This is a genomic window from Pseudoalteromonas sp. P80D2 (assembly GCF_036680945.1).
GTDB lineage: Bacteria > Pseudomonadota > Gammaproteobacteria > Enterobacterales > Alteromonadaceae > Pseudoalteromonas > Pseudoalteromonas shioyasakiensis.
Genome location: NZ_JAZDAR010000022.1, coordinates 173,014 through 288,356, shown reverse-complemented (window position 1 = coordinate 288,356; position 115,343 = coordinate 173,014). Strand labels below are relative to the sequence as shown.

The following is a 115,343-nucleotide window of genomic DNA, read 5'->3' as shown; positions in this document are numbered from 1 at the left end:
TCATTTGTTTGATCATGCCATTCACGCAGCCAACGGTTGGGATCAACCATATCTCGTTGCGAATACCAATCTCACCATTGGCACGACGGTAAATATTAACCTCAGGTGATGGCTTTTCGGGGGCTTGTGTAACGAACTCTGGCTGATATTGGTATGTTAATTCATCATGCAATGTTGTTTTGATGCAATGTGTGTGTACCCATGCGCCTGGATTAATATCTTCAAGTGCAAAACCAATTGGGGCGCCATATTTAATGACTCGCTCACCCTTAGCAATCGGCTTAAGCGCAACTTTATGACCCTTATCTATGTCTTCTAACGTTGTAAAAGAAAAGCCTTCAAATTCGATTCTTTCATTTGCATTGATTGGCTGTAAGGCAATGGCCACATCATCAGTATTATGAAGTCGTAATAGTCTGCTCATGCTTATGACTCCAATAAGTTAACAAGCGTTTGTTCAACTGAGCTTGATAGCATTAGACTTAGTTGCTCAGTTACTTTATCTGTAAGGCCTGCAATTTCATTTAAGTCTTTATCCCAATGCCACTTTGCAGCTAACACTGAGCTAACCAGCTCATAGGTTGTTATTGATCCTTGCTGATGTTGTTGCCATTGCTCGTTGAATAAAGCCAACCACTTTGGATTGTCGGCTAATTCTATTTTGTCGCCATTTCGCTCGCCACGATAAAACAATATTTGCCCAGCTAAAGCTGTTGCAATGAGTGGTGGTACAGTTTCGTTGTCGCTAATATATTGCTCTAATTGAGGTAACAAGCGTGTTTTGAATTTAGTCATACTATTTAATGAAATAGACATCAGTAGGTGACATATATAAGGGTTTCTAAAGCGGTTTAATACGTCATTAGCGAAAACCTGTAACTCTTCTTTAGGTAAGGATAGAGTAGGGATGATTTCATCAAATATCAGTTTAGTAACGTATTTTTCAAGCAGAGGTGAAGCGAGAGCCTCGCCAACCGAATCAATATTTGCCATATAGGCAAGTGGAACCATAGCAGTATGCGCACCGTTCAAAATAGCCACTTTTCGTTGCTTATAAGGCGCAATATCGTCAACAACCTTAATGTTTAAGTCACTTCCTTCAAGGTGTAATACATCAGCTAAATGCTGTGGTCCTTGGATCACAAATAAATGAAAGTATTCTGCTGTTACCATGAAGTTGTCGTAATAACCGCATTGTTGCTGTAAAGCTTGATGTTCATCGCGCGGAAAGCCCGTCACAATACGGTCAACGAGGGATGAACAAAAATGATTGTGCTCGTTAAGCCAGTTCACAAACTCGCTTGGTAAATCCCATAACTGACTGTACTGCAATACAATCTCTTTAAGCTTTTCGCCATTATAGTCAATAAGTTCACAAGGAATTATGATCATGCCACTACTGCTTGCACCATTAAAGTGCTTGAAGCGGTGAAATAACCATTGCGTTAGTTTTGCAGGAAATGCCTTTGCAGGGGTATCAGATAACTTGTCCTCGGAAATGTATTCAATGCCGGCTTCTGTCGTATTCGAAAAAATGACTTTAAGGTCACTGTTCTCAGCAAGCTTTAAATAGTTATCAAACTCTTTGTAAACTGGGATTTCTTCGTTAACGCAACTGATAATACGCTGCTCAGAAACAGCTTGGTTTTGCTCATTGATACCACGAATAATACAGGTATATAAGCCATCCTGTGTATTAAGAAGCGGCAGCGAGTCGTAGTCGATGGGTCTGATGATAGCAACACCGGCATTTAAGCCTGTTTGTTCGTTAAGCTTATCTATTTGCCAATCGACAAATGCACGTAAAAAATTGCCTTCTCCAAACTGCATTATACTCGTTGGATATCTGTTTTTATTAAAGTTTTTACGATTTAAAGTTTGCATTTTTGTGCCCGCTCTTAGCATTGTTACAGTGTATTGCAGAACATAGTAGTTAATTTTGCCACCGGTGGCAAATAAGATTTGACAATTTGCTACCGGTAGTCAAAACTGGCCTTTAACAAATAAGTAATACAATTAACGTTTGTTTATAGCTTTCCATTTAAAACTCACAAAATTTTTTAAATGGATACGCAGGTCATGGCTTGGATTGCCGTGTACCTTAATGAAATATAAAGGATTATATAAGACAACATGAACACACAATTGAACACACAAAGAAGACACAACAATGCATAAAAATCTTCTGAGCACGCTATTTCTCTGCTGCTGTTTACTTTTTATCAGTGCTTGCAGTGACGACAACAAGGTTATTCGCCTAACAATGGCGCATACATTAGATACCCGTCATGTTACCCATCAAGCCATGGAGTATATGGCAGAGCGTTTAGCTTATTACTCTGATAATCAAATGGAAATTGTGATTTATCCCGCAGCACAATTAGGCACGGAAAGAGAATTAATAGAGCTATTACAAATCGGTAGTTTGTCGATGACAAAAGTATCGTCAAGCCCACTTGAAGGCTTTGTGCCTCAAATGAAAGTATTTGGGGTGCCTTATTTATTTAACGATAGTGAGCACTTTTGGAAAGTACTCAATAGTCAGCTTGGGCAAAAATTGCTTGATGACCTAGCTGTAGCTCGCCTTAAAGGGCTTGGCTATTATGATGCGGGTAGTCGCAGTTTTTACACAACAGATGCAGCTATTAGAACGCCCGATGACTTAATTGGTAGCAAAATTAGAGTTGTAACTAGCCCAATGGCTATTGCTACTGTGCAGTCTTTAGGTGGCGCTGCCACTCCCATTGCGTGGGGTGAACTTTATTCTGCGCTGCAACAAGGTGTTGTCGATGGTGCAGAAAATAACCCGCCTAGCTATTACCTATCTCGTCATTATGAAATTGCGAAATACTACACCTTAGATGAACACACTTTTGTGCCTGACATCGTAGTTGCTAGTCAAAAGGTTTGGCAGCAATTAACGACTCAGCAGCAACACTGGCTGAAGTTAGCAATGCAAGATTCTGTTACCTATCAACGTAGTTTGTGGCAATCAGCATCTGATCAGGCATTACAGGCCGTTGTTGATGCGGGTGTTGAGGTTATTTACCCAGATAAACAAGTGTTTCAAGAGAAAGTAGCCCCTTTTCATGCCTCATTTAAAGGCACGCCTATCGCCGCACAAATTGCGGCAATAAAAGCGATGCAGGAGGCGTTATGAAAGAGTTTAATGCGAAAATAAACCAGCTCATTGAATGGGTATTAATTGTTGCGATGTTTGCCATTGTTGCAGTCGTTAGTTGGCAGGTGTTCTCACGCTTTATTTTGCGGTCCCCTAACTCTTACACTGAAGAACTTGCTCGTTTTTTACTTATGTGGATTGGCGTTTTAGGTGCTTCGTATGCCTATCGTACCCGAGCACACTTAGGGCTAGATCTTTTCTATCAGAAGATGATTCCAACGATACGTCGTAAGTGTTCATTTTTAATTGAGTTTTCAGTACTGATTACCGCGCTCAGCCTATTAGTTTATGGAGGCGGTATGTTGATGAACTTAAGCTTTGCATTAGATCAACGCTCAGCTGCTCTTGGGATCAATATGGGGTTTATTTACGTTGCTTTGCCAATTAGCGGCGTACTTATCACACTTAATTGCATTGAAAATATCATTTATTTTTTTAGACAAACACAGGAGCAAGAATAATGGAAATGACAGCCATCTTGTTGCTAGTTTGCTTCTTCACACTACTGTTAATCAATGTTCCGATCTCAATTAGTATTGCTCTGTCGACCTTGTTAGCACTGGTTTTACACATGGATTTTACTCCAGCGGCAACGACCATTGCGCAGCAAATGATAGGTGGAATAGATAGCTTTGCACTACTGGCTATTCCGTTTTTTATTTTATCGGGTCTGATCATGGGGCAGGGGGGCATAGCTAGGCGTTTAATTGAATCTGCTATGGCTATGGTCGGTTTTTTACCGGGCGGTCTAGCGCTGGTCAATGTGATGTCTTGTATGATGTTTGGCGCAATTTCTGGTTCTGCAGTGGCGGCCACATCGGCGATAGGCAGCTTTATGATGCCAGAAATGAAAAAGCACGGTTATAGTGAAAACTTCGCCGCTGCGGTCACGGCCAGCGCAGCAACCACGGGTATGCTAATACCGCCAAGTAACATCTTAATTATTTATGCTATAGCAAGTGGCGGAGTGTCGATCGCGGCACTGTTTGTTGCTGGGTATTTACCAGGTATTTTACTGGGCTTAACACTGATGTTGGTTTGTGCCATCTATTCTTTAAAAAACAACTACCCAGTAGCAGCACGTTTACCACTTGCTTTGGTTTTAGAAAAAGTGATTGCAGCCATCCCTAGTTTGCTACTCATAATAATCGTTATTGGCGGTATTATAGGGGGAGTATTCACAGCTACAGAGGCTGGGGCTGTCGCTGTATTATACGCACTGGTTTTAGCCGTTTTTGTATATAAAGAATTATCGCTAGATGAGTTACCTAAAATACTGCTAAAAGCTTGTGAGACAACGGCAATCGTGATGCTCATTATTGCCGCTTCTAGTGCGATGTCGTGGGTTTTATCCTATTCACACATTCCGCAAATGGTGAGTCAATTTTTCTTAACCTTAAGTGATAACCCATTACTAATTTTGTTATTAATCAATCTCATTTTAATATTAGTGGGTGCTTTTATTGATATGACACCTGCAGTGCTTATATTTACTCCGATCTTTTTGCCCGTTGCAGCACAGTTTGGCATGTCACCAGTGCAATTTGGGGTAATGATAGTGCTTAATTTATCAATCGGTTTGGTATCGCCGCCGGTTGGTAGTGTATTGTTTGTCAGCTGCGCAGTAGCAAAAACTTCGCTTCATAAAATCATTAAGCCAATGCTGCCTTTGTATTGTGTGATGTTTATGGTGCTTATGTTGGTGACCTATTTACCTGCCATAAGTGAGTTTTTACCTCGCTTACTAGGGTTGATTGATTAATAAAAACAATTGCTTTGCTAGAGTTAACAGCTTTTATGGATAAAAGCTTGGTGCTACTATAGCTAAGTTAGTTATTTCGGAATCTTCTATGTCAGTGACAATTAATGATATTGCCCGCTTATCGGGGGTATCAAAACGTACCGTTTCTCGTGTAATAAATAGCTCCCCTGCGGTAGGTGAAGCAACACGTGAAAAAGTGCTTGAGATAATAAAGCAAACGGGCTTCTCGCCAGATAAGCAAGCCAGGGGTTTAGCCTCAAGCCGTTCGTATTTGTTAGGGCTAATTTATGATAACCCTGATGCACTCTATATTGATGAAGTGCAACGAGGTGCATTGAGTGTCTGTGCTGAATTAGGCTACGAGTTAGTGGTACACCCAGGCTCTGCAAAACGCGAAGATTTTGTTGATGACTGCTTACGTTTTATCGCTCGTTCAAAATTAGATGGCGTCATTATCTTGCCTCCGGTATCAGAAAACAAAGAGCTCGCTGCGGCGTTAAGAGATGTTGATTGTCCATACGTAAGGCTTGCATCAGTTGATTTGGATGACGCTGATAATATTGTTGTATCTGACGAGCGTGCAGCAATGCGTGATATGGCAGACCATTTAGTCGAATTAGGCCATCAGGATATTGGCTTTATTTCTGGCCCACAAAATTATCGTTCATCAATAGAGCGTTTAGCTGGCTTTTTAGCTGAATTGCAGGTTTATGATGTAAATTTACCCTCAGAATATATTGTTGAAGGCAAAAATAGTTACGACAGTGGTTTAGAGTGCGCTAGGGAGTTATTAAACAAACAACCTAGGCCAACAGCAATCGTTGCTAACAATGATGAGATGGCTGCAGCTGTGCTTCGTGTGGCTAACAACCAAGGTATTAAAGTGCCGGAACAGTTATCGGTCGCGGGGTTCGATGACAATATTCTTGCATCTCGGATCATTCCATCGCTGACAACAATACGCCGACCTGTATTTAATATGGCATGCTTAGCCGTACAAAAGTTGATTAATCGCTCTCGTGGTAATCAAGACAAACTACCTATGCCAAAAACAGTAACGCCACATTTGGTGACACGCGAATCAACATCTCGAGTTCCTGAGTAAGCACGACATTATGTCAATAATGCCGTGCTAGATTTTTATAAGTTATACGCTTTTTTAACCAACCCATAAGTCAGTTGATAAGCAAGCTCGTGGGCTGTTTCAATCGTTATTTGATGATTTGTAACAAGCTCTGCTAAGTAGCGGCAATCAACTCGGCGTGCTACATCATGTCTTGCTGGAATTGATAGAAAAGCACGCGTGTCATCATTAAAACCGACCGTATTATAGAAACCTGCGGTTTCAGTTGTTTGCTGACGAAAACGCAGCATACCGGCAGGGCTATCATGAAACCACCATGCCGGACCTAGTTTTAAACTAGGGTAGTGACCAGCAAGCGGTGCCAGCTCACGACTGTAAGTCGTTTCATCTAGGGTAAATAAAATGATTTTTAACTTTGGATGATTACCATATTTAGTTAAAAGAGGCTTAAGGGCATTAACATACTCGGTTTGGCTTGGAATATCTGCGCCTTTATCACGGCCAAATTGATTGAAAATTGGCTGGTTATGATTACGATGTGCGCCAGGATGAATTTGCATCACAAGGCCATCTTCAATACTCATACCAGCCAGCTCCGTTAGCATTTGGCCACGAAATAGCTCTTGCTCTTCTTCTGTCGCGTTACCTGTGCGGCATTTTTTAAATAATGCTTCACATTCAGATAGTGATAAATCAGCAGTAATCGCACTGGGGTGACCATGGTCGGTTGCAGTTGCTCGACCTTCTTTTTTAAAGTAAGCGCGACGAATGCGAACTGCTTCTAAATAACCTTGCCAAGTACTGGTATCTTGATCTGTTAACTCAACAAGCTTAGCGAGATTGTCAGTAAAGTCTTCTCGGCTCGCATCCACAACATCATCAGGCCTAAATGTGGTTATAACTCGTTTGGCCATGGCCGTTTCAGCCATCTCTTTATGATGTTCAAGTGAATCTAATGCACCTTCAGTTGTTGCTATGAGCTCTATATTAAAGCGATCCATTAATGCTTGTGGTTTATAAGCATCTGTTGCAAGTTCAGCGGTGATTTTATCGTAGTATTGTTGTGCGTTTTCAGAGTTAAGCTTTTCTTTAAAACCAAATACATCACAAAAAACGGCATCTAACCAGTAGCCACTTGGGGTACCTGCAAATAGGTAATAGTTATCTGCAAAAATCTGCCAAGCTTTTTTTGGATCTGCATTTTTTGATCGTGTTAAATCGCCATCGATACCATGCTCAGGAATACCAAGCTCGGTTAATTCAATACCTTGGCTGTAAAGCATTCTAAATACATAGTGATCTGGTTTTATAAAGAGTTCAGTGGCGTTGCCAAAGTTAGGGTTTTTATTAAACCACTTTGGGTCTGTATGGCCATGTGGGCTGACTATTGGAAGATCTTTTATTTCTTCATAAAGCTCTCGGGCAACACTAACAATTGCCGGGTCACTCGAAAATAGCCTATCAGGGTGAAGTGAAAGCGGCTGTGATTTAATTGACATAAGGTTCCTCAAAATCTTGCGTTGCCAGCGGTGGCAAAATTTAAATATGTAATGACTAAACTTAATTAGCAGTGAGTAACTTAGGCACGTTAGTTGTTTTTTAATGGCCTAAGACTGTTATTTATGCAATCAACTTTAGCAAATGTTGCCACCGGTGGCAATGTTGTTGCGCGAAGATAAATCTAGTCTATCTAAAATGAAAAAAGCACCGACCCTGAGGGTACAGTGCTTTATTTTCTAACTTGATGGGGAAATCAAATAAACCTTCCTTGGTTTTGCTAAACTTAGTTAGAAGCTATAGCGGAATCCTAAGCCGAATGTACGGCTATAAATAGACGCTGAGTCGTTTAGAACAGTTGGTAGTTCGTAGTATTGACGATAAACCTCATCTGTTAGGTTTGTCGCATCAAATGTCACAACTAAGTCTTCAGTGACATCGTAACTTACTTGGAAGTCTAAACTTTGTTCTGGTCGACGATAAACTCCTCGTGGATGCGCGAAACGACCTGAGCCATAGCGATTTAAGAATGAGTCACGCCAAACGTAAGAGAGGCGAGTGCTGAAATTTTCTCGTTCATAAATTAATACACCGCTGTAAGAGGTATCTGAAACACCAAATACGCTTCTGTTTGTGTACCCTGTTAATTCACCTTCGTTGCTGAAGATTGGAATGTCTTGATCCGAATCCAAGAAGGTACCACTTGCTTGAAGGCCAATGCCATCTAACCATTGTGGAACAGATTCAGGGAAGTAAACTAAGCCAACTTCAACGCCTTTAAGAACACCATTGGAGGTGTTGCCGGGTTGAGAAAGTATATAATCTTCCATCTCGCCTGTTTCTGGGTTTGGAAATTGAGCTTGGCGTAATGAATCAAAAACAAATCCTTCTATATCTCTGTAGAAGTAGGTCGCATACGCTGAGCTACCTTCATTAAAGTAGTATTCTAGTGAGAAGTCATAGTTCGTAGATTCAACTGGGCGTAGACTTTGATTACCACCGCTTGCGTTGCCATAGCCAACATTTGTAGTGTCTGGACGTAAATTAATAAAACTATTTAATTGGCCAAACTCTGGGCGGCGTAAGGTTTGCGTATAAGCAAAACGAGTAATTAAATCATCGCTTAAATGATAGCGTAGCGTTAAATTAGGTAAGAACTTTGCGCTACTGTTTCGGCCAGTACTTTGTACTATGCCACCAACTTCTCCATCCCAGTGGTAAAAGTCCATGTCAGCGCCTGCGTAGGTATAGCGAAGACCAATATCACCGTCTAATCGATTACCAAAAAGTTGTGTTTCAAATTGGCTTTGCACATACGCAGCCCATGAAGTTTGATCGATATCGAAGTTCTTTTGTAGCGTCATTCGACGCTCGCCATCGGCGCTATCGTAGAAATTAAACGTATCACGATACTCTGCACGGTTTTGCCATAAGTTTTTTGCATTAAAGGCAACCCATGATCTCGGCAAATCACTTTTCCCATCAAAGAAATCACTATTTACGTAGTGCGCTTCTGAGCCTAGAGATGCTAATGGAATAGGGTTAAATCGATTAGAATCACGACTACTGCTATCAGCTGTACGTTTATCATAACGAACACCTGCTTTAGCTTTTGTAAAGATACCCCAGTCAACATAGAAGTCGAGGTCAAGCGTGAATGTTAAGCCATCACCATTATCCTCACCGCCGTTGTCGAACATGGTACTGGTGGTCCATAAGCTTGGATCGGTTAAATCAAGTGGAGTACCAAACTCTTCATCGTAAACAGTCCATGCCATGATGCCGTCTTCATGATTGAAGTCTGCCATGACAAATGGGAAACGAGTATTTGCCTGCATAGCAACAAACTCACGTTCATATTTACTTGTTTGATAGACCAACTCAGATTTTAGTGTTGCATCTTCAGATAGCGCCCATTTACCACCTAATGCAAACATGTAGCTATCAGTTTGGCTCTTAGAAAAGTCGCCGCTGGTAAATGCACCTGAGTCACCCCAAGCACGGGATTTGATGACATTTGTGCCTTCAAACAACACTGGTTGTGTCACGGTTTCTACCCGTGAAGAATCTGCGTATGAAAATAGTAGGTGGTTATTACTTTCGTTGCGGTAGCCATTGTAAAATGCTTCGAAAATATACTCTGATGTATCATTTGGTGCCCATTGAAATGACAGGTTTACTGCTGGGCGTTCACGTTTACCAGTTAGATCTGACTGATTTAGTGCGTCACGACTTAGATAGTACTCAACCTCACTGTCAGTTGCAGGGTCATACATGGTTGCCCCTGGCGTTCTGTCCATACCGTGTTCAAGGCCAGTTGGCCATGGGTAAATGCGATTTAAGTTATCAGCTCTAAATGGCACGAAACCACCTGGTGCACTATTTTCATCTCGGTAGCTGGTGCTAGCAAATGAAAGGTTAATTAATGCGCCGACATCACCAACTGATGATTCCCAACGATTGCTGGCAAGCACACTCACTATAGGATCGGTTTCTTCAGATTGGTCTTGATAAACGCCACGGGCATTGACCACAACCTTTGAGCCTTCAAAATTAAATGGGCGTTGGGTGCGAACATTAAGTTGACCCGCAATACCGCTCGCTAATTGGCTGGCGTTGCGTGTTTTGTATACCTCTACACTTTCAAGTAATGCTGCAGGTATGTCTGCAACAGCAAGTTGACGCCCTGCTGCGGTGAACATTTCGCGGCCATTAATTGTTGTTGTAACATCGGTTAAGCCACGGATTGTAACAGTATTTACTTCACCCGATGCGCGGTCTGTTACCTGTACACCCGTTACACGTTGTAGCGCCTCAACAAGGTTATTATCAGGAAACTTACCAATATCTTCGGCAACAATCGCATCAACAACCTGAATTGATTGGCGCTTGATATTAACGGCTTTATTTAAGCTGCTTCGGATCCCAACAACCTCAATTATTTCAAGGGAATCATTGTTGTCATTTGCTTGAGCGTTTTGTGTTTGCTCTGCAGCCTCATCTGCTGCATAAACACATTGCCCAAAAAGGGCCATACAAATTGTGCTGGCTAATGTCGTTTTCTTAAACATTTAAAATAACCTCCAAAATTATTTTAATGCGAATCAATAACAGAAGTTATTTGATTCAGTGTTAAATCAGCATCATTAGAAAAACCTCTAATGTTCGACAAGGTGCTGATATCGTGTGTTTTTTTAATAAGTGTATTTTTCCTGCATTTTTGCCACCGGTGGCATTTTTAGCCAAATAGTTGCACCGCAAGTAAGCATGCCAGGCTTGTTGTGTTGTCTTCATCCCCCTAACCACGCTCCTAAATTTTATAACACAGAAAATTTAGATGTTTAAGTATTATTATATTCTTTTTAATGATTTGTTACTTATTTCTGTGTATTTTAAAAATAAGTCATTTATTATCAACGGTTTAATTTTTTAATGATTTTCAAATAAAGAATTTAGATGTGTAGTTACATGGCGGTTTGTATTATTTTCTGCTTCAGGAAGAGTTTGTTCTGTTGTTGTGCAAAGCTTTATTTCTTTTTGGTGCAAGCTAAGTAATAAATGACATGATTGTTAATTTATTTATTAAAATTAATATGATAGTACGTTTTGTAGTGTCAAATATGATGCGTAAAACAAGCACGCAAGGAGGATAAAGTTCAAAATGCTACCGGTGGCAATTGTATTATGATATGTATATAATTGGTGTTAATATAAGCTTGTGTAGACTTAAAATTTTCTAAAAACATTATAATTTCAACAGTTAGAGGAACACATATGAGGAAGGATTATTTTGGCCGGCTTGAAAAAAAGTTAAGGTTAATAAGCAAACCTGCATGGTTTGAAACCAGTATTATAAGAAATGCGTTTATCGCTTGCTTAAGCTTCTTGTTTGTAGCCTGTAATAGTCAGCAAAGTGTTGACATTCAGCCTAATGATCAAGCTAAAACAGACATCATGATGTTAAGCGGCACCGGCAGTGATGATGCGGTGAAATGGGACTTTTACTGTAGTGAAGGGCAAAACTGTGGTCAATGGAGCAAAATAGATGTTCCTTCTAACTGGGAGCAACAAGGCTTCGGTAACTATGATTACGGCTACATCCCAGATAAACATAGCGAACAAGGTATTTATCGTCGTGATTTTACCCTACCTGCTGATTGGTCTGGTCGCAAAATTGAAATTGTTTTTGATGGTGTGATGACAGATGCCACTGTGTTTGTGAACCAACAACAAGTGGGCCCAACCCACCAAGGTGGTTTTTATCGATTCAGCTATGACATAACGCCATATTTAAAAAGTGGTGAAGCTAATGAGCTAAAGGTTGTGGTAGATAAAGTTTCGGCTAACAAAAGTATCGAAGCAGCAGAACGCGCAGCAGACTACTGGGTGTTCGGTGGTATCTATCGTCAAGTCTTTTTACAGTCTTTGCCACAATCTCATATTGATTGGGTTTCATTAGATGCAAAAGCGTCTGGTGTATTTAAAATGGATGTTTATCTCGAAGGACTAGATAAATCAAATGCTTCTGTAGTTGAAGCACAAATTTTAGATTTAGATGGCAATCCTGTAAGTGAAACGTTTAATGCCACACTTAATGGTAACAAGGTTAACTTAGCAACTAACGTGGACTCTCCTAAGCTTTGGAGCGCCGAGACGCCTAATTTATATCAAGTACGTATTGATTTAAAAGAAGGCTCTAAAACTCTACATAGGTTCGATAAAACCTTTGGCTTTAGAACTTTTGAATTACGCCCACATGACGGCTTATATTTAAATGGCGAAAAAATTATCCTTAAAGGGGTTAACCGTCACAGCTTCCGTCCAGCAACTGGACGTACTATGACTAAACAAGCCAGCATCGATGACATTAAGACGATGAAAAGCATGAACATGAATGCTGTTAGAATGTCGCATTACCCACCCGATGTGCACTTTTTAGAAGCGGCGGACCGTCTTGGTATTTATGTTATTAATGAGTTAGGCACATGGCAAAAGCCAGTTATTGATACGCCATCAGCGAGACGCCTAGTTGCTCAGCTTGTTAAACGTGACCAAGCACACCCAAGTATTTTATTCTGGGCGAACGGTAATGAAGGCGGTTTTAATACCGATGTTGATGATGATTATCACCTTTATGACATTCAAAACCGTCCAATTCTTCATCCTTGGGAGTTGTTCCGTAATATCGATACTGATCATTACCCAACTTACTCGGAACTAGTAGCTAAAAAAGCCCGTAATGAAGTATTTTTCCCAACCGAATTCTTACATGGCTTGTATGATGGTGGCCATGGTGCAGGTTTGAGAGATTTTTGGGACTTCATGATGTCAACTCCTGTTGGTGCCGGTGGTTTCTTGTGGGTGTTTGCTGATGAAGGTGTTGAGCGTACAGATCAAAATGGCCGTGTTGATACCGACTTTAACCATGCGCCAGATGGTATTGTTGGACCTTATGGTGAAAAAGAAGCGAGCTTTTTTACAATTAAAGAGATTTGGTCACCAATCCAAGTTGAAAACTTAAAGAATGGCCAGTTACTTGCCGGTTCTTTTGACGGTCAGTTGCAAGTTAAAAACCTGTATGACTTTGTTGATCTATCAACTATGTCGCTCGAATGGCGTTTATATCAGCCAGTGACTGCGTTTTCTGATAAGAAGCAGCTTGTGGCGAGCAATAAAGCCACACTCCCTGCTATTAAGCCAGACTCGACAGGAACAGTACAATTGAACTTACCTGACAATTGGCAGCAAAATGGTTGGTTAGAGGTTGAATTTTTTGACCAGCAGCAGAATTCAATTTGGACAGATGCTTGGCCTATCCAAAGTGCGGCTAAACTTGCAAAATTAACTCAAGAGCAATTTGAAAATCAGGCATCAGCAACTAAACCAGCTCAAATTGTTAGTCAAAACGAATCTGAGTTAGCGGTTAAGGCTGCTGATAGAACAATTATTTTTGATGCAACAACAGGTCTATTAAAGTCATACAGTAAGCAAGGTCAAACTGCGGCGTTGACAAATGGTCCTAAGCTACTTCGTTCTGATAACTCACTAAATAAAGGGGTTTATAATGGTATTGGTTCATGGCTAACTCATGATCCAAATGCTGAGAAAGAAGCGCAACAAGATAAAAAACCGACAGAATTAAAGTCTGAAATTATTGCTAATGATTTAGTGATTGAAGTGATGAACCCGCCAGCAGGCATTACAAAGCTAACTTGGACTGTTCACCCTGAAGGTCATTTATCAATGGATGTTGATTACTGGCTTGACGGTGAATACATCCTTCATGGCGTTGGTTTTAATTATCCGAAAAAAGCAATTGAGCATAAACGTTGGTTAGGTGATGGCCCTTACCGTGTATGGGCTAACCGCTTAGAGGGCGTAAACTACTCTGTTTGGGAAAATGATTATAATGAAGGCGTTGCTGGCGAGCGCTGGGAATTACCAGAGTTTAAAGGGTACTTCTCGGATATTCAGTGGCTTACATTAAGCTCTGAGCAAAGTGAAATCACTTTCTCTACTGCAACTCCAGATCTATATGCGCGAGTTATGCAGCCTGATGATGGTGAGCGTCCTGATAATACATTAGCACTTAAATATGATGAAGAAATTAGCTTCTTACACAGAATTAGTGCAATAGGGTCTAAGTTCCACGCTGCACACCACCTTGGCCCACAAGGTCGACCTGTGGCAGAAAGAGGAATAAACAATATCAAGCTAACGATATATTAATTTACAATGACTCATTTGTTTTAGTAAAAGCGCTGCAGAAACCTGCAGCGCTTTTTTGTTTTAATCCACTAAAGTGCATTAATAAAAAGTGGTTATTTGGGGTTAAGGTTTCTTATAGGTGTAGCACTATAGTTATGGTTCGCTTTTTAAATAGTTCTACTACATTGGGTTAGTCATCAACTGACAGACAACAATGATAACGACTATAAAGGCGATATATGCAAAAAGTAACACAATTATGTAAACGAAAATCAGCGTCGTTTACTCCGCTCGCAGTGCTCTGTGCTGCTATTTTCTCACAGCCAAGTTTTGCAGGGAGTTGGCAGCAAAATGTCAGCATTGGTGGTTTTAATAATGTTCATATTTACACTCCTGATTCGCAATCAAGCATAGGCAATGGCCATTCTTTGATGCTGGTATTACATGGCTGCGTACAACCCATTAATAACTACTTAACTGCGAATCTTGAAGATGCAGCCGAAGCCCATGGCATGGTAATAGCCGTTCCTGATGCTATGAATAAAGCAGGCTATAGCTGCTGGTCATATTGGCAAGGAGCAATCAATAGAAGCTCTGGCGATTATAAGAATTTAATTAATTTAGCCAATGCATTAAGTTCTGATGCAGCGCGTAATATTGACCCTAAACAAGTGTATATTGCAGGCTTATCATCTGGGGCGGCAATGGCTGCACAAACGGCTTGTGTGGCGCCTGATGTATTTGCCGGGGTTGCACCAAGCGCCGGGCCGACCATCGGCACAAGTTCAAGTGGGGCAATTTCGACTTGTGAAACAGTGTCTGAAAACACCTTTGTATCCCGCTGTGAAAGCTATGCTGGCAGTTATAAAGATCATTTTGCGACACAAATAGCGGCAATAGGTCACGGCACTGCCGATACCACAGTCAATACCTGTTATAACCAGCAAAACGCAGATGGCTTTGCTGCGCTTTATGGGGTTAATCAACTTTCAGGCACGACGACAATAAGTGATGATGCAACGCGTACTGCTGAGCTGTCACTTTGGCAAGACAATCGGGTTGCTATGCTGTGGTTTAATAATTTGGATCACTCATGGTCGGGCGGGCAAGGTGCGTCTGGTGATTATGTGGCGGCAAACAGTATTAATTTTGCAACCTATCTCGGTGAGTACTTTGCGGCTAACAATAAACGAGTTGATCGTAATGCAGGCCCTGAAATTAGTAATTTAACTGCCACAGACAGTAATAACCAGCTCACCATTACAGGCAGTGCAATCGACCCAGAAGGCAGTGTAACCAATGTTGATATTAACGTGTATAGCCTAGCCGGTGGCGCGGCAAGCTTAATTGAGTCACTGAACGTGCAAGTCGATGCGAATAATACTTTTAGCGGGGTGACAAGTGCACTCAGCGATGGACTTTATGAAGTGCGTGTAAGTGCCACAGATAATGAAGCGAAACAAGGTGATGAAGCTAATCTTACGGTACGCGTTGGGCCAGAGCCAGCAGCTACAGCACCACTACTGAGTGATACTGCGGCTAGTGTAAACGGGCAGTGCGCTACAGTGACGGGAACGGTGATTGATGATAATCAAAACTTAAGTACTGTCGTGGTCAGTTTTAGCAATGGTGATGTGACGGCTACTGTGAATGGGCTTGAGTATTTTGCTGAGCAATGCAATCTAGCGGGTGGCAATAATAGCGCAGTGATAACCGCGAGCGATGATACTTTGCTGACATCAACAGATAGCATTAGCTTTGTTATCGATGCTGGCGTGACAGGCGATTACAATCTTCATATCAACGAAGGCCATATTAGCTGGGGCGAAGGTTATTCTGCCTGTTATTTAGCGTTTGGAACCGCTGCCTTTACAATGCGCGAGTATTCAGCGGGTACAAATCAATGTCAGTGGATTGCTGATGATGACTCAAGTTGTGCAGGGCCATTACAAGCATGCAAAACCACCACAGAACCGACTAATGACGCAGACAACGACGGTGTGCTCGACGGCACAGATAATTGCCCGAATGTAGCGAATGCTGATCAAGCCGATAACGATAATGACGGGATTGGTAATGTGTGTGACAGCACTCCTGATGGTGAAACGAGTGACTCCGACAGCGATGGTGTCAGTGATAGCCTAGATAACTGCCCGCTGGTGGCCAATAGTGATCAACTGGATAGTGATGCAGATGGTGTGGGTGATGCGTGTGACTCAACACCGAATGGTGATTACCAATGCACTGAAACCACCTCAAGCAACTATGCGCATGTGCAAGCAAATCGCGCAACCACGAATGGCTCTTACGCCTATGCGGTAGGCTCAGGTGATAACCTTGGTCTTTATAACACCTTTTATACCAGTATCTTAGCGCAAACTAGTGCTGGGTATTATGAATTAGGTAATTGCCCTAATTAATAGATGTGTGTCGCCCATTCGGGCGACACTTTTTTCTAAACAGCGTTTAGAACTTATAAGTCAGAGTTAGGCTACCGTTTGTTGGCGCGCCATAATAACCTACAGTTTGTAAGCTATTGATGTACTGCTCATCAGTAATATTATTAACGTTAGCCTGTACTGCAACTTGGTCATTAATATTCCAACGCGCGAAGGCGTTTAGCAGCGCGTAACTACCTTGCTTAACATTGTAATCAGTGCTTTCGATTTTAGATTGCCAACGACCATTTAAACCCACAACCATTGCATCTGTTAACGCATAATCTACTGTTACACCGACAACATCTCGAGGTGCCCATTTATTGGTGTCGGCACCATTTTCATATGTAACATCAATATGTGTATAAGATGCGACGATATTCATAGCGTCGGTGATTTTACCAGTGACTTCAAATTCATAGCCTTCTGACTCAATAGACACGCCTTCATAGTAATAAATACCATCTTCAGTGAGGCCCGCATATTGCGCAAAGTTATCTTGCTCTGCAGTAAAGTAGGCAAATGTTGTCATTAGGGCATCATCACACCAAGAAGCTTTTACACCGGTTTCAAAGTTAGTGCCTTTGGTAGGTGCTAAGTATTGGCCGTTGTAATCAGCTTGCTCTTGCGGCTGATAAATATCTGAGTAACTAGCATATAAGTTTAAACCGTCGTTTAACTTATAGGTAAAACCGATATATGGGCTTGTTTCGCTTTCGTCATTATCGATTGATGCACCGGCATTCATACCTGAGCGTTCAAATTCAATAGCGTTAAAACCAACCACGGTAAATAATTTATCAGTAATATTTAACTGAGCCGAGCCAAAGTAACGGGTTAGCTTTTGTTCAATATCTGAATAAAGAACCGGTGTTAACCAATCAGGTTCAGGGATCGCATCTAAATCGTACGGAAACGCAGGAGTTGGTCCGGCCGCTGGTGTATTTGCAAAATCAAACGGGTGCTGATACATCACATCATCACTTTTTGCATGGCTTACCCCAAAGCTCGCTTGGTGCTCTTTACCAAACAATTCAAAGGCACCAAATGCTTTGATTTCAAATAAATCAGCATCGATTTCACTATCATAACGACCAGGAGAACCACTTAGGCCAAGGTTAGTATCTTTATCAATAGTGCCATATGCATAAAAAAGTTTGTCTTGCTCTTCAAAACCACGGAAGTTGTAGCTCGCTTGAAGCTGCCATGCGTTTGCAAAAACATAGTTGTATTCAACAAATGCAGAGGTGTTAATGGTGTCCCACATTGTCCACTCTTGGGTGGTTGTGTCGCTGACATCCCATTTAGCTTGCGTACCATCTGTGTAGTTATAAACAAGGCCGCCCCAAGTATTGCCATCGGTATCAGCGTCTTGATATGAGTAACCCATAGTAACCGTTGAGTTATCAGTAAGCTGACCATCTACCACCGCAGAGAAAAACTCGCGATTGTTCTCAAGGCCATCTAGGTATGACTCTTTATCTTCTGCGGCAGCCACAAAACGAGCAGCCCAACTACCTGATTCAGTTAATAATAGTGAGTAGTCAGCTTGTAAACGTTTAAAATCCCATGAGCCAACAGAGACACCGATTTCGCCGCCGTTTTCGTTTTTAGGGCGTTTGCGTACGTAGTTAAGGGTACCCGATGCATTACCTACGCCGGTAAGTAAGCCATTGGCACCACGAATAACTTCAATCTTTTCGTAGCCGTATGCTTCCATTGCGCCGGTAACGATCCCCCAGTCATTTGGTAAGCCAACGCCATCAATTTGTGTATTCTTAATTTCAAAACCACGCGATGTATAGTTGGTACGGTTCGTTTCCCATTCTTCAACATTGATACCTGGGGCTAAGCGTAAAGCATCATTAATGTTAAAAGCGGAATAATTTTTTAGCTGCTCAGCAGAGATTACACTGATAGATTGCGGCGTTTCATCTATTTCTAGCGCTAAACCTGTCGCTCCTTCACTAATACGGTTTTGTCGAATACCTACAATTTCGATTTTTTCGAGATTAGCCTCTACGTCAGTCGTTTGTTCTGCAAAACTGATTTGAGGGTAAAGTGCACAAAGAATAGCGGTTGCAACAGGCAACTGAGTGAATTTCATTTTTATCTCCGCGTGTTATTTAGCAAATTTTTATAGGGTTATTGTTTTTAATAAGGAAACAATTGGCGGGTAAGTTATCACAACTGATAATAGTTATCATAACCATTCACCGCAAAAGTGGTATGTTAATACAAATAAATGTAACAAATTATGTCGGAGAGTTTTGTCTGTATGAAAAGGCAAGTTTAAAAAGGCGCCCTGAGGCGCCTAGATTTAGGAGTATTTATTTTCTGCGGATACTAAAGTTATCTGGACCTCTACTTGTAATAGATTGAGCAAGGCTCACTTCCTCGATATCCATTACTTGTACTCGCTCTTTAGTGTGAACTACCTCAGCATCTAAAGATTGCTCTTCGTGTATCAGGTAGAAATGATCGCCAATTTGGCCCCCGTTATGATCTATATCAGCTTGGTGTAAGCTGTATTGCTTATTACCTGCACGAGTTTCTAGAGTACCCGTTGTACCTGAGCCAGGAAGAATCGCAAAGTAAGCAACACGTTCATTCCAATGACCTTCATTTAAAGTATCTTGTTCAAAAAATGCGGCACTAAAACCTGCGTTATTTAAGCCTGCAACTCGCGTATATACTGTATGTGGGCCATTAAAGGTTTGTGTTTGCAAGAATACATGTGGTTTTGCAGTAAATGCTTCGCTAAATTCTACCGCTTTAAAAGCTTTAGTATCGTTTAAAGTAAAGCTGCCAATTTCAACGATAGTACCATCGCTCATTGTGTAACGACCTTCGTCCATCGTTAAAAAGTCAAACGACTCAGTACCAGGGTGGCCTTTACCATTTTGCAGATATTGCCACTCTTGAAAAGATACAGAATAACCTTCTGGTGATACATCAGTTAAACGATTTGTACCACCGTGTGTACCATTAAATGTTGGTGCAGAGGTAAATACAGCTGGTGCTGTAAACTCTTGGTCACCAAAGTCATAGCTTTTCCAGTTGCTATCAAGCTGTTTAATCACTGCTTCTGAATAGTAAGGAATTAATTCACTCGGTAATGAGCAGCTAGGTTCTACATCACATGCCACAGCATTTTGCGTATTGGTTGTTAAGTCGTTAATGCGAACTGGCAATGTTGCTGCAAGGCAGGTTTCGCCTGAGTAAGGATCTAAGCGATATAGTTTTGATTCGTTTTTATCGCCATGGTCGTTAATGACAGAGCGGCTGATCACAAGGTCGCCATTTTTATTTACTGTGGCACCACCTACCGCGATTAAATCGTGTTTTGAAAGCTCTGTAGCCGCAAAGCTTGTGCGGTCAATGCTGTAAACAGATGTTGTGGTTATTAGTAAAAGCTCGCCATTTTTAACGACTAAATCAGCGCGGCTCAAGCCATCAAGGTCGCTATAATCAGCCAGCACAGTTGCTTCGCCAGTGTTTTTATTAATGCTATATAGCTTGGTAAAACTTACTGCAAGTAGTGAATCAGAGCTTGCATCATAGGTCATACCAATTACAGATTTAGTTGTACCAACCACAACATGTTCACCTGTTGCATGATCTAAATAGGCCAAGCGACTATATTTGAATTTATCGGCACGAATAGGTAGGTGAGAATACTGCTCATCACTAACATCAAGGTGACTAACATCAACTTTGTACTCTAACGGAATAGGTGATGAAGCATAATAAGTACGGTTTGTTGAGGCATCATAAGCAATCGCTGCAGAGCTAAACTGAGCGATTGAATGTGCCGTGGCCGACTTGTTTTGCTCGTCAAGGCTAAATACAACACCGGTTTCACCACGGCCCGAGTTCATTGCAAAGATTTCGCCCTGGCAGCTAGCTGCAACAACATTTGATGTAGCTAATGCACTTGCAACCGCAAGGCTTGAAAGTAACAAGTTAGTTTTTATCGACATAAGTAAATCCCACTATTAGGTTTATTCCGACACAAAGAGATAAGACCACTTTGTATTAATAGTGAGCATTATAGTGAGAACCCTCACTTTACGAATGCCGATAAAAGCTGTTTTTGAGTCTAAAATTTAGTCTTTAAGTATTAAAAAAAGCATTTAAAATGTTAAATTAGCTGTTTTTCTGACTTTTCTGATCCTCAGAATTACTCGACATTGAGCTGCCAACGGACGCGGTGATTACGAGTAAAATAGCTAACCACTGCCACACGCTCAAAAACTCAGAGAGAATTATAAAGCCAGCCAATGCTGCAATCGCCGGCTCTAGGCTCATCATAATGCTGAAGCCTTGCGCTGGCATATTGCGTAGTGCCACCATTTCTAAGGTATAGGGCAGTGCACTTGACATGACTGCCACTAAAATACCGAGCGGTAACACTTCCCAACTTAATAGTGCAGTGCCTTGTGAAACGCCGCCATAAGGCACAAGTACAATCGCGGCAACGCTCATACCCATAGCAACGGTCATCCCGCCTGAGCCTTGATTTCCGGTTTTTTTGCCAAACAATATATAAAACGCCCAACAGGCTCCCGCCGCAAGGGCTAAAATAACACCTACAGGGTCAAGGCTGTCTTCGCCTTTCATATCTGGGAGTAATAAAATAATGCCAGCAATGGCGCAGGCTACCCAAAATAGATCGCGTTTTTTACGTGACGAAAGCAGAGCAACCGCAAGGGGGCCAGTAAACTCTAGCGCAACACCTATCCCTAAAGGAATACGTTCAATCGCGTAATAAAACAGAATATTCATGCCACCTAAACTCAAGCCATAAACGATGATAGGCATCCGTTGTCCAATAGGCGGAAATGCGCGCCAAGGTTTAAACACAAGGCACAAAATAGCTGCTGAAAAACCTAAGCGCAGTGCTGTGGTGCCTTCAGGGCCAATTAAAGGGAATAATTGCTTTGCAACAGAGGCTCCAGATTGAATGGTAACCATTGCGAGAAGCACGCAAATAACAGCAATAAAAAACGGTGGAATGGTGCGCTGCATCACTGTCCTTATGAAAGTTAATAGCTCAAGTTTGCGGCGATTCTACTGATGTTTTATTGGAGAAGAAATGTTTTTCGTTAAACGGACACAGATTTTCGATAAAGCAAAATTATGGGTATCAAATTGCTTTGATACCCATACTCAGAATGCTTAAGCTCGACTTGCTTGTTCAAAGGTCGGCATGATGGTTTGCGTGGTCTGTTTTTGTTGCTGGCGTTTGGCCATTTTAAAGAAAATAGCAGCAAATATAGCAGCGACAATATCAACCATATAGCTTGTGTAAAAAAGCGAATTAACGTCACTTGAGGCAAGTTTTAAAAGTGTAGATAACACCATCAACGCACACAGGCTCGCTAGCATGTAAAAGCCAGCAGTGGTTGCCTTTTGTACAGGGTTTAAGAAGCTATATATTACAAAAGCAAAGAAAGCTGCGTAATAACTGTATAGGGTGGCGTAGTTTGTGTTGCTCACAAGAGTAGGTAGCCATTTGGCAGCAACGAGTGTGAAAGCAACGGCTATCATAGACCCTAAACAAACACCAATGGTGAGCCTAGCCATAAACAAGGTACTGCGTTTATTGGGATCTTTTTTAAAGCGTTTATCTATCCATAATAAGTTACCTGAATAGAATAAGAAGGCGCCTAGTAACCCCATAATGAAGTAGCCCCAACGACCCCAATCTCCACCATAGGTGCCAAAATGGAGTGAGAAAATACTGGCAACCATGTTACCCCACACTGCATCTTCGCCTTGCGGATAGCTTGAGTTAACCACTTCTAGCGTGTATGGGTTCATAAATAAGTAATCGGTATCCGGGCCACGTACTACCGCATTATTGTTACTCATCATAAACACCGCAGAAGGTGATGCCGAATTTAAATTACTATAGCGAATGTGGATTGGCTCATAGCCGGGAGCATAGTTTTTCGCTGCGAGTACTTGCTCATTAATACGTGGTAAGTTTTCAATATGAAAACTTTGCGCGGCAGGTGCAGGGCGCTGAAACAATGGCTTACCATCATAAAATTGCGCTAAACCACCATAAATAAAATCATGAAACGCAAACACGACTACGGTAAAAGCAATGACTAAATGAAACGGTAAACTGGCGATACCAATAAGGTTATGGCTATCTAGCCAGAATCGACTAGGTCCTTTTTCTTTTCGCAGTGCAAAAAAGGTTTTAACTAATGTCGGCAGTAAAATAATTACCCCTGAGACCAAAGCTAAAAAGTACAAAACACAGGCAATACCAAGAATATAAACACCAGATTGGTCATGGCCAATTTCGCCTATAAAGCCTGCTGTACGGTGTAAATAATCAACTAAATCGGCAAGTTCGTTTTCGGTTTGTGCGCTGACGTTTAATGTGCCATCAGCATTTAGGTGTGCGAAGTTAAGTTTTTTATCAAGCTCCATGCCTCGGGCATTGCCTTTGATATACCACGAAAGAGGTGCACCTTGGGTATGTAAATCAAGGTTAAAGCCTTTGGCAAGTTGCTCGCCTCGCTCATTAATCGCAGTATCTACCAGCGTTTGGTAGTCATAATTAGAGCTGGTGATTTTAGGAGCTTGTATAGGTGCTGCCCATTGCTGGATTTCATGCTTGAACATGGTCAAACTGCCCGCATAAAAACCAATAAACAGCACTAAACCTGCAATGATGCCTGTCCATGTGTGTACACCTTGATAGGTGCGAAGAATATCCGATCTTACTTTCATGATGCACTCCTTAGCATAAAAAACACGCCATAAAGCAGCAAAGTTAAGCTGCCAAGGATAAGCCACGCTTGTTTTGCTGAGTTGAATAAATAACTAAAACTAAAAATGGTTAGCCAAACAGGCGTGATCATCCACATGTTAAATTGCACTTTATCGCGAGCATCAATGCCTCCTGGGCCATACCAAGCAAAAAAAGCAACGAAAATAAATGAGAGTGCCAGCCCTAAGAATGTACCTGCTAGGGTTTTTCCTAACCAAGTCGGCTGGCGTTTAGATGAGCTTGTCATGAATTATCCTTTTCTTTGCAGCAGGCTAATAAAAGGGATCAGCATCAACATTAGCATGATGCTAAAGATGATGAAGAACACGGTTGCCGTGGTTGAAAACTGTTGAAGGGCAAGTATTAGTGCGCAAACGGTTAACGTAATTGAAAGTAATCGCCATTGTTTTTTAATTGGTTTTTTTAAGAATCGCTGCTGCTTTCTGGTGCAGTAGAAAATACTGACAGCGAAAACGACAAGCAGGGTAACGGTAAAAATGAGCATAAGATTATAGTTGTAGTTGATGTTAAATATCATTGTAAATGATAACTAAACTCAATTGCAATATCATTAAGCTTATGTTAATTTCCTAGCGCTTTTTTATCAAACTTAATTTGTTTAATTCTAATAATCTCTTACGGGGAAAGGACATTGGCTACTGCATTTAAACTTAATTCACTCACCAAAGTTATGCTTACATCATTACTTGTTACGCAAGGCTCAGCATGGGCTGACGACCAAAGCAGTCGAAAATCCATGGATACCATTGTTGTTACAGGTGAAAAAACAGAGAAGTCACTTAAAGAGACCATGTCGTCAGTGGCGGTTGTTGATAAGTCGCTTTTAGAAAACGGCCAACTTGCGTCGATATCTGAAGCACTATCAGAAATGGCGAACGTTGTAGTTTTAACAGGCTCGGTGCCAGATATGCGAGGCGTATCTGGTAATGGTGGTGCAACAGGTTTTAACTCATTTAGTGGTGGCTCAAAGGCTCGTGTTTCAACCTTGATTGATGGTGTTAGCCAACCGTTTGTAGCCGATTTAACCGGTGATACGGGTCTGTGGGATGTAGAACAAATTGAAGTTTACCGAGGGCCGCAATCAACCAGTAATGGTCGTAACAGTATTGCGGGGGCTGTCTACATGACAACAAAAGCACCTACTCAAGAATTTGAAGGAGCAGTACGTGTCGGTTATCGTAACCAAGATAGCTACCTAGATACTGCCGCAGTGGTATCAGGGGCGTTAGTTGAAGATGTATTAGCATTTCGTTTATCAACTCAGTATGTTGATGGCGAAACGTTTTCGAATCCACCGGTATACGAAACAAATCCAACTGATCGTGAATTAAACAAGCTAAATACCAGCAGCACACGCGCTAAATTACTTTACACACCAAATGAAGATCTTGCTGTACAGCTAACTTATTCAACTTACAGTGAAGAAGGTAATTCGGGTCGTAAATACTTTTTAGCGGATGAGCCATTTGATTATGAGCCGCTATATCAACGTATTATGGATACTGAATCTGATACCACGCAAGTAAATGTTGATTACAAGATTAATGATGATTTATCGTTAGATGTTTTAGTTGCTTACATGGATTACAAATGGGGCTTTGAAGCATACGAGCCACTTGAAAGCGCAGAATCTGACGTATCAATGGATGAGAGTAATATCACTGTAGATTCTAAACTTAACTTTGGTTTAAGCAATGATTTTTACTCAGGCTTCATTGGTCTTGCTTACTTTGATCGTGACCAAGACTTTGAAAGTGTGGGAGCAACAAACTATTACGGCGACGATAGCAGTAAATCGACCGCAGTCTATGGTGAAACAAGCTTTAACCTAAGCCGCGAATTAACATTAACAGCGGGTCTGCGTATTGAGCGTGAAGAACAATTACGTAATTTCAATATGGCATTTCGTGGTGATATGCTCGTTGAGCAACTTGATAATTCACACACACTTCGTTTACCAAAGCTCGCGATTCAATATGATATTAGTGACGAAACGACATTATTTGCTAGTGCACGTCGTGGCTACAACGCGGGTGGTGGCGCACTCGATTTTACTGCTGAAGATTACTACTACTACGACGAAGAAACCGTTAATACCTATGAAATTGGTTCGCGCAGCGTTTTAAATAATGGTGACATGAATATCAGTGCTAATGTGTTTTACAATAACTTCAACGGTTATCAAGCGCTTAGCTCAGCACGTAAAATCACTAATATTGAAGATGCTCATAGCTATGGTTTAGAAGTTGAAGCTTACAGCATGTTGGGCGATCAGTGGCAGTTACATGGCGGTTTCGGTTTATTGAAAACTAAAATTGATGAATCATCAGCCTTTCCTGATGCCGTTGGCAATGATTTAAACTCTGCACCGGAGTTAACGGCGAGTTTAGGTCTGTCGCATTGGTTTACCGATAGTCTAAAAGTGAATTTAAGTGCCAATTATGTTGATGAGTTTTATGGCGACTTAACAAACACAGAAGAGCGTGTTGCGGGTGATTACACCATTACGCGTTTATCGATGACTTATGATACTGAACAATGGTTGATAAGTGCCTTCATCAACAACGCCTTAGATGAAGAAGCATATACCTCACAAGAACCTGTCAGTGGTCGTTACCCACAAGGCTATGTGGCAGTGGTTAACCCGCAAACTATCGGTGCATCTGTTACTTACCGATTTTAAACTAATCGCTAGTCGCTAAGCTTGATCAGCGACTAGCTTAATTTAAAGCGATTAATTTGCCCGTTTAAGTTATTCGCCAAGTTAGCCAGCTTACTCGATGAGTCCGAAATGCTTTGCGTTTGTTGCTGCGACTTTCGACTGGTGTCTTGTACTTCGTTTAAACGCTGGGCGATTTCTTCTGTTACTTGAGATTGCTGCTCAGATGCAGAAGCTATGGTCATATTGGCATCAGAAATGGCTTTTGCTTGTACGCTAATTTCATCGAGCATATGGCCCACTTTTTCTGAGTTTATCACCGCTTCTTTAATTTGATTATCGCTAGAGCGTATCCTCTGCGTCACAGCATTGGTTGCAGATTGTAATGAGTCAATTTTATCTTGGATCTCAAGAGTAGAGCTTTGTGTGCGACTAGCCAAAGTTCTTACCTCATCAGCAACAACGGCAAAACCTCGGCCTTGTTCACCTGCTCTCGCAGCTTCGATTGCGGCATTGAGTGCCAATAAATTAGTTTGTTCGGCTATATTACTGATAACACTTAAAATAACCGTGACTTCATTTACTGATGCTTCTAATTGGTTAAGGTCTGTTAGTGATTTGGTGAGTGTATCGGCCACTGACTCAACAGAACTAACTCCTTGTTGTACAACCTGTAGACCTTCTTGGGTTTTCTGATTAGCTGCGGTGGCACTGCTTGCCGCTTCTGCACAGTTTTGAGACACTTCTTTAACGGCCGTTGAGTTTTCATAGACTGAGCTTGAAATCACCTCAATCGCTTGGCTTTGAATATCATTTAGCGTTTTAGCTTGCTGTGAAATTTCATCTAGGCTTTTTGCTGCCACTTGCGCTTGCTCTGATTGATCATGTATCTCTTTAAGAAGCTGAGATAGCTTATCAACCATAATATTAAAGCTGCTCGCAAGCTGGCCTATTTCGTCATCGGCTTTGTGGTCAATATAACGAGATAAATCACCTTCAGAGATACGCTTAGCTTCAGCAATTAAGGCATGGGTTGCTTTAATTACCTTTTTCTCTAATTGCCAGTAACACACTATTAAGGTAGCAATAATAGTCAGGACTAAAACTGTGCTAATTAAACTCAAGGTAACCACACGGTCGTGATTTCCTTTGACTTCAGCCGCACTTTTTTTCTCAATAGAGCTTAAAAACGCTTGCACAGGTTGCTGAATTTTCTCAACTTCTGCCATGTAAGCATCGTTGGTTAAAAGCTCGATAGCTTGCACCCACCTTTTATGCTCGCTAGGGGTTAAGTTATTGGTATCTCGGCCAAGCAAATCACTGACCAAGCTAAATGCTTTTTCTTCTGTTTCAACTAATTTAAGTGATAAGTCGTTAGATTTTTGCAAGAGGGCTAAATCATCAGCGGCTACATTAAAGGCCTTTAAACGCTGTTCATAACTTTTCTTTTCGCCATTTAGCCAAGCTGCTTTGCCTTGAATTTGATCAACAAGTTGATGGTATTCAGCTTCATAGCGAGGATCTAAGGTTACAACATGTTGACGAGCAAGTTCTGTAAGGTGAATCGAATTTGAAGATGAAAACTTAGCAAGATGACTCAGTTCATAACGCTGTTGGGCCGACTCCATACTTTCGTCTTGGCCTGATTGCAAAAATAGAATAATGAGGAGTAGGCCTGCTGCAAGGGCAATGGTTGCTGCGAAAACAGCTCTGAGTAAAAAGCGAATAGTCAAAATATTACCCTTCTCATTGAAAGTAAATATTATTAACCATAGTACAAAAATCTAATTTCAATAAAAATTACGAGTAAGTTAATTAGAGGTCATCATTTAAGCTTGTAATAAAGAGGCTTAAAATGACAAGGGCAGTGTCAACTGCCCTTGAATATTAAATTTATTGGTCGGCGGGGTACACAACGCCAAGTTGGCTTCGCGCTTCATCAAGCACCGCCATAACTTGTTTTGACAGCGTATGAGTATTAACTGAGGACTCAATTTGTCCGGCATTCGCTGCTTGAATAAAGTGGCTTACTTCATGGCGCATAAAGTGTTCATCAAATGGCTCAGAGAGTTCTTCAACCGTGCCATCGTTACCTATGTATTGCATACGCTTTAATAAAGAGATTGCTTCGATACGAATACGGCCTTTTTCACCTTGTATCTCAGTAAAATTATCGCCTTGCGAGATTTTAGAATAGCTGATCACCGCTTGCTTATCAGCGTAATTTAATAATACATCGCCAGCTCCATCAACGCCGGTTTCAAGTAACACGCCGCTGGCTTTTACACTCTGAGGCGCGCCCCATAAAGCGAGTAAAATATACAGCGGATAAATACCTAAATCGACTAATGCGCCGTTAGCAAACTCCGGTAAAAAGGTATTTGGGCGCTCACCATTTTTATACTTATCGTAACGTGATGAGTACTGACTATATTGACCAATATATTTGCGGGGTGTGCCAATTTTTTCGATGGCATTTTTTAAGCGTGCGAAGTTTGGTAAATGGGTGGTCATCATCGCTTCCATGTATAAGCGTTGATGTGTTTTTGCCGCCTGAATGATGGCCTCAAGTTCTTTACTGTTAGCAGCCGAAGGCTTTTCACCTAAAACATGTTTACCTGCTTGCAAACACAACACGGCGTAGTCTTTGTGTAAGCTATTTGGTGCAGCGATGTAGACAGCATCGACTAATGGGTCTTCGCATACTTGCTCAATATTGGTAAACACTTTTGCGTCTAGAGCGTCGTGCTTTGCAAGGAAAGCCTCGCCTGTTTGCTGCTCTCGAGAGCACACACCATATAAGGAGAATTGTTCAATTTGTTTAGCTGCACTCAGTAGTGTATCGCTTATAAAATTGGTGCCTACAATCACAAAGTTCATGGTTACTCCTCGTTGTTTTGTGCAAGCCATGCTTGCCAATCCTGTTCAAACTTTTCCATTTGTTTATGTTTTTTGCTTAACAAATGTTTGTCTTCATCTTCTTGTGCCATATAAGGGCCTACGCGGCATAATGCACAGTGTTTATCACCTAAATAAGCGGGTAAAGTCAGCTTGGCGGTAATGCTATTGTCAGTTTTTTCGCTAAATACATAGGTAATGCCGCTGGTATCTTTAACGTGTTTATCGCGATCTACATTGCGAATTTTATAGCCTGGGAATAAATTAATATCGAATGGCATTTGCCCTAGATAATGGCAGTTTAGCCCTTGATTTAAGCTGCCTTCAATATTCCATTCGCGGTAAGGTTTTACATCCTTAGAGGTGATGTAGCAGAGCATCGGGCCGTTTTTATCTAATGCGAACTGGCTTGCGTAGTCTAGGTAGCGATGCAACAAAGCACGGTTTAAAACATTCATTCCACCTTGTTGGGTATTTGCTTTAAATGCAGCTTCACCTTTAAACGCGGGTATAAGTGGAAATTGAAAAATAACCACATCAAAACAAGCGCCATCTAAGCGCTGCCACGAGTCTGGATTTGTTACATCAAACTCGGTGAGTGTTTCAATGTTAAGTTGTCGCAAGGCGCTAAGTGCATTGTCGGCATATTTTTGTTCTATGGTGTTTGCATCATCATAAGTTGAAGCAACAAGCTTGGCCGGTTTTATATAATGCGCAATAGAGTGTGAAAATGATAAATCACCATCGCCTACAGTTAAAATTCGCCAACTAGGGTCTAAAAACATGCTGTTATTTGCCTTGTGCTGGCGTTGTTTCTTGTGCGATTTCAGGGCAAAGGGCTAAGCGAGTTTTAAGACCTTCAATAGCTATTTGCTTAAAGATTAAGTTAAAACTAATTAGTACGGCAATAACGATATGAATAGGACCATGGGTAAAACCTGCGTCTGTATCAAAAAGCATTAAGCCGAATAACAAGAACATGGTAGCTAAAAATATTTCAATCAACTGATTAGAATATAGCTTTAAGCTGCCTTGGTTTTTATGATCTTTTTTAATGTGAATCGCACAAAAAAATGGGATCACTTTTATTTTAAAGTGAGCGTTTTTTTCTACGTAATTTTCGCCAAGGTGGTCTAGTTTAGCGCGCAGTTGATCTATCATAGCAAGTCCTTAAAAAACTGAGCCGCGGATGTTACCGCAAACGCAAGAAAAGGGCTACTCAGGATAGATATTCATGCCAATTACAAATATGTGGCATACAAATACCACAGACGTTAAAACAAAACGCATTTTTTGATAATCAACGTGATAGGTTTGCCACTGCGGTGAGCTTTTTTCAAATAACAGTACTAACCAAAAACTTGCTGCGAGCCAGACTAGAGTCCAAGTTGCTGGTAAAAAGCTTAAAAAGCCAATCGGTAAGATAGGAATAATCGCTTTTATTGCATCAGCATGCGTTTGCTGTCCTGCATGCCATAAGTTACCAGCCATAAAGGCTAAAATAGCGATGCTATAAAAAGTGAAAAAGTCTAAGTTGACAGCATTACTACCCGCAATAAGTGGCCAACCTACGCAGCCTAAAAACGGTAGTAAACCTAAGTAACCAAGTTGAATGTGATTAATAAACTTTTCCATAATGACCTTTTGACCGCTTAAATTAAAAAGCATACCGAACGGTATGCTTTAATTAATATCTCACTGTTATTTTATACCAGTTAGGCGGCTAAAACGATCGCTTTATTATTGGCGTAATTCTCGACGTAGAATTTTGCCAACCGTCGATTTAGGCAATTGTTCCATAAAAATGATTGATTTAGGCACTTTGTAAGCACTTAAGTTTTCGCGGCAATAGTCACTCACCTGTTGCTCATCAATCTGCTCTTTTAAAGTAATGTAGGCACAGACACGCTCACCGGTTTTTTCATCTTTTGCACCAATAACGGCTGCTTCACAGATAGCTGGGTGCTGACAAAGTACGTTTTCAACTTCGTTAGGGTACACGTTAAAGCCAGAAACAATAATCATGTCTTTTAAACGGTCTACAATTTTGTAATTACCACTTGGTAGTTTTAGACCCACATCACCGGTTTTGAAAAAACCTCGCTTCATACATTTGTCGGTTTCATCTTGGCGCTGCCAATAACCCATCATCACCTGCGGGCCTTTAACAACAATTTCGCCAGACTCACCGTCAGCAACAGGCTCGTCGTTTTCATCCCAAATTTCGATAGCAGTGTTAGAGAGTGGGCGGCCAATGCTGCCAATTTCTTCTTTTTTAAAGTCGTTTAAGGTTGCAACAGGCGAGGTTTCTGATAAGCCGTAGCCTTCTGTGATTGTACATCCTGTGGTATTCATCCACGCATCAGCTGCAGCATGTGTTAAAGCTGCGCCCCCTGAAACGGTCATTTTTAGGTTTGAAAAATTAAGTGCTTTAAACCCTGGGTGCATACACAAGCCAATAAATAAGGTGTTAATCCCTGAAAAGTAATTAATCTCAAATGGTTCGATTTGCTTAACTAACGCATCTAAATCACGAGGGTTTGGGATCAGTACGTTAAATTGTCCCATGGCAAATAGGCCAACCATATTCACCGTAAAGGCGTAAATATGATAAAGCGGAAGCGGGCAAATACCCGTTTCTTGGCCGGGCTTTAAAATGTCATCAAAGCGCTCATTCATTTGCTCGGCATTGGCTAAAATGTTGCCATGACTCAGCATCGCAGCTTTGGCAACCCCTGTGGTACCACCGGTGTACTGTAAAACAGCAATATCGTCACGACTTGCTTGATGAGCAGCAAGAGGGGCGAGTCTTTCACCTTGGCGGATGAGTTCGTTTAACGAAAATTGACCCTCTTGCAATGTTGGCTCAGCAACAGCCGCTGCAACAATAACTGTTTTGATCGACGTATCATTGATAACCGTTGCTAATTTATCGGTAAGAGCATCAAGAATAACAATGGCTTTCACATCTGCATCATTAAACTGGTGTTGCATTTCACGGGCAGTATAAAGCGGGTTGGTATTGACTATGATTAAACCTGCACGAATTGCTGCATAGGTAACAATAGGGTAATCAACAATATTAGGTAGTTGAATGGCTATTCTGTCTCCAGCAACAAGACCACTTTGTTGTTGAAACCACTGTGCCAAGTAGCGAGACTGTTGTTCAACTTGGGCATAGCTGAGTGTTTTACCCGCACTGTTATAGGCAGGAAGGTCAGCATAAGTTTGACACGTATGCTCTATTAATTGCGTTAGGTTATCATGTGTGTTCATGGGGATTCCTTAGCGTGTTGTTCTTATTAATTGTTGTTTTATGAGGTGATCCATCACAGAACCCATTATCCAATTCGGTAAGTAACGACTCATGATATAGGTTAGTTTAGATTGTAAGCCTAGGATCACCATTAATTTTTGTTTATCCAAGCTGCGCAAAATTTGTTTTGCAGTATTGGCTGGGTTTGTTATGGCTTTAGATGTTTTGCTTGCGCAAATTAAGCTGATTTTTATGTTATTTGGCTTAAATTTCTTGCGTAGCTTTTTGGCTAAAATCAAAGCGTTTGGCTCTGGCGTAAATTTAGTTGCATCAATAAGGGGGGATGTAATTGCTAGGTGGCCGTTCATGCTTAATTGTGGCGTTATTAGTGTTGCAAAGTGCTGACAAGCAATACTATTTTCTTTACTTAGTTGCTCATTGGTACTGCAGCTAAAAATGGCTAAATCTGGTTTGCCTATCGCTGCGATTGCATTATTTACTTGAGTTTGCAGCGCTTCATTATCGCAGATATGCGTAGCAAAATACTCAATGTATTGGTAATCATCAGCAAGCTCACTTAACGATTGTTTTGTTTGTTCGTTGAAATGTAAATCGAATAAAGCGACATCGTCTCCACGGCTAATATATTGCTTTGCCAATTCGAACCCAATGCCACTGTTGGCACCGGTAATAAACACTCTTCTTAACATTGCACGACCACTAATTAGCGAAACTAGCTAGTCAATATATATAAATTGTTAACAGAAAACTTAGCTTTAAACGACCCGTTTTTAACTTTTTGCGCCATTAACTCGAGTGTGTCTTACGATAATCTTTTGGTGGAATGCCATACCAGCGCTTAAAAGCGCGAGTAAATTCGCTGTAATTAGAAAAGCTTAGGATATCTGAGATGTTCGATAAACTGAGGCTAGATTCAGTTAAATATTGATGTGCCAGATTACAGCGTACATCATCAACTAATTCACGAAACGTTGTGTCATGCTTTGTTAAGTGACGCTGCAAGCTGCGAGCACTCATTGATAGCTTTTCGGCTATTAGGTTTACGCCAAATTCTTCGTGGAGTAAGTATTGCTTGATCAGCACTTCAACATGGTCTGAAATGTTTTCACGTTTTGTATCTTGAAGCTGCCCAAGCTGTTGGCTAAGTATAGAAAACAATTGCTTATCTGAGTTCTTAATAGGGAGCTTTAGGTATTTTCTTTCAAATACCACTGCGGTGTGTGCACAGTTAAATATTGGAATTTGCCCTAGTGCTTGGCGATAAACACTTTGGTTGTCATCACAGCTATGGGGAAGCTCCAAACGAGACAGCTTTATTTGATCATCGGTTAACTGCTTTAATAAATTGACCCCAACGCTTAAGGCTAAGTCGGCACCATGATAAACACTCACCTTTAGGCTAGTGCGAACTAAAAAAGATAGCTTTACATAGTCTTGGTCTACTTCAAGGAGTAAGTCAGCGCTATTTTGATGAACATGATAGTACTTAGTTAAATTTTTTAGCGCCATTTCAAGGGTGTCGCAATTGCCCATCAAATAACCAACAGACCCTAAAATATTCAAGCTTTGCCAACGGCCTAACTCTAGCCCGAAATAGGGCAGGTTTAATTCTTTCGCCGTGAGTTCTAATAGCTGAATGAGTTGCTGATACTGCACAAAGTTATTGGCATCTTGTAATTGCTTTCTGTCTAAACCAACGCGCGATAATAGTGCGTCAGGGTTCACCAACTTACTTTCGATCATTTCAATATAGCCGTGTAGAGCAGATACTCTAATAAGATCAGGTGCTTGTGTTAAACGGGGCATAGTGTGCTCTTTTTTAGTGCGTTGGCGTAAAAAGTAAAAAAAATTGCGTGAAAAGTAAAGTAATACAGGTCATTAAAGTTTAACAATGTATTAACCATTTGGCCTGCTAGCTGCAATTAAGGCTGTAACGTGCTTAGAGGAACACACAATGAACTACTCAAAAGTTTTTATTAGTGGTGGTAATGGCTTTATTGGCCGCACACTTGCGCGCTACTTTAAGGCGCATGGAGTCGATGTATGCGGCGTTGATTTAACACCCTGTGAAGAATTTAACATTGTTGCAGGTAATTTGAATGAGCCAGCGAGTTGGCGCTCATTAATGAATGACTGCGATTTAGTTATTCATACAGCGGCTATTGTTTCAAATGCGTTTAGCTATAAGCAAACATGGCAGACGAATGTGGGTTGGACGAAAAACTTACTGGATGCAGCGGTGGCTGTAAACACAGTAAAGCGCTTTATTCATATTTCGTCGACGGCCGTCTATGGCAGTGATTGGCAAACTGATATTAAAGAAGATGCGCCTTTGTTCCCTGATGGCAGAGCCTATAACGATTCGAAAATGATGAGCGAGCATTTATCGCTAAGCTATCACGCCAGTAAAAAACTCAATGTCACAATAATTCGCCCTGGCGATGTCTATGGGCCCGGCTCAAGACCGTGGATAGCTTACCCATTACAAGAAATCGCCAAAGGCAAGTTTATGGTACCAGAGGGCATGTTTGGGCCTGTTTACATTGATGATTTAGTCAAAGGCATTTACCAAAGTGCCATGAGCGACGATGCAAGCGGTGAAATTTTTAATCTATCAGGCCCTGAGCAAGTGACTAATCAAGTTTATTTTAATTACTTGGCACAGGCACAAGGGAAAAAGCACGTCACAGTAGTGAATTTGGCTTTGGCGTTAAAGCTAACAGGGTTCATTGAGTGGTGTTATCACCTTGTTGGTAAAACCACAGATATCAATCCGTCGACCATGCGCATGCTAAGTCGTAAAAGTGCAGCGTACAGTAATGAAAAGGCGCAGAACATTTTTGGTTATAAACCAGAATTTACATTACAGCAAGGTATGCAACATGCATTGCAGTGGGCGTATGAACAAGGGCTGTGTAAAGAAGAACCACGCACAGATACCGCCACAGCAAATTAAAGGCAACTAGTTAACTTATTGAAAGCAAGTGAAAAGAGGGCACACATATGGCATTACCAGATATTATTAATCATCAAGATTTCTTACTGACTATTCATACAAATGATGAAAAGCTAATTAAAAACGCTTTACCAGGCGTGCACATTTATCCACTCATGCTGGATTCTGAAAATGGGGTATGGGTATTACGTGTTTTATTTGAGCCGGGTACGGTTTTGCCAAAGCACTTTCATACTGGGGTTGTACATTTATATACCCTAGCAGGCAGCTGGCACTACACAGAATACCCTGACGATTTACAAGTGGCTGGTAGCTATTTGTTTGAGCCAGGCGGTTCTATTCATCAATTTCAAGTACCAGCAGACAACACTGAAGTGACCGATACCTTTATGGTGGTTATGGGGTCTAACATTAACTTTGACCCAGATGGTAACTATATGAACATTATGGATGCAGGTTGGATTGAGCAAGTGATGTTAGCAGCCGCAAAAGAGCAAGGAATTGAGCCTAACTACATTAAACCAAAGAGTTTATATGGTTTTAGTAAGTAATTTTATTCCCTGAAGTGAAAGCCCTTGATTACATAAGTGATTGAGGGCTTTATAGTTTTTGCTATTCTGTGTATTTCAATCTAAAAAACAAATCAATTTAATCTAAACAATCAATTTTATTTTAATCGCTCATACCTCTATTGTATTAATCAAGCAGACGCAAGGCTGCGTTAATTAAACATTTTTAAATACATCAATGAGGAATACTATGAGCACTTCATTAATTAACACAAAACTACAACCATTCAATGCAACAGCTTACCACAACGGTGACTTTGTAGAACTAACAGAAAAAGACGTGCTAGGTAAGTGGTCAATCTTCTTCTTCTACCCAGCAGATTTCACTTTCGTATGTCCTACAGAGCTAGGTGATGTTGCAGATTACTACGAGCAACTTCAAGAAATGGGTGTTGAAGTTTACTCAGTATCAACTGACACGCACTTCACTCACAAAGCATGGCACGATACGTCTGACACAATTGGTAAAATCAAATTCCCAATGATTGGTGACCCTACAGGTCGTATTACACGTAACTTCGGTGTGATGATTGAAGACGAAGGTCTTGCTCTTCGCGGTACATTCGTAATGAACCCTGAAGGCGAAATCAAAGTAATCGAAACTCACGACTTAGGCATCGGCCGTAGCGCGAAAGAGTTAGTACGTAAAGTACAAGCTGCACAGTACATTGCTAACCACGACGGTGAAGTATGTCCTGCATCATGGCAGCCAGGTGAAGAGACACTTGCTCCTTCACTAGACCTAGTTGGCAAAATCTAATTTGCCACAGCATTAAACGATAGCAAAGCTTTGCTTTGCTATCTCAATGCAACCTTAATTGCCCATCACAACTCACATTAAGCACATTAGCGGGTGATGGGCAGTTATCCCTAAAATTTTTCTAGATTATTTATTCTGAACTCAAGGGCTAAGCCATGTTAGATACGAATATCAAAAACCAATTAACAAGCCACTTTGCTTCTATTACCAGCCCTGTTGAGCTGCTTATCGCCTTGGATGACAGCAATAAATCAACAGAACTTAAAAACTTAGCAAACGATTTAGCTTCGTTAAGCGACAAATTTTCGGTGCGAGATAACCCTAGCCAAGATGTGCGTCGTCCATCTATGGTGGTATCTTCACCTATTAACAATACGCAAATCACATTTGCGGGTGTGCCTATGGGCCACGAATTCACCAGTTTGATCCTTGCTCTACTGCATACAGGCGGTCATCCAAGTAAGGCATCAGAGACTGAAATTGAACAAATTAAATCATTGCCTGGGCCGCTTAACTTTGAAGTGTATATTTCATTGAGTTGTCAAACATGTCCGCAAGTAGTGCAAGCACTTAACCTGATGGCGGCACACAATGAAAATGTTACGGCTACGATGATTGATGGCGCCTTGTTCCAAGACGAAGTGAACGAGCGTAATGTGTTAGCAGTACCGGCTGTGTACTTAAATGGTGAGTTATTCAGCCAAGGCGCTGTAAACCTGACTGATATCTTAAATAAAGTAGATACCAAAGCGGCTGCACGCCAAGCCGAAGCACTGAACGATAAAGAGTTATTCGATGTACTTGTTGTTGGTGGTGGCCCTGCAGGCGCTTCTGCGGCAATTTATTCAGCACGTAAAGGCTTAAATACGGGTGTGGTTGCAGAGCGTTTTGGTGGTCAGGTATCAGACACATTAGCAATTGAAAACTTTATATCAGTTAAAGCGACCGAAGGCCCTAAATTGGTTGCACAACTTGAAGAGCACGTAAAAGAATACGATGTTGATGTAATGCAAAACCAACGTGCGGCATCGCTTACTAAGCAAGATAATTATCAAATTACGCTAGAAAATGGCGCGGTCTTAAATGCTAAGTCAGTGGTGTTAGCAACCGGTGCACGCTGGCGTGAAATGAACGTGCCAGGTGAGAAAGAGTATCGCGGTCATGGGGTTGCTTATTGTCCTCACTGTGATGGTCCGTTATTTAAAGGCAAAGCTGTAGCGGTTATCGGCGGTGGTAACTCTGGTATTGAAGCTGCAATCGACCTTGCAAACATTGTTGAGCATGTCACTGTGCTTGAATTTGCTGATACCTTACGTGCTGATGAAGTACTTATTCGTAAAGCAAATAGCTTAAACAACATTACTATTATCAAAAACGCGCAAACGACAGAAGTTGTTGGTGATGGTAAACGAGTAACAGGTTTAAGCTATATTGACCGCATCTCTGGCGATGAAAAATCACTTGAGCTTGCAGGTATCTTTGTGCAAATCGGCTTGGTGCCAAACACTGAATGGTTAAAAGATTCAGCGTTATCACTGACTCGCTTTGGCGAAATCGAAATTGATAGCAAAGGTGCAACATCATTACCGGGTGTTTACGCGGCAGGTGATGCAACAACAACGCCGTTTAAGCAAATCATTATTGCTATGGGCAGTGGTGCAACGGCAAGCTTAGGTGCATTTGATTACTTAATTCGCCACAGCGATGAAACTCAAAGCACAGAAGATGCAGCCTAATTAGTTGCATAAACAATGACTCTTGATTAGGCAGCTCACACCCATAGCTGCCGCTTTAAAGCCGCCCTCTCCAAAGGCGGCTTTGTTTTTATTAATACAGCTATTGATACTGTGCTGCGGTTATAAACTCCTCAAAACTTTCACACCAAATAACTACTGTATTGTAATCACTGACATCGATACCTTGTGGTACAACTAGCTTAAAGCCATTGAACGAACGTACCCCCGCAATACGCTGCATGGTGCCTTTTTGTGCTAAAAAATCGTCTTCGTTATCAATAAAGTTTCGCGATAGATAAAGTTGATAGTCAGGCCCAGGTGATAACGTGCCCTGCATAGAAATAGCATCATTCGTTAAATACACCTTGCCATCACCATAATGCAAGCGATCTGAGCCTTTGAGGTCGGGCTTAAACGTTGCACTAAACTGCGATCGATCTTGATGCTGCTTCAAAATAGCAATATCGGGTGCTGGTTGTTCAGTTAAAATAGGTAAACTGTACACTCCAGCTATAAAACCCGCTGCAAAAATCGCCAATGTCATAATGGTAATTATCAGCGCTTTTAGCATGCTTACTCCTTATTTTTTAGCGTTATGATGTGACGTTGCTTTAAAGAAAATTGTTTTTCAACATCACCAAAGTATTGCAAATAGAGCTTCTCAAGTTCACCTGATTGCTGCAGTTTTTGCATACCTTGTTCTAGCATATCTCTAATGTGTTGATTTTCTTTGCTTAAGTAAAAGTAATAGTCGCTGGGGTATTGCAACATAATGTTTGGCGCAATGACAAAATTGAACTGTTTTAGTCTATTCAGTTCGGTGCCAATTGCCAGTACTGAGCGTGGAAAGTAATCACCGAGCCCTGTGTCAAGGGCTTTTACCATCCCTGGGTAATCAAGCTCGCCATTAACTGTTAAACCATTGTTTTTCAATACGGTATAATCTGACCAACTTTGTTGTTGCAGGCCAACTAAGGGGGTTAATTCAGCAAGGCTTTTAATATTGCTAAACTTTTCTTGGTCTTCATGACGGATAATAAGCAAACGCTTGCCGTGTAACCCTTTATAGAGTGGGATTGTCGTTCTGACTAATGAATCAAGCTGCTTATGAGGTAAAGAAAGCCACGCTAAGGTTATCGTTTTATTATGGCTGAGCTGTTCGATAATTCTCTTATCGTTCATAGGTTTAACGTTATAAAGCAGCACAACATCCACATCCATTGCGGCAAAACTTTTGTCGAGGATATCGTGAATATACTGGTTTTTTACCGCATCAGTATAGCTGGGTTTAGCAAGCTGAATAACGATTTGTTCATGAGCTAATACTTGTAGACTCGACAGAGCAAATGTCATTAGAAACATCAGTATTGCTCTGTTCATTAATTTAAGTCCTTTTTTGAGCGCACGTTTATACGACTATACTTTGAAAACATGCACCTGTTGTTGTAGACGCGAAGCCAGTGAGGCCAATTCTTGGCTGGCTTGAGCATTTTGTTGCGAGCTTTCGCTAACCAGTGAAATGCTACTACTAAATTCATTAATATTACAACTTAGTTCGTTAGCAACAGTGGTTTGCTCATCCGTTGCGGTGGATACTTGGTTGTTCATATCGGCGATAAGAGCCATTTCTTGAGTAATTTCAGTCAGTAATTGTGATGAGCGCTCTGCATATTCAACACTTTGTTTAGCACTTTCGTCTGCATTGCCCATGGCGTTCACTGCTTGCTGCGCCATTGTTTGTAGTTTACTGATCATTTCGTTAATACTGGCTGTGGCTTTTTGAGTGTTGTGCGCAAGCTGCCTTACTTCATCGGCTACGACTGCGAAACCGCGACCCGACTCACCTGCGCGTGCAGCTTCGATGGCCGCATTTAATGCAAGTAAATTGGTTTGTTCTGCAACGCCTTGGATCATCATTACCACTTGATTGATATCGGTTGATTGTGTATTTAACTCATTGATTAATTTTGTATTCGCATTAACGATGTGTGATAGACGGTTTATTGCATCGATATTTTCTTGCACAGACTGCTGACCCAGCTTGGCTGTTTTATCAGTGTGAGTGGCTTTTTCTGATGTTGATAATGCATTTGCGGCCACTTGCTCAATGGCACTGCTCATCTGTGTAATGGCAGTGGCAATCATTGCTGATTGATGTTCTTGCTCTGTGGCTGTGCTTGCAACTTGGTCGCTAATTGAGTTCATTTGCTCTGCGGCAGATGAAAGGGTGAGTGTTGCGCTAGTTACATCATTTACTAATGCATGAATGCGCTCCATCATGGCATTAAAGTGGTTTGCTGCTTGGGCTATTTCGTCATTACCATGGGTTTTTGCGCGCAAACGTAAATCGGCATTATCGGAGATAGAACCTATCGTTTCACTCAGCGATAACAATGGGTTATGGATAGAGCGATAAATAATAAAGGCAATTGCCAATAATAAAATTATTAATACAGTGATAGAGGCAGTCATAGCGATGGTGACTTGAGCAAAGTCTTTATCTGCGGCGTTTTTGAACTTGTTAGCCTCATTGATTTGTAAGTTTATTAGCCCTTGATAACTTTCACTGAGTGGGTCAAACACATCGTAAAGATTTTTTACGAACACCTCGTTAGGCACTGCTTTAAGTTGGTTACTTTTAACTTGGGTTAAAAACGCGTTGAGTGCGCTTTCTACCACAGCAAGATTTTTTTCCACGATATTAACTAAGCGCTGCTCTTCTGCGGTTAGTTTGGTTCCTAAATAGCTTTTCCATTTGCTGTCAGCAACGTCTTTTGCATTTTCAACGGCGGCTAGAAAATCAGTTTTTGAAATTTGATCAGCGCGGTATTTATGGAATAGATCAACAATGCTAACTGCGTAATTGTCCGATACTGTTTTTATCTGCTCAAGGGGGATGACTCTATCGTCATACAAACTGTCGATGCCTTTTACCATGCCCGACATAATAGACATTGTAAAAATAGAGGTGATCACAAAAACTGTAACCGGTAACAAAGCCAAGACGGCTAATCGCGTACGAACGGTGTAGTTATTTAACATGAGCGTGCAAATTTTTGTAAGGACTTAGTATTAAAACTAATAGAGAAATAGTTTTAAGCAAGTTTTTGCAATTGTTTTGCAGGCTTTTTCTTAAGAGGCATATCTATTACGACTTAAAGGTAGCCACAGAGGTGCGTTGGCTCTGGTTAAGATAACAAAGCCAGTATTTACACTGGCTTTGTTTTGTTCCTGTTTGTACATTAATGACCGCGATTAGGCATTTGCCGAGGCATTTGTCTTTGTGTATTACGGCGCATTTGTTGGCGCTGCATACCTTGCTGACGTGCTCTATTTGCCCTATTTAATTGCTGCATACGATTTTGTTGCCTATTTTGAGTGTGCTGGCGTTGCTGCAATGTTTGCTTCGCTTTACTTTTATCTATGCTTTGCAATTTATTTTGCACTTGTTGGCGGTCAATATTTTGTGCCCGATCTTTGATTTGTTGCTGTTTATCGGTAGGTAATGTTTGCCATTTACCCTCAACACGTTGTTGCCATTTATCGGCATCACGCTTGAGCACGTTACCTTTTTGATCCGCAAACACGTTGTTTGCTTTATCGCGTTGGCTGATGGCTGTTTTTAAATCGCGTTTCACTTGCTGCTTTGAAGCGAGACGAGACTTACTCTGATCGCGTTTATAAATATTATGCCTTGGTTGCTTATTATGGTGGCCCGGTTTATGACCGACATTAATTTTGTTACCAATATTGATATTGCCATTATTAATAATAACTGGGCCGCGGTAACCACCGCCATACCAGCCATTACAGCAATGATAAGGTCGATAATGGGTTGGCCATCCAACATTCCAATTCATCCCTAGATTTAAAAAACCATTGCTCCAACTTAAGCCAAACGACCAACCTGTCCAGTTGTTATAGCCAATATTAAAACCCCAAGTCGGTGGGCGAGGGTAGTAGTAGCCACCGCCCCAGTATGGTGGGTAATACCAACCTGTACCATACACTGGCACGCCATAATAAGGGTATGACCACATGTAACCTGGGTAATAACCAACATACACCACCTCAGGAGTTGATTCGTATATCTCGACGTAAGTGACGTTGTAAACGGGGGAACTTGGAGGAATTTTTGCGATGTCATCTTTTGGAATGCTATCAGCAACAAGCCAAGGCCCTTGTGCGGAATCTGCCTTAAACCACACCGCATTATCGACTGCATAATATTTGCCTTTAATTTGCAGCACTTGTGCATCCGTATTAATAGCATAAGAAACTTGCGTGCCCGGGATACGTTCAAACTTAGGTTTGCCATCATAGTACACAGTTAAACTGGTATCTTTACGGCTGATAGCCGCTGTTTGCGGCACTTTTGCATCTAATACAGCTTCTTCAGCTTCTTCAGTACCGGCAACTGAAACTCTGAGGCCCCCTAAATCTGATTCAGGTGGAATATTGGCAAAGCTTTCTGGTAGTTCATCGCCGCGTACAAATGTCCATGGGCCTGTTTGTTGTTTTGCACGATACCAGCGCCCAGATAACAAGACATACATGTTATTCGTTTGCATTTCACGTAGCCACGGGGTTTCAGTGTTAAACACATACATGAGCTCGCCACCGGTTAAGCTTTTCCATTTAGCTGCGCCATCAGTTGCAATAAGTTCGGTGGGTTTAGTGGCTACAACAATAGCTGGTGGTGCACTTAGATCTGAGCTTTCGGTATCTTTAGGAAGCATTTTTACAAGTTCAGCCGGTGGCGACTGAGTATATTCATAAGGCCCTTTGGCTTGTTTTGCCCGATACCAAAATTGCCCATCGGTGAGATAGCAAAGTTTGCTTTTGCTATCTTTAATCACTGTCATGGCGGTGTTTAAAGCACGCTCAAATTGGCTGTTTTCAATTTTACTAAACTTAGGTTCACCATCAAAACTCAGTAATACCGACAGTTGCTCTTTGAAAATAATCGTTGGAGGGTCGGTTTTTAATTGCGTTAAACTTTGTTCTGCTGCTTCTGCACTTTCAAGGCTGGCGGTGAGTTGCGAAAGCGAGGTTTCGAATTGACTGGCTTTTATTGCTTCATTAACGACAGCAGTAAATTTTTGTTCTTCTGCATCTTTTGATTCAGGCCAGCGTACATCGGTGACAGTGATATTGCGAACGGTGACGGTATCGTTTTCGCGATCAGTATCTAGTTTAGCTCTAAACCAAAATACGCCAAACACAGCGTCATTGCCTGAAACCGAAAATGACATCGCTGCACGGGCTGTTAAAGTATTACCGTTTAGTTTCTCGGGTTGTGGCTGGTAAACAATGAGTGTGCCTTGTGACGTTTGCACTTGTTGAGGCCACTCAATGGCTTGGCTAAAAAATGAAAACAAACATAGAAAAGAGAGTATTAAAAGCCTGCAGGCAATAATAAAAGGTAGGGGGAGTTTCATGGTCAATCCTTGGCTAACATAACTCTTAAAAGTATAGCCAATGACATCGAAAACGCTTAAAAATTGTTCCTATTTTTAAAGCGTTAGCTTAGGCAACTTGAGTTAAAAAATTTGAGCCCGCATTTAAGCCCATTTCATAGCCCGCACTGAGTTTTTCAAATGATTTTGTTGTTCGACCAACTGCAAAGTTGGGTGGCGGTGCAATAATATTAATTTTACAATCGCTTGGTGGGTTGGTAATAAAATCAATGCTTTGATTGTAATTTTCTGCGCGTCTTAAGGTGGCTTCTGCTAATGCAGGGGTGTTTTTATAAAGACGTTTGACGAACCAAGGCGCTTTTGAAGGCTTTTTCTTATAGCCAAGAGGCTGAGATAAAATAACGGTGATTTCCTTATTACCCATCTCGTATGCTTTACGGATTGGAATAGAATCTGCCACGCCACCATCAGTAAGTTGCAAATTGTCGATAACAGGAAATTCTCGATAAGCAATCGGCAGCGCACAAGAGGCTTTTAATTGCTGTTCAAGATGAGTTGCATTTGCTTTTAAGTACTCTGCCTGTCCAGTTTGTATGTTGGTTGTGACTATATAAAACTCACTGGCTTGTTTTTCGAAGGTGTCGAGATCTAGACGAATATCACGGATGGTTTCTTGCCACAGCCAGTCTAAATCAAACAGGTGGCCACCTTTGATAAAACGAACAAAATCGATGAACTCTGGTCGGCAAGAGTAATCGGTGATCACTGCATGGTTACGTTTGTATTGGGCGCACAAATAAGCTGCAATGTTAGTGGCTCCGGCAGAAACACCATAGCATTGAGTAAAAGGTTGGTAATTGGCTTGAATAAAAGCATCCAGTACGCCAGTGGCAAAAATGCCACGCATTGCACCGCCTTCTACAACGAGTGCCTTATTATTGTTCATTTTCGCAACCTTGCTTGTAACCGTGAGTGCTTCTAACCATAGCAAACACGGTTACAAAACTAAATAGAGTTTTGGCTCTAAATGAGGTTTAACTATTGCTGAGTTATACCGCCTCTACCCAAAGTACGCCAACTTGTTTGTCGGTCACTTTTACTGTGCTACCCGCAGCAATGGGGGACTGACTTTTTAATTGCCAAGTAATACCCGAATACTGATGTGTGGTTAACCCTTTATCATCAACTTCGGCATTAACGACAAAGGTAAGCTCAGCAAAATCGCTATGTATCGGCTTAGTATCGGTTTTATCCTGCATGCGTTTGAGAGGTTTCCAAAGCACGAGAGCAAAACCAAGAGTAAACACGATATTGCTCCAAAGCGCGGTAGTGTAACTCGTATCAAGTAGACCTATATTCATTAGTAAGCCACTGGCAAATAAAGATAAGCCTAAAAACAGTAATACATAGGTACTCATACCCAGTACAGCAACTTCAACAATTAGCGCGATAACACCTATAATCATCAGTGCTTCGGCTAAATGGGTATCTAAAAATGCCATCAGCCCACCTAACTTTGTTGCTTTTTATTTAAAGAGTTAATAATAGACATACCTTGAGCTACAAGCGAGCTTGCGTCAGTACCACTCTCAGGAAGTAATACCACAGATGACTCACGCGCAATGGCTTCTTTAGCGGCAATAGCTTTTGTGGCAAGGTCGAGTTGAATTGCTTTTTGGCCTTGCTCGGTGTCAGCGGCTTCACCTACTTTACGCAGTGCATCTGCTTGTGCTTCAGCAACGGCGATAATCGCTTTCGCTTCACCTTCAGCGCGTAAAATTTGCTCGGCTTTTTCAGCTTCGGCAGCAAGGACTTGGGCTTGCTTTTTACCTTCTGCCACGTTGATGGCAGACTGACGGTCACCTTCAGACTCTAAAATTTGCGCACGTTTTACACGCTCAGCTTTCATTTGTGCTTCCATGGCTTCCATTACAGAATTAGGTGGCACAATATCTTTAATTTCGTAACGTAAAACCTGAATACCCCAAGGCTCAGATGCTTGGTTAATCGCGGTAACTATGTTGGTGTTTAACATGTCGCGCTCTTCAAAGGTTTTATCTAGTTCCATTTTACCAAGTTCAGAACGCATCGTTGTTTGCGATAGCTGAGTAACCGCAAATACATAGTCATCAACACCATACGTGGCTTTATACGGGTCAAGCACGCGGAAATACAGCACACCATCGACGATAAGCGAGATATTATCTTTAGTGATAGCAGACTGCGAAGGCACATCTTGCGCTTGTTCTTTTAAGCTGCGGTCAGCGGCAATACGGTCGATAAATGGCACAATAAAGTTTAAGCCGGCTTCTTTGGTAGAATGGTATTTACCAAAACGCTCGATTAACCAGGCACGATTTTGCGGCACAAATTTAACGCTACTTTTTAGTAGTACTAAAACAAAAATTAGAAGAAAGACTTCTACATTTAACAACAGGTCTAAAATGCTAGAAACGGGGTCCATGTACTTTCCTTAATACAATTAATATTATTTTTCACTGCTCAGATTACCACCACAAAGCAAAGCACGCTATTGATTTGTAATCGTTACCTATTTAAGTGCAGTTTTATTCTTTATGTATTGTATTAATAATTCAGTGCATGTTTTATCAAATACATGTGCTGATCAGCTTGCGCCACGATCTCTTCAGCAGTTTTTTGTGTACCTAAAAACATGGTGACTCCGACGCTTGCAGAGCCAAGATATTTTATATTTTGATACTTAAATTGAGCTTCTATTGCTGTTTGCAGTTTATCGGCAACACGATGAGCGTTGTGTTTAGCTGTTTGCTCATCACGACCAAGCCCTTCAAGTAATACAACAAACTCATCGCCACCAATGCGAGCTAAACAGTCTTTTTCGCGCACAACCGTTTTCATTCGATTAGCAATTTCAACAAGGTAAGCATCGCCTGTGTTGTGGCCATATTGGTCGTTTAACTTTTTAAACTTATTCAGGTCGATAAATATCACCGCGCCATAGTTTTGGTCGCGCTTGCTCATTTGTAACGCAAGCGATAAACGAATATAAAAATAGCGGCGGTTTAAAAGTTCAGTTAACGGGTCGGTAGAGGCAGCATAAAGGAGTTGTTCTTCAAGGTGTTTTCGTTCGGTAATGTCTGTTGCAATACCTAAAATGCCGATGACTTTGTTCGGCTCTGTGTCGCAAATAATAGGGGTTTTCACTTCCCAGAAAATATATTGGTGTCCGTCGGGAAAGGTAAGCTCAACTTCTTCACGGGTACGCTCACCGCTGAGCACCCGCTTGTCTATTTTCGCTAGCTTTTTTACGTCAGGAATTGGGAAAAAGTCCACATCACTTTTATGTTGTAATTCTTGCTCAGAGCAAGCAAATAAACCCAAGGTAAGCTTATTAGCATAAACGTAATGCCCGAGCTCATTTTTTATGTAAACGTATGCGGGTACGTTATCAAGTGCAAACTTTAATTCAGCAACATGAACGGGCAATTTAGAGTTATTAAGTTCGGCCACAATATGTCCCTATATAACAAGCCATAAATTGATAGTGAACGAAAATATCTTATTAAACAAGACTGACCACAGAGCAAAAATTATAACTAATGATTTATGTATAGTTTTGAAAAATAAATAAAAAATTAATAGTTGGAATGGGTGATGAACTTTGTTATTAGGTGTGTTTTAGACTCGTTTGGTTATCTCAAATTTTAACTATTTTTTATTACTGTGTGATTAAAAACTTCCTTGTTTTTAGTCATCACTTTGGCTTTTATGCTTTGTTGAGAATGGCAAGGTGTTTTGTATGATGCGCGCTAAATAAGCGACAAAAAATATAACCCGTTACAAACATTGATAAGCTATAGGTTGCTCCAGGAATTGCCATGGCGGCATTATTGATTAAGGTACTCGCAATTAAAATGGCAAGGGTGCCATTTTGTAGCCCAACTTCAACCGCAATGCTCATTTGTTGCTTGTGATCTAAGCCCGATATTTTTGCAAAAAACAGCCCTAGTAACAGCGTGCTGAGGTTTAATGTCAGCGTTGCAATGCCACTGGTCGCAAAAAAACTCAGCATTTGGTCAGCATTTTTATGAATAATGCTAAGCACTATCACAATTAAGAACACACTCGAAAAACGACGTATAAAGGGTTCTATTTTCAAGCTCAAATGGGGTTTAAAGTGATTAAATACCATTCCTAAGCAAACAGGAAGCACCGTTATCATAAGCATTTGCACTATGGTTTTAATCACTGGCAAAGCGAATTCGTGGCCCGGCACACTCAATGTTTGCATGGCAAAATGCATAATCAGTGGCAAGGTAAAGGGTGAGATAAATGTGGCTAGCGTTGTTAGACTTATTGACAGCGCAACATCCCCTTTGAATAAATAGGTATAAAGGTTTGAGGTCACACCGCCAGGGCAGCAAGCCACTAAAATCAAACCTATAGCGAGCTCTGGGGTCAAGGTAAAACTCATTGCTAATACAAACGCAACGCTAGGCAATAACAGTAGTTGGCAGCTTAAGCCTATTGAAAGTGCTTTGGGGCTAATAAATAATGCCCCAAAGTCTTGCTTTTTAAGCCCTAACCCCATGCCAAACATGATGATAAATAGTGCTAAAGGCAGCACTATTTTAGTCATGATATCAATTTGCATGGTATATCCTTATTGATCGTAACCCGGACTTTTATTGTCGAGTAAGCGCAGTAAGGCAGGCCAAGCAATTGCGCCACCCAGTCCCTTAGTAGCAACTTCAGTTTGCCCTTTGATACCCTCAATAATCGCGCTAGGTACTTGTACGAGTTGCTCGGTATTTTGTGAAGTACGAGTTTGTACAGCGCATGCAGCTTCAAAAACATACATAAACAAAAATGCATCAGCGACCGTTTTACCTACTGTTAATAGGCCATGATTACGTAGCATTAGAAAGTTATTAGAACCTAGGTCATTCACTAAACGGTCTTGCTCTGCAGGATTAAGGGCAATGCCCTCGTAGTCGTGATAACCCAAACCTGAGTGCACAACAACAGCTTGCTGAGAGATAGGCAATAAGCCGTCTTTGTTAGCAGACACTGCCGTGCCATTGAGTGAGTGGGTGTGAATAACGCAATGGGCATCATCACGCGCCATATGAATACAGCTATGGATATTAAACCCCGCAGGATTAACAGGGTATTCACTGTCATGCAGCTTATTACATTGTTGATCTACTTTGATAAGACTTGATGCGGTAATTTCGTGAAACATCATGCCATACGGGTTTATCAAAAATTCGTTGTCTGTGCCGGGAACGCGCATTGAAATATGGGTAAAAATTAAATCATCCCAGCCATATAAAGCAACTAGGCGATACGCGGCAGCAAGCTCAACACGGGCTTGCCATTCTTGCTCTGATACTGTGTGTTTCATGGTCATGGTGTTTTCCTAAAATGGTACTTTGCGAATAATAATGTCTTTAAACATGACCCAATCACCAATAAAGCTATAAAAAGGGTGTGTAAAAGTAGCGGGGCGATTTTTTTCAAAAAAGAAATGACCAACCCAAGCAAAGCCATAGCCCACAACTGGGCATAAAATTAGCCAGCTATATTGCTGCTGATAAATAGCGGCAAACAAAATAGCCAAAACAATCCAACTGCCAATGAAATGTAAGCGTCGACAGACTTTATTTTTGTGTTCTTGTAAGTAATAGGGGTAAAACTCTTTAAAGCTCGCGAACTCGCGTTTACTTGCTACAGTGCCCATATTGTTGTCTCCGTTGTTAATTACAGGTTAACAATAGGCTTTTATTCTTTTATTTACTTGATAATATAGGTCATTAAATTGTTTATTTAGGACGTGCATGAGAACCTTATCAAGCTGGTGGCTTCGTGCTATGGCTGAGTCGTTTAAGTGGCAGGGTTTACCAATTAATGAATTGTTTGCAGCGGCAAATATTCCTTTGGCAGAATTAAGTAGCCAAACAGCCCGATACCCACAAGCCAGTGTCAGTATGCTTTGGAAGCAGGCGCAAGCCATGTTACCAAACACCCATTTAGGTCTTTATGTTGGCAGTAACATGAATGTACGCGCTATTCCGGTGGTAGGCATGGCGATTATTCAGTCAACTCAGTTATTGAGTGCTTTTCGGCTGATATTGCGTTATCAAAAATTAATGGGCGATACCCATAATGTATCTTTGATCGATCACGGTAGTGAGTATGAGCTTCGCTTTAACTTTAGTGATGGTGAACGTGATATGTCACTGCTAAGCTACGAAGCGCCCATGGCGTTTTGTGTAAAAATAGCACGCACTGTAAAGGGAAAAGATTGGCACCCAACGCGAATTTGTTTGCAGCGTAAAGAGCCACATAGTGAGATTAATACGCACTTTAATTGCAACATTGAATACGGCGCAACGACCCATAGCCTGTTTTTTAGCGAAAATACCGATAGTGAGCCTGTGTTATCAAGCCAGATGAAACTAGTGACGCAAACGAATGTGACGCAGGTACTGAGAATTTTACTTGAAGAGCATTTAATTCAAGGCCAAACCACCAGTAAAGCAATGGCAAAAGCACTTAATATGAGTGAAAAAACGCTGCAGCGCCGTCTTGCAAAAGAGGGCACAAGTTTTAGTAACGAATTAGCAAGTTTAAGACAGCAAAAAAGTGTGTCGTTGTTAAACGAAACAGATCTTTCAGTCACAGAAATAGCCTTTTTATGTGGCTACTCTGAAATTAGTGCATTTCATCATGCATTTCATCGCTGGTATGGCATGTCGCCAAAAACCTACAGGCAAAAAATGGCAATAATAGCAGGGTCATAATAAGCACGGCTTTTTTCAGTGAGCTGTTTGTAGCTATTATTTTAACTAGTAAAAAGGTACAAGTTGGCGTTTGTTCCTATTCTGTTTGAGTTTGATAATTATTCATACAAAAACAACAGTAAAAGCTTAAATAGCAATTGCTTAACACCGACTTGTTACCTAAAATTATTGATAGGACGCAAGGATGATCTAAAACCAAAACTCCACCATTAAGTATGAGGCTTGCTGAATGCGAAATCTATCGCTGCGCACTATTTTTATTAGTTTTGTGTTAATTGCATTGTTTGTTGTCACTGTGGTTAGCGCCTTAATCAATACCAGCCAATTTTCTCGGCTTTATTACCAACAAACCGAAAAGCAATTATTGCCTGACGCTGTGGGTAAAGTTGCTGCCGAAATTGACGCTCAAATGCGTTACCCCATCTCTGTGTCACAGTCGTTAGCTGAAAACCAAATGCTGCATACGTGGATGAGCGAAGGTGAGAAAAGCTCGCCAATTCATCAGCGTGTCATGGCGTACTTTGCTGACTTACAAAGAAAAAGCGGTGCATCATCAGTGTTTTGGGTAAGCAAAAACTCAATGAGTTATTACACACAAGACGGCTTTTTCAAATCAATCTCACAAAGTGAGCCAAGAGACAGTTGGTTTTTTGACTTTATTAGCTCAGATAAACGCCAAGCGCTCGCTTTAGATGTGAGTGAGCAGGGTGGACACCTCACTTTATACGTTAACACCTTGGTTGAAATTGCAGGGCAACGACTCGGTGTTGCGGGGCTTGGTTATGATATTTCAGATATTTCTAGCATTGTTACGTCGCGTAAAATTGGTGAGCAAGGGTATTTATTCTTAATTGATGACAGCAAGCGAATTATTGCACACGCAAACGATGCTTATATTGGTAAACAAGTCACAAGCGTCGCTTCATTAAGCGCATTACAAAGCTTTTTGAGCAGTAAACATACTGGCTTTACTCTATCGCAAGTCGAGCTCGCAGATGAAGATGTTTATGCTGGGGTTATGCCAATTGAAGGAACAGGCCTTACTCTTGTAGCGGTTCAGCCTAAGCAAGAGATATCAAGCGCGATTAATACAGTCGTTTGGATGTCGATTATCGTAAGTGTCGTGCTTGCGGGTATCTTTTTGGTGCTTACACTTTATTTTGCTAATTGGCTAAGTAAGAAAATACGCAGTGTTGGTGATGAACTACTGGGCATGGCAGGTCACGGCGGTGATTTAACAAAACGTTTAGATGACAGTGTTGATAATGAGCTGGGACATCTTGCTAAGGGCTTTAATGCCATTATTGGTAAAGTAGCCGAGCTTGTCGATGAAATAAGTGTTACCGAGCAAGCTATGCGAGAAGGGATTGACGATCTTGCGAGCTTTGCCAATAAAACCTTTGTTGCTACCGAAGATCAGCGCGCGCAAACCGATCAAGTTGCCACAGCTATTACAGAAATGGGGCAAACTATTAACGAGGTGTCTGATATTGCTCATCGCACAGCAAGCGACACGGAAGAAGCGGTACGAGAAACCGTGCAAACCAATCAAAGTATGGCTGCCACAGCGCAAACCATGAATGAATTGAATGATATTTTGATCACGGTTGATAAAAGTATCGGTGAGTTTGCTAATCAAGCAGCTGAGATCAACTCGGTTGTTGAAGTGATCAATGCAATTTCAGAGCAAACTAACTTATTGGCACTCAATGCGGCAATTGAAGCAGCAAGGGCGGGTGAGCAAGGTCGTGGCTTTGCGGTGGTTGCTGATGAAGTACGCTCACTTGCACAGCGTACGCAAACATCGACTTCTGAAATTCGAGAACAGATTTCGCGCTTACAAAGCTCATCATTGCAATCACAAGAAGCGATTGCCGAAGGTACGCAAAGTAGTCAAAAAGTGACTGAGCTTACGCATATTGCAGTGTCTGCACTTCAGTCTATTCAGCAGAAGTTTGAGATTATCAGCCAAGGCAATCACCAAGTTGCAGCAGCCACAGAAGAGCAGGGCACGGTGGTTGAGCATATCAATCAGTCGGCTCATGATATTTCAGACAGTGCAATGCAAATACATGATAACGCAGAGCAACAACAGCGTGGTACGCAAAGCTTATTATCGCGTGCTCAGCACCTTAAAGATTTAGTCAGTCAGTTTAAAGTTTAATAGCCTGCTTTTTAAATCTGCTTCGAGTAAAAGGCGTTAACAACATGTGTTGTTAACGCCTTAATATTTTTTAGCTTACAAGTGAGTGATTCAGTTTACTTATTCGCTGCTAATTCCTTTCTTATTAGTAACACATCGTGCAAAAAACTTTCAAAAAGGGACTATTAACTAAGTTTTTAGTGCGTTTAAGTGCGCTGCGTATTACAATTGAGACTTTATATCATTACCGCATTTCCAGCTGATAGGTATTTCACTTCTTCATGACAGATATTACAACACACCAAGCATCTAGACGCCGCTTGTTGATTGCCTTAGCCATAACGTGCTCGTTTATGGTGATACAGGTTATTGGCGCCTATTATTCGAATTCGCTTGCTGTACTTGCTGATGCTGGGCATTTGTTTGTTCATAACAGTTCTTTATTCATCGCGCTTATTGCCTCAAGCATGGCGATATATTTTGCAAAAAACTTTAATGATGGCTATCAGCGCGCAGAGCTCACGGGTGGCTTGATCAATGGCATCTTATATTTAAGCATTAGCTTAATTATTCTTTATGAAGGGGGTGAGCGCTACCTTCATCATAGCGATGGTCATGATTTACAAATTAATAGCTATTTAATGTCGGTCATTTCAGCTATTGGTTTTTTGTTTCATGGTGCTGCAGCATGGGTGCTATACAAAGGGCGCAAAGCAAGCATTAATGTGTATGCGGTGTTTTTACACTCGTTTTTTGATTTAATTTCAACGGTTTCAACCTTCTTCGCTGGTATTTTAATCCACCTAACTGGCTGGGCCGAAATTGATATTATTTCGAGTATGTTGATTGCTACCTTTGTCTTGTTTACTGGGGTTAAAGTGATCATTCGTTGTATTCAAGGTTTACTTGAGAACAGAAGTAAGCTGCCGAATGTAGCTGATATTGAACAAAGCATTGCCTCTGTTGAGCACGTAGAAAATGTCCACAATGTTACGGTAATGCGCCAAGATAAAGACATTATTGTAGGCGCGCACGTTGTTTTAAAACAGCATTGTACTGTTGAAAAGCACGACGAAGCATGTCGCTTAAAGGTCGAAAAACTATTGCAATCGCGCTTTAAAATTGGAAAAAGTGTGCTGCAAATAGAAAGTCATGAATGCCACCATGTTAATTAAAGTGGCAAAAAGTTTAATTTTCTTTTAATTTAAAGGTATCACTATGAAGTTAGGATACCTTTTTTGCTTCAAAATAAGCCTTCATATTTCAACTTTTTAGCCGCAGTACTGCTTGGTTGTATTGCGGGAGTTGTTAATTTATTACCAATTTGGTTTTTAGATAGCTCAGAATTTCTTCTTGGTCAGTTTTTTGTGATCTTAAGCTTGCTGCTATTCGGTTGGCGGTTCGCAATAATCACCTTTATTTTAAGTACAGGGTTTATTTTTTACCGCTGGGGGCATGCTTGGCCGTCCATTGTATTTGCCTTAGAATTGATCTGCTTGCAGGTATTCTGTTTGTCAAAAGCACGGCCAGTTTTTTTACGAGGCATGCTGTTTTGGTTTGTAATTGGTTTACCTCTACTTTGGAGTTTTGGCCATTTCTTTTTAGGTCTTCCAATTTTAACCATTGCCATCGCACTTGCTAAATACTGCTTAAATGCGGCAATTTACTTATCTGTTATTGATTTACTGAGTTTTTTCTTTAGTCGCTATTCGTGGCATAAACATTATTCGTCGCTCTATAAAATACTTAACTATGTTGTTACTTTGCTAGTTGTGTTGGTAGTCATATTAACCTCTGTAGTACTAACCAATAACCATTATGCGCGCATTGAGTATGAGATAAATGCACAGTTAAAAGAAAAAGCCAAAGAAATCGCACGCACAATTGATGGTCACCTCGATCACCATAAAAAAGGGGTGGTACTTACTGCCAGAAGTATAGCCAATGGAGTTCCTCGTCAAATTGCCCTTGAAAATATGGCAAATCTATACCCTGATTTTAGAACACAAATCATTGTTGATGCCCTTGCTGATGTCACTCACTTTTATCCACAATCGTTAGCGATTAGTTTGCAGCAGTCAAACATTCGCGCCAATGTGGCAGATAGAGATTACTTTATCAATGCGCCTAATAATGAGCTTGGTTATATCTCAACAATATTTAAGGGCCGCGGTTTTGGCTCTTTACCTATAGTTGCAGTATCAGCACCGATTTATATTGAAAATACCTTTACCGGCGTCGTTGAAGGCTCACTGATGTTTGATTATTTTGCAGGCCTTAGGCCCAGTCTATTTAGTCACCAAGGCGAGTTGTTGATTTTAGATGCCAGCAACAAAGTGGTATTTAGCACATTAGATGACTTTAAAGAGTTACAACAATTAACAGATGAAGAAATAGATTCATTTGCAGACGAAGCACGCTTTAAAATGTTTGATGCTGAGAACGAACAGCAGTTTTACGCCAGAGAAGCTCGCTCAACAGAGCATAACTGGATTGTAATGACCATGCTCAATCGCAAACATGCCAACAATGTTGCGGTGAGTGCATGGGGTCAGTCTTTGGTGATGATATTGTTCATTATTTTATTAACCAGTGTGTTCATAACGCAGTTAAGCCGCTGGTTAATTGCTCCTATCGAAAAGTTAGCTGAACAAATAGACAAATTTGAACCTGAGCGGGCAATCACAGATACCGACTTACCACAAACTTGGCTAGAAGTGAGTCGTTTGCAGTCGCAGTTTTCGAGTTTAGCAAATAAGCTGGCGCTTAATTTTAATCGCTTACATCAAGCGAATCACGAAAACGAAGTGTTGAATAACAAATTGACCGATTTTAATGCCCAGCTCGAGCAACAAGTTAATGATAAAACTAATGAGCTAGTCGAAGCTGTGCGCTTAGCGAACCAAGCTAACCGTACCAAGTCGCAATTTTTAGCGAACATGAGCCATGAAATCCGCACCCCGCTCAATGGTATTTTAGGCATGACTCAACTGCTATTAGAAAATCCTAAACTTCCCGAAACTGAACGTGATGAGCTGGCGATGATCCATCAAAGTGCCAATAACTTATTGTTGATTTTAAATGATATTTTAGATTTTTCGAAAATTGAAGCGGGGGCACTTAAATTAGAAAACCGCGCCGTTGAGATTAAGGCTTTACTGCAACAATTAGCAAAAGTATTTAGCAATACCAGTGTGAAAACGGGTGTCGAATTTAACTTAAGCATAGCAAAGGACATACCTGAGTATATCCGTTTAGATCCACTGAGGTTTAGCCAAGTAATCAATAATATTTTGAGTAACGCGGGTAAATTTACTGAGTCAGGTGAAATAAACATGCAATGCCAAATGGTCGATGGCGCTCTTGAAATATCAATTCGTGATACAGGCATTGGTATTTCAGCCAATCAACAGGCCAAACTGTTTACAGAGTTCACTCAAGCCGATATATCGACCACCCGTAAATATGGTGGTACTGGGCTTGGGCTAACCATTAGTAAACGTATTATAGAGTTGATGGATGGAGAGCTTTCTTTGGTGAGTCAAGAAGGTGAGGGCAGTGAGTTTACTGTTGCCATCCCAGTCACTGTGAGCGACGCAGAAGCAACGGCAGAACAAAGTACAGACAAGCCAACACTTAGTGGCATAAATGTATTAATTGTTGAAGATAACCCTGTCAATCAAATCGTGCTGCAAAAAATGATGCAAGACACCCAGTGTACTATCAAAATGGCAAACGATGGCCTACAGGCGCTTGAGCAGCTTAAAAGCTTTGCGGCAGATATTATTTTGATGGACTGCCAAATGCCTCACATGGATGGCTATCAATGTACACAAGAAATAAAACAGAATCCTGCGCTGTATGGCGAAGCTATCATTATTGCTATTACGGCGAACGCCTTTGAAGAAGATCAAAAACGTTGCCTTGTAGCGGGTATGGATGACTTTATCTCAAAGCCCATAAATAAAGATGAGCTTTATCGCTGCTTAAATAAATGGTTTAAAGCGCGTTTAGTCGATCAATGATTGCCTGAATCGTACTTTCTGCAATGAGGTCATCGGCCAGCATGGGTTTCGCGAAGTAGTAACCTTGTAAATCTTCGCAGCCCATCTCTGTTAAGAAGCTGATTTGCTCTCCTGTCTCAACCCCTTCAGCAATACAATATAAGCCTAAGTTCGATGACAGCGCATGGATGGTTTTAATAATCGATTCATTACTTTTATCTTGGCCGATATTACGCACGAAGCTTTGGTCTATTTTGATCACATCAATCGGGAATTGACTTAGGTAAGTTAGTGACGAGTAACCTGTGCCAAAGTCATCAAGTAATAGTTTGAAGCCGGCATTTTTAAGTTTTTGCAGCTGCTTAGAGGCTTTCTCTTTATCTTCTAAAAGCGTATTTTCTGTAATTTCAAGACGTAGCTGAACCGGCTTAACCATGTGATTATTCAAAATAAGTAATAAACGTTCAGTTAAGTTCGATTTTAAAATATGCGTCGGTGACAGGTTTAATGATAAATAAAACTGAGGGTTAGCACGCAGCATAGGTAGCAGCTCTGTTAGCGCTCTATCAAGGGCTTGCTCAGTCAGCGCATCGATTAAACCAATTTCTTCGGCAATAGGGATAAACTCAGCAGGTGATATAAAACCTTGCTCGTTCTTCCAGCGCATTAAAAGCTCAACGCCGTTTATTTTTTTAGTTTTAGCATTAACAATAGGCTGATAGTTATTAAATAACTCATCGTCTTTAAACGCATCTTTCAAGGCATTTTCAAGTAACAGCTTTTTGGTTAGCTGGTTATTCATCTGCTCAGTGAAATATTTAAAATTGTTACGGCCAGATTGCTTGGCGTGCATCATGGCTATATCTGAATTTTTAATTAAATCATCTGCTGTTTTCGCATCAAATGGGTAAAGAGCGACACCAACACTCGCAGAAATATTGATTGAAAAGTCGTCAATTATAACTTTGCTTGCCAGTTCTTCTGTGAGCTTTTTAACGAGCTCACTGAGTGTTTGCGGGGAGTGTAAATCTTTAACAAGTACCAAAAACTCATCGCCACTTTGACGGCCTATTACGGCGTTATCAGGTAACATTAGGCTTACTCTTTGCGTGATATCGCAAAGTAATTGGTCGCCGACAGCATGACCGAATGAATCATTTACAGGCTTAAATTTATCTAAATCAATAAACAATAATGCAGCTAGTTTATTGTATTTTTTTGCGTTATTTATACAGTTACTAATTTTTGTATGCATTAGGGAGCGGTTAGGCAAGCCCGTTAACGGGTCATAATTTGCTAAATAGCGCAAATCGTCTTCAGCGCGTTTTTGCTCTGTTAAGTCTGAAATTACAATTACATAATGACTAATTGATTGGTTTTCCTTGGCTACAGCCGTGACACTAATATGAACCGGGTGTGCAGGGCTTTTTAGCGTGCGAATAACAGCTTCTGTTTTCCAGTTTTGCTTTGGCTTAAGTGTTTTTAATACGTCTATATATTCAAGGTATTTTGCGCGCCCAATAGCCCCAATAAAGTCGCGACTAGTAAGCTCTGCAACATTGTTTGGCGTGGCGAATGCTTCGCCAAAACTCGCATTAGCAGAAAATGGTTTGAGTTGATTGTCTAAAATTAGCAACCAGTCGTTTATTTGCCCAAATGCTTCGCCGAGCACACTGGCTTGCTGGGCATTAGCGCGTTGCTCAGTAATATTGGTATAAATACCGGTTATTTTTAATGGGCGGTTGTTTTCATCGGTTGCAACAATACGACCAATGTCTTCATACCAAAGCCAGCTACCATTTTTATGTTTTAAACGGTAAGTGGTATTCCATTGTTGGTTATTTGTTTGCTTACAAAATAGTTGCCACTGGCTAGTTACATTATTGCGATCGTGCGGGTGCACTAAGCCCACAAACTTGTTGAGGTTTATACCATCTTTATATTCGGCATAGCCCAGCTCAGCAGAAAAGCGAGTCGTTCTTAAAAATTGTTCTACTAGGTTAATCTCCCAAACACCACTTTTAGTACTACTTAAAGCGAGTTCGGTTTGTTGTTGTGATTTTACAGCTTCTGCATGCGCACGGCCGATCATTTGCTGACGAGCACGGTATTGCCAAAATAGGAAAAACAAAACAGCTAAAACAATAATGACATAACTTGCTTTTGCAGAAGGGGATGACCAAGGTGCATGTGCAACATTGAATCTTAGTTGTCTAGACGCTGATATTGCATCGCTTAACTCGGTTGACGACGACACTGATAACACATAATCACCAGGCGGTAACTTAGTGAAAAAGACTTCATTGGTTGTTAGCTTGTCGTATTGCAGTGAGGTTGGCCCATCAAGGGTCACTCGGTACGATGTTTTATCTTTATTGATGGTATCAAAATTAGAAAAGGTGACTGCTAAGCCCATATCATCATAGGTGATCTGCAGAGGCGTATTCACATATTTATATGGATGGTAGTTAAGCTCTCGCGAAAGCAAAGTTACATTGGTTATTTCGGTATTTATATTACCAGCCTCTACAGGCGACGATAAAAAGTCTTCTGGTGAAAGTAAAAGTACGCCTCGGGTACTACCAAATGCAAGTTGTCCGTTATGTAAGGTGGTGTCGGCATCAATGTTAAATTCATTAACGGCTAAACCATCGCGAATAAAGTAACGGTCAAGTTCTAAGGAGCTTAAGTCAAGGCGGTAAAGGCCATTTTGAGTCCCTAACCATAAAAAACCAAAACGATCTATTTGCAATGCAAAAACAGATTTAGCTTTTAAGCCCGACTGTATATTAATACGGTGTTTAACTTCGTAAGTTTTAGCATCTATGCCAATAAGTCCTTCGTCAGCCGAGCCAAGCCAAAGCGTATTGTTATAATCCATCACCCAGTCATCAATTGTTGTGAACGCTAAAGGGTTATAGTTATCTGTTTGGTATATCAGTGTTAACTTTTGAGTCTGCTCATTGTAGCGGTACAATTTTCCAGACATACTCAGTACATATTCATCAGGATGATCAGGCAGTGGCTTTAAAAAAGCATGGGCATTAACTAGGTCAACTTGTTCTTTTAATCCTTTAATAGTGGTAAGTTCGCCTGTTTTACCATTGTACTTATAAAAATTTTGCTCATCTAAAAATGCAAATTGATCATTACCCATAGCACGAAAGCCCCAGTTTGGGCCGTAATTTATGAGGTGCATGGTCTCAGCATTGCCTTTTATAGGCACTAGTTCGCCGGTCTGTTTATCAAACAAGGCAAGACCTATGTATTTCATTAGCCACAGATAACGGTTGTTGTCATCAATGTTAGCCTCGGTAATACCATAAATACCATGCTCACCATGAAAGGCTTTTTCATCGTTACTAACTAAGTAGGGTGTAATATCTTTAGTAACTTGGTTGTACTTCATTAGGCCATTATCTGTACCTATCCAAACGGTATTGTTTTGATCTTGTAATACCGACCAGACATTATTGTTGAAGCGAGCTTGGTTATTTTTTAATTCAATATGTTTAAAACGTCTTGCGAGTGTTGACCAAGTAAAAACACCTTGTGAGCGAGAGGCAAGCCACAGCAGCCCTGTTTTATCAATCATGACATCTTGAATTGAATTGTCAGACATCAAAAACTTACTTTGTTCAAAGTTTAAGATGAACTCAACCGACATTGTTTGGCGATTAAATTCGAACAATCCTTTTTCTGTGACGATATATTCACCGAATGAGCTAACAGAATAGTCCCAAATATTTAAGTTAGGGATTAACAGCCTTACTTTATCAAATGCCAGTAAACGGTTAGCGTTAAAAGGGATATCAAACATGCCCTCTACAGTGCCAACAAATAAGCCCAGTTGCGCATCGACCCTTAAAAATTTTACGTTTTTATTATCTTCGGTGACCTGAGATTTATCGGTTAGCGGAATATGCGAAATATGATCATCTGCAAGGTTTTTTGAGAAAAGCCCATTTGATGTGCCGATATATAAAAAGTTGTCGTGCAGGGTGAGTGCCCGAACAATATGCTCTTCTTTATTGATAGAAAACTCATGCAAAAACTTTTTTGATTGCTTGTTGTATGAATAAACGTGCTGAGCAATAGCGAAGTAAAAAAAGTAATCGTCTTCAGTGATTGCTAAAATAGGCGAAAAGAAAACATCTTCAGGGTCTAGTTTGCCAGAATAGATTTTTTCAACTTTTAGTGTTTTTGGGTCTATTAGAAAAGCACCTGAAAACTCAGTGCTGACGAAAATGTTTCCGTCGTCAGTTTTATGCATTGCGGTAATTTGTCGCTGATCAAGTATGTACTCACCAGCAAAAGGCGCTACCTGATAACCATCATACCTATTTAAGCCTTGATAGGTACCAATCCAGATAAAGCCTAAATCATCTTGCACGATTTTAGTTACACTGCCTTGCGTAAGGCCTTCATCGGTTGAAATACGCTGCATTTGCAAAGCATAGTTTTGTGCCAACGCCGAAGAGGAAAGCGTGAAGAACAGCAAACTGAAAATCAAAAGAAAAAGTTTAGGCACTGACTGATTAACCCTAAATTATTATTTGCGCATAATTTTTAACAAAATATAGCACAATTATGACCGTAATTAATGGTTCTGAAAAGAAAAAATAGTAATAAGGTCTACTTGTTGCTGAAACTGAAACCTATGCTATAACTAGTTCAATTATCAGCAATTTGAGAACGTGATGCGCCATTCATTTATAAGCCAAAAAAGTAATGCATTGTTATTGATTATTGACCTTCAGGCAGGGCTTGAACCGGTAATTAACGACTTTGGCTTAGCTGTTAATCAGACCGAAAAGTTAATAAAAGCAGCTAAAGCTTTAGATATTCCCTATTTATTTACCGAACAAAACCCAACCAAGTTAGGTAAAAGTAGTGAACAGCTTTTACCTTTTATAAGTGGCACTAACTGCTATCACAAAATACATTTTAGCGCATGCCAAGAGGTTCAATTTAACAACCTACTGGCTGGCTTTAACCGTAAGCAAATAGTGGTAACGGGTACAGAGTCGCATGTGTGTGTACTGCAAACATGTTTAGACTTAATTGCCAATGGTTACCAAGTGTTTGTAGTGGAAGATGCCATTGCATCACGTAACGAAAAACACAAAGAGTTAGCAATTAAGCAGCTATCGGCAGCAGGTGCTATTATTACTTGTACAGAAAGTTTGATATTTCAATGGCTAGAAAAAGCAGGGACTGATCAATTTAGAGCATTATTGCAATTAATAAAGTGAACCATGATGCGCATCAAACCGTATTGGCTCGATTAATTGTATTTTTGTATATTATTTAATAATTAAGGCTTTATCTATGACGAGTGTGCGCCGCCTTTTTACTTATTTGTTCCTTTTATTGTTTGTTGAATCTTTAGTTTTGGGTTTTATCTATTCGACCCTAATTACAGGTGTGGTAACCGGTTTATTATTGCTATCTTTACCGCTTTGGATGCTCCATCAATACCCAACGAGCAAATTAACAGCCCATGTTGTGGCTGCCGGTTGCATGATGTTTTCGTTTTTACACATCCAACAAAGCTACGGCTTAATTGAAGTTCACTTTGAAATATTTATTTTAATGGCCGTGTTGATCATGTTTGTTGAATGGCGCGTGTTTATTACTGCACTTGCTTTTGTGGCAGTTCACCATTTGAGCTTTTACTTTTTACAGATAAACGAAGTCGGTTTATACGTTTTTGACCCAGATCGATTGTATTTTAGCACCGTACTTATCCATGCCGTGTATGCCATTGTTGAAGCGATTGTAGCTGGCTACATTGCAAAAACCCTTCATCTTGAACGTAGTTCTGGCTTATCGTTAAGCACAACTACAGAGCAGATAATGGCCGACGAAAACAGCATAAATATTAGCTTAAGAGCGGATGATAGCCACAGTGAAGCCGTGGCGGGTTTTAACCGCTTACTAGGTTTTGTATCGAGCGTGATTGGTGATGTTCAAAGCCAAAGTAGTGTTTTAAAAAACCAGTCTAAACAATTACTTGAAGTACACGACGAACTGCATGAGCAAGCACTTAATCGTGAGCAGCTATCGACGGATATCGCGCAGTCAGGTGAACGAGTCGCCGAAGGCTTTGCTCATGTTGAACAAGAAAGTAATGAGCTACAAACACAGTTTGAGCAGCTCCATTTAAGTGCTACAGAGGCATTAAATGAAGTGGCGAATACAGACAGCAAAACGGCTGAGCTTGCTAATAACCTTCAAGAAGCAGATCAAAATATAGGCCAACTGGTGAGTGCATGTTCGCATATCTCAGAATTACTTAATGAAATTTCGTCAATTGCTGAGCAAACGAATTTACTTGCGCTTAACGCTGCAATTGAAGCTGCACGTGCAGGTGAACAAGGCCGCGGCTTTGCGGTAGTGGCTGATGAAGTTAGAAACTTGGCAACACGCAGTAAAAACACGACGGATAAAATAACTAATACGCTTGAAAGCTTGATGCAAAACAGTGCCTCATCAACTAAGTCGATGCAGGGTAGTGTTGCGCTTATAGAGCAGTTGTCGGCCATTAGTTCGCAGATGAAACTGCAAATTACCGAGATGACAGAGCAGGTGAATGTTGCCGCAAGTAGCTCACAATCGGTTGCTCATGTAGTGCAAAATCAAGCGGGTAATACACGTGCTATTGCCGAGAACTCACAAGCCTTAATTGCTAACCAAGCCAACGACAACTTGATGATTGAAAAGCTCACCGATCGCGTACAGTTAATTGATGTAAGTATCGATGTACTGGAGCAAGGTATTGCTAAATTCAAATAGCAAATGGCTGATAATGGCAACTCTACTTTGGGTTGCCTCTGTAGCATTAGCCTTGGTGTTTGCTTATTCTCAACAAGCAAGCACCTTTGATCCAGATAAAAAGCTAGCCACAGCTAATTGGTTACCTGCTTTTCAACAAAGTATGCGGCTTGACATCAACAATGCCGATACCTTGTACATTATTGATGAAAATACCTGTGTATGCTCAGAGCGCTCACAACCGCACATAACAAGCCTTAGCAGCTATGCAGCAGAGCAAGGTATTGAAGTAATAAAACTTAAACCAACATCTGCGGTTGCTGCAATATTACCCGCTCAACCTGCCGCAGTACTTGTTTCAGAAAATCAACAGCTTGTGTATGCAGGGCCATTATCAAAGGGACTCGCCTGTTCAAGTCAGAATGGCTTTGTTGAGCTAGTAATCGCAAACTTACGTGCGGGTTTTAATAGCCAGTTTATTAACTCAGATGCTGAGGGGTGCTATTGTGAGATTAATTGAGCTATTAAAAAAGCAGCGTTAAAATAAACATGAAATTAAAAGAATTTGATCTGTGGGCCTTTAAACAAGAGCTAGCCGAATGTAGAAAATTTATCTTATTTTCTAGAAGTGTATACGCCCATTATGAACGGTATTTTTGTCAGATAGAGACTAACGGAATTTACCGAGTAATTATTAAGTTAAGTGAATCGGATAAACGTGATGGGACCACAGAGTTAAGTAGTTCTGTGCTTAAATTTTATCAACCTTTTGATTTTATAGCATTTAATAGATTAGGTGAGAATGAAAAGAAACTATGCCTATTAGATACGTTGCAGCAAGCATTAGTTAAATTAACAGTAATGTATGAATGGCCAATAGAGCCGTTTAATCAAGCATATGCAGCGGTTTTGAGAGATAGTTTTGTTAACCATTATACCTTTCGAAAAAAGCATAACCGTAACAGAAAACTTATTGCAGAATTAGAGTGCCATCACGAATCGATGAGCTTTGATTGTTTTGTAAAAATCAAAAATAAAATCGGGGAAGTGCTGTTTTCAAAACGTTTATTTAGTGCTGAGCCTGATGAGTTTCTGTTTAATGGCTTACTAGGCGATATTAGATGGATTGATAATGAGACACTCGCAGTTTTGAATAAAGATAAGAGTGAATCAGAGCGGATTAGAGTGCCAAATATCATGAGCCAATAAAGTTAATGGTATAACTTTTTATGAAGTAATGTTCTCATGCTTAGTCATAAAAGAGGCCAAAAATATTGGCCTCTGACTTTATAAAATTATTGAATTTGGCCTCGTATCTCACCGCTTGGATTTGCAGGCGTATGAATGTTTACATAATGACCGCCTGAAGCTAAAACTGAAAAGATATCGGCATCTATCATTAAGCCTGTGCTACTCATCCAGCGATTCATATCATCACTGTCTTGTACAAGAGGAGCTAACACAGGGCCATTTTCACCGGCTACACCGGTATGAATGTGTGCAGCAGTTGCATCGATTACACCCGATGTTAATACTTGCAGCTCAACACTGTAATCATTGGTATTCACTAGCGCATAACCATCACCAGATGCATCCGTTGTGACCGCGGGTACTTCTTGTTCACCAGAAAGCGGGAAGGTTACAAACACGTAGTTGTCGGTAAGGATTTGACCACGTAGTTCACCACCTGGGTTAGCTGGAGTATGCACATTAACGTAGTGACCACCTGATGCGAGTACTGCAAAAATATCTGCACTGATCATGGTGTTTTCAGGTGTTTGCCACAGGTTCATGTTATCGCTTGATTGCTCTAACGCGGCAAGAACGTCGCCATTGGTGCCTATACGACCTGTATGAATGTGGGCAGCAGTAGCATCACTCACACCTTCGGTTAACGCTCTTAATTCTAGATGGTAATTATCCATATTGACTAAGGCATAACCACTACCTGATGCCATCGTATCAACCGCTGGAACTTCTTGCATACCACTGAGTGGGAAAGTAACGAGCTGATAGTTGTCTGTTAGGATCTGACCTCTAATTTCGCCACCCGTGTTAGCAGGCGTATGTACGTTAACGTAATGACCTCCTGATGCAAGTACCTCAAATATCTCTGCGTTGATCATGGTATTTGCTGGTGTCATCCACATGCCCGCGTCAGTTGTTGACTGCTCAAGTGCAACGAGTACGTCGCCATTCGTGCCAATTCGGCCAGTGTGAATGTGTGCACCTGTCGCATCATCAACACCCATTGTGTTTACTAATAGCTCTAAGGCATAGTTATCCATGTTGATTAATGCATAACCTTCACCACTTGCATCAGATTCGATGGCAGGAACTTCTTGCTCACCGCTTAGTTTAAAACTCGTAAAGCCATAGTTACTGGTTAGGATTTGCCCACGAAGCTCGCCGCCAGCATTAGCAGGTGTATGAACATTGACATAGTGACCGCCAGAAGCCAGCACTGCAAAAATATCTGCATTGATTTGCGTGTTGCTTGGTGTCATCCAGACGTTACTGTCGTCCATTGATTGTTCAAGAGCTACTAATACATCGCCATTAGTACCGATACGACCTGTATGAATATGCGCAGCACTTGCATCGTCTAAGCCTGACGTGACAACAGTAAGCTCTACACTGTAGTCTGTTGTATCAACAAGGGCATAACCATCACCATCAGCCATGGTGCTGACCATAGGCACTTCTTGTGCACCACTCAAGTCAAAGGTCGCAACTGCATAGTTGTCTGTTAAGATTTGGCCGCGAATTTCGCCACCGGCAAATTCTGGTGTGTGAACGTTAACATAGTGACCGCCGTCTAAAAGTACTGCCAGAGTGTCGCTGTCTATCATGGTATCTTCAGGTACAACCCAGTCAGTCATGACTTCGTCGTCTTGCTCTAAAGTCACAAATACATCACCATTTGAACCTAATTTTCCTGTATGGATGTGAGCTGCTGTAGCGTCATCAACACCCATAGTCACCGCACGAAGTCGTAATTCTGTCGTGGCGCTATCATAAGATGCATAGCCGTAACCCATTGCGTCACTGTCGTTCATAGGCACTTGCTGATCGCCATTTAAAACAAACGTGATGATGCTGGTTGTATCAGGCACAATTTGCGCACGAAGTTCGCCGTTTGCATATTGTTCGGTATGAAGGTTAATGTACCAATCGCCATCCATTAAATCAGCAATCAAGCTTTCATCAAGGTCGGTAATTGCGACTTCATACATACCATCGGTAGTGGCTTCAAATGCAAAAGCAACATCACCATTAGCGCCTAAATCACCGTCGTGTATGTGTGCTGCGCTAAAACCTTCGACTGAGCTTGCATCAAGTGTTGCACGAAATTGCATTAAACTTTCGTCAAGCTCTACCGTTGCAGTTGCTGTTTGCATTGAGTCATTCATTGGCACTTCTTGTTTGCCACTTAAAGTTACAGAATAGGTTTTACTTGGAGTGAATTCTTGAACTGGGGGAGGGGTAACAACTTCGGTATTATCGTCATCATCATCGCTACACGCGGTGAGAAAAAGTAAGCTGCTAGCCAGGAGTATGTATTTCATCGTTCTTCCTTATATCTTTGTATGTTCGGACGTTACGACGTGTCCATTTCAATAAGGCTTACGGCAGGTGTTTAAAAAGAGATCACAAAAGGTTATTTAAAAGTTAAAAACTGATTCTTTAGTATTGGTTTGTTGAAAGAGGGGATTAATAGTTAAAGTTTAATATCGCTAACTTTAAAGGAAAAAACATGCTTAGCAACATAAAAGTTTTGGGTGGTAAATAGGTACGGATTGTGCATCTATTTTGTTTTCAAAAGGTTTATAGCTAAACGTCAAAAAATTAACGATAGGAAAACTATGCAGCTAACTTCGTACATATCCTCATTCCTAAAAGAGCCATTATTAGATCAGCAAAATAAAAATGAGCTAAACCCAGCAAGTGAAAAAGCAACAAACCTTCAAGGCTCTAAACAACAAGAAGCGGGCGTTGATTCTGATCCACAAGCAGAAGCTCAATCAAAGACATCACAAACACAGCAAGAGCTAGTAGTGAAAATAAAGGAGTTACAAAATAAGATTAATAGTTTAAAAAGCAACAAAGACCTAGCTCCAGAACAACGAGAAAGTGAGTTGCTAGAGCTTAATGAACAACTTGATGAAGAAATAAATGCAGTCCAGCTTGCCGTAAAAAGTAATGTTTCTACGATGATAAACTTATTGTTTGCTCCTACTTCTAGTAATCACTCTGGTATGCTGTTTAACAATAAAGCGTAAGTTTAAGGCAAAGCGCTTGTTCGCAGTTACTTTGCCAATTGCATATTTATAAGTCCGCTAAATTACATACTTTATAAGTGAGTAGATGAGAGTACATATAAAGGTAAATAGGAAGAACCATTTTATGTGAACTGTTATTGGTGACCCGCGTTTGGCTGTTCTGATCATAGTTACTGGGTAATCATACTCAACAAGTTTCTTGAAAAGCTCAGGATGTTCTAAGCTCCAGTCATTTAAAGGAATTGAATCACCATAGCGAGTTTTAAAAATAACAGAAAATAGATAGGCACGCCTAGGTTGTGGATCGTTAATATCGTAGCCGCTTTTGGTGCGTGTAAAATTCCATATGGCCTCAACATTAAGTAAATCTTCTCTTTTAATTGTTCGTGGTTTTCTGTCATCGAATAAAAGTGCAGGCAGGTAAACCTGTTCTTGGTTTATTTTAATTTCGCACAACGGGGATTCATGGATGAAGTAACGCTTATTGGCGATAAACATTTGAACTAAAAAGTAACTGAGATATGTAATGATCACAGCGGCAATTGCACCTGCACCGGATTGTGTTTTCCAAACAAGGTGGCAAGCAATGATGAATATAGCACCGGTGATTAATTTTGCTTTGAATTTCTGTGCTTTAGGTAAAGGGACTGCGCATCTCAAGATAGGTATTTCAGCTTGCACTTTCGTTTTTATGAAAGTCTGAAAAAAGATTAAGTTAAAGTTATCACGGGTTAATTCAAAAGTAGGCGCTTCCATGTGTCCTCGATTACATATTTAGTATTAGGAGTAAAATAACAAATGCAGTACCTTACTATCAACTAAAAACACCAGATTGTGTTTAAGTTTGGTTGGAGCACAACTTGCTTTTTATTGGTATAGTAAGTTACTGATAAATATGTAAATGTGAACTGGTGAAATGATAGATTATTTTCTTATTATTTTGATGGTACTTTCGGCTGTTTTATTTTTGTTTGTAATGGTTTTGTTTATCTTAGCTCCAAAATACGCAAAAAAGAGCTTTTCATAAACTACTACGGCGGAACAGGTGCAATTTATCATGGTTTTAAGCTGTTCAAAGTTGAATCCTATCGGGAAGACAAAGTTTGGGCTTGTAAAGCCATTAAATACTCATCTATAGCAATTGTAGTAATGTTTTTCATTATGGTTTTTTTAATAAAATTGAATGGAATTCAACAGAGCTAGGAGTCGGTTCTTGTTTTTCTTTCGTGGATTATGGTTAAGCACTATGCCAAAAACGTAACAGTTTTTTTCTGAGCTAATCGAAGAGACTCAAGTTAAATGGTGGAGATACTATGAAGTATTTAATTTTTATCCTTTTATTCCAAAGTGGCATTTGCATGGCGTTACAGCCTATATCAGAATATTGTGAAGACTCTTATCTGTTAGGCCGAATCGGAGGTGATATTTTTACAGCAAAAAAATGCCTAGTATATGGTTACACTGCTGAGGATATGACTTTCTTTAAGAATAGAAACACAAGTATTGAATTCGATGATATTAAACCTTCAATAGAAAAGTTTATCAATATTGTCAATTCTGAAGTAGATTCATTTTTAGATAAACAAAAAGCTTTTGATGAATACACTGGAGTGATAGATAGTTTCTCAGTGCCTCTATTTGGGAGCTATGATGAATTCGAAGATGCTAAAGCTTCATTAGTATTTTCGATTAACTACACAACTCATTGTAACATATCAGTTTTAGATTACAGTAGAGGTGATAAATTCATGATTGGATATAAACTTAATCGAATGACTGATGAAGGTAAATATAACTATGATTATTTGTATATAGAGCTCCCTAAAGAAGCAAAAATAAATAAAGCGGATAGTGATGGTTTAATAGATGCTTTTTGTCAAAATGATTTAAGCTTTAAAAATAAAGAATAATGGTAAGTAGCTTTTATCTATCCAAAGAGGTCAAGCTACATTTTTCCTTCTAAATCATAATAACCAATGCAGTTTAGTCTTTAGTTGAGGTAAATATGAAAGACCTTCAGCTATGTAGGCTGGCCGTTGTATTGATAATCCATAATCTCGATTTTGTTTTTCAAATTTAATGAGTGTTTTTATGAAAGTCTTTGGAAAACTATTTTTAGTTATCTTTATTGTATTAACTTTATTTTGGTACATAACAAAAGATGCTGGTGTATTTATTAAAAATCAGTTTGAGCCTTTTTATTTTCACTTTGATACAGAATTTAGTTCAATAAGAACACAGGAAGGTGTTGCCTACTCTGAGTACACTTATGATCAAGGTTTTAAATCAGTATTGATTGGCGCCGGAGATGAATTTGAAAGTGGTACTTTATTTTTTGACGGTGGGCTTTTAATTATAGAAGTCAGTCTTTTTGAAAAGTTTTTGGGTTTTTCTGATTATTGCCTTATTTCAGCAAAGTTTAGAGGAGAGAAGGTATTGGTTTTGAAGACGAGCGCTGAATATGCCGGTGCTGAATTTGGAGGGAAAGTCAATTATAAGTGTAATTTTGATAAGTAAAGAGACATGGTTATCTCTACCATCATCATAAAAAATGTACACCAAAATTTGAGAATACGGTTAAGCTTTACTTTCCCTAACTGAATTATGAAAACCATTTAAATTTAAGCTATTAGTTGAGAGAAAAATACAAGCCCAGACCTCATATGTGCATATCGCACACTTGCATAATTAATAAAGGAATATAGGTAATTCAATGGAGCAATCTTCAAATAACAAAGCATTAGCCTGCTTTATTTTGTATGGTGCACCCCTTGTACTTTTAGCTAAACATGGCTGGCAATTAGGTATTTTGATGTGCTTATTGTTTTTGGGTAGCTATAGCTTTTTGCCCTACATTAAAAATATTCGTAGTAATGTCAGAACATTAGATAAGCATGTTTTTGTATCGTATATTGTTGTAATTGCTTTATTTGCAGCAGTTGATATGTTTTCTAAACCTCATTACTGGAAAACTATTACCATTTTGATACTTGGATTTCTTTCACTAGTCCAATTGAAAAAGTTGCAACAATATTTTTTAGAAATGGGATGATTATGTATACTAAGTGGGGTTAAGTCTTACTGTTTTACAAATTTTGATGAGCAAATTACTTTAGTTATTAGTGACAGTCAGGACTTAAAACTTACTCTAGGTTTAAAGCACTATTTTCATATAAACCAATAGGGTCAGGTATTTTTTTGCCTATTAGCTCGTCCAATGTCATATAAGCAATGGTTTAATAGAAGTTTTCAACGTGTAGGGCATTTTACGATGGGCAAGCACAAGCTCAAGAATGGCTTGAAATCGGCAAAGTGTTACCCCTATTTGGAAAATCTAAAGCAACATCAAGCCTTAAGTTTGCGCTATTTGTCGAGCAAAAAAAAGAATTGGGTGATTATTTTCAATTACACTATTCAAACTTGAGTCGGGTAGTGGCAAAAGAAATACCTGCCCCATAGATGCTCCGTTTTTAATGCTAAATAATATTTAGTGAGGATTTTGGTTTGAAAATTCAATCGAATGAAATTATTTCAGTAAAAGTTAAAAGCATTGAGCAATATGGTGTTCTAGTAGAGGCTGATGGTTATGAAGGGATTGTTCTTATTCCTAATTTATCATGGAATATTTATGGAGTTCAAAAGGGAATGAGCAACTATTTTTCCATAGGTGATATTTTAGATGCAATGGTGCTTGATAGCTCAACAGTACCCTTTAATGCCTCTTTTAAAGACGCTCACCCAGAGCTAAGTCCGTGGAATAAAGTAAGTAAATATTTAATAAATACTATTCATAAAGCAAAAGTAGTTACGAGAACTGATTTTGGCTATTTTCTGGAACTAGAAAAAGGATTGAGAGCTCTGCTACATAATGAAAAGTCTATACCTGAGATGTCTGAAGGTGAAATTGTTTCAGTTAAAATTAACTCCATTGATCAGGAAAAGAAAAAGATTGTTGTTTCTTATGTTTTTCCTGAAAATAATAGCAATAAACCCCAGTAGAACAGTGCACTACACTAATAGCTGATTGTGCAATCTGTGTCGGAGCCACTAATGAGACAAGCAATAGCTCCAGATTGGCTTGAAATCGGCAAAGGAAAAACAAACAGGTCAGGTCTTTCTTTTTGCCTTTAAGATTATTGAAGCCTAATTTTTAGTTATTAACTAACCAAGATTGATACGTGAAAGGATGGCTAGGCTACTACGATTAGAGTTTGCAGGTGCTTTGTATCATGTTACGTCGTGAGGGAATGAGCGCACACTCAGCTAGCTGAGTGTCTAGACAAGTCCCCCCTTACAGCATTAAGCAACTTGAGTATTTTCTAGCTCATTTTTAAAGGGTAATGCATTTGCATTGCCTGTTCGTTCGTACTAAAATCAAAGCTAATGAAGCAAATAAAAGACAGAGGTTGTTATGGCACAAGTTGCTTTAGAAACTGAATCAACATTGACAGACCGTTTTCAAACTACGGTGCCTAGCCCTGTTCGTAAGGCGTTGCACTTAGGTAAAAAAGATAAAATTAAATACACGATTCAATCTGATGGCAGCGTTGTTATTTCGCGTGCAGCAGTGCAAGAAAGCGATCCTGTGCTTGGCGAGTTCTTATCATTCATAGCGCGTGATATGCAGGCTCATCCTGAAAGAATAGAACCGTTATCAGCAAGTATGCGAGAAAACGTTGATGTGTTGATTGAAGGTGTTGAAATCGATTTAGATGCTCCGTTATTGGATGAGGACGAGTAAGTTTGCAAAAAACGATACCAATGGTCGTAAATGGTTGGACACTTTACACTCATCCATTGTTTAAAGAGCAATACATAAGCCTTAAAGTTCAAGTTGAGGCTCTTCGGAATAAAGATCCAAAGGGCTACCTTAAAAAAAATGCCACGAAACGATTAGCCGCTATTCAACGGTTAATCTTTGAACTCATACCGCACGATCCTACCAGCCCTGAATTTCGCCAAGGAAGCACATTAGGTGATGATAACAAGCACTGGTTTAGAGCAAAGTTCTTCCAACAATACCGTTTGTTTTTTCGATATCATTTAGGGTCAAAAATCATCGTTTATGCATGGGTCAATGATGAAAATAATAAACGTGCATACGGTAGTAAAACCGATGCCTACAAAGTATTCGAAAAGATGTTAAATTCTGGTCATCCACCTGAGGGATGGAATGAACTTTTAAAAGCAGCTAAGGACGAGTTGCTCTTCCCTTAATCAAGGCGCATGTTTTTCCAGTTGTTGAAGTGTCGGCTTCTCTGTTATTTACCAATGCTCTGTATCTGAGCCATCCTCTCTTTTTCTTTCAACTCCAAACCAAACCCTCTCAAAAAAGTTAAAAATTTTTTCTTTGCTCGCTTTTAACTAACTGCCCAAATCATAAGGGAAAATTTTTAGTTGTGTGCTAATTATGAGTTTTAGGTATAAAAGTTATGCAAATATTGCCTATAACACTATTGCGAACTATTACCGTTTAGATTAATATGCTGACCATCAAGAGAAATGAGAGTGGTTTGCATTCATGTATATCTGTTTATGTCATGGTGTGACTGATAAAAAAATCGAACAAACAATTGATGATGGCGCTATGACGATGCGCGATTTATCTAAAGAGCTGCAAGTGGGTAGCCAGTGCGGCAAGTGTTGTGGTTGTTGTAAAAAAATACTTAATCGCAAACTGATCGAAATTGCAGATATCACTGAGCAAGTAGCTTAATTACTTGCTCTTAAGCATGCGTGCTTAACAATTTTTCCTTCGTTTAATTCTTCTAATTTATCCCCATACTTACGAGTTTTTATTTGCTTTTAACCCCTTCATTTATTAGGGTTATAACAAAGCAGATACGTGTATCACACGGTCATTGGTAGGAAGCCATGATAATAGACTCTTCAAAATCACTTTTTTGTGCAGTACTCATTTTAATCACCGCGGGCTGTGCGCAGTTACCTTCACGAGAGTCCATTCAACCAAGCTATGCCATTGCAGCGGATACACCCAGTACCATAGGAGATGCAGTGGGTAATAATCATCCTGGGTTATCAGGGTTTTATCCTTTAGCAGATGGGGTCGATGCCTTTGTAGCTAGGTTGGCACTCATTGATTCTGCAGAGCACACTATTGATGTGCAGTACTATTTATACCACAGACAGCAAACCACCATTTTATTTACGGCCTTTTTATTAAAAGCCGCAGATAGGGGAGTAAGAGTTCGCTTGTTGCTTGATGACTTATCGCAAGCCGACAGTGAGCTTGATTTAGCAGCACTGGCTGTTCACCCTAATATTGAAGTTCGATTATTTAATCCATTTCCTAACCGTCGTTTTAGAGCGCTTGGTTTTGTTACCAACTTTAGCCAGCTTTCTAGACGCATGCATAACAAGAACTTTATCGTTGATAATCGGATTTTTATCACCGGTGGGCGCAACATAGGTAATGCGTATTTCTCGGCTGAAGATCATTCTGAATTTATTGATTTAGATGTTATGAGTGTTGGCGAAATTGTGCCAGAGGCATCAAAAGCATTTGATTTATATTGGAATCATCAGCTGTCTTACCCTGTTGAAGATTTGCACGGTGAACGTGATGAGCAATCACTTATTGATATCACTAAATCCTTATCGACCTATGTTGAGCAGAATCAGCAGAGTAATTACGTTGAGCAGTTACGCGAAAGCGCCTTTGTAAAACGCTTATTGCACGATGAAATAGAATTCGATTGGCAAAAGTCTGTGTTGTTTTATGATCATCCCGATAAGGTAATGAACGACGTCAGTGAAAAATCGGCCAATATGTCGCCAATGTTGTTTAAAGAAATGGGCGAGCCGAAACAAAAAGCAATTATTGTGTCGCCGTATTTTATTCCTCGTGAGCAGGGCGTTAAATTACTGACCAATTGGGCAAAGCAGGGTGTTGATGTCACTGTACTGACTAATTCTTTAGCTGCTACCGATGTATCTGCGGTGCATGCTGGTTATAAAAAGTACCGAGAAGATCTCGTAAAAGGCGGGGTTAAGCTGTGGGAGTTAAAACCCAGTGATTTAATGGCCATTAAGCGCAAAGCGGGGCGTAAAGTAACTGGGTCATCACAAGCAAGTTTACACGCAAAAACCATGACCTTTGATGATAAAAAGATTTTTGTGGGCACCATGAACCTCGACCCTCGCTCGCTTGATTTAAATACCGAGATGGGCGTTTTAATCGAAAGCGAAAAGCTTAGCCGCTTTTTGGCCCATTGGGTTGATACGCAAATGCCTGAATATGCCTGGAAAGTCGAGCTTAAAGATAATGACTTAGTTTGGCTCGACACAGTGAGTAATGAGCAGTTTGATGAAGAGCCACAAACGTCTTCGTGGCGACGTTTTCAAGTGTGGTTTATTTCGTTATTCCCTATCGAAGATGAGCTCTAAGCCATTCCTTCAGTATTTATACCTAAGCCCAACTTTTTAGTTGGGCTTTTTGTTTTCAGCCTTTAGTTGTTAACCATTTCGGGATAAAAAAAGGCGTTTGAGCGTACACGTGTAAACCCATTGTATTCAAGTGCTTAGCGTGCAAAGAAAAAATAAATATAAAAAAATGTTAAAAAAACTGGTTGGACCAATTGATCTATTGCTCGTTTTATGACGTAATGTAGGTATTACTATCTGGTCGGATGAGTTTATTATGAGCTTACGTACAAAATTAAAAAAAGTATTACCTAGTATTTCAATTACAGAACAAGAAGCGTTAGATGCGGGTGATGTTTGGTTAGAAGGTTCAATCTACCAAGGTAAACCTGATTTCGATGCACTTCGTGACGTGCCAGCAGCTAAGCTGAGCGCTGAAGAGCAAGCATTCTTAGATGGCCCAGTGAAAGAATTATTATCTATGATTGATGATTCTGAAATTCAAAACGGTGTTCATCTTCCTGACTACATTCTTGATTTCTTGAAAAAAGAGCGTTTTTTCTCGCTTATCATTCCTAAATCATTCGGCGGTTTAGAGTTCAGCCCTTATGCAAACTCAACAATCGTTGCGACTATCGCGACTAAGAGTTCTGCGGTTGCGGTAACCGTGATGGTTCCTAACTCTTTAGGCCCAGGTGAGCTATTACTTCACTTTGGTACTAAAGAGCAACAAGATCACTACTTACCGCGTCTTGCAAATGGTCGTGATATTCCATGTTTCGCACTAACTAGCCCAGAAGCGGGTTCAGATGCGGGTGGTATTCCAGATATCGGTGTTGTTAAACGTGGTCAGTTCAATGGCGAAGAAGTATTAGGTTTAGAAATTACCTGGGACAAACGCTACATCACACTTGCGCCAATTGCGACAGTATTAGGTTTAGCATTTAAGGTAGTTGACCCTGATGGTTTACTAGGTGGTAAAGAAAACTTAGGTATCACCTGTGCGCTTATTCCTAAAGATCACCCAGGTGTTGAACTTGGTAATCGTCATGATCCTATGGGTATCCGTTTTTACAACGGTACGACTCGCGGCGAAAAAGTATTTGTACCAATGGACTTCATCATTGGTGGTCAAAAGAACATCGGTCGTGGCTGGCAAATGCTGGTTAGCTGTTTAGGTGCAGGCCGTGGTATCTCTCTACCGGCATTAGGTGTTAGCTCATCACAAGTGGCATTCAAAGGTGCTTCTGAGTACGCAGCAGTACGTGAGCAGTTTGGTCTGGCGATTGGTCAATTCGAAGGTATCCAAGAGAAGCTTGCTGATATCGCAGGTAAAACTTACCTTCAAGAAGCAATGCGTGTTCTAACAACAGAAGGTTTAGGCATGGGCTTAAAACCATCTGTAGTTACTGCGATTGCTAAATACCACATGACAGAAATTGGTCGTAACGTGCTTGATTCAGCAATGGATATTCAAGCAGGTAAAGCAATTCAAAATGGTCCGCAAAATACATTAGCAAGTGGATATGTTGCACAACCAATCGCAATCACGGTTGAAGGTGCAAACATTCTTACTCGTAACCTTATGATTTTTGGTCAAGGTGTAATGCGTTGTCACCCTTACCTACAAACTATGGTTGAGTCTATCCACAGCGAAGACAAAAATGCAGATAAAGAATTCAACAGCATCTTACGTAAAACAGTGGGTTACAGCGTAGCTAATAGCTTACGAGCTTTCCGTTTAGGCGTATTACCGTTTACTGCGGGTGCTAAATCGTCACTACCAGAAGTACGTGAATACGAAAAAGCAGCGCATAAATTATCTGCAAAACTTGCAGTTTACGCTGACTTCTCGTTATTGGTACTAGGTGGCAAACTTAAGCAAGCAGAAATGTTATCTGCACGTTTAGGCGACGTAATGAGCTTCTTATATGCGGCGATGGCATCAATTAAATACTACGAGCAAAAAGTAGCAAGCAGTGAACGTGAGCAAGCTGCGCCTTACTTCCACTATGCGACTCGCTTTGCACTACAAAGCGCTGAAGAAGCATTGCATAAGTTCTTAGATAACTTCCCTGCAAGTGGTACTCGTAAATTTATGCGTTTCATTACGATGAACTACTCAATGAAAATGCCTAAGATCAGCGATGATTTAATCCGTGAACTTGCGACTCAAGCGCAAATGGATACGGCATTTAAAGCGCAAATCACTCACTTGGTTAACCCAATTGAAGGTGATGGTCATTACATCAATGAGCAAGCGTACAAAGCGAAAATGGCGTGCCTTGATTTACTTAAGAAAGTTAAAAAAGCTCTGCGTGCTAAAACTATTAAGCCGGGCGTTCGTTTTGCAGAAACGCTTGATAATGCACTTGTTGCAAGTGTTATCAACGAAGAAGAATATGCAAAACTGATTGATTACAACAAGAAGCGTGAAAAAGCGATTCGTGTTGATGAGTTCGACTTTGATATGAACCTACTGGATGACAATGCAAAGCCAGTAAACCCACTTAAAAGTGTGGTAAACGAGTAATTCAACAATGCAAGTCCTGAGTAGTATTAGGACTTTATCTTCGAAAACCCGTGCTTAGCACGGGTTTTTTATTGCCTATAGGCCGTTGTGCCAATAGCCAATATCACCTACCATTGCCATCGGTTTATATAAATTACAGAGCGTTATGGATCTTAGGCAATTCGTTACTTGTCACTTTTCAAATATTACAGAGCTACAGCAAGCTGCATCAGTATGGAGTGGATGCGGTGAGATTATTCGTTGCCAAATGAATGGTGCTGCTGCGGTAATTAAAGCGATTGAAGTGCCTAGTCAGATCAATCATAGTCGTATAAAACAAAGTGATTTTGCACTTGCCAGAAAGCGCCAATCTTACTTATTCGAATTTAATTGGTATCGGCATTACGCAGAGCAATTACCCCATGAAGCTGCGGCTATCCACTGTATTGAGGCAATACAACAGGGCAGTAAACAAGCGCTGGTATTTAGTGATTTCAGTGCGCTTGGCTACCAGCCTGCAAGTGCTACACACAGCGACATTCAAGCAATTATAAACTGGCTTGCACACTTTCATGCTTTTCATTTAGCAAGCTCTGCCGATGGCCTTTGGCCGCGAGGTAGTTATTGGCATTTAGCAACGCGGCCCGATGAGCTAAAGCGTATGAGCGATTTAAGCTTAAAAGCGCAGGCGCACGCTATTGATATAGCGTTGAATGAGTCACCTTACCAAACATTAATTCATGGTGATGCTAAGCTTGCCAATTTTGCGATTGCGCCACAAAACCAGCATGTTCTTGGCTATGATTTTCAATATGTTGGCAAGGGTGTTGGGGTGATTGATGTAATGTATTTTTTAGGCAGTTGCTTAGATGATACGGCATTAAAATCAGTTGCAGATGACTATTTAAATCGCTATTTTGACACCCTCATACAGGCACTAAAACGTTATCAACCGAATGTAAACCCAGCGCATGTTGTTAGCAGTTGGCGAGCGCTTTGGTGTTACGCATGGAGCGATTTTTATCGCTTTTTAGCAGGTTGGAGCCCTGATCATGCAAAAATAAACGGCTACATGCAGCAGCAATTTGTAACGTATTTAAAAATAAAGGATTAGCAATGAATAAGCCAATGCGATTTGCCATTATCGGCTGTGGTGCTGTAACTGAAGTGAAAAGCGGCCCTGCTTATCAACAAGCAAAAGGTATTGCGCTTATTGGGGTGACACGCCGCGACTTAGAAAAAGCACATGATTACGCTAAACGCCATAATGTCGCAAAGGTGTTCGCATCGCCAAGCGAACTCATTAACGATACCAGTGTTGATGCCGTGTATATTGCCACGCCGCCAGATAGCCATAAAGCGTATGCTCTTGAGGTTGCTGCGGCAGGTAAACCTTGTTGTATTGAAAAGCCACTGGCGCCAAGTTATCAAGACAGCCTTGATATTGTTGCAGCGTTTAAAGAGGCTAAACAGCCGCTATTTGTGGCTTATTATCGCCGTTCATTACCACGCTTTAATCACGTTAAACAGTTATTAGAGCAAGGTGCGATTGGTAAGCCTCGTCATGTTAGTTGGCATTTAAGTAAAGCTCCTAACGCTCTTGATTTATCGGGTGAGTACAACTGGCGCACAGATCAAAATGTGGCACGAGGAGGTTACTTCGACGATTTAGCCAGCCATGGTCTTGATTTACTTGCCTACCTTTTAGGTGACTTTAGTACGGTGCATGGTTTATGTGCTAATCAACAGGGCTCATATTCAGCATTCGATGCTATTACCGCGCACTGGCAGCATCAATCTGGTGTTACCGGCACCGGGAGCTGGAACTTTGCTTCAGCAAATCGTTTTGATGATGTGATGATTTATGGCAGTGAAGGCGAGCTTAGCTTTAGTGTGTTTGACGAAAAACCGATTGTGCTTAACAACGCACAGGGCAAACAACAGTTCGTAATTGATAACCCTGCACATATTCAACAATATCATGTTGAAAATATGGCGAACTATTTTCATGCTCAGCAACCCCACCCATCAACCGGTGAGAGCGCACTACACACAAGTTGGGTTATGGAGCAGATTTTATCGGCTTAGTGCTCAAACGCTGCATTGAAGGCATTTACTATTTGTGTGTTTTCACCTTCGTGAAATAACTCCATCAGGCGCTCACTAATTAATGTGCGTACCTTTTCAGTTTTAAGCGCTTTATTGAACAGCGCGATTGCTTGTTTGCCGACCTCTGTTGGTGAACAAGCAATATAACCAAACACGGCGGCTTTTTCTGGTTTAAGGCTTATATAACGAATACTACTCAGACCGGGGAAACGTTTATAACGGTTGCTAAATACAGTTTGGTATTCTAAAACGGCATCAATTTTATTTTGAAATAACATTTGCCCGAGCCTTGGTGCATTTGTTGCCCCATCGAGTATAAAAAAGTGCTCATCATTTAAACGAACAAACTTATCAATCTCTTCTGAGTATGAACGGCCTTTAGTGACGCCAATTGTTAAGTCATAGTAATAGATAGCTTGTAGTAGGGTAATAGCGTCTGGAATGGTGGGCTTATTAAATACCACCAGTTTATTTGAAGGAAATGCCATCAGAGGGTACTGACTAAACACAGCATGAGCTTCACGCTCTGGGGTTTTTAATTTATTGTACAAGCAAACATTGTTCATTTTTCTTAATTGCTGCCACTCTCTTAAGCGGCTTGCAGGTATAAAATGTAGGCTGATTTCATCGCCTAATTCAGCTGCGGCAGCCAGCAAAAACGTGGTGGCCTCATTTTCAGGGTTACCGCCATCTTGCGGAACAAAGTCTGCCATAACTTGAATATCGAGTGTTTCACTGTGGACCGGTAGGCAAATACACAAAAGTAGTATCGAAGTGAAGATAAACGTTTTCATTACTGCAGGCCCAAAATAAATAAAATGTTAAACATTGCCGGTGCGTGTTGTTGCAAAAAAATTAATATTTGCAGCTGATAGTGTAATTTTAGACCAATTCAAAGAATTAATGCGATGAACATGCATTTTTTGCAGTCGAGAAGACTATTTTGCGCTAAAATAGGCGTAATTTATCTCATTTAGGTTCTACTTATGTCTATCCATGTAATTACTCATCCGTTAGTTCAACACAAACTTGGCCTTATGCGTGCAGAAGGTATTAGTACTAAAAGTTTTCGTGAGCTGTCGTCTGAAGTAGGTACTTTGCTTACTTACGAAGCAACAAAAAACCTACCATTAGAAAGCGTACAAATCACTGGATGGGATGGTTCAACATTAGATGTAGAACATATCAAAGGTAAAAAAATTACTGTTGTGCCTATTCTACGTGCCGGCCTTGGTATGATGGATGGTGTTATGCAGTTATTACCTGCTGCAAAAGTAAGTGTTGTTGGTCTTCAGCGTAACGAAGAAACATTGGAGCCAGTGCCTTATTTTGAAAAACTGGTTGGTAAAATTGATGAGCGTTTAAGCCTTGTTATTGACCCAATGCTTGCAACCGGTGGTTCAATGATTGCAACTATCGATATGCTTAAAAAAGCAGGTTGTAAAGATATTAAAGTGATTGTATTAGTGGCAGCACCAGAGGGCGTAGAAAAAACCCTTGCAGCCCACCCTGATGTTGAAATTTTCACAGCATCTTTAGACAGTCATTTAAACGAAAAAGGATATATCATTCCAGGCTTAGGAGATGCCGGTGACAAGATTTTTGGCACAGTGTAAGGCGCTCACGTGGAAAATCATCAAACATTTTCGTTAAAAACCATTCTAACTGGCGCGCAAATGCTGTTTGTAGCATTTGGCGCACTGGTGCTTGTGCCGTTACTAACAGGCCTTGATCCCAATGTGGCTTTATTTACCGCAGGTTTAGGAACTTTACTGTTTCATGTGGTTACTAAAGGCCAAGTTCCCATCTTTTTAGCATCGTCTTTTGCTTTCATCGCACCTATTATCGCCTCGGTGCAAATGTGGGGCATTCCCGCAACTATGGGCGGTTTGATGGTGGCAGGCTTTTGCTATGTTGCGCTTAGCTTGATAGTAAAATTTAAAGGCGTGAATGCGCTGCACAAGGTGTTACCGCCTGTGGTTGTTGGCCCTGTGATCATGGTGATTGGTCTAGCCTTAGCCCCAGTCGCTGTGAATATGGCAATGGGTAAAGCAGGGGATGGCAGTGCACAATTAGTTCCTTATGAGCAAGCAATTTGGGTTTCTGGTTTATCATTACTGGTTACGCTGATTTTTGCGGTATGGGGTAAAGGTGTATTTAAACTTATTCCTATTCTTGCTGGTGTGGTAGCAGGTTACCTTGCTTCGTTATTTATAGGTATTGTTGAATTTAATGCGGTCACCGAAGCAAACTGGTTTGCGGTACCGGCATTTACTTATCCTGAGTTTAAATGGCAGGCTATTTTATTTATGGTGCCTGTGGCTATTGCGCCAGCAATTGAACATATTGGCGACATGATGGCTATTAGCCAAGTAACAGGTAAAGACTATTTAAAGAAACCGGGTTTACACCGCACTTTACTAGGTGATGGCTTAGCAACCTCTGCGGCATCGGTTTTTGGTGGTCCACCTAATACAACGTACTCTGAGGTAACGGGGGCGGTAATGCTTACACGTAACTTCAACCCTCGAGTGATGCTTTGGACCGCAATCATCGCTATTGTGCTGGCGTTTGTGGCAAAAATGGGCGCGGGTTTACAAACGATTCCGGTACCGGTGATGGGCGGCATCATGATTTTGCTATTTGGCTCTATCGCCGTTGTTGGTTTAAATACCTTAGTAAAATCAGGTGAAGACCTTACCGCGCCTCGCAACTTGACTATCATCGCACTGATTTTAGTGTTTGGTATTGGTGGTATGCATATCGGTGGTGATGAGTTTAGTTTGCAAGGTGTGAGCTTATGCGCAATTTTGGGGATTATCTTAAATGCTGTTCTCCCCAAAGCAGTGCAACAAGCTGATTAGAACTTAAAAACTGCTTGAATATTGCACCAAAAAAGCGCATTAAATATGCGCTTTTTTTGTAACCATTTAAAAAATAAGGAATTATAAAACTGGTCTACTAACTGCATTTATCTCTATGTCATACTGGTAGGAGCGATTATGCAAGAGGCAAATGTTGTGGATATTACCCCGTTTTTAGCGAAGCATCAGTTACCACTCAAGTATCAATACTTAAGTGAGCAGTTTTTTATACCCCTCGCGCACGATATCTTAAGCGCAAAAATGACCGGCCAACCTATGCTGGTGGCGATTAATGGCTGCCAAGGCTCAGGTAAAACGACCCTCGCTGATTTCTTAGTGACCTGGGTTAATAGCAATACCGAATTTAATAGCGTGTCATTATCAATCGATGACTTTTATTTAAGTCGTGATGCACGCAACGAGCTTGCTAAAGATGTTCATCCTTTGTTTGCGAGTCGTGGTGTACCGGGTACGCATGATACGCAATTAATGGAACAAACCTTATCAGCTTTGTTGGCAGGCAAAGTGGAAGTGCCATTACCTCAATTTGATAAACTAACTGATGATCCGGTGCCAAAAGACCAGTGGCCTAGCAACCAAAAACCGATTGATATCCTGTTTTTTGAAGGCTGGTGTGTAGCCAGTACACCTCAGCAGCCTTATCAACTGCAAACTCCGGTAAATGAATTAGAGCAACTAGAAGATGCCGACGGCATTTGGCGTCGCTGCGTAAATAGTTGCTTAGCGAATGAATATCAAAATGTATTCGCAATGGCCGATTACACCATTATGTTAAAAGCGCCTTCATTTGAAGATGTGTATGCGTGGCGCTTAGAGCAAGAGCATAAACTAATTGCCAAAAAAGGCCAGGGGCAGGGCACGTTTGACGAAGTGAGTTTAAAGCGTTTTATCTCTCATTTTGAACGTATTACGCGGGAAAACTTAGCCACTCTTGCGCACAGCGTGGATGCGTTATTATTGCTTGATACCGAGCGTGATATCACCAAGATGGAACTTCTCGCTGACCAGATTGCTCAGCCACTTATTTTTACTGACTTAGACGGCACATTGCTCGATCACGATAGTTACGAATGTGAGGTGATCAAACCATTTTTGGCAAAGTTGAATGATACCGGTGTCAATGTGATTTTTAACACCAGCAAAACCTTTGCTGAAGTCACTGATATTCAAAAAGGTTTGGATCATCACCAGCCCTTTATTGTGGAAAATGGTGCTGCTGTTTATATCCCGAAAGACTATTTCAAAGTAAAGCCGATTGGCTGTGATGAATATAAAGGTTATTGGCGCTTTGCCATGACGCAAAGTACCGATAAATTGCATGAAGATCTTAAACAATATGCTAGCCAATTTAGTCATTGTGTACGTTTGTTTAGCCAATTTAGTGCACAAGAAATAGCCGAGTTAACAGGACTCCCCGTCGATAAAAGTGAATTGGCTCTACAAAGACAATACTCAGATCCGGTTTGTTTTTCGGGTAGTGAGGAAGAAAAGCAAGGTTTGATAGATGCAATGAGCCAAGCAGGCTACGAAGTGCTTGTTGGCGGGCGTTTTATCCATTTAACCAAAGGTAACAATAAAGGACTTGCACAAAAGTGGCTGTTAAATCAGTTCAAAAAAGCCTATCGCAATCCTTTTACTGTGATAGCGCTTGGCGACAGTCAAAACGATGTAGCCATGCTAAAGGCGGCCGACACCGCTATTTTAATCAATAACCCTGGCAGCCAAGTGCAATCACAAATATTACAAAAAGCATGGCAGCTCAGCGAAAAGCCCGCCCCAGCAGGTTGGGTTCAAGAAGTTTCTGCGTTAACTATCATCAAAGCGCGTTTTGCAGCAAAACAGGAGCAATCTCATGGCTGATTTTTATCAAAATGGCATTATCACGACCTTACACAATATTGCTGACCGCCCAGTAGAAGAACTAGAAAAAGAGTTGTTGGGCTTTTCAAAACAACGCCCAATGGGCCTGATTTTGCCTTCGCTTTACAGTGAGTTAGAAGGACCCGCTCTGCAAAATATTATTGCTGAGCTGAAACATGTGCCTTATTTATCGCAAATTACCATTGGTCTAGATCGCGCTGATGAAAGCCAATATCGCCATGCACTGCAGTTTTTTGCGGAGCTTGATCAGCCTCATAAGGTACTTTGGAATGATGGCCCGCGTTTACAAGCTCTTGATAAAGAACTACAAAAATTGGGCGTTGCGCCACGAGAGCTAGGTAAAGGTCGCAATGTTTGGTATTGCATGGGCTATAAGTTGGCAACCTCAAAAGTAGAGTCAATTGCACTGCATGACTGCGATATTTTGACTTACGACAGAGCGCTATTAGCACGTTTAATTTACCCCGTTGCTCACCCTCGTTTTAACTATGAATTTTGTAAAGGGTTTTATCCGCGCACCGCTGAGGGCAAAATTAATGGCCGTGTGTCACGTTTGCTGGTAACGCCGTTATTGCGTTCGTTTAAAACAATTTTAGGTAGCAACGATTATTTAGAATATATGGATTCATTTCGTTACCCGCTAGCGGGTGAGTTTTCATTCCGTCGTGATGTACTTAATGATATTCGTATTCCAAGTGACTGGGGCTTAGAAATTGGCGTGCTATCAGAGATGTATCGTAATTACTCGCATAACCGTTTATGTCAGGTAGATATTGCTGATAACTATGATCACAAACACCAAGACTTATCGCTAGAAAACCAAGCGGCGGGCTTGTCGAAAATGTCGATTGATATCACCAAAGCTTTATTCAGAAAGCTGGCTACCCAAGGGGTGACTTTTACGACAGAAACGATTCGCTCATTAAAGGCAACCTATTACCGTATTGCTCTCGATTTTATTGAAACTTATCACAACGATGCGTTAATGAATGGCTTAACACTTGATATTCATCATGAAGAAAAAGCCGTTGAAATGTTTGCTCAAAATATTATGAATGCAGGTCAGCACTTTTTAGAAAACCCAATGGAAGCACCCTTTGTGCCGAGTTGGAACCGAGTAGCTTCGGCAATGCCGGAGGTGTTTGCTCGCTTAGAAGAAGCCGTAGAGCTTGATAACAAAGAATATATTTAACGGGGAAGGCACGTGACTTTAGAGCTTTTGCAACAAAGGGTTATTCAGCATTTAACCTGCATCTACGGCGAAGTTGAGTTATCAACAACGCTTGAACAACTCGCAGATAGATTAATCAATACCATGTTAGGTGATGATCCTGTTCGAGACCCAACGCCGCATAAAAACCGTTGGGATGAGCAAGATATGATTTTAATTGCCTACGGTGATTCGATTATTCGTCATGCTAATACGGATGAAGCAGTTGCTAAGCCTGAAGAGCCGCCTTTGCATACGTTACATCGCTTTGTAAAAAACCAATGCTTACCTGAGCTTAATGCACTACACATCTTGCCGTTTTACCCATATAGCTCAGATGAAGGCTTCGCGGTAATGAATTATGTGCAAGTGAATGAAGCGTTAGGTAGTTGGCAACATATCCGCGATATTTCAGCGGATGTTAGGTTGATGGCAGATTTGGTGATCAACCATTGCTCTAGCCGTAGCGTTTGGTTTGAAAACTTTATTCAGGGCAAAGAGCCGGGAAAAGGGTATTTTAAAACGGCAAGCCAGAGTGATGACCTTGTGCAAGTTGTTCGCCCGAGAACATCACCCCTTTTACAGGCGGTTGAAACTAAAGACGGTTTGCAACATGTGTGGTGTACCTTTAGTCATGACCAAGTCGACTTTGATTTTGCTAACCCAGATGTGCTCAATGAATTTGTCAGCATTATTCGTCATTATTTAGATAACGGTGTGCGTATATTCCGCCTTGATGCGGTGGCTTTTTTATGGAAAAAACTCAATACCCGCTGCATTAACCTGCCTGAGACGCACGAAGTGATCAGGCTGCTTCGCACCCTTATTGAGCATTTTGAGCCTAATGTGATTATTATCACAGAAACTAATATCCCGAACCGTGAAAACTTATCGTACTTTGGTAATGCCAATGAAGCGCACTGTATCTATAACTTCTCATTACCACCGCTGTTATTACACACTTTACTCAGTGGTGACAGCACCGCATTAAAACATTGGATGATGAGTATGCCTCCTCCTCAAGAAGGGACGGCATACTTTAACTTTATAGCTTCACATGATGGTATTGGCTTGCGCCCCGTTGAAGGCTTGTTAGAGCAAAGTGAAATTGCCGAAATGGTGAATACGACTGCGAAATATGGCGGAAAAGTTTCATTACGTACCGCCCCAGATGGCACCAATACCCCTTATGAGTTAAACATTGCCTTATTTGATGCGTTGCAAGGTACCCATAAAGGCCCAGATAAATGGGGTGTTGCACGCTTTTTATGTGCGCATGCCATTATGTTTGCGCTTGAAGGTATTCCAGGTTTGTATATTCATAGCTTACTCGGTACCACCAATGATTATGAACGCTTTGAAAACAGCCAACATAACCGAGCGATTAACCGACACCGCTGGCAAGAGTCAGATTTACTAGCAAAGCTGAGTAATGAAAATGCCCATCATCGTACTGTGTTTAAAGCGATGAAAAACCTAATGGCTATTCGTAAGGCGCAAAGTGCATTTCACCCTAATGCGACGCAATATACGTTACATTTAAGCGAAGGGCTCTTTGGTTTTTGGCGACAAAGTATCAACCGTTCGCAAAGTATGTTTTGTGTTTATAACATTAGTGACGAGCCGCAAACGCTTACGCTTGCCGACTTAAATTTGATTGGTACCGAGCAATGGCGAGATTTAATTAGCGGTGAGCAAATTACTGAGCAAACACAAACAATGTCGCTAACCCCATATCAAGCAGTTTGGCTCAGTAATAAATAATGTAAATGCCCTTTACAGTTTGCTATTGGTTACCTCTAAAAGAAGTGATTCAACACTGAAGGGAAGGGCATTTTTATTCGCATTACTGAAAACGCGAAAGTTAATTGCTAAGTTATCACTGTGAATTTGTTCAACTAGCTTAAGCGTTTGTTCGCTATGTTGGCTGAAAATGGCCACTTCATGATGCATAGTTCCGGTTGCGTAATTATTGAGTAGATCATGAACATTTACTATAGCTAAAGCTCCTAGTGTGACATGACCGCCGATAGTGACGTCTATTTTTTCTGCCACAACTCTGAGTGGCCAATTTATTGCGCCAACCAATACATCTTTGCGTTTATTTAACTCATCAAGCGCTGCAATAGCCCCTAATGCCATGGCATCATTGGCAGCCCAAACCATATTGATGTTAGATTGATGGCTAAAGTAGCCAAGACTCTGGCGATACGCTTGTGTTGCTGACCAGTTGGCAACTGTTTTAGCGGTGATATTAGCATTATCATGCGTTTGAACACTTTGCTCTAAACCTTGCTCTCTATTAAGTGCTGCATGGGTGGTGTAATCACCATTAATCGCGAGAATATTTGCCGTGTGCTGAGCTTTTTCAATAAGTTTTTCAGCTAATAATTGACCCGCTTGTTTGTTATCGGGCACCACGCTACCTGCGATATTAATGCCATGATCAATCAAACGTTTTAGCTCTTGTTCTGATGGGCGGTTAAGTAAAAAATAGATGGGCGTAGAGATGTGCTTTAAGCTTAAAAGTTGTTGGGTAAGCACACTTTTCTCATCAACTAAAATCAGCATATCTGGCTTTGCTTTAATCGCATTAGCCACTAATGACTTCATTTCAATATGATTTCGGTTGGCATAATGAATTGTTAAATCGAGATCAAAGTCTTTAGCAGCATCACGCATCAACTGCGACACTTCAAACCAAAACGGGCCTGTGACATTGGTATCGGCATGACCTGGGTTTATAAAAATAATTTTTTGCTTGGCAAAAACACTCGGTAAGCAAAATAGGCAGATAATGATAAATACCGTTTTGAGCATAGTCTTATTAAGTTAAAAGGCCGATAGGGAAGAGTATAGCTTGAATTTTCAGGTTTTAAGTAAATGATTGGCATAGGATAGTTTTTAAATATCTGATAGAAAAAGGGCTACACAAATGTGCAGCCCCAAGAGAATCAAATATTTTACGATTAGAAATCGTAAGATAGTCTTAAGTAGCCGAAACGACCGATGTTGTCGTAACTTGCACTACCAGAACCTGTACCTAACGTACCGTATGGAAGTTTGCGGTTGAAGATATTATCTACACCCAGCTTCACACCAAAACCATTTTCAAAGTTATAACCAATTGTTGCATCAGAGATAACGTAAGTACCAAATGTCATTAAGCTATTTGGATTCGGGTTATCTGCAAGTTCTTGGTCTGTGTAAAGGCTTACTTCATCTAGATAACGTGTATCAAACGTTGTAAAGAAGCCATCACGCTTATAAGAAATTGAAAGGTTTGCTTGCCATTTCGCTTCGCCAGTTGTGCCTGCGTACTCATAGTAGTCGCTCGGTTGGTCTTGGAATGGGAAGGTTTTACGCTCAATTAAGTACGTACCAATTAAACGTGTTGAGAAGTTGCCTTCTAGTGCATCAAAGTCATAACCTAATTCAAAGTCAACACCTGACGCTTCTTGACCAGACACGTTCAGAACTGAGTTTTGAATAAGTGTAATTTCATGTGAGCTGCTATCACGCGTGATTAGGTTACAGTATTGGTTATTAATACCACCTTCTGCATCTACACAGCGGTCAAGAATGTCTTGTGAACCGATGGTCGAAATCGCGTCTTCAAGTTCAATTTTCCAGTAGTCAACTGTCACTACAGCGTTTTCAATGAATGAAGGTTGGTAAACAAAACCAATTGTTGTACTGGTTGACTCTTCACCTTTCACATCTCGGTTACCACTTACTAAACCTTCAAGGGTTTGCGCATCGTAGTCTGATTCAAAATCAGCAGGTACACCAAGAGCTGCACAGTTCGCGCGGCGTACTTCTGAATTTTGTAGATCATTCAAGTTATCAGCTAAACATGGATCGTCAACACTGTAGAATGTTTGGCTCGGTGCACCAAAGATTTCGCCAATGTTTGGAGCACGAAGTGCTTCTGATTGTGTTGCACGTACACGTAGTTGATCGTTTACAGTCCAATCTAAACCAAGTTTCCAGCTTGTTGCATCACCAATTGTGCTGTAGTCAGCGTAACGTACCGCTGTATCTAGTACTAGGTCTTGAACAAGAGGTAAGTCAGAAAGAAGTGGGATTGATGCTTCGAAGTAAATTTCATTTACATCAAACTCACCTTTGTCTTCGCCAAGCGCGTTAAAGAAGGTACCGGCTGCGTTGTCTGGCTCTTCAGTTTCGCTTTCTTCTTTACGGTATTCAACACCCGCTGCAAAACCAATGTAACCAGCTGGTAATTCATAAATTGCTGAATTTGCAAGTGAAGCAGACACAACTGTTTGGGTAATCTTTGAAGTACCTACTGAAACAGTATTGATGTAATCAATCGCTTCTTGGCTCGGTGCACCAAAGCCCATGATATTAACAGGTACACACCCTTCAGCACGTGCTTCTTCGCTGCGACAAACAACATTGCCTGAACCATCATCAATAGCATCTAGGGCATTGTAGTAGTTTGCCATGATCATGTTAGCGCCATTAACACGCTCTAAATCAGTTTGGCCATATACAACTGACGCATCTAATTCCCAGTCATTGAATACCGTGCCTTTTAAGCCTGCAACAAAACGGGTTGTTTCACGTGTATTGTTTTCAACACGACGACCTAAGTCAGTCATCATGCGGTTAACCATGATTGAGCTAACACCTTCTTGTTCCATTAGATCTTTAACGCTTGAGTCAAGGTAAGGGTTATCAATCTTGATGCTGTTATTTGGGTTAAAGAAGAAGAATGCAGGCTGACCAATGCTTTGGCCTTCGCTGTTAACATACTTTGCTTCAAGATACGCATTCATGCCCTCTGCGATATCGTAGTTCGTTTTGAAGTTAATGTTGTAGCGTTCAAACTCAGGTTGAATTTGGTTAAACTGTGCTAGGTTAAATGAATCACAGTTAGCACATGCAAGGCCATCAACTTGGTCACCAATGTTAAGTTCGCGGTAAGTACCATCTGGGTTAAATGAATTTACAAAGCCATTACTTAGCGCAAACACACCTGCGTTATTAATCGCATAGTAACCTGCATTTGGCGTATAAATGTAGTCAGGAAAAGCTGGATCATCTTTGTTTTCAGCTGTTTGAGCTGTGTTGCGCATATTGCGGTAAGAGCCATCAGTCCAAGGGTGGTCTAACGCATTTAAAGTATCTTGACCCGAATACTCAACAGAGAATGCCACGTTACCGCGATCATTATCGAAGTTTGTGCCGTAAGAGAGTGTTGCTTTTTCGTTGCTGTAATCGCTTAGGTCTGATTCGCCTCGAGTTACACTTGCGCTAAAGCCTTCGATATTCTTTTTAAGAATGAAGTTAACTACACCCGTTACAGCATCGGCACCGTATACAGCTGACGCACCACCGGTGATAATTTCAACACGCTCAACCCATGTGCTTGGAATTGTATTTGTATCAACTGATTGAGAGCCTGCAGAGCTAGAAACGTGACGTTTACCATTAACAAGTACTAGCGTACGGTCAGTACCCATATTACGTAAGTCAAGAATACTTAAACCCGCAGTACCGATGTAACGGCCAGAGTTTGAAAGTGAAAAAGTATTACCAAGAGCTGGTAATTTATTAAGTGCCTCACCGATATTAACCGCGCCTGTGTTAACTAAGTCATCACCAGTGATAACTGTCACTGGCGCAGGGGCAATAGCACCTTCACGTAAAATACGAGAACCTGTTACTTCGATACGGTCGATTGTTTGTACACCTTCTTCATCAGCAGCAAATGACTGACCTGAAATTGCAAGTGCAGATGTGCACAGGGCAAGCTTAATACTTGCACCTAAGATGTTATGTTTTTTCATTGTTTCACCTGTTAGTTTTTATTTTATCCCTTAAAGGGTTGTTAACAGTTGTTCTTAAAATGTTAACGCGGTGCACTTTATCATTGTCCCTATTATTTGCAAACAAAAACTACGTATCAATTTGTACACATCTAATTTCAATTTAAACAGTGTGTTAGGTTCTTTGTGGGGTTCAGGTGTTTTTTGTTTGTTGTGAAAAGGTGATTACAGAATATTTACTTTGTTGCTGTATTCGGTATTTTAATGGCATTAGGTTTACGTAGCGTTTCGCTTTATAATGGGTGCATAATTTGTATTTGGTTGAGAGTGTATGAAAGCCATTTTTATTAGTTTTTTAATCGTTTTTTCCAGTCTGAGCGCGGCCAACAATATTGACCTTGAGGCCAATATGAAAAATATGGGGCTTGCTTATAAAAACTCAGTGCGAGCAACTGATTTAGCCACCTTTAATACCGCTATCGATGAATTTATTGAGTTGTTAGAGACAGCCAAAACAGCTGATTTTAAACAGCATAAAACAGCGTCTTTAGAAGGGCTTGATAAAGTCATAAATCAAGCAAAGCAAGCTAAGCAACTTGCAACGACCCGTGGCCTTGAAGCTGCAAAAGCGCCGCTTAAATCTATTGATGAGCTACGTAAGAAATACCATGAGCTACATGAGCCGCCAGGTTTTTGGGAGTTGTTATTTGGTAAGTAAAGTTATTGAGTTAGATTTACTATAATTTTAAAAAGGTGCCGAGGCACCTTTTTTAACGCTTTTTCTTTTTACCCTGAACTGCCTTCAAGCGCGGATTGTCTTTATTAATAACATAGACACGACCTTTACGCTTTACGATTTGGCAGCCCGGGCGGTTCTTCGCGCTTTTTAATGAACTTAATACTTTCATGTTCTTACCTATAGCAACTACTTGCTCGCTAAGTTTTTGAAACGACGATTAAACGCAGCAACACGGCCATCGCTTGCAACGGCTTTTTGCTTACCGGTATAAAACGGGTGTGAATCGCTTGATACGTCAATTGGCACATAAGGGTAGGTTTTTCCCTCAAGTTCAATTGTGCGCGAAGTTTTAATTGTCGAACCAATAATAAAATAGCTGTCTGCCGCTGTATCATGAAACGCGACTTGCTGGTAATCAGGATGGATATTTGGCTTCATAATGGAACTCTTTGTTATGTGATAATGTAGCAAGTATAGAGTGGTTGACTATTTGGGTCAAGATAAAAATGATTCTTATTTATATTGGGTTGTCTTAATTTTGTACAAGCTGAACAATCAATAAGCAGTTAGATTTAAAAAGCTGGATATTGTCGGTAAGGCTGTTATAACTAGGTATGCGTGCTTATTTTAAAGAAGGATAAGGAAGTGAATGATAAAACTAGCCGTGAAGAACTAGATCAAAATGTAATGAACACGCTTCGCGATAAAGACCATTCTGTTTTAGCTAATCATGTAGACACCTTGTCGTGTACTCACAACGATATTATTGAGTTGTTGGCACAGTATTTAGCTCTGAGTGAACAAGATGATGATGAGCGTTTCGATACCTGGTTTGATAATCTAAGTAAAGAGCAACACACCGTTGTGAAGACTTTCGAAGTGTATCGTGGTCAGTACGAGCATTTAGATTCTTAATACTTGATCATGTTGTTTTTACATGAAAAAAGCCACCCGAAGGCGGCTTTGCTGATTAGCGCTAACTAATTAATCTAACATGTAAGCTCGCATGGTAATTTGCTCAGCTTGGCTTGAACCATAATCAGAAACAATCGTACGAATATGGACAAAGTCACCGACGTTGCCAGTATTAGGGATCGTAGCTACCCATTCACCGTCAATGTGTTCAACTTGTGCATCTAACCAGTTTTCGCTTGAGAACTTCGTTGATACAGGGCAATAGATATAAGCAGGCACGTTAGCAATCGTACATTCTTGGCCGTACGCATATTGGAACTGTACATCTGCCAGCGCCACTTCACCTACACCGTCCAATAAACCCGTTAACTTAACGTGAGCCGCGTCACCTGATTTCATGCTGTTGTTAATATCAACAGGTAAATCAACCATAGGCACTAAAATTGGCTGAACACCTTGTTGCTGCTCGTCAGCCGTAAATGTATAGAAACCTTGGTAAAGAGAACCTAGCTTATCATTGACTGGAGAGCGCTCACCAACACCACGGGCATAAGAACGCATTTCTAAGGTAATTTGATGAGAGCCCGGTTCAAGCGTTAACGTGCCTTGATACGGAAAGGCTGGCTCACCATTTACTTTTAAACCAAATGCTGAGCTACCCATAAAGCCAAAGATACCATCATGGTTTGCGGCATCTCCAAACGAAGCAAGATTAAAATAAAGGACATTGGTATCGCGGCTAATAATCGCTGAGCCACTGCTGCCTAAGCTACCAGCACGTGGACCTTTAAACCAAGTAGTGCTTTGCTCAGCACCTTCAGTCATAGCGCGTGGACCATCAAAATAAGCGCCAGCACTTTGAATTTGATAGTTTGGCATAACGACATTCGTCCATGCATTTTTTGTACTTGCTGTGTAATATTCATCACGCTGATGAGGCAACATAATTAACTGTGAGCTACCTGTTGAGTAGAACTCTCCGGTACTGTTGGTCATTGCCATAACATCAGTCCATGCCGGGCGCTCATCATTTTGCGAATGATAAGACGCACTCATTTTATGCATTTTATGCTCCGCAACATTGATTTGCCCAGCCTGAATTCGGCCATCAGTAATATGGTTGATTGAATAAGCATAAGGTGAGCGTTCAGCCGCAATACCAGACCAGCTAATGATATTGTTGCCAGCTTCGATTTCTGCCATTAAGGCTTCACCTTGTTCGGTACTAATACCAATCACGGGTACTTTTGGTGTGCCTGTGATTGCCCCTTTATATCGGCCGCCACGACCAGGACGATAAAAAATCACACCGCTGGCGCCATTTTTCATTGCATTACCGACCATGTAAGACGTGAGGTAATTAGGGTTAGCAATAAGCGCAATTTTTCCGTCTAACTCAAATTGGCTCCAGTCAGTGCTGTAACCAGCATCACCTACTGGCACTACTTCTGCAGAGCCTTCACCATGAAAAGACAGTGCTAAACCTTGTTTGATGTAATCAAGTTCAACCCCGTTTTGCATTTTGACGGTTGTTTCTGGAGCCACTGCGCGGGTGGTGATAAATGAGCGAAAACGGTCGTCATGACCTTGTGACCAAGCATACATATCATTTACGTAATCAGGAGCCATTTCGATAGCTGCAAGCTTCGCAACTTCTTGATCGTCAATCGCGTAAGTAAAGCCAAATGAATAACCTTGTGGATCAAGAGGCTGGTCAGCTTTAAAGGTGACAGGTTGAGCGTTACGTGCATCAAAGTTAATCTCTGTTTTGCCATCAATCTTACGATTTAATACAGCCATTTGTGCCGCTGATTCTACTAAACCAGAGCTGGTTTGCGGATTATCGTAAGTCATAATGTTAGCAATCAACGTATAGTAGCCAGCAGGTACATCGATATTGGCTTTACCCCCAGTGAGCCTAACAAGACTGCCCCAATCATCTTCTTCATTTATTAAGTAAAGCTTTGATGGCGAGCCGGCTTGATTACCCCAGCGATCAGTTAGGTTTACTGTTAAATTAACGTGAGGTTGGTCAATCCAAAATGACACTGGCACTGTCACTTGCTGATCAGTATTGCCAACGGTTGTGCCAGTGATACGACCTGTAATTGCACCATAAGCACTGTTATTAAGTGCCACACTAGGGTCAATCCACATAGGGACTTGAGCAACACCTTTGGCTGGGATTGTTACAGATTTAACATCTAACCCTGCCAAGGTCGCCGGTAATTGTGTTTTGCCATCTTCACCGATTAAATCTAATTTCAATTTTAATTTAATATTTTCATCAGACGTGTTTGTTAACGTGATCTGTGTTTCGGTAAATGCACTATTGGCATTATCAAAGTAGCCAAGTTCACGGTTTGCAGGGGCCACAATAGCTTGGTCAATGGCACGGTCGATATTCATGGCACCGGCACCTTGCTCAAGGACGTGGGAATCACTACTAAATACAGATGATGTAAGCACGTCTTTAATTTCTTTTGGCGTAAGGTCTTGGCGAGCTTGCATTACAATTGCAGCACCACCGGCAACATGAGGGGCAGCCATTGATGTACCTGAATACACGCGGTAGGCCGTATCACCTAAGCCACCAGAAGCCGCGGCAACCACAGAGACACCTTGCGAGGCAATATCTGGTTTTGCTGAGTGGCCATCTGGCGATGGACCGCGTGAAGAGAACGACGCCGTATTGCCATCACGATCAATAGCACCCACTGTTAATGCACTTGGCGCGCAGCCCGGTGAACCAATCGTTTCACGGGTAAAGCTATTGCCCGCAGAGATAACAAATAAAGCTTTATCGCTAAGCGCTTCAACCATCTCAACCAATGGGCCACTACAGGTTGTTGCTGTGCCACCCAATGACATATTTACAATGTCAGCTTGCTCTGAAAGCACCGCCCATTGCATGCCATTTAAAATACCGTAGGTTGATCCTCCTCCTGTATTACCAAGTACTTTACCGATAATTAAATCGGCGGCTGGTGCCACACCGACCCATTTGCCTGCTGACTCATGGCCATTGCCTGCAACGGTTGAGGCTGTATGAGTTCCATGACCATTTAAGTCATCTACACCGTTGCTCGAATACGTAAAATCACGTGATGCAATGACACGACCTAGTAAGTCTGGGTGCTCGGTGTCGTAGCCTGTATCAAGTACGGCAACTTTAATACCTTCGCCATTATAGTTAATCGCTGACTCACCATATGCGCCGGTTAGTGGGACTGTTGGAGTCAGTGTTTCTGACTGGGTAACCTTGTGAGCATGAACGACAGCATCAAGCCAAATACCTTCAACGTCAGCTTGTGCAACCAGGGTTTGCCAAGTTTGCGCTGCTTTGTCTTTGTTGATTGCAAATGCGGCGCTGTCGATTAGCTCAATTTCACCGGTTAATGACATACCAGCAAGCGTTGCTGGGACTGCAGGTCCTGCAAGGGTGCCGTCGCGGTATTCAACAATGACGGGGAGCGCGTCGGTTGATGCATCATCGTAACCCGATTCATATAACTTATTAATGTTAAATAACTCTAAATCGATCGCATTTGAATCAACTAAGGCTTGAGCATGGTTTGGAACAACATAGGTGTTGTTACCACGTTTAAAGATACTGGTGAATGTATCTGAACCATCTGCATTCACTAATCGAATGCCGCCTAGCTTGCCGTCTTTATTGACAACAGCCGACACTTTGTCCCCAGTGATCAAAGTGAATGTAAGGGCATCCGCTTTACTTTGTTGTGTAACAAATGATTCTTCTGCGGTTGCTGGTTGGGCAATCGATAAGCCGAGCATGGCTAAGTAGGTCGCCTTTAAGCGACCAAGCCTAGGAAAAGGTTTCATCTTTTCATCCTGTATTTTGATGTAATTAGTTTGGAAGAAAGAAGTTATTGCTAGGTGTCAAAATAACAAATATGACAAGAGCAATAACTCAACCAGACCAATCTATCGATCAAGCAGATGAAAACCTACAAAACAAAGGTAGCAAATTGTATTAACCTATTCATAACAAAATAAACACTGTTGTAACTTTGTGCGGTCATTCAGTTTCGCTTCATTTTAAGCGCAAAAATGAGAGGTTATTTTACCGATAGATCGTACTTTGCCACTACGTCATCAATATAACGATGGCGTAAGGTGTTTTTACCTTCGTTGCCCGTACCATGACTTAACGCGCGGTTCATTAATTTGAGCGCTTTATGTAAGCTTTGGCGCTCTTCCACGCTTAAACCTGTTTTAGTGCGTAGTTCAGTAATATCATCAATCAATAACTTAGCCACATCGAGCTGTACGGCTTCTTCAACTAAGCCATTTTGTGTTAGCACACCGTATTTACTGCATAAAAACTGCTGCCAAACTTGCTGTAAGTGCTCGTCAATTTCACTGCCAAATAATTCTTCATCGATAGCAAAGCCTTGCTCAGCAAGCTTACTGAGTTGATTTGAATATTGCTGAGCAAAATAATTAAATGCTTGGCAAGATGAGCTTATGTCATGTTTGATAATTAATTGCCCCCAGCTAGCGGCACCACGAGGGTAATAGTCTTGATATTCTTCGCATTGATAAATGCCCGAATACGAACTGCATTCTAATTGACTCTGCAAACAGTAACTCGGCTTTGGAAATAAACTACTTTGTTGCCATGCCGATAGCGTTTCCTCATCAATTGAGAGGGTATGGCACAGCTCTTCGGTGGTATAAAAGTAGGTTGCCAAAAATTTTGAAAGTTGCATTATCAAATACTCACAATAAATACTGTTAATTTATACAGTGTTTGATTTTGGCTTAACTTTGATTTTTTCTCAAGTATTTTTATTTATTGCAGCACACTACTCGGAAAATGCCTGTGTTTGTGATACAACTAGCGCAAATTTTCCAAACATTAAAAAAGTTATGCGCAACCTAGAAACAATTAAACAAGCAAGTTTGATCACCGCTATAAAAACACCTTATTTAACCAATGGTGAAATTGATCTTGCATGTTATGACGACCTTGTTGAACAGCAAATTGCAGCTGGTGTTGATGGCATTATTGTCGGTGGTACCACAGGTGAAGGGCAATTAATGAATTGGGAAGAACACTTAATGCTAATTGCTCACAGTGTTAGCAAATTCTCTGACCGTTTATTAATTGTCGGTAATACAGGTAGCAATAATACACGCGAAGCGATTAAAGCAACCGAGTATGGTTTTGCCACCGGTATGGATGCAGCGCTACAAATTAACCCTTATTACGGACGTACGTCGCTGGCGGGTGTGAAAGAGCACTTTAATCGTTTACTTGATATTGGTCCTGCGTTTATCTACAACGTAGCAGGTCGTACAGGCCAAGACTTAACACCCGATATCATTGAGCCACTCGCTAAGCACGAAAACTTTATCGGTGTAAAAGAGTGCGGTGGCAATGAGCGTATTGCTCATTATGAACAGCAAGGTATTGCTTGTTGGTCAGGTAACGACGATGAAGCGCATGATGCAAGACACATTCATAAAGCCCACGGTGTTATCTCGGTTACATCTAATATTATTCCAGGCTTATTCCGTCAGTTAATGGATGAGCAAAATGATGCACTTAATGCAAAACTACAGCCACTTATGGGCTGGTTATTCTGCGAGCCTAACCCAATTGCAATCAATACGGCACTTATTATGACAGGCGCGGTAAATCCTGTGTTCCGTCTTCCTTATGTGCCACTAACAAGTGCTCAGCAAGAAATCGGTTTAGGTTACATTAACGAACTTGATGTTGCTGATATAGTAGGCGAAAAAGCACAACTTTTAACCGAAAAAGACGTTATTTTACGATAAAAATGAATGAGTGCTTAATTGCGGCTGTAATTAAGCACCATTGTTTTACTTTTTTGTAGCTAATAGGTAAAATTAGCAATCGTTTGGCGTTATAAGAATAATATTTGTGAAATTTGTTGTTGATAATTTGAGTTTATGGGTTGCACCCGAGCAACAAATAGCAGAATTAAGCCATCTCAATCTTGCTGACCTTGATTTAAGCTGGGTTGCACCGATGCAGCGCCGCCGCTTAAGCCCATTTATGAAAATGGCGCTTCATACTATGCATCAAGCGCAAGGTCAGTATCAGCAGCTAGCTGTTAATTTTTCATCGCGTCATGGCGACTTACCAAAAACATCGCAACTGTTACATTCTCTTGTCGAACAAGAGCCTCTTTCTCCGACCGCATTTGGTTTGAGTGTACATAATGCTGCAACCGGATTATTTTCGATTATTGCAAAAAATAAAGCCCCGATGAATGCTATTGCTGGTGGTCAAGACAGTATTATTTCAGCCATGATAGATGGTTTTGCGCGTGTTCATAGTGGTATTGAACAGCAGATTTTGATTGCTCATGCCGAAAGTGTATTACCAGATGAGTACTTACCATTTAGCGATGAGCAACAAATTGCTCATAGTGTATCGTTCGTATTATCAACAGCGCAGACCGGTAAGCCGTATTTTGAATTAACGAAACTTCCTGAATCAGAACATACTCAAAGTGACTCGTGTTTACCACTGAGTTTGCAATTAGCAGCTGCTTTAACAAGCAAAGGATCACAATCGCTGCTTTCACATCAACAATCAGCTTGGATGCTACAGTACCATGGCGACTAACGTTTACATTAAGTTGAATAAAATTTGGCGGGTACTGGCAACCGGGTTTTGTTTTTCTGTATTTGGTTTTGGCGGTATTGTACTCACCTTGTTGGTTTTGCCTTTACAACGTTTATTTGAACCTTGCCAAGCGAAACGTAAGCAAAAAGCCCGTTTAACGGTTCACTATAGTTTTAAATTCTTTGTTGCCTTAATGCATTACACCGGTGCTATCCATTTCTCTGTGCAAGATAAACAGAAATTTCATGATCTTAAAGGGCAGTTAGTACTTGCCAATCATCCTTCATTAATTGATGTTGTGGTGCTGATATCTGTGATTAAAAATGCTGACTGCGTGGTCAAAGCACACCTATTTAAAAATCCATTTATGCGCGGTGTCATTAAAGGCACAGGTTATATTAGTAATGAAGACCCGCAAGAGTTACTTAATGATTGTGAAGCATCACTCGCTGCTGGAAATAACCTGATTATCTTTCCTGAAGGCACCCGCACAACCCCAGGTGAACAGTTAAAATTTAAGCGTGGCGCTGCGAATATTGCTGCGCGTTGTAAAGCCCCAATTACCTCAGTGCTGATTAGTATGAAACCCAGCACTTTGACCAAAGGCACACCATGGTATTGCGTTGCCGCAACAAAAGCGCATTTTGAGATGCGCTTTGCCACTGACCCATTTACGTTTAACGACACATTTAATAATGAACAACCCGCCATGCAAGCACGACAATTAACCCGTGATTTGCAACATTACTTTTCAGAGGAACTCAGGCACCTATGACTGAACTAAAGAACAAAATAAAACAATTAATCATTAGCAGCTTAGATCTTGAAGATATTACCGTGGATGATATTGAAAATGACCAACCTTTGTTTGTTGATGGTTTAGGCCTAGATAGCATCGATGCGCTTGAGCTTGGCTTAGCCATTAAAAAAGAGTTTAACGTTAAGATTGACGCAAACTCAGAACAAACAAAAGCCCATTTTGCATCGGTAGATGCATTGGCAGAATTTATTAACCAACACCAATCATAATACAGACTTAGAAGTAGGAATAAGCATGAAAACCGCTGCTGACATTTACAACGTTTTACAGGGCATTTTAGTAGATGAATTTGAGATCGATGCTGATGATATCAGCCTAGATGCGCACCTGTATCAAGACCTAGATCTTGATAGCATTGATGCTGTTGATTTAGTTGTAAAACTACGCGAAATCACTGGTAAGAAAATTGAGCCAGATGCATTTAAGCAAGTGCGTACTGTGCAAGATGTTGTAAACGAAGTAGAAAAACTCGTTTCATAAACATTACTATGCTCAAAGCGATAACCACAACACTGCTCTTAGTATGCTTATCTTTATACCCATTTATTGTGTATTTTGGATTACAGCATATCTCATTAAGGCAAGTGAGCTTGGTATTGATGGTATTGTTAGGTTTAAGGCTTTTACTTAGCAAGAAGTTACTGACATCTATGCCATGGATAAAGCCAGCCTCTATTTTGGCTATTATCGCTTTAGCAACAACGCAGTTTTTTAACAGTGATCTGGGCTTAAAGCTTTACCCAGTCATTATAAATACAGTAATGGCCATAACCTTTGCTTATTCGCTGAAAAGTGGCCCAACAGTCATTGAAAGTTTTGCTCGAATTAAAGAGCCTGATCTTGATGAAAAAGGGGTTAATTACACGCGCCAAGTTACTAAAGTATGGTGCGCGTTTTTTATTATTAATGGCAGTATTGCGTTATACACTAGCCTATTTACTTCGTTACAGACATGGACTCTGTACAACGGATTAATAGCCTATATTCTGATAGCTCTCTTAGGCCTTGTGGAATGGCTTGTAAGACAAAAGGTTAAAAGTAATGGTAGCGAGTAACCTGAAATTTCACCCAGAAGCTGCATTTGTTGTTGCAGGGCAGCCAATAACACAAACACAGTTTTTTGCTGATATTGCGGCTTATCAAAGTAAGCTCACAGCGCTTAAAGCTGGCAGCCATGTGGTGTTATTCCATCCTGATACCTACCAATTTGCAGTGCGCTTATTTGCCTTAGCGTGTAGTGGTTATAATGTTATTTTGCCACCTAATGGTCAGCACGAAACCTTAAGTTTATTGCTAGCACAGTCTGCTTTTTTTGCCGGCGATGCGACCAATATCGATGACGATGTGCTTTTTACTAACCTTGAGCACAGCCTTGGTCACACGCCCTTGCAAACTAACCGTTTACAATGGCCAACAAACACAGCGGTTATTTTTTATACGTCAGGCTCATCTGGACAATCTAAACCGATAGTAAAACCGTGGCGGGTATTAAATCGAGAGCTTGCAGTACTTTCAATGTCATTTGACTTACCCAGCCAGTTTACGTTTTTAGCAACCGTTTCGCATCAACATATTTACGGCTTATTATTTCGTTTACTTTGGCCGTTGGCGAAAGGCCATATAATTGATAGTGAACAAATTCAGTATCCTGAACATATTGCGCAAAGACTAAAAAATATTCGTTATGCAGCGCTCGTTTCAAGCCCTGCGCAACTTGGTCGTTTATGTGCTGATAATGTGTTAATTCCTGAACGCGACAAAATTAAGTGGTTATTCTCCTCTGGCGGACCACTCAACAACGAACATGCCGAAACTTTATTTAACCAGTTAGCTCGCCCTGCTACCCAAGTATTTGGTAGTACCGAAACCGGCGGTATTGCTTATCGACAAGTTACACAGGCAGCGGTTGATGTACCATGGCAGCCGTTTAATGGTAATTTTTTATCGCTGAATCATGAAGGGCGCTTGATGCTAGATTCTGCGATTTTAGAGCAATCGAATTTCCCTTTAGATGATAGAGCACTTATTCATAAAAATGGTCAATTTAAACTGTTGGGCCGTATAGACAGAACGATAAAAATTGAAGAAAAACGTTTAAACCTAGATGAGCTTGAGAGTTATCTGCAAAGTCACGACTGGGTAAAAGAAGCAAAAGTGGTGGTTATTCCAGCTAAGCGCGTGCAAATTGGTGCGGTGGTTGTACTCAGTGATGAGGCAAATAAAGAGCTTGAACAACAGGGGAAATTGGCAATTAACCGCGCTTTACAAGCACACCTCTCAAACCGCTTTGAACGTATTTGCTTACCACGTAAATGGCGCTACATCGATGCACTTCCTTTTAACAGCCAAGCTAAATTAAGTTTAAAAACATTGGAGCAGTATTTTGCCAAGCCTGAATAACGTGACCCCAAAGGTGGCCGTTTTATCACAAACAGAAACTAGCGTGAGTTTAGCGTTAACCATTGCGGCTGATTTAGATTATTTTCGCGGCCACTTTCCTAATGCACCAATTTTAGCAGGCGTAGTACAGCTGGATTGGGCTGTAAAATATGCTCAGCAATATTTGGGTTTTGGCAAACTAGTACAAGATTTAGAAGTGTTAAAGTTTCAGGTAGTAACAACCCCTGATATGACGGTAAACCTCACCCTTGAGCGCAATGCAAAAGGCAAATGTTTGTTTAGCTATCAATCAGAAAAAGGCCAGCATGCATCTGGTCGAATTGTATTTTGTGATTAAGCCATGAACCAGTTTTGTATTGTTATTCCTAATTACAATCACACCCATGCTATCGCGGCTGTACTCGATGAGCTAAAAGAGTTAAAGCTGCCGATAATCATGGTTGATGATGGCAGTGACGCTGATGCCAAGCAAGTATTTGCAAAGCTTAACGCACAGTACGACTTTTTAACCTTGATAAGCCATGCTGAAAATCAAGGTAAGGGTGGCGCAGTTCAAACTGGCTTGATGGCTGCCTACCAGCAAGGGTTTAGCCATGCCATTCAGGTTGATGCTGACGGCCAGCATTCGTTAGCAGATATTAGTAAGTTGATTGAACTAAGTAATGCATCACCTAACAAGGTGATCAGTGGTTGCCCTATTTATGACAGCTCCGTGCCTAAGCACCGTTATTTGAGTCGTTACATCACCCACTTTTGGGTTTGGGTTGAAACTCTCAGCTTTGATATTGTTGATTCAATGTGTGGTTTTCGGGTTTATCCCTTAGCAGCCGTTGAGCAATTAATGGCTAAGCAAACGCTTGGCAAGCGTATGGACTTTGATATTGAAATTTTAGTCAGGCTTTATTGGCAAGGTGTTAAAGTCACGTTTTTGCCAACCCAGGTCATTTACCCTGAAAATGGCGTATCTCATTTTCGAGCCTTACACGATAATGTAGGTATTTCTTGGCTGCACACGCGCTTATTCTTTGGCATGTTGCTACGCTCACCTAAGCTACTTTGGCGTAAGGTGGCAGGCTAATGGCTGTAAAGCACTGGTCAAAAATGCAAGAGCGTGGCAATCGCTTAGGCATGCAAATATTGCTCGTATGTTATCGCGTATTTGGTCGAAAAGGCTTGTGGTTGGTTTTGTTTCCGGTGGTATTTTATTTGTTTTTAACAGGCAAAACTGCCCGCCAAGCATCACATGCATTCTTAACCCAAGCGCGCAAGGTGAATGGCAATAGTAAAGCAGTTACTTGGCGCGATAGCTTTCGTCATTTTCGCTGCTTCGCTGACAGCGCCTTTGACAAAATAGATGCCTGGCTTGGACGAATTCAGCAACATAATATTCTTTACACCAACGAAGCGCTGTTTAAACAACTTGATGAGCAACAGCAAGGGGCTATTTTTATCGGCTCACACCTTGGTAACTTAGAGGTATGTAGAGCTCTTAGCCAACACCGAAACAGTAAAAAAATCAATGTATTGGTGTTTACGCATCATGCTGTTGAATTTAATAAATTACTGAAAAGTATTAATCCGGATGTTGCGGTAAACCTCATTCAAGTAACCGATCTTGGCCCTGATATGGCAATTATGCTCAAAGAAAAAGTCGAGCAGGGTGAAATTGTGGTGATTGTCGGTGATAGAACCAGTACCACCACCGCAGGAAGAGTTATCGAAGCTGACTTTTTAGGTAAGCCAGCCCCTTTTTCACAAGGGCCATTCATTTTAGCTGCGCTGTTAGATTGCCCGGTGTTTCATCTGTTTTGTTTAAAAGATAAGAAGTCCAATGGCGAAACATTTTACCGCGTGATTTTTGAAAAATACGCCGACAAACTCGTTTTACCGCGTAAAACGAGGCAACAAACATTACAACAAATTGTTAGCGATTATGCGCAAAGGCTCAGTTTTTATGCTGCGGCCTATCCGTATCAATGGTTTAATTTTTATGATTTTTGGCAAAATGACGAGCAAGTGTCTCGTAGTCAAAACAAGGAGAACTAAGGTGTCAGAGCACTCGACTACCGTTTTTGGCCAACAGCGTTTATCAATCGAAGATATTGTTCATATTGCATTAGAGCAAGGTGCTGTTGCGTTAACATCAGACCGTCAATTTGCTAATAAAATAGACAGCGCCGTGGCCTTTTTAGATAAGTTGCTTGAAGACGATGGCGTGATATATGGTGTTACCACAGGTTATGGCGACTCAGTGACCGTAAAAGTGCCACTTGATTTAGTCAATGAGTTACCACTGCATCTTACTCGTTTTCATGGTTGTGGCCTTGGCGATGTGTTTAATCAAGCCCAAGGGCGCGCTATTTTAGCGACTCGTTTAACTTCGCTTTCACAAGGTTATTCTGGCGTTAGCTGGGAGATGTTGAATTTATTACGTGACTTTTTAAATCACAATATCGTACCGGTGATCCCACAAGAAGGGTCTGTAGGAGCCAGTGGTGATTTAACGCCACTTTCATATGTAGCTGGTGCTATGGTTGGCGAGCGTGATGTGTATTACAAAGGCGAAATTAAAAACAGTCTAGAGGTGATGCAAGAACTTGGCTTACAGCCATTAAAGCTACGCCCAAAAGAAGGGCTGGCAGTCATGAATGGCACTGCTGTGATGACAGCTTTGGCATGCCTTGCTTATGATAGAGCTGATTATCTAGTTAAATTGACCAGCCGTATAACAGCCCTTGCAAGTCTTGCATTAAAAGGTAACAGTCATCACTTTGATGATATTTTGTTTTCAGTGAAGCCACATCCAGGGCAGCAGCAAGTAGCTGCATGGATCCGTGGAGACTTAAACCATGTAGAACACCCCCGTAATGCAGACCGCTTACAAGATAGGTATTCAATTCGCTGTGCTCCACATGTAATAGGTGTGCTGCAAGATAGTTTGCCGTGGTTTAGGCAAATGATTGAAAATGAACTAAATTCGGCAAATGATAATCCAATCATCGATGGTGAAGGTGAACACGTACTGCATGGTGGTCACTTCTATGGCGGTCATATTGCAATGGTAATGGATAGCATGAAAACTGCTGTTGCTAATTTAGCCGACTTAGCCGATAGACAAATCGCATCTTTAGTTGATACGCGCTATAACAATGGTTTGCCTTCTAATTTATCGGCGAGTAATGATGAACGTCGTTACATTAACCATGGTTTTAAAGCGGTCCAAATTGGTGCCAGTGCATACACGGCTGAAGCATTAAAACTGACCATGCCAGCAAGTGTGTTTTCTCGTTCAACCGAGTGTCACAACCAAGATAAAGTGAGCATGGGAACCATCGCTGCACGAGACTGTTTGCGTATCTTACAGTTAACCGAGCAAGTGGTTGCAAGTACTTTGCTTGCGAGTATTCAGGGTCTACGTTTACGTATTAATAGCGGTGAGCTTGAATTTGCTAGTTTAACTAGTGATGTACAAAGTATGTATCAAGACATTAGCGAGTTTTTTCCGCTGCTTGATGAAGACCGTCCTCTAGAGGCTGTTCTTCGCTTTACGGTTGAGGCTATTCAAACAAAACGTTGGAGTTTATATGCATAGTAGAGGCTCGTTGCTGAGCACTCATGTTGAGATTGAAATCCCTTTTCATGATTGCGATCCAATGAATGTGGTATGGCATGGTAATTACCCGCGCTATTTAGAAGTCGCGCGCTGTGAATTACTGCGTTTGTTTGATTATGATTATGTGCAAATGCAAGAGTCTGGCTATGCATGGCCGATTATTGACATGCATATTAAGTACGTCGGCTCTGCATTGTTTACACAAAAAATCCGCGTTGATGCCTACTTAAAAGAATATGAAACACGATTACGTATCGATTACGTAATCACTGATTGCGCTACAGGTAAAAAGTTAACCAAAGCAACGACTATCCAAGTTGCGGTTGATATAGAGAAAAAAGAAATGCAGTTTGTTTCGCCGCCTGTGCTACATGAAAAACTTCAAAAGGTGATTTAATGCGATTAAGTGTGTTGTTACTGAGTGTGCTAGTTCTTTTCCCTGTGTTTGCATCAAGCGCGGTGACAGAGCAAGGCACATTTAGCCAAGAGAAGCATTTTAAAGGATTTAGTAAACCTTTTATATCAACAGGTTCGTTTGAACTTGCTGAAGATGGCCTCACTTGGCAGGTTGGATCTCCGGTTAAAAGCACGCTATTAATCAAGCAAGGGCAAGTATATACCCTGAATGACCAAGATGAGCCGCAGCTACAAAAAGGCGCGGAGCCTTACGTTAATTTACTGCAAGCAATTTTAAAGCATGATGAAGTGGCACTTGCTGAGCAATTTACGATGGCAGAGCATGCAGAGTCCGGTTGTCAGACTTTATTGCCTAAAGATGACTTGCTAAAGCAGCTATTTAGTCAGTTCGAATTATGTGTAGCAGCAGAGCAAGTGAGCCGTGTGCGTCTGCAAGAAGCAAATGGTAACTTTACTGTATTACGCTTTGATTATCCTCATAAAGAGCAAAAACAGTGAAAGCATGGGGCCTAACGCTTGCTTGGCTGAGCCTATTAGTTAGCGCCTTAGTGGTTGTTTTTATTCTAAAACAGCCTACGTTGAATAATGATATTTTGGCTTTGTTGCCAAAGTCAGAACCGCGTTTACAGCAAGTAGAAGAACACTTTTTTTCAGCTAATAAACAGCAGTTAAGCTTTTCTTTTCGTGGTGAGAATGCAGTAAAAGCTTATGATGATTTACATCAGTGGCTGGCGAGTAAACACATTGAGCCTCGTTTTAAGTTACCTGAAATCTCCCAGTTGGCAGCATTTTATGGTCAGTACGCAGGGCATTTAGTTTCAGAGGAATATAAACACGCTATTGGCGATGCTAATCGCTTTCAACAGTATTACTTTAGTCAGTTGAGTAAAGTCGCTGATCCTTTTGTTTCAAGCACTATCAACCAAGACCCTACGCTTGCCACAGCGGGGTTCTTATCTGAGGCAATGGCACACATGCAGCAATTTGAGCTGCAAGATGGCCGAATTAACATTAACTATCAAGGTGATGAGTATTTAATGTTATTCGTGCAAAGTGCTGACAATGCCTTTTCAATAAATCAATCAATAGCTTTGAGCAATGAGATAGTTGCCAATATCGCTGAGCTTGAAAGCCGCTATCCCGATACACAAATTCGCTATGCCGGTGCTTTATTTCACACCGCAGCAAATGCGCAGCAAGCCAAATTTGAAATGACCTTGTTTGGTTCGGTGAGCTTGCTGGCGCTTATTGTGATGGTGGTGTGGGTGTTTCGATCGATAAACGCATTGTGGTTGGCCTCTGTAACCGTGATAAGCGCCGCTATTGGCGGCACCATTGCGCTGATCAGTATTTTTAGCCAAGTGCATGTATTAACCATGGTGTTTGCCGTGACACTGATTGGTATTGCCATTGATTATGCATTTCATGGCATGCTTGATTTAACCGAGCAGCCGCAAGGTTTTAGTCAAGGGCTTAAGCTGGCACTGTTGTTATCGTTACTAACCACCACACTCGGTTACGCGAGTTTGTTTTTCTCACCCGTGCAGTTACTCAGTCAAGTTGGCGTGTTTGTTGTTGCAGGGCTAGTTACAGCTTGGCTTTGCACCCGTATTTTATTGCCTTATTGGCAAGCAGGTTTAACCATTAACACTGCTGCGCATCAGTTAGCAAACATGTTAAGTGGTTATTTAAAACGCTTAACGCATTACCGCGTCGCACTCAGTATGCTGATGTCAGTGCTATTAAGTGCCTTTGCTTTACTAAAACCCCCTGTGATTAATGATGATGTAAAGCTGTTAAATGCAAGTCCTGCTGACTTAATGCAAAACGAAGCTTTGCATATGTCTTTATTAGGTAAAGATAATGGCCAAATCATGATTTTATTTGCTGATAATGCGCAGCAGTTATTAGTACAACAAGAAGCAGTAAAAGCAACTATACTCGGCCTTAATGGCCGTGTCTTGATGCTTAGTGACTTAGTGCCTAGTAAACAATTGCAACAGCAAAACTATGAGCAGTTGCATTCAGCCCAGCAAGCCATGAGTGTAGTTAGCCAAATGACAGGGATGCCTGTTGAGCTCTCAACATCAATGCTTGATCTAAACGCGGCACTTAATTCACCGTTAGCGCCGTTAATCGCTAACCAAGTGATCTCAAACAATACACTAACCGCAAGCTGGTTTATGGTAACCGGTGTAAATAAATCCGAGCTGATGGATTTAGCCAACGCTGACCCAGATTTAATTGTTTACGATAAAGTCGCGATGATAAGCGAAGGTTTAAGTCATTACTCAAATTCGTTACTGGTGACATTGGCCATTGCGATGACCTTTGCGTTACTACTCTTTAGCGTTAAATTTGGTTTTAAAACGGCGTGTAAACAAACGTTAGTACTTGTACTAACTACCGCAGCTGTACTGCTACTATGCAGTGCGCTGCAATCTCAGTTATCGATTTTTAATTTGTTAGGCTGTTTATTGATATTAGCGTTGGCAATCGATTACTTGGTGTTTTATCAGGTTAATAATTTAAGCTCGAGCAATGTACTCGCAATTAGTTTGTCAGCGGCATCATCGATGTGGGTATTTGGCATGTTGGCCGTTTCGAAAACACCGGCCATTTTCAGTTTCGGATTAACGGTATTAGTGGGGCTAGTTTGTATCTATATCCTGGCGCCGCTCAGTATTGCATTACCTAAAAATAAGGAAAAATAATAGGTGAATAATCAAGTTCAACAGGCTGATGTTGTTATTATTGGTGCTGGCCCTTCAGGTGCCGTGGCTGCCAGTTTACTGGTGAAAAAAGGTTGGCATGTAGTGGTGTTAGAGCAGCAAACCTTTCCTCGTTTTTCGATTGGTGAAAGCTTATTACCCCAGTGCATGAGCTTTTTAGCAGAAGCAGGCCTTGAGCAAGCGGTGCAAGCACAGGCACAATCACTTGGGTTTCAGTTTAAAAATGGTGCGGCGTTTCAGCGTCGTGGCGACCACACCACAATCGATTTTACCGAGAAGTTTAGCGAAGGCCCTGGCACGACTTTTCAGGTAAAACGCGCTGACTTTGATAAATGCTTAGCCGATGGTGCCATGCAGCAAGGGGCTGAAATACGTTACCAACATAGCGTGTTAGCGTTCACCGATTGTGAGGATGGCGCTTTACTTGATGTTACGGATGAAAACCAGCAAGGCTATCAAATTAAAGGGCGTTTTGTCCTTGATGCCAGTGGTTTTGGCAGGGTATTACCTCGCTTACTTGATTTAGAGTCAGCATCAAATTTCCCAGTACGTTGGGCTTTTTTCAGCCATTTTAAAGATAATATTAGCGATACCCAGTTTGACCGTGAAAAAATCTTAATTAATGTTCACCCAGAGCATAAAGATATTTGGTATTGGCTGATCCCATTTAGTGATGGTACGGCAAGCATTGGTGTGGTTGGTAAACCAGAGCAGCTTGAGGATAAACAACCACTCGCTGGTTTAAATGAATTTATTGAACAAGATAGCTATTTAAGTGAGTTATTAGCCAATCGAGAAGCTATTGGTGAAGCGCGTGCTATCAAAGGCTATTCGGCTAATGTGTCGAGCTTGTATGGTGAGCATTTTGCACTACTTGGTAATGCTGGTGAGTTTTTAGATCCGGTATTTTCATCTGGGGTGACGATTGCATTAAAATCAGCCTCATTGGTCGCTCCTTTAGTTGATAGCTACTTACGTGGTGAGCAAGTTGATTTCAAAAACGATTACAGTGAGCCTTTGCAACAAGGGGTTAATTGCTTTAGAACCTACGTCAGTGCTTGGTATGATGGCTCCTTTCAGGACGTGATTTTTTACAGTGAGAAAAACCAACAAGTGCGCGAGATGATCAGTGCTATTCTTGCTGGTTATGCATGGGATTTACAAAACCCATTTGTAAAACAAAGCAACAAACGCTTAAATACGTTGGTTGAATTATGTCGCGACTAACACGCTCTTTGCTCTTATCTTTGAGCATATTAGTGGCGAGTTGTGCCAGTGAATTTGCAGTAAAAACGGGCGTTGATTTAGCGCCAAATGCAGGGATTTATTTGCTTGATCCACCGCCGTCATTAGTTGCCGATAATTGGCAGCAAGTACTTGAAGTACACCATGGCGATGAGCAGCATACATTACTAGCGCAGCTGAGTTTAAACAGTGAAACGGGTATTAACTTGGCTGTTATGACGGCTCAAGGTATGCCAATCTTTCAGTTAGAAAAAGCGCCACTAGGGCCGATTAAAAGTGAAAAAATGCTCCCTATCAACGCGGTTGATCCTCGCTATATTCTTGCTGATATCATGCTAGTACACTGGCCGGTTACTGTGCTGAACTCGCAACTGTATGGTTTGAACTTGGTTGAACAAGGCTCGACACGGCGTTTATATCAAGGTGAACAGTTAATTAGTGAAATTCGCTATTTAGACGGTGCAACAGAACTTGTAAACTTTCAGCGGGATTACAAAATTAAATTTCAAAGGGTTAATTGATTATGCCATTTTGGCTTAACGACTTAGGTATTGTTAGTGCATTGGGGGTTGGTCATCAACAAACAATGCAAAGTATCAGCTTACAACCTAAACAAACACTCACAGAGGTGACGTCGCTTGCATTTGAGCAGCGCCCAACCTTTGTGGGTTTGGTTAATGAACTGCCATTAACAGCATCAATGCGATTTTATCAGCTAATCGATTTAGCGCTGGCGCAACTTGCTGACACATTAGCAAACATAGACATTCCGAGCAGCCGTATTGCTGTGGTGATTGGTACCAGTACTGCTGCAATTCAAGAAGGTGAAAGAGGCCGAATTGCCCATGCAGCTGAGGGAAAGTGGCCAGAGGAATTTGATTATTACGACCAAGCGCTCGTCGCACCTGCCAATTATATTGCCAAAAAACTCGCTGCGAAGGGGCCAAGTTACAGCATTTCAACTGCGTGTAGTTCAAGTGCCAAGGCGCTTATTAGTGCGCGCGCCATACTCAATGCCGATTTAGCCGATGTGGTAATTTGTGGTGGGGTAGATAGCTTGTGCCAACTCACTATTAATGGCTTTGATTCGTTATCGTCTATCAGCGATGAAATTTGTAAGCCGTTTAGTGGCGACAGAGCAGGCATCAATATTGGTGAAGCCGCAGCGTTATTTGTTATGAGTAAAGAGCAGCATACAAAACAAAGTATTGCCTTTTTAGGTGGTGGTGAAAGCTCCGACGCCCACCATATTTCAGCACCGATTGCAGACGGTTCTGGCGCTATTGCTGCTATGACAACGGCTTTGCAAGACGCGAATTTAACGCCTTCAGATATCGACTACATTAATGCCCATGGAACAGCCACACCGCAAAATGATGCGATGGAATCTCTGGCAATCAGTGAGGTATTTGGCAAAGATACCAAGGTCAGTTCTTCTAAACATTTGACCGGCCACACCTTAGGCGCTGCAGGAGCCTTAGAAGCGGGCTTATGTTGGCTCTATTTGGCTTACCCAGAATTTAATCAATTAGTATGCAATCAGGTTATAAAAGACGAATCATTGGCTGAAATTGGTTTAATAACACAACCAGAAACGGCAGAAATTAACACTTGTTTATCAAATTCGTTTGCCTTTGGTGGCAATAATGTCAGTGTAGTACTAGGACATCTAAATGAATCACTATAAAATTGAGCAAGTAGTCCCTCATAGCGAACCAATGATATTGCTCAATCGCCTATCCAATTACAGCGAAGAGTCAGGTTGTTGTGAAGTGGATATAAGTTCACACAGCCCGTTTTATGACGAGAGCTTAAATGGCGTTGCCAGTTATATTGGCTGTGAATATATGGCGCAAACTATCGCAGCGTATGCTGGTGCGTTGGCAAAAGACAAAGGAAATGAAGTACAAATCGGTTTTTTAATTGGTACGCGCAAATATAAAACCTATGCACCGGTATTTAAAAACGAGCAAACGCTTAAAGTCTCGGTGACAAAGTTATATCAAGAAGAATCAGGGTTAAGTGTATTTGAGTGTCAAATACATAGCGATGAAACATGTTTAGCAGAAGCAAAAATTAATGTTTTTCAACCACAAGACCCAATGCAGTTTATAAGAGAAAATCAATGACAAAACGTATTTTAGTCACCGGCTCAAGCCGTGGTATTGGCAAAGCAATCGCACTTAGATTAGCTAACGATGGCTTTGATATTGCTGTTCATTGTCGCAGTGGTGTGGCTGAAGCAGAGCAAACCTGTGAAGAAATCAGTGCGCTTGGTCGTCATGCTAGCTTATTGCAATTTGATGTTTGCGATAGAGAGCTTGCAAAACAACAAATTGAAGCTGATATTGCCGAGCACGGTGCGTATTATGGGGTGATCTGTAATGCAGGTATCACGAATGATATGGCGTTCCCAGCGATGCAAGGTGATGATTGGGATAAAGTGATCCGTACTGGCCTTGACGGTTTTTATAATGTGGTTCATCCAACGGTGATGCCAATGGTGCAAGGTCGTAAAGGTGGCCGTATTGTCACTATGGCGTCAGTGTCAGGGATTGCCGGTAATCGCGGGCAAGTTAACTACAGTGCCGCTAAAGCGGGCATTATTGGTGCGACCAAAGCGCTTTCGCTTGAGCTTGCAAAACGTAAGATCACCGTTAACTGCGTAGCTCCAGGATTAATCGAAACCGAAATGACAGACGATTTACCGGTTGATGAAATGCTAAAAATGATCCCATTAAAACGTATGGGGTCGGTTAGTGAAGTCGCGGGTACTGTGTCGTTCTTGTGTTCCGATGACGCTGCATATATCACCCGCCAAGTTATTTCTTTGAATGGCGGTATGGTGTAATGAAGCGCGTTGTTGTTACAGGCATGTCTGCCATTACTGCATTAGGTGATACCTGGGGCGAGTTTAAAACCGCTTTGCAAAAAGGTGAAAATGCTGTTCAGTACATGACTGACTGGGATGTGGCGCCTGAATTAAACACTCGACTAGCAGCACCTGTTACTCATTTTACTAAACCAAGCCACTATAAGCGTAAACAAGTTCGCTCAATGGGGCGTGTTGCTATGATGTCGACCCGTACTACAGAGCTTGCTTTAGAAGAAGCTGGGCTATTAGAGCACTCAAGTCTAACCGACGGCTCTACAGGTATTGCTTTTGGCTCATCAACGGGGTCAACGCCACCATTACTTGCCTTTGCAAAAATGATGGAAACCGGTGAAATGACAGGCGTAACGGCTACCAGTTACATCCAGATGATGGCGCATACAGCGCCTGTGAATGTGGGTGTCTTTTTTGGCTTAAAAGGTCGGGTGATCACTACCAGCTCTGCGTGTACATCAGGCTCGCAAGGTATTGGTTATGCTTATGAAGCGATTAAGTATGGTCGCCAAAAAGCCATGGTGGCTGGTGGCGCAGAAGAGTTATGCATCACAGAAGCTGCGGTATTTGACACCTTGTATGCGACCAGCACAAAAAATGATGATGCGAAAAGTACGCCACGACCATTTGATCAAAATCGTGATGGTCTGGTTATTGGTGAAGGTGCAGGCACACTCATTTTAGAAGAGTATGAGCATGCCCTTGCCCGTGGCGCGACCATTTATGCGGAGCTCGTCGGTTTTGGTTGCAACTCAGATGGTCAACATGTGACGCAACCTACCGCAGAAACAATGCAAGTAGCTATTGAAATGGCACTTAATGATGCACAGCTTACTGCCGACCAAATTGGCTATGTGAATGCTCATGGTACGTCAACAGATCGGGGTGACATTGCGGAGTCTCTGGCGACTTTCAATGCCCTTGGTAAGAAACCTATTAGCTCATTAAAGAGTTATTTAGGTCATACCTTAGGAGCATGTGGCGCCATTGAGGCATGGGCAAGTATCAATATGATGAATGATGGTTGGTTTGCACCTACTATCAATTTAACAGATGTCGATCCTGAGTGTGCTGATTTAGATTATATCAAGGGCGATGGCCGTGAAATGCAAACAGATTACATTATGAGTAATAACTTTGCGTTTGGTGGCATCAATACCTCGTTAATTTTTAAAAAGTGGCAAGCATGATCAAGCGCTGCATCATAAGTATTTTATTTATTCTAACTTTTAATGCTTATGCTGCAGAAGACAGTGTAGAAAAGGGCACTGCAAAAATGGAGTTCGGTGCAGGCCTTTTTTATGCTGATATCCCCCATTATTTAGGTTCAGATGAAAGTGAGCAATACCTATTGCCTGTGCCTTATTTTCGTTATCAAAGCGATAAAATGGCCATCGACCGTAATAACTTCACTGGCT

The 115,343-nt window shown here is 41.0% G+C and carries 97 protein-coding genes (2 of these 97 only partly in view); 59 read left to right on the top strand and 38 right to left on the bottom strand.

The features are described from left to right. Both VRK28_RS03860 and VRK28_RS03855 read right to left on the bottom strand, forming a co-directional pair. Positions 1–424, bottom strand: the beginning of a protein-coding gene (locus tag VRK28_RS03860) for a UxaA family hydrolase (protein WP_130167679.1). The gene continues 1,064 nt to the left of window position 1, outside the view; 424 of the gene's 1,488 nt are visible here — the first part of the coding sequence; it begins with the start codon at positions 422–424; its stop codon lies beyond the left edge, outside the window. Positions 425–426: 2 nt separating this feature from the next. Next, a complete protein-coding gene (locus VRK28_RS03855) occupies positions 427–1,884 on the bottom strand; it encodes a tagaturonate reductase (RefSeq protein WP_332393427.1) in 1,458 nt (485 codons plus the stop codon). A gap of 379 nt (positions 1,885–2,263) precedes the next feature. On the opposite strand from VRK28_RS03855, the gene VRK28_RS03850 reads away from it, so the two are divergent. The 4 genes from VRK28_RS03850 to VRK28_RS03835 all read left to right on the top strand — a co-directional run bounded on the left by VRK28_RS03850 (position 2,264) and on the right by VRK28_RS03835 (position 6,048). Continuing rightward, entirely contained in the window at positions 2,264–3,160 is an 897-nt protein-coding gene (locus tag VRK28_RS03850; RefSeq protein WP_095209690.1) for a TRAP transporter substrate-binding protein, read from the top strand. Next, positions 3,157–3,642 (top strand): TRAP transporter small permease, encoded by a 486-nt coding sequence (locus VRK28_RS03845; protein ID WP_062565778.1) that lies wholly within the window; start codon positions 3,157–3,159, stop codon positions 3,640–3,642. Before VRK28_RS03850 ends, VRK28_RS03845 begins: the two co-directional genes overlap by 4 nt. Then, a complete protein-coding gene (locus tag VRK28_RS03840; RefSeq protein ID WP_332393422.1) occupies positions 3,642–4,943 on the top strand; it encodes a TRAP transporter large permease in 1,302 nt (433 codons plus the stop codon). Before VRK28_RS03845 ends, VRK28_RS03840 begins: the two co-directional genes overlap by 1 nt. 88 nt (positions 4,944–5,031) lie before the next feature. Then, positions 5,032–6,048, top strand: a complete 1,017-nt coding sequence (locus VRK28_RS03835; RefSeq protein ID WP_332393420.1) for a LacI family DNA-binding transcriptional regulator — start codon at positions 5,032–5,034, stop codon at positions 6,046–6,048. 35 nt (positions 6,049–6,083) lie between these two features. On the opposite strand, the gene uxaC is transcribed toward VRK28_RS03835, so the two are convergent. Beyond that, entirely contained in the window at positions 6,084–7,526 is a 1,443-nt protein-coding gene (gene uxaC / locus VRK28_RS03830; protein WP_332393418.1) for a glucuronate isomerase, read from the bottom strand. Positions 7,527–7,814: 288 nt separating this feature from the next. Beyond that, positions 7,815–10,595 carry a TonB-dependent receptor gene (locus VRK28_RS03825; RefSeq protein ID WP_062565775.1) on the bottom strand — a complete coding sequence of 927 codons (2,781 nt, stop codon included), beginning with the start codon at positions 10,593–10,595 and terminating at the stop codon, positions 7,815–7,817. A 703-nt stretch (positions 10,596–11,298) separates the two neighbouring features. On the opposite strand from VRK28_RS03825, the gene VRK28_RS03820 reads away from it, so the two are divergent. Both VRK28_RS03820 and VRK28_RS03815 read left to right on the top strand, forming a co-directional pair. Continuing rightward, on the top strand, positions 11,299–14,253 hold the full coding sequence (locus tag VRK28_RS03820) for a glycoside hydrolase family 2 protein (protein WP_332393415.1): 2,955 nt from the start codon (positions 11,299–11,301) through the stop codon (positions 14,251–14,253). 218 nt (positions 14,254–14,471) lie between these two features. Then, positions 14,472–16,652 carry an extracellular catalytic domain type 1 short-chain-length polyhydroxyalkanoate depolymerase gene (locus VRK28_RS03815; protein ID WP_332393413.1) on the top strand — a complete coding sequence of 727 codons (2,181 nt, stop codon included), beginning with the start codon at positions 14,472–14,474 and terminating at the stop codon, positions 16,650–16,652. A 46-nt stretch (positions 16,653–16,698) separates the two neighbouring features. Here the strand turns inward: VRK28_RS03815 and VRK28_RS03810 are convergent, their stop codons facing one another. The 5 genes from VRK28_RS03810 to VRK28_RS03790 all read right to left on the bottom strand — a co-directional run bounded on the left by VRK28_RS03810 (position 16,699) and on the right by VRK28_RS03790 (position 23,710). Beyond that, the gene (locus tag VRK28_RS03810) at positions 16,699–18,777 is read right to left on the bottom strand and encodes a TonB-dependent siderophore receptor (RefSeq protein WP_332393411.1); all 2,079 of its coding nucleotides are present in this window, start codon (positions 18,775–18,777) and stop codon (positions 16,699–16,701) included. Between the two features lie 223 nt (positions 18,778–19,000). Beyond that, on the bottom strand, positions 19,001–20,653 hold the full coding sequence (locus tag VRK28_RS03805) for a hypothetical protein (RefSeq protein WP_332393409.1): 1,653 nt from the start codon (positions 20,651–20,653) through the stop codon (positions 19,001–19,003). A gap of 166 nt (positions 20,654–20,819) precedes the next feature. Continuing rightward, positions 20,820–21,701: an EamA family transporter gene (locus VRK28_RS03800; RefSeq protein ID WP_332393407.1), complete on the bottom strand. Its 882-nt coding sequence runs from the start codon at positions 21,699–21,701 to the stop codon at positions 20,820–20,822. A gap of 150 nt (positions 21,702–21,851) precedes the next feature. Further along, positions 21,852–23,423 carry a PepSY-associated TM helix domain-containing protein gene (locus tag VRK28_RS03795; protein ID WP_332393406.1) on the bottom strand — a complete coding sequence of 524 codons (1,572 nt, stop codon included), beginning with the start codon at positions 23,421–23,423 and terminating at the stop codon, positions 21,852–21,854. Beyond that, a complete protein-coding gene (locus VRK28_RS03790) occupies positions 23,420–23,710 on the bottom strand; it encodes a hypothetical protein (protein WP_062565769.1) in 291 nt (96 codons plus the stop codon). Before VRK28_RS03790 ends, VRK28_RS03795 begins: the two co-directional genes overlap by 4 nt. A 444-nt stretch (positions 23,711–24,154) precedes the next feature. On the opposite strand from VRK28_RS03790, the gene VRK28_RS03785 reads away from it, so the two are divergent. Continuing rightward, positions 24,155–26,167: a TonB-dependent receptor gene (locus VRK28_RS03785; RefSeq protein WP_250660899.1), complete on the top strand. Its 2,013-nt coding sequence runs from the start codon at positions 24,155–24,157 to the stop codon at positions 26,165–26,167. A 32-nt stretch (positions 26,168–26,199) separates the two neighbouring features. Here the strand turns inward: VRK28_RS03785 and VRK28_RS03780 are convergent, their stop codons facing one another. From VRK28_RS03780 to VRK28_RS03745, 8 genes are all read right to left on the bottom strand, one after another. Beyond that, a complete protein-coding gene (locus tag VRK28_RS03780; RefSeq protein WP_332393405.1) occupies positions 26,200–27,876 on the bottom strand; it encodes a methyl-accepting chemotaxis protein in 1,677 nt (558 codons plus the stop codon). A gap of 160 nt (positions 27,877–28,036) precedes the next feature. After that, on the bottom strand, positions 28,037–29,023 hold the full coding sequence (locus VRK28_RS03775) for a Gfo/Idh/MocA family protein (RefSeq protein ID WP_332393404.1): 987 nt from the start codon (positions 29,021–29,023) through the stop codon (positions 28,037–28,039). A gap of 2 nt (positions 29,024–29,025) precedes the next feature. After that, complete coding sequence (locus tag VRK28_RS03770) at positions 29,026–29,826, bottom strand: class I SAM-dependent methyltransferase (protein ID WP_332393403.1); 801 nt, start codon at positions 29,824–29,826, stop codon at positions 29,026–29,028. Positions 29,827–29,830: 4 nt separating this feature from the next. Continuing rightward, positions 29,831–30,202, bottom strand: coding sequence for a hypothetical protein (locus VRK28_RS03765; protein WP_252949893.1), 372 nt, complete (start codon positions 30,200–30,202; stop codon positions 29,831–29,833). A 54-nt stretch (positions 30,203–30,256) separates the two neighbouring features. Continuing rightward, a complete protein-coding gene (locus VRK28_RS03760) occupies positions 30,257–30,676 on the bottom strand; it encodes a DUF3429 domain-containing protein (RefSeq protein ID WP_062565938.1) in 420 nt (139 codons plus the stop codon). Between the two features lie 105 nt (positions 30,677–30,781). Beyond that, the gene (locus VRK28_RS03755) at positions 30,782–32,317 is read right to left on the bottom strand and encodes an AMP-binding protein (RefSeq protein WP_253048772.1); all 1,536 of its coding nucleotides are present in this window, start codon (positions 32,315–32,317) and stop codon (positions 30,782–30,784) included. Between the two features lie 9 nt (positions 32,318–32,326). Then, positions 32,327–33,007 carry an SDR family NAD(P)-dependent oxidoreductase gene (locus VRK28_RS03750; protein WP_332393400.1) on the bottom strand — a complete coding sequence of 227 codons (681 nt, stop codon included), beginning with the start codon at positions 33,005–33,007 and terminating at the stop codon, positions 32,327–32,329. Positions 33,008–33,104: 97 nt separating this feature from the next. Continuing rightward, positions 33,105–34,124 (bottom strand): AraC family transcriptional regulator, encoded by a 1,020-nt coding sequence (locus tag VRK28_RS03745; protein WP_332393397.1) that lies wholly within the window; start codon positions 34,122–34,124, stop codon positions 33,105–33,107. 148 nt (positions 34,125–34,272) lie between these two features. Here VRK28_RS03745 and VRK28_RS03740 point away from each other — a divergent pair, with 148 nt between their 5' ends. The 4 genes from VRK28_RS03740 to ahpF all read left to right on the top strand — a co-directional run bounded on the left by VRK28_RS03740 (position 34,273) and on the right by ahpF (position 38,339). After that, a complete protein-coding gene (locus VRK28_RS03740) occupies positions 34,273–35,274 on the top strand; it encodes an NAD-dependent epimerase/dehydratase family protein (RefSeq protein WP_332393395.1) in 1,002 nt (333 codons plus the stop codon). 47 nt (positions 35,275–35,321) lie between these two features. Continuing rightward, positions 35,322–35,825: a 2,4'-dihydroxyacetophenone dioxygenase family protein gene (locus tag VRK28_RS03735; RefSeq protein ID WP_054562481.1), complete on the top strand. Its 504-nt coding sequence runs from the start codon at positions 35,322–35,324 to the stop codon at positions 35,823–35,825. A 208-nt stretch (positions 35,826–36,033) separates the two neighbouring features. After that, positions 36,034–36,603, top strand: coding sequence for an alkyl hydroperoxide reductase subunit C (gene ahpC, locus VRK28_RS03730; protein WP_054553958.1), 570 nt, complete (start codon positions 36,034–36,036; stop codon positions 36,601–36,603). Positions 36,604–36,758: 155 nt separating this feature from the next. After that, positions 36,759–38,339, top strand: coding sequence for an alkyl hydroperoxide reductase subunit F (gene ahpF / locus VRK28_RS03725; RefSeq protein WP_269407218.1), 1,581 nt, complete (start codon positions 36,759–36,761; stop codon positions 38,337–38,339). 100 nt (positions 38,340–38,439) lie between these two features. Here ahpF and VRK28_RS03720 read toward each other — a convergent pair whose 3' ends face one another. The 11 genes from VRK28_RS03720 to VRK28_RS03670 form a co-directional block, all read right to left on the bottom strand. Beyond that, on the bottom strand, positions 38,440–38,910 hold the full coding sequence (locus VRK28_RS03720) for a DM13 domain-containing protein (RefSeq protein WP_332393392.1): 471 nt from the start codon (positions 38,908–38,910) through the stop codon (positions 38,440–38,442). A 2-nt stretch (positions 38,911–38,912) separates the two neighbouring features. Next, positions 38,913–39,719 carry a substrate-binding periplasmic protein gene (locus tag VRK28_RS03715; RefSeq protein ID WP_332393391.1) on the bottom strand — a complete coding sequence of 269 codons (807 nt, stop codon included), beginning with the start codon at positions 39,717–39,719 and terminating at the stop codon, positions 38,913–38,915. 36 nt (positions 39,720–39,755) lie between these two features. Next, positions 39,756–41,381: a methyl-accepting chemotaxis protein gene (locus VRK28_RS03710; protein ID WP_332393390.1), complete on the bottom strand. Its 1,626-nt coding sequence runs from the start codon at positions 41,379–41,381 to the stop codon at positions 39,756–39,758. A gap of 200 nt (positions 41,382–41,581) precedes the next feature. Next, entirely contained in the window at positions 41,582–43,780 is a 2,199-nt protein-coding gene (locus tag VRK28_RS03705) for a carbohydrate-binding family V/XII (protein ID WP_332393388.1), read from the bottom strand. An 88-nt stretch (positions 43,781–43,868) separates the two neighbouring features. Next, on the bottom strand, positions 43,869–44,705 hold the full coding sequence (locus VRK28_RS03700; RefSeq protein ID WP_332393387.1) for a patatin-like phospholipase family protein: 837 nt from the start codon (positions 44,703–44,705) through the stop codon (positions 43,869–43,871). Between the two features lie 103 nt (positions 44,706–44,808). Then, positions 44,809–45,261: an NfeD family protein gene (locus VRK28_RS03695; protein WP_269407212.1), complete on the bottom strand. Its 453-nt coding sequence runs from the start codon at positions 45,259–45,261 to the stop codon at positions 44,809–44,811. Positions 45,262–45,269: 8 nt separating this feature from the next. After that, positions 45,270–46,223: an SPFH domain-containing protein gene (locus tag VRK28_RS03690; RefSeq protein ID WP_054562473.1), complete on the bottom strand. Its 954-nt coding sequence runs from the start codon at positions 46,221–46,223 to the stop codon at positions 45,270–45,272. Positions 46,224–46,345: 122 nt separating this feature from the next. Continuing rightward, a complete protein-coding gene (locus VRK28_RS03685; protein WP_250660425.1) occupies positions 46,346–47,251 on the bottom strand; it encodes a sensor domain-containing diguanylate cyclase in 906 nt (301 codons plus the stop codon). 256 nt (positions 47,252–47,507) lie between these two features. After that, positions 47,508–48,395 (bottom strand): bile acid:sodium symporter family protein, encoded by an 888-nt coding sequence (locus VRK28_RS03680; protein WP_332393384.1) that lies wholly within the window; start codon positions 48,393–48,395, stop codon positions 47,508–47,510. A gap of 9 nt (positions 48,396–48,404) precedes the next feature. Then, on the bottom strand, positions 48,405–49,154 hold the full coding sequence (locus tag VRK28_RS03675) for a class II aldolase/adducin family protein (RefSeq protein ID WP_251601646.1): 750 nt from the start codon (positions 49,152–49,154) through the stop codon (positions 48,405–48,407). A gap of 9 nt (positions 49,155–49,163) precedes the next feature. Continuing rightward, a complete protein-coding gene (locus VRK28_RS03670) occupies positions 49,164–49,484 on the bottom strand; it encodes a DUF962 domain-containing protein (protein ID WP_054562470.1) in 321 nt (106 codons plus the stop codon). A gap of 97 nt (positions 49,485–49,581) precedes the next feature. Between VRK28_RS03670 and VRK28_RS03665 the strand changes: the two genes are divergently transcribed. The 4 genes from VRK28_RS03665 to VRK28_RS03650 all read left to right on the top strand — a co-directional run bounded on the left by VRK28_RS03665 (position 49,582) and on the right by VRK28_RS03650 (position 56,715). Beyond that, positions 49,582–50,547, top strand: a complete 966-nt coding sequence (locus VRK28_RS03665) for an AraC family transcriptional regulator (RefSeq protein WP_250660427.1) — start codon at positions 49,582–49,584, stop codon at positions 50,545–50,547. Between the two features lie 229 nt (positions 50,548–50,776). Continuing rightward, the gene (locus VRK28_RS03660) at positions 50,777–52,711 is read left to right on the top strand and encodes a methyl-accepting chemotaxis protein (RefSeq protein ID WP_063528629.1); all 1,935 of its coding nucleotides are present in this window, start codon (positions 50,777–50,779) and stop codon (positions 52,709–52,711) included. Between the two features lie 260 nt (positions 52,712–52,971). Further along, positions 52,972–53,865, top strand: coding sequence for a cation diffusion facilitator family transporter (locus VRK28_RS03655; protein ID WP_332393381.1), 894 nt, complete (start codon positions 52,972–52,974; stop codon positions 53,863–53,865). 63 nt (positions 53,866–53,928) lie between these two features. After that, on the top strand, positions 53,929–56,715 hold the full coding sequence (locus VRK28_RS03650) for a response regulator (protein ID WP_269407207.1): 2,787 nt from the start codon (positions 53,929–53,931) through the stop codon (positions 56,713–56,715). Here VRK28_RS03650 and VRK28_RS03645 read toward each other — a convergent pair. Continuing rightward, the gene (locus VRK28_RS03645; protein ID WP_332393379.1) at positions 56,690–61,141 is read right to left on the bottom strand and encodes an EAL domain-containing protein; all 4,452 of its coding nucleotides are present in this window, start codon (positions 61,139–61,141) and stop codon (positions 56,690–56,692) included. The two genes, VRK28_RS03650 and VRK28_RS03645, sit on opposite strands and share 26 nt — an antisense overlap. Before the next feature lie 253 nt (positions 61,142–61,394). On the opposite strand from VRK28_RS03645, the gene VRK28_RS03640 reads away from it, so the two are divergent. From VRK28_RS03640 to VRK28_RS03625, 4 genes are all read left to right on the top strand, one after another. Next, positions 61,395–61,949, top strand: coding sequence for an isochorismatase family protein (locus VRK28_RS03640; RefSeq protein WP_063529724.1), 555 nt, complete (start codon positions 61,395–61,397; stop codon positions 61,947–61,949). Positions 61,950–62,025: 76 nt separating this feature from the next. Further along, positions 62,026–63,492: a methyl-accepting chemotaxis protein gene (locus VRK28_RS03635; RefSeq protein WP_062565746.1), complete on the top strand. Its 1,467-nt coding sequence runs from the start codon at positions 62,026–62,028 to the stop codon at positions 63,490–63,492. Between the two features lie 13 nt (positions 63,493–63,505). Then, positions 63,506–63,991: a DUF6436 domain-containing protein gene (locus VRK28_RS03630; RefSeq protein WP_082710915.1), complete on the top strand. Its 486-nt coding sequence runs from the start codon at positions 63,506–63,508 to the stop codon at positions 63,989–63,991. A 29-nt stretch (positions 63,992–64,020) separates the two neighbouring features. Further along, a complete protein-coding gene (locus VRK28_RS03625) occupies positions 64,021–64,680 on the top strand; it encodes a hypothetical protein (protein ID WP_062565744.1) in 660 nt (219 codons plus the stop codon). An 86-nt stretch (positions 64,681–64,766) separates the two neighbouring features. Here VRK28_RS03625 and VRK28_RS03620 read toward each other — a convergent pair whose 3' ends face one another. Continuing rightward, entirely contained in the window at positions 64,767–67,040 is a 2,274-nt protein-coding gene (locus VRK28_RS03620) for a CHRD domain-containing protein (protein ID WP_082710914.1), read from the bottom strand. A gap of 297 nt (positions 67,041–67,337) precedes the next feature. Here VRK28_RS03620 and VRK28_RS03615 point away from each other — a divergent pair, with 297 nt between their 5' ends. Then, positions 67,338–67,754, top strand: coding sequence for a hypothetical protein (locus VRK28_RS03615; protein WP_062565743.1), 417 nt, complete (start codon positions 67,338–67,340; stop codon positions 67,752–67,754). Positions 67,755–67,811: 57 nt separating this feature from the next. On the opposite strand, the gene VRK28_RS03610 is transcribed toward VRK28_RS03615, so the two are convergent. Beyond that, the gene (locus tag VRK28_RS03610; RefSeq protein ID WP_062565742.1) at positions 67,812–68,510 is read right to left on the bottom strand and encodes a hypothetical protein; all 699 of its coding nucleotides are present in this window, start codon (positions 68,508–68,510) and stop codon (positions 67,812–67,814) included. 557 nt (positions 68,511–69,067) lie between these two features. Between VRK28_RS03610 and VRK28_RS03605 the strand changes: the two genes are divergently transcribed. From VRK28_RS03605 to VRK28_RS03555, 11 genes are all read left to right on the top strand, one after another. Beyond that, positions 69,068–69,664, top strand: coding sequence for a hypothetical protein (locus VRK28_RS03605; RefSeq protein ID WP_062565741.1), 597 nt, complete (start codon positions 69,068–69,070; stop codon positions 69,662–69,664). A gap of 181 nt (positions 69,665–69,845) precedes the next feature. Beyond that, the gene (locus VRK28_RS03600) at positions 69,846–70,271 is read left to right on the top strand and encodes a hypothetical protein (protein WP_062565740.1); all 426 of its coding nucleotides are present in this window, start codon (positions 69,846–69,848) and stop codon (positions 70,269–70,271) included. Between the two features lie 196 nt (positions 70,272–70,467). Further along, positions 70,468–70,806, top strand: coding sequence for a hypothetical protein (locus tag VRK28_RS03595; RefSeq protein WP_062565739.1), 339 nt, complete (start codon positions 70,468–70,470; stop codon positions 70,804–70,806). 452 nt (positions 70,807–71,258) lie between these two features. Then, complete coding sequence (locus VRK28_RS03590; RefSeq protein WP_062565738.1) at positions 71,259–71,753, top strand: S1 RNA-binding domain-containing protein; 495 nt, start codon at positions 71,259–71,261, stop codon at positions 71,751–71,753. 412 nt (positions 71,754–72,165) lie between these two features. Next, the gene (locus VRK28_RS03585) at positions 72,166–72,495 is read left to right on the top strand and encodes a type II toxin-antitoxin system PrlF family antitoxin (protein ID WP_062565737.1); all 330 of its coding nucleotides are present in this window, start codon (positions 72,166–72,168) and stop codon (positions 72,493–72,495) included. A 20-nt stretch (positions 72,496–72,515) separates the two neighbouring features. After that, the gene (locus VRK28_RS03580) at positions 72,516–72,971 is read left to right on the top strand and encodes a type II toxin-antitoxin system YhaV family toxin (protein WP_062565736.1); all 456 of its coding nucleotides are present in this window, start codon (positions 72,516–72,518) and stop codon (positions 72,969–72,971) included. 304 nt (positions 72,972–73,275) lie between these two features. Further along, entirely contained in the window at positions 73,276–73,470 is a 195-nt protein-coding gene (locus tag VRK28_RS03575; RefSeq protein ID WP_054554573.1) for a (2Fe-2S)-binding protein, read from the top strand. Positions 73,471–73,628: 158 nt separating this feature from the next. After that, positions 73,629–75,161, top strand: coding sequence for a phospholipase D family protein (locus VRK28_RS03570; RefSeq protein WP_332393365.1), 1,533 nt, complete (start codon positions 73,629–73,631; stop codon positions 75,159–75,161). Positions 75,162–75,414: 253 nt separating this feature from the next. Further along, positions 75,415–77,670 (top strand): acyl-CoA dehydrogenase, encoded by a 2,256-nt coding sequence (locus VRK28_RS03565; RefSeq protein WP_054562441.1) that lies wholly within the window; start codon positions 75,415–75,417, stop codon positions 77,668–77,670. A gap of 145 nt (positions 77,671–77,815) precedes the next feature. Beyond that, entirely contained in the window at positions 77,816–78,763 is a 948-nt protein-coding gene (locus tag VRK28_RS03560; RefSeq protein ID WP_062565734.1) for an aminoglycoside phosphotransferase family protein, read from the top strand. A gap of 2 nt (positions 78,764–78,765) precedes the next feature. Continuing rightward, a complete protein-coding gene (locus VRK28_RS03555; protein ID WP_062565733.1) occupies positions 78,766–79,737 on the top strand; it encodes a Gfo/Idh/MocA family protein in 972 nt (323 codons plus the stop codon). Here VRK28_RS03555 and VRK28_RS03550 read toward each other — a convergent pair. Beyond that, a complete protein-coding gene (locus tag VRK28_RS03550; protein ID WP_130167654.1) occupies positions 79,734–80,552 on the bottom strand; it encodes an ABC transporter substrate-binding protein in 819 nt (272 codons plus the stop codon). The two genes, VRK28_RS03555 and VRK28_RS03550, sit on opposite strands and share 4 nt — an antisense overlap. Positions 80,553–80,744: 192 nt before the next feature. On the opposite strand from VRK28_RS03550, the gene upp reads away from it, so the two are divergent. The 5 genes from upp (at position 80,745) to VRK28_RS03525 (ending at position 87,498) form a co-directional block, all read left to right on the top strand. Then, a complete protein-coding gene (gene upp, locus VRK28_RS03545) occupies positions 80,745–81,374 on the top strand; it encodes a uracil phosphoribosyltransferase (RefSeq protein ID WP_054562437.1) in 630 nt (209 codons plus the stop codon). A gap of 9 nt (positions 81,375–81,383) precedes the next feature. Next, positions 81,384–82,622 (top strand): uracil-xanthine permease family protein, encoded by a 1,239-nt coding sequence (locus VRK28_RS03540; RefSeq protein WP_062565731.1) that lies wholly within the window; start codon positions 81,384–81,386, stop codon positions 82,620–82,622. 138 nt (positions 82,623–82,760) lie between these two features. Beyond that, positions 82,761–84,503 carry an HAD-IIB family hydrolase gene (locus VRK28_RS03535; RefSeq protein ID WP_062565730.1) on the top strand — a complete coding sequence of 581 codons (1,743 nt, stop codon included), beginning with the start codon at positions 82,761–82,763 and terminating at the stop codon, positions 84,501–84,503. Beyond that, entirely contained in the window at positions 84,496–85,716 is a 1,221-nt protein-coding gene (locus tag VRK28_RS03530; RefSeq protein ID WP_054562434.1) for a hypothetical protein, read from the top strand. Before VRK28_RS03535 ends, VRK28_RS03530 begins: the two co-directional genes overlap by 8 nt. A 12-nt stretch (positions 85,717–85,728) precedes the next feature. Next, positions 85,729–87,498 carry a sugar phosphorylase gene (locus VRK28_RS03525; protein WP_062565729.1) on the top strand — a complete coding sequence of 590 codons (1,770 nt, stop codon included), beginning with the start codon at positions 85,729–85,731 and terminating at the stop codon, positions 87,496–87,498. 12 nt (positions 87,499–87,510) lie between these two features. Here VRK28_RS03525 and VRK28_RS03520 read toward each other — a convergent pair whose 3' ends face one another. Then, a complete protein-coding gene (locus VRK28_RS03520; protein WP_332393357.1) occupies positions 87,511–88,554 on the bottom strand; it encodes an ABC transporter substrate-binding protein in 1,044 nt (347 codons plus the stop codon). A gap of 149 nt (positions 88,555–88,703) precedes the next feature. Continuing rightward, positions 88,704–91,550: a TonB-dependent receptor plug domain-containing protein gene (locus VRK28_RS03515; RefSeq protein WP_269407192.1), complete on the bottom strand. Its 2,847-nt coding sequence runs from the start codon at positions 91,548–91,550 to the stop codon at positions 88,704–88,706. A gap of 310 nt (positions 91,551–91,860) precedes the next feature. Here VRK28_RS03515 and VRK28_RS03510 point away from each other — a divergent pair, with 310 nt between their 5' ends. Continuing rightward, complete coding sequence (locus VRK28_RS03510) at positions 91,861–92,247, top strand: cytochrome b562 (protein WP_062565726.1); 387 nt, start codon at positions 91,861–91,863, stop codon at positions 92,245–92,247. 52 nt (positions 92,248–92,299) lie between these two features. Here the strand turns inward: VRK28_RS03510 and ykgO are convergent, their stop codons facing one another. Both ykgO and VRK28_RS03500 read right to left on the bottom strand, forming a co-directional pair. Beyond that, complete coding sequence (gene ykgO / locus VRK28_RS03505) at positions 92,300–92,437, bottom strand: type B 50S ribosomal protein L36 (RefSeq protein ID WP_058584105.1); 138 nt, start codon at positions 92,435–92,437, stop codon at positions 92,300–92,302. Between the two features lie 17 nt (positions 92,438–92,454). After that, complete coding sequence (locus tag VRK28_RS03500) at positions 92,455–92,706, bottom strand: type B 50S ribosomal protein L31 (protein ID WP_058584106.1); 252 nt, start codon at positions 92,704–92,706, stop codon at positions 92,455–92,457. 249 nt (positions 92,707–92,955) lie between these two features. Between VRK28_RS03500 and VRK28_RS03495 the strand changes: the two genes are divergently transcribed. Next, positions 92,956–93,183 (top strand): hypothetical protein, encoded by a 228-nt coding sequence (locus VRK28_RS03495; protein ID WP_220095044.1) that lies wholly within the window; start codon positions 92,956–92,958, stop codon positions 93,181–93,183. A 69-nt stretch (positions 93,184–93,252) separates the two neighbouring features. On the opposite strand, the gene VRK28_RS03490 is transcribed toward VRK28_RS03495, so the two are convergent. Both VRK28_RS03490 and VRK28_RS03485 read right to left on the bottom strand, forming a co-directional pair. Next, entirely contained in the window at positions 93,253–97,029 is a 3,777-nt protein-coding gene (locus tag VRK28_RS03490; RefSeq protein ID WP_332393350.1) for a S8 family serine peptidase, read from the bottom strand. A 236-nt stretch (positions 97,030–97,265) separates the two neighbouring features. Then, complete coding sequence (locus tag VRK28_RS03485; protein ID WP_063527485.1) at positions 97,266–97,919, bottom strand: DUF6058 family natural product biosynthesis protein; 654 nt, start codon at positions 97,917–97,919, stop codon at positions 97,266–97,268. A gap of 160 nt (positions 97,920–98,079) precedes the next feature. Between VRK28_RS03485 and dapA the strand changes: the two genes are divergently transcribed. The 21 genes from dapA to VRK28_RS03380 form a co-directional block, all read left to right on the top strand. Next, positions 98,080–98,994 carry a 4-hydroxy-tetrahydrodipicolinate synthase gene (gene dapA, locus VRK28_RS03480; protein WP_332393347.1) on the top strand — a complete coding sequence of 305 codons (915 nt, stop codon included), beginning with the start codon at positions 98,080–98,082 and terminating at the stop codon, positions 98,992–98,994. A 106-nt stretch (positions 98,995–99,100) separates the two neighbouring features. After that, positions 99,101–99,811, top strand: a complete 711-nt coding sequence (locus VRK28_RS03475; RefSeq protein WP_332393345.1) for a beta-ketoacyl synthase chain length factor — start codon at positions 99,101–99,103, stop codon at positions 99,809–99,811. Then, on the top strand, positions 99,801–100,586 hold the full coding sequence (locus VRK28_RS03470; protein WP_175081622.1) for a lysophospholipid acyltransferase family protein: 786 nt from the start codon (positions 99,801–99,803) through the stop codon (positions 100,584–100,586). The genes VRK28_RS03475 and VRK28_RS03470 overlap by 11 nt, the downstream gene beginning before the upstream one ends. Next, positions 100,583–100,840, top strand: coding sequence for a phosphopantetheine-binding protein (locus VRK28_RS03465; RefSeq protein WP_054554555.1), 258 nt, complete (start codon positions 100,583–100,585; stop codon positions 100,838–100,840). The genes VRK28_RS03470 and VRK28_RS03465 overlap by 4 nt, the downstream gene beginning before the upstream one ends. Before the next feature lie 25 nt (positions 100,841–100,865). Further along, complete coding sequence (locus tag VRK28_RS03460) at positions 100,866–101,111, top strand: acyl carrier protein (protein WP_054554554.1); 246 nt, start codon at positions 100,866–100,868, stop codon at positions 101,109–101,111. A gap of 8 nt (positions 101,112–101,119) precedes the next feature. Continuing rightward, a complete protein-coding gene (locus VRK28_RS03455; protein WP_054562420.1) occupies positions 101,120–101,686 on the top strand; it encodes a hypothetical protein in 567 nt (188 codons plus the stop codon). Then, a complete protein-coding gene (locus VRK28_RS03450) occupies positions 101,673–103,031 on the top strand; it encodes a class I adenylate-forming enzyme family protein (protein WP_332393339.1) in 1,359 nt (452 codons plus the stop codon). The genes VRK28_RS03455 and VRK28_RS03450 overlap by 14 nt, the downstream gene beginning before the upstream one ends. 43 nt (positions 103,032–103,074) lie before the next feature. Then, positions 103,075–103,368 (top strand): ApeI family dehydratase, encoded by a 294-nt coding sequence (locus tag VRK28_RS03445; protein ID WP_269407184.1) that lies wholly within the window; start codon positions 103,075–103,077, stop codon positions 103,366–103,368. 3 nt (positions 103,369–103,371) lie between these two features. Then, on the top strand, positions 103,372–104,109 hold the full coding sequence (locus VRK28_RS03440; protein WP_130167649.1) for a glycosyltransferase family 2 protein: 738 nt from the start codon (positions 103,372–103,374) through the stop codon (positions 104,107–104,109). Continuing rightward, entirely contained in the window at positions 104,109–105,077 is a 969-nt protein-coding gene (locus VRK28_RS03435) for an LpxL/LpxP family acyltransferase (RefSeq protein ID WP_332393336.1), read from the top strand. Before VRK28_RS03440 ends, VRK28_RS03435 begins: the two co-directional genes overlap by 1 nt. Before the next feature lies 1 nt (position 105,078). Beyond that, entirely contained in the window at positions 105,079–106,623 is a 1,545-nt protein-coding gene (locus tag VRK28_RS03430) for an HAL/PAL/TAL family ammonia-lyase (protein WP_332393334.1), read from the top strand. After that, complete coding sequence (locus VRK28_RS03425) at positions 106,616–107,041, top strand: acyl-CoA thioesterase (RefSeq protein ID WP_054554548.1); 426 nt, start codon at positions 106,616–106,618, stop codon at positions 107,039–107,041. Before VRK28_RS03430 ends, VRK28_RS03425 begins: the two co-directional genes overlap by 8 nt. Then, on the top strand, positions 107,041–107,559 hold the full coding sequence (locus VRK28_RS03420; RefSeq protein ID WP_332393332.1) for an outer membrane lipoprotein carrier protein LolA: 519 nt from the start codon (positions 107,041–107,043) through the stop codon (positions 107,557–107,559). The genes VRK28_RS03425 and VRK28_RS03420 overlap by 1 nt, the downstream gene beginning before the upstream one ends. Further along, positions 107,556–109,775 (top strand): MMPL family transporter, encoded by a 2,220-nt coding sequence (locus VRK28_RS03415; protein ID WP_332393330.1) that lies wholly within the window; start codon positions 107,556–107,558, stop codon positions 109,773–109,775. Before VRK28_RS03420 ends, VRK28_RS03415 begins: the two co-directional genes overlap by 4 nt. 3 nt (positions 109,776–109,778) lie before the next feature. After that, positions 109,779–111,020 carry an NAD(P)/FAD-dependent oxidoreductase gene (locus VRK28_RS03410; protein ID WP_251601711.1) on the top strand — a complete coding sequence of 414 codons (1,242 nt, stop codon included), beginning with the start codon at positions 109,779–109,781 and terminating at the stop codon, positions 111,018–111,020. After that, entirely contained in the window at positions 111,008–111,559 is a 552-nt protein-coding gene (locus tag VRK28_RS03405; protein ID WP_063527232.1) for a DUF3261 domain-containing protein, read from the top strand. The genes VRK28_RS03410 and VRK28_RS03405 overlap by 13 nt, the downstream gene beginning before the upstream one ends. Before the next feature lie 2 nt (positions 111,560–111,561). After that, a complete protein-coding gene (locus VRK28_RS03400) occupies positions 111,562–112,725 on the top strand; it encodes a beta-ketoacyl-ACP synthase (RefSeq protein ID WP_332393325.1) in 1,164 nt (387 codons plus the stop codon). Further along, complete coding sequence (locus tag VRK28_RS03395) at positions 112,712–113,167, top strand: ApeP family dehydratase (protein ID WP_062565713.1); 456 nt, start codon at positions 112,712–112,714, stop codon at positions 113,165–113,167. Before VRK28_RS03400 ends, VRK28_RS03395 begins: the two co-directional genes overlap by 14 nt. Continuing rightward, complete coding sequence (gene fabG / locus VRK28_RS03390) at positions 113,164–113,889, top strand: 3-oxoacyl-ACP reductase FabG (RefSeq protein WP_332393323.1); 726 nt, start codon at positions 113,164–113,166, stop codon at positions 113,887–113,889. Before VRK28_RS03395 ends, fabG begins: the two co-directional genes overlap by 4 nt. Beyond that, the gene (locus VRK28_RS03385; RefSeq protein ID WP_332393322.1) at positions 113,889–115,115 is read left to right on the top strand and encodes a beta-ketoacyl-ACP synthase; all 1,227 of its coding nucleotides are present in this window, start codon (positions 113,889–113,891) and stop codon (positions 115,113–115,115) included. The genes fabG and VRK28_RS03385 overlap by 1 nt, the downstream gene beginning before the upstream one ends. Beyond that, a protein-coding gene (locus tag VRK28_RS03380; RefSeq protein WP_062565711.1) for a MipA/OmpV family protein crosses the window boundary here: on the top strand, positions 115,112–115,343 show its start. Its footprint extends 599 nt past the window's final position; the window shows 232 of its 831 coding nt (coding positions 1–232); its start codon is at positions 115,112–115,114; the stop codon falls past the right edge of the window. The genes VRK28_RS03385 and VRK28_RS03380 overlap by 4 nt, the downstream gene beginning before the upstream one ends.

Excerpts from the sequence above, each read along its gene's own strand:
- VRK28_RS03855 (WP_332393427.1), bottom strand. The coding sequence starts at position 1,884 with ATGCAAACTTTAAATCGTAAAAACTTTAATAAAAACAGATATCCAACG.
- VRK28_RS03850 (WP_095209690.1), top strand. The coding sequence starts at position 2,264 with ATGGCGCATACATTAGATACCCGTCATGTTACCCATCAAGCCATGGAG.
- VRK28_RS03845 (WP_062565778.1), top strand. The coding sequence starts at position 3,157 with ATGAAAGAGTTTAATGCGAAAATAAACCAGCTCATTGAATGGGTATTA.
- VRK28_RS03840 (WP_332393422.1), top strand. The coding sequence starts at position 3,642 with ATGGAAATGACAGCCATCTTGTTGCTAGTTTGCTTCTTCACACTACTG.
- VRK28_RS03835 (WP_332393420.1), top strand. The coding sequence starts at position 5,032 with ATGTCAGTGACAATTAATGATATTGCCCGCTTATCGGGGGTATCAAAA.
- uxaC (WP_332393418.1), bottom strand. The coding sequence starts at position 7,526 with ATGTCAATTAAATCACAGCCGCTTTCACTTCACCCTGATAGGCTATTT.
- VRK28_RS03825 (WP_062565775.1), bottom strand. The coding sequence starts at position 10,595 with ATGTTTAAGAAAACGACATTAGCCAGCACAATTTGTATGGCCCTTTTT.
- VRK28_RS03820 (WP_332393415.1), top strand. The coding sequence starts at position 11,299 with ATGAGGAAGGATTATTTTGGCCGGCTTGAAAAAAAGTTAAGGTTAATA.
- VRK28_RS03815 (WP_332393413.1), top strand. The coding sequence starts at position 14,472 with ATGCAAAAAGTAACACAATTATGTAAACGAAAATCAGCGTCGTTTACT.
- VRK28_RS03810 (WP_332393411.1), bottom strand. The coding sequence starts at position 18,777 with ATGAAATTCACTCAGTTGCCTGTTGCAACCGCTATTCTTTGTGCACTT.
- VRK28_RS03805 (WP_332393409.1), bottom strand. The coding sequence starts at position 20,653 with ATGTCGATAAAAACTAACTTGTTACTTTCAAGCCTTGCGGTTGCAAGT.
- VRK28_RS03800 (WP_332393407.1), bottom strand. The coding sequence starts at position 21,701 with ATGCAGCGCACCATTCCACCGTTTTTTATTGCTGTTATTTGCGTGCTT.
- VRK28_RS03795 (WP_332393406.1), bottom strand. The coding sequence starts at position 23,423 with ATGAAAGTAAGATCGGATATTCTTCGCACCTATCAAGGTGTACACACA.
- VRK28_RS03790 (WP_062565769.1), bottom strand. The coding sequence starts at position 23,710 with ATGACAAGCTCATCTAAACGCCAGCCGACTTGGTTAGGAAAAACCCTA.
- VRK28_RS03785 (WP_250660899.1), top strand. The coding sequence starts at position 24,155 with ATGCTTACATCATTACTTGTTACGCAAGGCTCAGCATGGGCTGACGAC.
- VRK28_RS03775 (WP_332393404.1), bottom strand. The coding sequence starts at position 29,023 with ATGAACTTTGTGATTGTAGGCACCAATTTTATAAGCGATACACTACTG.
- VRK28_RS03770 (WP_332393403.1), bottom strand. The coding sequence starts at position 29,826 with ATGTTTTTAGACCCTAGTTGGCGAATTTTAACTGTAGGCGATGGTGAT.
- VRK28_RS03765 (WP_252949893.1), bottom strand. The coding sequence starts at position 30,202 with ATGATAGATCAACTGCGCGCTAAACTAGACCACCTTGGCGAAAATTAC.
- VRK28_RS03760 (WP_062565938.1), bottom strand. The coding sequence starts at position 30,676 with ATGGAAAAGTTTATTAATCACATTCAACTTGGTTACTTAGGTTTACTA.
- VRK28_RS03755 (WP_253048772.1), bottom strand. The coding sequence starts at position 32,317 with ATGAACACACATGATAACCTAACGCAATTAATAGAGCATACGTGTCAA.
- VRK28_RS03750 (WP_332393400.1), bottom strand. The coding sequence starts at position 33,007 with ATGTTAAGAAGAGTGTTTATTACCGGTGCCAACAGTGGCATTGGGTTC.
- VRK28_RS03745 (WP_332393397.1), bottom strand. The coding sequence starts at position 34,124 with ATGCCCCGTTTAACACAAGCACCTGATCTTATTAGAGTATCTGCTCTA.
- VRK28_RS03740 (WP_332393395.1), top strand. The coding sequence starts at position 34,273 with ATGAACTACTCAAAAGTTTTTATTAGTGGTGGTAATGGCTTTATTGGC.
- VRK28_RS03735 (WP_054562481.1), top strand. The coding sequence starts at position 35,322 with ATGGCATTACCAGATATTATTAATCATCAAGATTTCTTACTGACTATT.
- ahpC (WP_054553958.1), top strand. The coding sequence starts at position 36,034 with ATGAGCACTTCATTAATTAACACAAAACTACAACCATTCAATGCAACA.
- ahpF (WP_269407218.1), top strand. The coding sequence starts at position 36,759 with ATGTTAGATACGAATATCAAAAACCAATTAACAAGCCACTTTGCTTCT.
- VRK28_RS03720 (WP_332393392.1), bottom strand. The coding sequence starts at position 38,910 with ATGCTAAAAGCGCTGATAATTACCATTATGACATTGGCGATTTTTGCA.
- VRK28_RS03715 (WP_332393391.1), bottom strand. The coding sequence starts at position 39,719 with ATGAACAGAGCAATACTGATGTTTCTAATGACATTTGCTCTGTCGAGT.
- VRK28_RS03710 (WP_332393390.1), bottom strand. The coding sequence starts at position 41,381 with ATGTTAAATAACTACACCGTTCGTACGCGATTAGCCGTCTTGGCTTTG.
- VRK28_RS03705 (WP_332393388.1), bottom strand. The coding sequence starts at position 43,780 with ATGAAACTCCCCCTACCTTTTATTATTGCCTGCAGGCTTTTAATACTC.
- VRK28_RS03700 (WP_332393387.1), bottom strand. The coding sequence starts at position 44,705 with ATGAACAATAATAAGGCACTCGTTGTAGAAGGCGGTGCAATGCGTGGC.
- VRK28_RS03695 (WP_269407212.1), bottom strand. The coding sequence starts at position 45,261 with ATGGCATTTTTAGATACCCATTTAGCCGAAGCACTGATGATTATAGGT.
- VRK28_RS03690 (WP_054562473.1), bottom strand. The coding sequence starts at position 46,223 with ATGGACCCCGTTTCTAGCATTTTAGACCTGTTGTTAAATGTAGAAGTC.
- VRK28_RS03680 (WP_332393384.1), bottom strand. The coding sequence starts at position 48,395 with ATGCAAATTGATATCATGACTAAAATAGTGCTGCCTTTAGCACTATTT.
- VRK28_RS03675 (WP_251601646.1), bottom strand. The coding sequence starts at position 49,154 with ATGACCATGAAACACACAGTATCAGAGCAAGAATGGCAAGCCCGTGTT.
- VRK28_RS03670 (WP_054562470.1), bottom strand. The coding sequence starts at position 49,484 with ATGGGCACTGTAGCAAGTAAACGCGAGTTCGCGAGCTTTAAAGAGTTT.
- VRK28_RS03665 (WP_250660427.1), top strand. The coding sequence starts at position 49,582 with ATGAGAACCTTATCAAGCTGGTGGCTTCGTGCTATGGCTGAGTCGTTT.
- VRK28_RS03660 (WP_063528629.1), top strand. The coding sequence starts at position 50,777 with ATGCGAAATCTATCGCTGCGCACTATTTTTATTAGTTTTGTGTTAATT.
- VRK28_RS03655 (WP_332393381.1), top strand. The coding sequence starts at position 52,972 with ATGACAGATATTACAACACACCAAGCATCTAGACGCCGCTTGTTGATT.
- VRK28_RS03645 (WP_332393379.1), bottom strand. The coding sequence starts at position 61,141 with ATGCAGCGTATTTCAACCGATGAAGGCCTTACGCAAGGCAGTGTAACT.
- VRK28_RS03640 (WP_063529724.1), top strand. The coding sequence starts at position 61,395 with ATGCGCCATTCATTTATAAGCCAAAAAAGTAATGCATTGTTATTGATT.
- VRK28_RS03635 (WP_062565746.1), top strand. The coding sequence starts at position 62,026 with ATGACGAGTGTGCGCCGCCTTTTTACTTATTTGTTCCTTTTATTGTTT.
- VRK28_RS03630 (WP_082710915.1), top strand. The coding sequence starts at position 63,506 with ATGGCAACTCTACTTTGGGTTGCCTCTGTAGCATTAGCCTTGGTGTTT.
- VRK28_RS03625 (WP_062565744.1), top strand. The coding sequence starts at position 64,021 with ATGAAATTAAAAGAATTTGATCTGTGGGCCTTTAAACAAGAGCTAGCC.
- VRK28_RS03620 (WP_082710914.1), bottom strand. The coding sequence starts at position 67,040 with ATGAAATACATACTCCTGGCTAGCAGCTTACTTTTTCTCACCGCGTGT.
- VRK28_RS03615 (WP_062565743.1), top strand. The coding sequence starts at position 67,338 with ATGCAGCTAACTTCGTACATATCCTCATTCCTAAAAGAGCCATTATTA.
- VRK28_RS03610 (WP_062565742.1), bottom strand. The coding sequence starts at position 68,510 with ATGGAAGCGCCTACTTTTGAATTAACCCGTGATAACTTTAACTTAATC.
- VRK28_RS03605 (WP_062565741.1), top strand. The coding sequence starts at position 69,068 with ATGAAGTATTTAATTTTTATCCTTTTATTCCAAAGTGGCATTTGCATG.
- VRK28_RS03600 (WP_062565740.1), top strand. The coding sequence starts at position 69,846 with ATGAAAGTCTTTGGAAAACTATTTTTAGTTATCTTTATTGTATTAACT.
- VRK28_RS03595 (WP_062565739.1), top strand. The coding sequence starts at position 70,468 with ATGGAGCAATCTTCAAATAACAAAGCATTAGCCTGCTTTATTTTGTAT.
- VRK28_RS03585 (WP_062565737.1), top strand. The coding sequence starts at position 72,166 with ATGGCACAAGTTGCTTTAGAAACTGAATCAACATTGACAGACCGTTTT.
- VRK28_RS03580 (WP_062565736.1), top strand. The coding sequence starts at position 72,516 with ATGGTCGTAAATGGTTGGACACTTTACACTCATCCATTGTTTAAAGAG.
- VRK28_RS03575 (WP_054554573.1), top strand. The coding sequence starts at position 73,276 with ATGTATATCTGTTTATGTCATGGTGTGACTGATAAAAAAATCGAACAA.
- VRK28_RS03570 (WP_332393365.1), top strand. The coding sequence starts at position 73,629 with ATGATAATAGACTCTTCAAAATCACTTTTTTGTGCAGTACTCATTTTA.
- VRK28_RS03565 (WP_054562441.1), top strand. The coding sequence starts at position 75,415 with ATGAGCTTACGTACAAAATTAAAAAAAGTATTACCTAGTATTTCAATT.
- VRK28_RS03560 (WP_062565734.1), top strand. The coding sequence starts at position 77,816 with ATGGATCTTAGGCAATTCGTTACTTGTCACTTTTCAAATATTACAGAG.
- VRK28_RS03555 (WP_062565733.1), top strand. The coding sequence starts at position 78,766 with ATGAATAAGCCAATGCGATTTGCCATTATCGGCTGTGGTGCTGTAACT.
- VRK28_RS03550 (WP_130167654.1), bottom strand. The coding sequence starts at position 80,552 with ATGAAAACGTTTATCTTCACTTCGATACTACTTTTGTGTATTTGCCTA.
- upp (WP_054562437.1), top strand. The coding sequence starts at position 80,745 with ATGTCTATCCATGTAATTACTCATCCGTTAGTTCAACACAAACTTGGC.
- VRK28_RS03535 (WP_062565730.1), top strand. The coding sequence starts at position 82,761 with ATGCAAGAGGCAAATGTTGTGGATATTACCCCGTTTTTAGCGAAGCAT.
- VRK28_RS03530 (WP_054562434.1), top strand. The coding sequence starts at position 84,496 with ATGGCTGATTTTTATCAAAATGGCATTATCACGACCTTACACAATATT.
- VRK28_RS03520 (WP_332393357.1), bottom strand. The coding sequence starts at position 88,554 with ATGCTCAAAACGGTATTTATCATTATCTGCCTATTTTGCTTACCGAGT.
- VRK28_RS03515 (WP_269407192.1), bottom strand. The coding sequence starts at position 91,550 with ATGAAAAAACATAACATCTTAGGTGCAAGTATTAAGCTTGCCCTGTGC.
- VRK28_RS03510 (WP_062565726.1), top strand. The coding sequence starts at position 91,861 with ATGAAAGCCATTTTTATTAGTTTTTTAATCGTTTTTTCCAGTCTGAGC.
- ykgO (WP_058584105.1), bottom strand. The coding sequence starts at position 92,437 with ATGAAAGTATTAAGTTCATTAAAAAGCGCGAAGAACCGCCCGGGCTGC.
- VRK28_RS03500 (WP_058584106.1), bottom strand. The coding sequence starts at position 92,706 with ATGAAGCCAAATATCCATCCTGATTACCAGCAAGTCGCGTTTCATGAT.
- VRK28_RS03495 (WP_220095044.1), top strand. The coding sequence starts at position 92,956 with ATGAACACGCTTCGCGATAAAGACCATTCTGTTTTAGCTAATCATGTA.
- VRK28_RS03490 (WP_332393350.1), bottom strand. The coding sequence starts at position 97,029 with ATGAAACCTTTTCCTAGGCTTGGTCGCTTAAAGGCGACCTACTTAGCC.
- VRK28_RS03485 (WP_063527485.1), bottom strand. The coding sequence starts at position 97,919 with ATGCAACTTTCAAAATTTTTGGCAACCTACTTTTATACCACCGAAGAG.
- dapA (WP_332393347.1), top strand. The coding sequence starts at position 98,080 with ATGCGCAACCTAGAAACAATTAAACAAGCAAGTTTGATCACCGCTATA.
- VRK28_RS03470 (WP_175081622.1), top strand. The coding sequence starts at position 99,801 with ATGGCGACTAACGTTTACATTAAGTTGAATAAAATTTGGCGGGTACTG.
- VRK28_RS03465 (WP_054554555.1), top strand. The coding sequence starts at position 100,583 with ATGACTGAACTAAAGAACAAAATAAAACAATTAATCATTAGCAGCTTA.
- VRK28_RS03460 (WP_054554554.1), top strand. The coding sequence starts at position 100,866 with ATGAAAACCGCTGCTGACATTTACAACGTTTTACAGGGCATTTTAGTA.
- VRK28_RS03455 (WP_054562420.1), top strand. The coding sequence starts at position 101,120 with ATGCTCAAAGCGATAACCACAACACTGCTCTTAGTATGCTTATCTTTA.
- VRK28_RS03450 (WP_332393339.1), top strand. The coding sequence starts at position 101,673 with ATGGTAGCGAGTAACCTGAAATTTCACCCAGAAGCTGCATTTGTTGTT.
- VRK28_RS03440 (WP_130167649.1), top strand. The coding sequence starts at position 103,372 with ATGAACCAGTTTTGTATTGTTATTCCTAATTACAATCACACCCATGCT.
- VRK28_RS03435 (WP_332393336.1), top strand. The coding sequence starts at position 104,109 with ATGGCTGTAAAGCACTGGTCAAAAATGCAAGAGCGTGGCAATCGCTTA.
- VRK28_RS03425 (WP_054554548.1), top strand. The coding sequence starts at position 106,616 with ATGCATAGTAGAGGCTCGTTGCTGAGCACTCATGTTGAGATTGAAATC.
- VRK28_RS03420 (WP_332393332.1), top strand. The coding sequence starts at position 107,041 with ATGCGATTAAGTGTGTTGTTACTGAGTGTGCTAGTTCTTTTCCCTGTG.
- VRK28_RS03405 (WP_063527232.1), top strand. The coding sequence starts at position 111,008 with ATGTCGCGACTAACACGCTCTTTGCTCTTATCTTTGAGCATATTAGTG.
- VRK28_RS03400 (WP_332393325.1), top strand. The coding sequence starts at position 111,562 with ATGCCATTTTGGCTTAACGACTTAGGTATTGTTAGTGCATTGGGGGTT.
- VRK28_RS03395 (WP_062565713.1), top strand. The coding sequence starts at position 112,712 with ATGAATCACTATAAAATTGAGCAAGTAGTCCCTCATAGCGAACCAATG.
- fabG (WP_332393323.1), top strand. The coding sequence starts at position 113,164 with ATGACAAAACGTATTTTAGTCACCGGCTCAAGCCGTGGTATTGGCAAA.
- VRK28_RS03385 (WP_332393322.1), top strand. The coding sequence starts at position 113,889 with ATGAAGCGCGTTGTTGTTACAGGCATGTCTGCCATTACTGCATTAGGT.